The organism is Corynebacterium sp. ACRPE (assembly GCF_022347435.1).
In the GTDB taxonomy this organism is placed as follows: Bacteria; Actinomycetota; Actinomycetes; order Mycobacteriales; family Mycobacteriaceae; genus Corynebacterium; species Corynebacterium tuberculostearicum_D.
On the sequence record NZ_JAKRNA010000002.1, the window covers coordinates 113226 to 227478 of the forward strand.

Annotated in this window: 106 protein-coding genes and 1 pseudogene (1 of these 107 running past the window's edge); 45 read left to right on the forward strand and 62 right to left on the reverse strand. The window is 59.7% G+C overall.

Going from position 1 to position 114253, the window contains the following annotated elements:
• The 3 genes from MHY13_RS01825 to MHY13_RS01835 all read left to right on the forward strand — a co-directional run.
• Window positions 1-1019 carry the 3' portion of an amidohydrolase gene (locus MHY13_RS01825; protein WP_239280319.1) on the forward strand. 172 nt of this gene lie to the left of the window's left edge, so the window shows 1019 of its 1191 coding nt (coding positions 173-1191); the start codon falls outside the window, past its left edge; it ends in the stop codon at window positions 1017-1019.
• 64 nt (window positions 1020-1083) lie between these two features.
• A complete protein-coding gene (locus tag MHY13_RS01830; protein ID WP_239280321.1) occupies window positions 1084-2517 on the forward strand; it encodes an NAD(P)H-quinone dehydrogenase in 1434 nt (477 codons plus the stop codon).
• Between the two features lie 225 nt (window positions 2518-2742).
• Entirely contained in the window at window positions 2743-3264 is a 522-nt protein-coding gene (locus MHY13_RS01835; protein ID WP_239280323.1) for a hypothetical protein, read from the forward strand.
• Between the two features lie 66 nt (window positions 3265-3330).
• Here MHY13_RS01835 and MHY13_RS01840 read toward each other — a convergent pair whose 3' ends face one another.
• From MHY13_RS01840 to MHY13_RS01865, 6 genes are all read right to left on the reverse strand, one after another.
• Entirely contained in the window at window positions 3331-4014 is a 684-nt protein-coding gene (locus tag MHY13_RS01840; protein ID WP_239192805.1) for a transglycosylase, read from the reverse strand.
• Window position 4015: 1 nt separating this feature from the next.
• Entirely contained in the window at window positions 4016-4870 is an 855-nt protein-coding gene (locus MHY13_RS01845; protein WP_239192802.1) for an ATP-binding cassette domain-containing protein, read from the reverse strand.
• Window positions 4857-5225, reverse strand: coding sequence for a GntR family transcriptional regulator (locus tag MHY13_RS01850; RefSeq protein ID WP_239192799.1), 369 nt, complete (start codon window positions 5223-5225; stop codon window positions 4857-4859). The genes MHY13_RS01845 and MHY13_RS01850 overlap by 14 nt, the downstream gene beginning before the upstream one ends.
• A 133-nt stretch (window positions 5226-5358) precedes the next feature.
• Window positions 5359-7638: a hypothetical protein gene (locus MHY13_RS01855; protein ID WP_239280325.1), complete on the reverse strand. Its 2280-nt coding sequence runs from the start codon at window positions 7636-7638 to the stop codon at window positions 5359-5361.
• A 115-nt stretch (window positions 7639-7753) separates the two neighbouring features.
• Window positions 7754-8449: an ABC transporter ATP-binding protein gene (locus MHY13_RS01860; protein WP_239192780.1), complete on the reverse strand. Its 696-nt coding sequence runs from the start codon at window positions 8447-8449 to the stop codon at window positions 7754-7756.
• Between the two features lie 70 nt (window positions 8450-8519).
• A complete protein-coding gene (locus MHY13_RS01865) occupies window positions 8520-8927 on the reverse strand; it encodes a peptidase inhibitor family I36 protein (protein ID WP_317000130.1) in 408 nt (135 codons plus the stop codon).
• 324 nt (window positions 8928-9251) lie between these two features.
• On the opposite strand from MHY13_RS01865, the gene MHY13_RS01870 reads away from it, so the two are divergent.
• Window positions 9252-12683 (forward strand): pyruvate carboxylase, encoded by a 3432-nt coding sequence (locus MHY13_RS01870; RefSeq protein ID WP_239192777.1) that lies wholly within the window; start codon window positions 9252-9254, stop codon window positions 12681-12683.
• Window positions 12684-12855: 172 nt separating this feature from the next.
• Here the strand turns inward: MHY13_RS01870 and MHY13_RS01875 are convergent, their stop codons facing one another.
• From MHY13_RS01875 to MHY13_RS01920, 10 genes are all read right to left on the reverse strand, one after another.
• Window positions 12856-13011: a DUF5808 domain-containing protein gene (locus tag MHY13_RS01875; protein ID WP_239280467.1), complete on the reverse strand. Its 156-nt coding sequence runs from the start codon at window positions 13009-13011 to the stop codon at window positions 12856-12858.
• A 96-nt stretch (window positions 13012-13107) separates the two neighbouring features.
• Complete coding sequence (locus tag MHY13_RS01880; RefSeq protein ID WP_239280327.1) at window positions 13108-13728, reverse strand: hypothetical protein; 621 nt, start codon at window positions 13726-13728, stop codon at window positions 13108-13110.
• On the reverse strand, window positions 13674-14189 hold the full coding sequence (locus MHY13_RS01885; protein WP_239280329.1) for a hypothetical protein: 516 nt from the start codon (window positions 14187-14189) through the stop codon (window positions 13674-13676). The genes MHY13_RS01880 and MHY13_RS01885 overlap by 55 nt, the downstream gene beginning before the upstream one ends.
• A 251-nt stretch (window positions 14190-14440) precedes the next feature.
• Window positions 14441-15415: a DUF1648 domain-containing protein gene (locus tag MHY13_RS01890; RefSeq protein WP_239280331.1), complete on the reverse strand. Its 975-nt coding sequence runs from the start codon at window positions 15413-15415 to the stop codon at window positions 14441-14443.
• Window positions 15412-15789, reverse strand: coding sequence for a GntR family transcriptional regulator (locus MHY13_RS01895; RefSeq protein ID WP_204610055.1), 378 nt, complete (start codon window positions 15787-15789; stop codon window positions 15412-15414). The genes MHY13_RS01890 and MHY13_RS01895 overlap by 4 nt, the downstream gene beginning before the upstream one ends.
• A 141-nt stretch (window positions 15790-15930) precedes the next feature.
• Window positions 15931-16953, reverse strand: coding sequence for an ABC transporter permease (locus MHY13_RS01900; protein ID WP_239280333.1), 1023 nt, complete (start codon window positions 16951-16953; stop codon window positions 15931-15933).
• Window positions 16950-17531, reverse strand: a complete 582-nt coding sequence (locus MHY13_RS01905) for an ATP-binding cassette domain-containing protein (RefSeq protein ID WP_239280335.1) — start codon at window positions 17529-17531, stop codon at window positions 16950-16952. The genes MHY13_RS01900 and MHY13_RS01905 overlap by 4 nt, the downstream gene beginning before the upstream one ends.
• 42 nt (window positions 17532-17573) lie before the next feature.
• Window positions 17574-18017, reverse strand: a complete 444-nt coding sequence (locus tag MHY13_RS01910; protein WP_204610052.1) for a hypothetical protein — start codon at window positions 18015-18017, stop codon at window positions 17574-17576.
• Window positions 18018-18040: 23 nt separating this feature from the next.
• Complete coding sequence (locus tag MHY13_RS01915; RefSeq protein ID WP_239280337.1) at window positions 18041-19804, reverse strand: acetyl/propionyl/methylcrotonyl-CoA carboxylase subunit alpha; 1764 nt, start codon at window positions 19802-19804, stop codon at window positions 18041-18043.
• Window positions 19805-19959: 155 nt separating this feature from the next.
• Window positions 19960-20823, reverse strand: coding sequence for a sulfurtransferase (locus MHY13_RS01920; protein WP_005322559.1), 864 nt, complete (start codon window positions 20821-20823; stop codon window positions 19960-19962).
• A gap of 248 nt (window positions 20824-21071) precedes the next feature.
• On the opposite strand from MHY13_RS01920, the gene MHY13_RS01925 reads away from it, so the two are divergent.
• Both MHY13_RS01925 and MHY13_RS01930 read left to right on the forward strand, forming a co-directional pair.
• Window positions 21072-22133 carry a Cj0069 family protein gene (locus MHY13_RS01925; protein WP_239280339.1) on the forward strand — a complete coding sequence of 354 codons (1062 nt, stop codon included), beginning with the start codon at window positions 21072-21074 and terminating at the stop codon, window positions 22131-22133.
• An 88-nt stretch (window positions 22134-22221) separates the two neighbouring features.
• A complete protein-coding gene (locus tag MHY13_RS01930; RefSeq protein WP_239280341.1) occupies window positions 22222-23115 on the forward strand; it encodes a DUF4282 domain-containing protein in 894 nt (297 codons plus the stop codon).
• 111 nt (window positions 23116-23226) lie between these two features.
• Here the strand turns inward: MHY13_RS01930 and MHY13_RS01935 are convergent, their stop codons facing one another.
• From MHY13_RS01935 to MHY13_RS01955, 5 genes are read right to left on the reverse strand one after another with little or no spacing between them, the layout of a single operon-like run.
• Window positions 23227-23967, reverse strand: coding sequence for a hypothetical protein (locus tag MHY13_RS01935; protein ID WP_239280343.1), 741 nt, complete (start codon window positions 23965-23967; stop codon window positions 23227-23229).
• Between the two features lie 15 nt (window positions 23968-23982).
• Complete coding sequence (locus MHY13_RS01940; protein WP_204610045.1) at window positions 23983-24399, reverse strand: DUF3151 domain-containing protein; 417 nt, start codon at window positions 24397-24399, stop codon at window positions 23983-23985.
• A 31-nt stretch (window positions 24400-24430) separates the two neighbouring features.
• On the reverse strand, window positions 24431-25018 hold the full coding sequence (locus tag MHY13_RS01945) for a nucleoside triphosphate pyrophosphatase (RefSeq protein ID WP_239280345.1): 588 nt from the start codon (window positions 25016-25018) through the stop codon (window positions 24431-24433).
• Window positions 25018-25227 carry an acyl-CoA carboxylase subunit epsilon gene (locus tag MHY13_RS01950; RefSeq protein WP_239280347.1) on the reverse strand — a complete coding sequence of 70 codons (210 nt, stop codon included), beginning with the start codon at window positions 25225-25227 and terminating at the stop codon, window positions 25018-25020. The genes MHY13_RS01945 and MHY13_RS01950 overlap by 1 nt, the downstream gene beginning before the upstream one ends.
• 8 nt (window positions 25228-25235) lie before the next feature.
• Entirely contained in the window at window positions 25236-26696 is a 1461-nt protein-coding gene (locus tag MHY13_RS01955; protein WP_239280349.1) for an acyl-CoA carboxylase subunit beta, read from the reverse strand.
• Window positions 26697-27046: 350 nt separating this feature from the next.
• On the opposite strand from MHY13_RS01955, the gene MHY13_RS01960 reads away from it, so the two are divergent.
• The 3 genes from MHY13_RS01960 to MHY13_RS01970 are packed head-to-tail and all read left to right on the forward strand — an operon-like array spanning window position 27047 to window position 29502.
• Complete coding sequence (locus MHY13_RS01960) at window positions 27047-28315, forward strand: hypothetical protein (RefSeq protein ID WP_239280351.1); 1269 nt, start codon at window positions 27047-27049, stop codon at window positions 28313-28315.
• Window positions 28316-28348: 33 nt separating this feature from the next.
• Window positions 28349-28921, forward strand: a complete 573-nt coding sequence (locus MHY13_RS01965; RefSeq protein WP_198492602.1) for a hypothetical protein — start codon at window positions 28349-28351, stop codon at window positions 28919-28921.
• Between the two features lie 2 nt (window positions 28922-28923).
• A complete protein-coding gene (locus tag MHY13_RS01970; protein ID WP_239280353.1) occupies window positions 28924-29502 on the forward strand; it encodes a hypothetical protein in 579 nt (192 codons plus the stop codon).
• 112 nt (window positions 29503-29614) lie between these two features.
• Here MHY13_RS01970 and MHY13_RS01975 read toward each other — a convergent pair whose 3' ends face one another.
• The 5 genes from MHY13_RS01975 to MHY13_RS01995 form a co-directional block, all read right to left on the reverse strand.
• Entirely contained in the window at window positions 29615-31105 is a 1491-nt protein-coding gene (locus MHY13_RS01975) for an alpha-amylase family protein (RefSeq protein WP_239193376.1), read from the reverse strand.
• Complete coding sequence (locus MHY13_RS01980; protein ID WP_236587053.1) at window positions 31102-31287, reverse strand: hypothetical protein; 186 nt, start codon at window positions 31285-31287, stop codon at window positions 31102-31104. Before MHY13_RS01980 ends, MHY13_RS01975 begins: the two co-directional genes overlap by 4 nt.
• Window positions 31287-32108, reverse strand: a complete 822-nt coding sequence (locus MHY13_RS01985; protein WP_239193378.1) for a carbohydrate ABC transporter permease — start codon at window positions 32106-32108, stop codon at window positions 31287-31289. Before MHY13_RS01985 ends, MHY13_RS01980 begins: the two co-directional genes overlap by 1 nt.
• A complete protein-coding gene (locus MHY13_RS01990; protein WP_239280469.1) occupies window positions 32108-33055 on the reverse strand; it encodes a carbohydrate ABC transporter permease in 948 nt (315 codons plus the stop codon). The genes MHY13_RS01985 and MHY13_RS01990 overlap by 1 nt, the downstream gene beginning before the upstream one ends.
• 179 nt (window positions 33056-33234) lie before the next feature.
• Window positions 33235-34488 (reverse strand): ABC transporter substrate-binding protein, encoded by a 1254-nt coding sequence (locus MHY13_RS01995; protein WP_239280355.1) that lies wholly within the window; start codon window positions 34486-34488, stop codon window positions 33235-33237.
• Between the two features lie 401 nt (window positions 34489-34889).
• Between MHY13_RS01995 and MHY13_RS02000 the strand changes: the two genes are divergently transcribed.
• The 3 genes and pseudogenes from MHY13_RS02000 to MHY13_RS02010 form a co-directional block, all read left to right on the forward strand.
• A complete protein-coding gene (locus MHY13_RS02000) occupies window positions 34890-36542 on the forward strand; it encodes an ABC-F family ATP-binding cassette domain-containing protein (protein ID WP_239278901.1) in 1653 nt (550 codons plus the stop codon).
• Window positions 36539-37783, forward strand: coding sequence for an MFS transporter (locus MHY13_RS02005; RefSeq protein ID WP_239228946.1), 1245 nt, complete (start codon window positions 36539-36541; stop codon window positions 37781-37783). The genes MHY13_RS02000 and MHY13_RS02005 overlap by 4 nt, the downstream gene beginning before the upstream one ends.
• A pseudogene (locus MHY13_RS02010) lies at window positions 37783-38231 on the forward strand (integrase core domain-containing protein); the annotation flags it as partial. The gene MHY13_RS02005 and the pseudogene MHY13_RS02010, both read left to right, overlap by 1 nt.
• A gap of 29 nt (window positions 38232-38260) precedes the next feature.
• Here MHY13_RS02010 and MHY13_RS02015 read toward each other — a convergent pair.
• Window positions 38261-39247: an ABC transporter ATP-binding protein gene (locus MHY13_RS02015; RefSeq protein ID WP_239228957.1), complete on the reverse strand. Its 987-nt coding sequence runs from the start codon at window positions 39245-39247 to the stop codon at window positions 38261-38263.
• A gap of 44 nt (window positions 39248-39291) precedes the next feature.
• On the opposite strand from MHY13_RS02015, the gene MHY13_RS02020 reads away from it, so the two are divergent.
• Entirely contained in the window at window positions 39292-40176 is an 885-nt protein-coding gene (locus MHY13_RS02020; protein ID WP_239280357.1) for a biotin--[acetyl-CoA-carboxylase] ligase, read from the forward strand.
• 24 nt (window positions 40177-40200) lie between these two features.
• Window positions 40201-40641: a hypothetical protein gene (locus MHY13_RS02025; RefSeq protein WP_049359539.1), complete on the forward strand. Its 441-nt coding sequence runs from the start codon at window positions 40201-40203 to the stop codon at window positions 40639-40641.
• On the opposite strand, the gene budA is transcribed toward MHY13_RS02025, so the two are convergent.
• Window positions 40619-41350 carry an acetolactate decarboxylase gene (budA, locus tag MHY13_RS02030; protein WP_239280359.1) on the reverse strand — a complete coding sequence of 244 codons (732 nt, stop codon included), beginning with the start codon at window positions 41348-41350 and terminating at the stop codon, window positions 40619-40621. The genes MHY13_RS02025 and budA overlap by 23 nt on opposite strands.
• Window positions 41351-41429: 79 nt before the next feature.
• Here budA and MHY13_RS02035 point away from each other — a divergent pair, with 79 nt between their 5' ends.
• From MHY13_RS02035 to MHY13_RS02045, 3 genes are all read left to right on the forward strand, one after another.
• Window positions 41430-42545: a 5-(carboxyamino)imidazole ribonucleotide synthase gene (locus MHY13_RS02035; RefSeq protein WP_239280471.1), complete on the forward strand. Its 1116-nt coding sequence runs from the start codon at window positions 41430-41432 to the stop codon at window positions 42543-42545.
• 24 nt (window positions 42546-42569) lie between these two features.
• A complete protein-coding gene (gene purE / locus MHY13_RS02040) occupies window positions 42570-43070 on the forward strand; it encodes a 5-(carboxyamino)imidazole ribonucleotide mutase (protein WP_239228989.1) in 501 nt (166 codons plus the stop codon).
• A 178-nt stretch (window positions 43071-43248) separates the two neighbouring features.
• The gene (locus MHY13_RS02045) at window positions 43249-44112 is read left to right on the forward strand and encodes a DUF559 domain-containing protein (RefSeq protein WP_239280361.1); all 864 of its coding nucleotides are present in this window, start codon (window positions 43249-43251) and stop codon (window positions 44110-44112) included.
• Between the two features lie 158 nt (window positions 44113-44270).
• Here MHY13_RS02045 and rbsD read toward each other — a convergent pair whose 3' ends face one another.
• From rbsD to MHY13_RS02075, 6 genes are read right to left on the reverse strand one after another with little or no spacing between them, the layout of a single operon-like run.
• A complete protein-coding gene (gene rbsD, locus MHY13_RS02050; RefSeq protein ID WP_204610011.1) occupies window positions 44271-44645 on the reverse strand; it encodes a D-ribose pyranase in 375 nt (124 codons plus the stop codon).
• Window positions 44638-45546, reverse strand: a complete 909-nt coding sequence (locus tag MHY13_RS02055) for a ribokinase (RefSeq protein ID WP_239234990.1) — start codon at window positions 45544-45546, stop codon at window positions 44638-44640. The genes rbsD and MHY13_RS02055 overlap by 8 nt, the downstream gene beginning before the upstream one ends.
• Window positions 45543-46457, reverse strand: a complete 915-nt coding sequence (locus MHY13_RS02060) for a substrate-binding domain-containing protein (protein ID WP_239234988.1) — start codon at window positions 46455-46457, stop codon at window positions 45543-45545. Before MHY13_RS02060 ends, MHY13_RS02055 begins: the two co-directional genes overlap by 4 nt.
• 12 nt (window positions 46458-46469) lie before the next feature.
• Window positions 46470-47411 carry an ABC transporter permease gene (locus MHY13_RS02065; protein WP_239234986.1) on the reverse strand — a complete coding sequence of 314 codons (942 nt, stop codon included), beginning with the start codon at window positions 47409-47411 and terminating at the stop codon, window positions 46470-46472.
• Window positions 47408-48952: a sugar ABC transporter ATP-binding protein gene (locus tag MHY13_RS02070; RefSeq protein ID WP_239234983.1), complete on the reverse strand. Its 1545-nt coding sequence runs from the start codon at window positions 48950-48952 to the stop codon at window positions 47408-47410. The genes MHY13_RS02065 and MHY13_RS02070 overlap by 4 nt, the downstream gene beginning before the upstream one ends.
• Window positions 48949-49938, reverse strand: a complete 990-nt coding sequence (locus tag MHY13_RS02075; protein ID WP_239234980.1) for a LacI family DNA-binding transcriptional regulator — start codon at window positions 49936-49938, stop codon at window positions 48949-48951. Before MHY13_RS02075 ends, MHY13_RS02070 begins: the two co-directional genes overlap by 4 nt.
• Before the next feature lie 130 nt (window positions 49939-50068).
• On the opposite strand from MHY13_RS02075, the gene MHY13_RS02080 reads away from it, so the two are divergent.
• The 6 genes from MHY13_RS02080 (at window position 50069) to galK (ending at window position 55808) form a co-directional block, all read left to right on the forward strand.
• Window positions 50069-50512, forward strand: coding sequence for a YdcF family protein (locus MHY13_RS02080; RefSeq protein WP_239280363.1), 444 nt, complete (start codon window positions 50069-50071; stop codon window positions 50510-50512).
• 196 nt (window positions 50513-50708) lie between these two features.
• Entirely contained in the window at window positions 50709-51608 is a 900-nt protein-coding gene (locus MHY13_RS02085) for an aldose epimerase (protein WP_239280372.1), read from the forward strand.
• 11 nt (window positions 51609-51619) lie between these two features.
• Window positions 51620-53269, forward strand: a complete 1650-nt coding sequence (locus MHY13_RS02090; RefSeq protein WP_239280374.1) for a sodium:solute symporter family protein — start codon at window positions 51620-51622, stop codon at window positions 53267-53269.
• 10 nt (window positions 53270-53279) lie between these two features.
• Window positions 53280-53522 carry a hypothetical protein gene (locus tag MHY13_RS02095; protein ID WP_005322508.1) on the forward strand — a complete coding sequence of 81 codons (243 nt, stop codon included), beginning with the start codon at window positions 53280-53282 and terminating at the stop codon, window positions 53520-53522.
• Window positions 53522-54616, forward strand: coding sequence for a galactose-1-phosphate uridylyltransferase (gene galT, locus MHY13_RS02100; RefSeq protein ID WP_239280376.1), 1095 nt, complete (start codon window positions 53522-53524; stop codon window positions 54614-54616). The genes MHY13_RS02095 and galT overlap by 1 nt, the downstream gene beginning before the upstream one ends.
• Window positions 54609-55808, forward strand: a complete 1200-nt coding sequence (gene galK / locus MHY13_RS02105; RefSeq protein ID WP_239280378.1) for a galactokinase — start codon at window positions 54609-54611, stop codon at window positions 55806-55808. The genes galT and galK overlap by 8 nt, the downstream gene beginning before the upstream one ends.
• 157 nt (window positions 55809-55965) lie before the next feature.
• Here galK and MHY13_RS02110 read toward each other — a convergent pair whose 3' ends face one another.
• Window positions 55966-57009: an RNase H family protein gene (locus MHY13_RS02110; protein ID WP_225745858.1), complete on the reverse strand. Its 1044-nt coding sequence runs from the start codon at window positions 57007-57009 to the stop codon at window positions 55966-55968.
• A 251-nt stretch (window positions 57010-57260) separates the two neighbouring features.
• Here MHY13_RS02110 and MHY13_RS02115 point away from each other — a divergent pair, with 251 nt between their 5' ends.
• The 3 genes from MHY13_RS02115 (at window position 57261) to MHY13_RS02125 (ending at window position 60284) form a co-directional block, all read left to right on the forward strand.
• The gene (locus MHY13_RS02115; RefSeq protein WP_239280380.1) at window positions 57261-58163 is read left to right on the forward strand and encodes an endonuclease domain-containing protein; all 903 of its coding nucleotides are present in this window, start codon (window positions 57261-57263) and stop codon (window positions 58161-58163) included.
• 187 nt (window positions 58164-58350) lie between these two features.
• A complete protein-coding gene (locus MHY13_RS02120) occupies window positions 58351-59514 on the forward strand; it encodes an NRAMP family divalent metal transporter (RefSeq protein WP_239280473.1) in 1164 nt (387 codons plus the stop codon).
• A complete protein-coding gene (locus MHY13_RS02125; protein ID WP_239280382.1) occupies window positions 59514-60284 on the forward strand; it encodes a putative hydro-lyase in 771 nt (256 codons plus the stop codon). The genes MHY13_RS02120 and MHY13_RS02125 overlap by 1 nt, the downstream gene beginning before the upstream one ends.
• On the opposite strand, the gene MHY13_RS02130 is transcribed toward MHY13_RS02125, so the two are convergent.
• The 6 genes from MHY13_RS02130 to MHY13_RS02155 all read right to left on the reverse strand — a co-directional run bounded on the left by MHY13_RS02130 (window position 60281) and on the right by MHY13_RS02155 (window position 67683).
• Window positions 60281-60901 carry a GntR family transcriptional regulator gene (locus MHY13_RS02130; RefSeq protein ID WP_239280384.1) on the reverse strand — a complete coding sequence of 207 codons (621 nt, stop codon included), beginning with the start codon at window positions 60899-60901 and terminating at the stop codon, window positions 60281-60283. The genes MHY13_RS02125 and MHY13_RS02130 overlap by 4 nt on opposite strands.
• Before the next feature lie 67 nt (window positions 60902-60968).
• Window positions 60969-62750, reverse strand: a complete 1782-nt coding sequence (locus MHY13_RS02135) for a biotin carboxylase N-terminal domain-containing protein (RefSeq protein ID WP_239280386.1) — start codon at window positions 62748-62750, stop codon at window positions 60969-60971.
• Complete coding sequence (locus MHY13_RS02140) at window positions 62740-64314, reverse strand: 5-oxoprolinase/urea amidolyase family protein (protein ID WP_239280388.1); 1575 nt, start codon at window positions 64312-64314, stop codon at window positions 62740-62742. The genes MHY13_RS02135 and MHY13_RS02140 overlap by 11 nt, the downstream gene beginning before the upstream one ends.
• Window positions 64314-65075 carry a LamB/YcsF family protein gene (locus MHY13_RS02145; RefSeq protein ID WP_239280390.1) on the reverse strand — a complete coding sequence of 254 codons (762 nt, stop codon included), beginning with the start codon at window positions 65073-65075 and terminating at the stop codon, window positions 64314-64316. Before MHY13_RS02145 ends, MHY13_RS02140 begins: the two co-directional genes overlap by 1 nt.
• A 211-nt stretch (window positions 65076-65286) precedes the next feature.
• Window positions 65287-65520: a CAP domain-containing protein gene (locus MHY13_RS02150; RefSeq protein WP_239280475.1), complete on the reverse strand. Its 234-nt coding sequence runs from the start codon at window positions 65518-65520 to the stop codon at window positions 65287-65289.
• A gap of 264 nt (window positions 65521-65784) precedes the next feature.
• Window positions 65785-67683: a fructose-specific PTS transporter subunit EIIC gene (locus MHY13_RS02155; protein WP_239280392.1), complete on the reverse strand. Its 1899-nt coding sequence runs from the start codon at window positions 67681-67683 to the stop codon at window positions 65785-65787.
• A gap of 104 nt (window positions 67684-67787) precedes the next feature.
• Here MHY13_RS02155 and MHY13_RS02160 point away from each other — a divergent pair, with 104 nt between their 5' ends.
• Complete coding sequence (locus MHY13_RS02160) at window positions 67788-68297, forward strand: 2'-5' RNA ligase (RefSeq protein ID WP_239280394.1); 510 nt, start codon at window positions 67788-67790, stop codon at window positions 68295-68297.
• Here the strand turns inward: MHY13_RS02160 and MHY13_RS02165 are convergent.
• The 3 genes from MHY13_RS02165 to MHY13_RS02175 form a co-directional block, all read right to left on the reverse strand.
• A complete protein-coding gene (locus MHY13_RS02165) occupies window positions 68294-69487 on the reverse strand; it encodes an amidase (RefSeq protein WP_239280396.1) in 1194 nt (397 codons plus the stop codon). The genes MHY13_RS02160 and MHY13_RS02165 overlap by 4 nt on opposite strands.
• Before the next feature lie 136 nt (window positions 69488-69623).
• Window positions 69624-70526, reverse strand: a complete 903-nt coding sequence (locus MHY13_RS02170; protein WP_239280398.1) for a polysaccharide lyase family protein — start codon at window positions 70524-70526, stop codon at window positions 69624-69626.
• A gap of 21 nt (window positions 70527-70547) precedes the next feature.
• Complete coding sequence (locus tag MHY13_RS02175; RefSeq protein ID WP_239280400.1) at window positions 70548-72098, reverse strand: alkaline phosphatase; 1551 nt, start codon at window positions 72096-72098, stop codon at window positions 70548-70550.
• A 440-nt stretch (window positions 72099-72538) separates the two neighbouring features.
• On the opposite strand from MHY13_RS02175, the gene MHY13_RS02180 reads away from it, so the two are divergent.
• The 3 genes from MHY13_RS02180 to MHY13_RS02190 all read left to right on the forward strand — a co-directional run bounded on the left by MHY13_RS02180 (window position 72539) and on the right by MHY13_RS02190 (window position 75286).
• Complete coding sequence (locus MHY13_RS02180) at window positions 72539-72769, forward strand: hypothetical protein (protein WP_239280401.1); 231 nt, start codon at window positions 72539-72541, stop codon at window positions 72767-72769.
• 141 nt (window positions 72770-72910) lie between these two features.
• Window positions 72911-74335, forward strand: coding sequence for an MFS transporter (locus tag MHY13_RS02185; protein WP_239280403.1), 1425 nt, complete (start codon window positions 72911-72913; stop codon window positions 74333-74335).
• Window positions 74336-74344: 9 nt separating this feature from the next.
• Window positions 74345-75286, forward strand: a complete 942-nt coding sequence (locus MHY13_RS02190; RefSeq protein WP_239280405.1) for a nucleoside hydrolase — start codon at window positions 74345-74347, stop codon at window positions 75284-75286.
• Window positions 75287-75521: 235 nt separating this feature from the next.
• On the opposite strand, the gene MHY13_RS02195 is transcribed toward MHY13_RS02190, so the two are convergent.
• Window positions 75522-78296 carry an N-6 DNA methylase gene (locus MHY13_RS02195; RefSeq protein ID WP_239280407.1) on the reverse strand — a complete coding sequence of 925 codons (2775 nt, stop codon included), beginning with the start codon at window positions 78294-78296 and terminating at the stop codon, window positions 75522-75524.
• On the reverse strand, window positions 78293-79102 hold the full coding sequence (locus tag MHY13_RS02200; RefSeq protein WP_239280409.1) for a site-specific DNA-methyltransferase: 810 nt from the start codon (window positions 79100-79102) through the stop codon (window positions 78293-78295). Before MHY13_RS02200 ends, MHY13_RS02195 begins: the two co-directional genes overlap by 4 nt.
• Window positions 79103-79414: 312 nt before the next feature.
• Between MHY13_RS02200 and MHY13_RS02205 the strand changes: the two genes are divergently transcribed.
• The gene (locus tag MHY13_RS02205) at window positions 79415-79924 is read left to right on the forward strand and encodes a gluconokinase (protein ID WP_239280411.1); all 510 of its coding nucleotides are present in this window, start codon (window positions 79415-79417) and stop codon (window positions 79922-79924) included.
• Here MHY13_RS02205 and MHY13_RS02210 read toward each other — a convergent pair.
• The 6 genes from MHY13_RS02210 to MHY13_RS02235 all read right to left on the reverse strand — a co-directional run bounded on the left by MHY13_RS02210 (window position 79921) and on the right by MHY13_RS02235 (window position 86709).
• Window positions 79921-81315, reverse strand: a complete 1395-nt coding sequence (locus MHY13_RS02210; protein ID WP_239280421.1) for a GntP family permease — start codon at window positions 81313-81315, stop codon at window positions 79921-79923. The two genes, MHY13_RS02205 and MHY13_RS02210, sit on opposite strands and share 4 nt — an antisense overlap.
• A 175-nt stretch (window positions 81316-81490) precedes the next feature.
• A complete protein-coding gene (locus MHY13_RS02215; protein ID WP_239280423.1) occupies window positions 81491-82108 on the reverse strand; it encodes a hypothetical protein in 618 nt (205 codons plus the stop codon).
• Window positions 82109-82283: 175 nt separating this feature from the next.
• On the reverse strand, window positions 82284-83405 hold the full coding sequence (locus MHY13_RS02220) for an ABC transporter ATP-binding protein (protein WP_239280425.1): 1122 nt from the start codon (window positions 83403-83405) through the stop codon (window positions 82284-82286).
• Between the two features lie 47 nt (window positions 83406-83452).
• The gene (locus tag MHY13_RS02225) at window positions 83453-84775 is read right to left on the reverse strand and encodes an ABC transporter substrate-binding protein (RefSeq protein WP_239280427.1); all 1323 of its coding nucleotides are present in this window, start codon (window positions 84773-84775) and stop codon (window positions 83453-83455) included.
• An 80-nt stretch (window positions 84776-84855) separates the two neighbouring features.
• Window positions 84856-85701, reverse strand: coding sequence for a carbohydrate ABC transporter permease (locus MHY13_RS02230; protein WP_239235176.1), 846 nt, complete (start codon window positions 85699-85701; stop codon window positions 84856-84858).
• A gap of 27 nt (window positions 85702-85728) precedes the next feature.
• Window positions 85729-86709 (reverse strand): carbohydrate ABC transporter permease, encoded by a 981-nt coding sequence (locus tag MHY13_RS02235; protein WP_204609954.1) that lies wholly within the window; start codon window positions 86707-86709, stop codon window positions 85729-85731.
• Between the two features lie 260 nt (window positions 86710-86969).
• Here MHY13_RS02235 and MHY13_RS02240 point away from each other — a divergent pair, with 260 nt between their 5' ends.
• The 3 genes from MHY13_RS02240 to MHY13_RS02250 all read left to right on the forward strand — a co-directional run bounded on the left by MHY13_RS02240 (window position 86970) and on the right by MHY13_RS02250 (window position 91727).
• The gene (locus MHY13_RS02240; RefSeq protein ID WP_239280429.1) at window positions 86970-88187 is read left to right on the forward strand and encodes an amidohydrolase; all 1218 of its coding nucleotides are present in this window, start codon (window positions 86970-86972) and stop codon (window positions 88185-88187) included.
• A 512-nt stretch (window positions 88188-88699) separates the two neighbouring features.
• Window positions 88700-90010 (forward strand): threonine/serine exporter ThrE family protein, encoded by a 1311-nt coding sequence (locus MHY13_RS02245; RefSeq protein WP_239280431.1) that lies wholly within the window; start codon window positions 88700-88702, stop codon window positions 90008-90010.
• Between the two features lie 397 nt (window positions 90011-90407).
• Entirely contained in the window at window positions 90408-91727 is a 1320-nt protein-coding gene (locus tag MHY13_RS02250; RefSeq protein WP_239280433.1) for an MFS transporter, read from the forward strand.
• 266 nt (window positions 91728-91993) lie between these two features.
• Here MHY13_RS02250 and MHY13_RS02255 read toward each other — a convergent pair whose 3' ends face one another.
• The 6 genes from MHY13_RS02255 to MHY13_RS02280 all read right to left on the reverse strand — a co-directional run bounded on the left by MHY13_RS02255 (window position 91994) and on the right by MHY13_RS02280 (window position 99130).
• Window positions 91994-92284 carry a YrhK family protein gene (locus tag MHY13_RS02255; protein ID WP_234447434.1) on the reverse strand — a complete coding sequence of 97 codons (291 nt, stop codon included), beginning with the start codon at window positions 92282-92284 and terminating at the stop codon, window positions 91994-91996.
• Between the two features lie 57 nt (window positions 92285-92341).
• Window positions 92342-93661: an amino acid permease gene (locus MHY13_RS02260; RefSeq protein WP_239193455.1), complete on the reverse strand. Its 1320-nt coding sequence runs from the start codon at window positions 93659-93661 to the stop codon at window positions 92342-92344.
• Between the two features lie 472 nt (window positions 93662-94133).
• On the reverse strand, window positions 94134-95525 hold the full coding sequence (locus MHY13_RS02265; protein ID WP_239280435.1) for a hypothetical protein: 1392 nt from the start codon (window positions 95523-95525) through the stop codon (window positions 94134-94136).
• A gap of 502 nt (window positions 95526-96027) precedes the next feature.
• Entirely contained in the window at window positions 96028-96765 is a 738-nt protein-coding gene (locus MHY13_RS02270) for a sulfite exporter TauE/SafE family protein (protein ID WP_239193457.1), read from the reverse strand.
• A gap of 45 nt (window positions 96766-96810) precedes the next feature.
• Window positions 96811-97473, reverse strand: coding sequence for a TIGR03089 family protein (locus tag MHY13_RS02275; RefSeq protein ID WP_239280437.1), 663 nt, complete (start codon window positions 97471-97473; stop codon window positions 96811-96813).
• A gap of 25 nt (window positions 97474-97498) precedes the next feature.
• Entirely contained in the window at window positions 97499-99130 is a 1632-nt protein-coding gene (locus tag MHY13_RS02280; RefSeq protein WP_239193459.1) for an LCP family protein, read from the reverse strand.
• 124 nt (window positions 99131-99254) lie between these two features.
• Here MHY13_RS02280 and MHY13_RS02285 point away from each other — a divergent pair, with 124 nt between their 5' ends.
• The 3 genes from MHY13_RS02285 to MHY13_RS02295 all read left to right on the forward strand — a co-directional run bounded on the left by MHY13_RS02285 (window position 99255) and on the right by MHY13_RS02295 (window position 102164).
• Complete coding sequence (locus MHY13_RS02285; RefSeq protein ID WP_239280439.1) at window positions 99255-100154, forward strand: glycosyltransferase family 2 protein; 900 nt, start codon at window positions 99255-99257, stop codon at window positions 100152-100154.
• Window positions 100155-100255: 101 nt separating this feature from the next.
• A complete protein-coding gene (locus tag MHY13_RS02290) occupies window positions 100256-101350 on the forward strand; it encodes a sugar phosphate nucleotidyltransferase (protein WP_179387501.1) in 1095 nt (364 codons plus the stop codon).
• Between the two features lie 565 nt (window positions 101351-101915).
• Window positions 101916-102164, forward strand: a complete 249-nt coding sequence (locus MHY13_RS02295; protein ID WP_005528147.1) for a WhiB family transcriptional regulator — start codon at window positions 101916-101918, stop codon at window positions 102162-102164.
• An 80-nt stretch (window positions 102165-102244) separates the two neighbouring features.
• On the opposite strand, the gene MHY13_RS02300 is transcribed toward MHY13_RS02295, so the two are convergent.
• A complete protein-coding gene (locus tag MHY13_RS02300; protein ID WP_239280441.1) occupies window positions 102245-102715 on the reverse strand; it encodes a metallopeptidase family protein in 471 nt (156 codons plus the stop codon).
• A gap of 96 nt (window positions 102716-102811) precedes the next feature.
• Between MHY13_RS02300 and MHY13_RS02305 the strand changes: the two genes are divergently transcribed.
• Both MHY13_RS02305 and MHY13_RS02310 read left to right on the forward strand, forming a co-directional pair.
• The gene (locus MHY13_RS02305; RefSeq protein WP_367398068.1) at window positions 102812-103279 is read left to right on the forward strand and encodes a DUF3499 domain-containing protein; all 468 of its coding nucleotides are present in this window, start codon (window positions 102812-102814) and stop codon (window positions 103277-103279) included.
• Window positions 103280-103333: 54 nt separating this feature from the next.
• A complete protein-coding gene (locus MHY13_RS02310) occupies window positions 103334-104701 on the forward strand; it encodes a phosphomannomutase/phosphoglucomutase (protein WP_005322425.1) in 1368 nt (455 codons plus the stop codon).
• On the opposite strand, the gene MHY13_RS02315 is transcribed toward MHY13_RS02310, so the two are convergent.
• Window positions 104698-106053, reverse strand: a complete 1356-nt coding sequence (locus tag MHY13_RS02315) for an FAD-dependent oxidoreductase (RefSeq protein ID WP_239280443.1) — start codon at window positions 106051-106053, stop codon at window positions 104698-104700. The genes MHY13_RS02310 and MHY13_RS02315 overlap by 4 nt on opposite strands.
• A gap of 253 nt (window positions 106054-106306) precedes the next feature.
• Here MHY13_RS02315 and MHY13_RS02320 point away from each other — a divergent pair, with 253 nt between their 5' ends.
• The 4 genes from MHY13_RS02320 to MHY13_RS02335 are packed head-to-tail and all read left to right on the forward strand — an operon-like array spanning window position 106307 to window position 109972.
• Window positions 106307-107983 carry a nitrite/sulfite reductase gene (locus tag MHY13_RS02320; protein ID WP_204609934.1) on the forward strand — a complete coding sequence of 559 codons (1677 nt, stop codon included), beginning with the start codon at window positions 106307-106309 and terminating at the stop codon, window positions 107981-107983.
• Entirely contained in the window at window positions 107980-108231 is a 252-nt protein-coding gene (locus MHY13_RS02325) for a hypothetical protein (RefSeq protein WP_005322420.1), read from the forward strand. The genes MHY13_RS02320 and MHY13_RS02325 overlap by 4 nt, the downstream gene beginning before the upstream one ends.
• 11 nt (window positions 108232-108242) lie before the next feature.
• Window positions 108243-108929, forward strand: coding sequence for a sirohydrochlorin chelatase (locus MHY13_RS02330; protein WP_239280445.1), 687 nt, complete (start codon window positions 108243-108245; stop codon window positions 108927-108929).
• Window positions 108923-109972 carry a sulfite exporter TauE/SafE family protein gene (locus MHY13_RS02335; RefSeq protein ID WP_239193467.1) on the forward strand — a complete coding sequence of 350 codons (1050 nt, stop codon included), beginning with the start codon at window positions 108923-108925 and terminating at the stop codon, window positions 109970-109972. The genes MHY13_RS02330 and MHY13_RS02335 overlap by 7 nt, the downstream gene beginning before the upstream one ends.
• Before the next feature lie 106 nt (window positions 109973-110078).
• Here the strand turns inward: MHY13_RS02335 and cobA are convergent, their stop codons facing one another.
• Entirely contained in the window at window positions 110079-110816 is a 738-nt protein-coding gene (cobA, locus tag MHY13_RS02340; protein WP_239193469.1) for a uroporphyrinogen-III C-methyltransferase, read from the reverse strand.
• A gap of 41 nt (window positions 110817-110857) precedes the next feature.
• Here cobA and MHY13_RS02345 point away from each other — a divergent pair, with 41 nt between their 5' ends.
• Together MHY13_RS02345 and manA are read left to right on the forward strand one after the other, a co-directional pair.
• Window positions 110858-111880 carry an exopolyphosphatase gene (locus MHY13_RS02345; protein ID WP_239280447.1) on the forward strand — a complete coding sequence of 341 codons (1023 nt, stop codon included), beginning with the start codon at window positions 110858-110860 and terminating at the stop codon, window positions 111878-111880.
• 6 nt (window positions 111881-111886) lie between these two features.
• Window positions 111887-113116, forward strand: a complete 1230-nt coding sequence (manA, locus tag MHY13_RS02350) for a mannose-6-phosphate isomerase, class I (RefSeq protein WP_239230506.1) — start codon at window positions 111887-111889, stop codon at window positions 113114-113116.
• A 242-nt stretch (window positions 113117-113358) separates the two neighbouring features.
• On the opposite strand, the gene MHY13_RS02355 is transcribed toward manA, so the two are convergent.
• Window positions 113359-114147 carry a hypothetical protein gene (locus MHY13_RS02355; protein WP_239280449.1) on the reverse strand — a complete coding sequence of 263 codons (789 nt, stop codon included), beginning with the start codon at window positions 114145-114147 and terminating at the stop codon, window positions 113359-113361.
• Window positions 114148-114253 lie beyond the last annotated feature (106 nt).

Consider the following 114253-nt stretch of genomic DNA (forward strand, 5'->3'; position numbering starts at 1 on the left):
CCGGCCTCATGGTAGACATCGGCCCCGATACGGAACTAGGCCGCTTAGCTTTCCGTGCGGATATCGATGCCCTGCCAGTCACCGAAGTCACCGGCCTGGAATATACCTCTGAGGTGCCCGGCAAGATGCATGCGTGCGGCCACGATGTGCACACCACCGTGGCGCTCGGCCTAGCCTGCGCGGTGGCGGATTTTCAGCGCGTCCACGACCTGCCATTGGGTATTCGGGTCATCTTCCAACCGGCCGAAGAAGTATGGGTAGGCGGAGCGACCGACGTTATTGAATGGGGCGCGCTGGAAGGCGTGCATTCCATTTTTGCCATCCACGCCGAGCCCAAGCTGCGCGTGGGTCGAATTGGCATTCGCGCCGGGGCGATTACCTCCGCTACCGACGTGGTAGAGCTCAATATCAAGGGCCCAGGCGGGCATACCTCCCGGCCGCACCTGTCGGCCGACGTTGTGTATGCCCTAGGAAAGGTCATTACCGAACTGCCCGCGCTGCTCTCGCGCCGCGTTGACCCGCGCACCGGCACCGTTTTGGTCTTTGGCCAGGTCAATTCCGGCTATGCGCCCAATGCCATTCCGGAGACTGGCAGCTTGACCGGTACCATGCGCACGGCCGATATTGGCATCTGGCGCAATATGCAAAACCTCTTTACGGAGTTGGTGGAGCAGATCCTCGCGCCGGTAGGCGTAGAACACGAGTTGACCTATAACCGCGGCGTACCACCGGTGCTTAACGATGACGTCGCAACCGCCCTACTCGCATCCGCTGCCCAATCCATCGATCCGCAGGCCGTTGTGCAAGCCCCGCAATCCTCCGGCGGCGAGGACTTCTCTTGGTACCTAGAAAAGGTCCCCGGTTCCATGGCGCGGCTTGGCTGTTGGTCCGGCGAGGGCGAGCAACATGACCTGCACATGGGCGACCTCATCGTGGACGAGCGGGCCATCGGCGTGGGCATCAAACTCTTTGGCGCCGTGGTTGAGCAGTTCATAGGCGAGAATGCGGAGACAGACTAACGCGCTTTAAGGTCCTACACGTTAGACTCGTAGGCGACTTTTAAAGTGGAGCCGATAAAGGAGCATGTGCGTGTTGAACCAGACCAAGCGAATCGTCATCATCGGCGGCGGCCCGGCCGGCTATGAGGCAGCGTTGGCAGGTGCTAAATATGGTGCAGAAATCACCATTATTGAAGACCAGGGCATGGGCGGCAACAGCGTTATCTTGGACTGTGTTCCATCCAAGTCCTTCATCGCTGGTGCCAATATTAAAACCGATCTGCGCCGTGCCGAGGATATGGAACTTAACCAGGGCATTGGCCAGGCCCATCTTTCCTTGACCGCACTGAATAAGCGCGTGCAGGATCTGGCAAGCAAGCAGTCCTCCGATATCCGCGCCACCGTGGAATCCCTGGGCGCACGCGTTATCGATGGCCGCGGCTATTTCCCAGAGGACCAGGAAGCCGATGCCTTCGGCGGCCACAAGGTCACCGCCGTATTCAACGAGGACGGCCACGAGGAAACCATTAACGCAGATCTGGTCTTGGTAGCCACCGGCGCCACCCCTCGCATTCTCCCCGGCGCTCAGCCGGATGGCGAGCGCATCCTTACCTGGCAGCAGGTCTACAACCTCACCGAGCTGCCGGAGCACCTCATCGTCGTCGGTTCCGGCGTGACCGGCGCCGAGTTCGTCTCCGCCTTTGCAGAGCTGGGCGTCAAGGTCACCATGGTTGCCTCCCGTGACCGCATTTTGCCGCATGACGACGCCGACGCTGCTGACGTCCTTGAGACCGTCCTGGGTGAGCGTGGCGTTGAGCTGGAAAAGAACTGCCGTGTGGAAACCGTCAACCGCACCGAGGACGGCAACGTCTTGGTTACTACGCAGGATGGCCGCGAAATCACCGGCTCTCACGTCATCATGTCCATCGGCTCCATCCCGAATACCCAAGACCTCAAGCTGGAGAACGTGGGCGTAGAAACCGCCAAGTCCGGCCACATTCAGGTTGACCGCGTCTCCCGCACCAATATCGCCGGCATCTACGCCGCTGGCGACTGCTCTGACCTTTTCCCGCTGGCTTCCGTCGCCGCAATGCAGGGCCGGGTGGCTATGTACCACGCACTGGGTGAGGGTGTGTCCCCTCTGCGCCTGAAGACCGTAGCCAACGCCGTCTTTACCCGCCCGGAAATCGCAGCCGTTGGCTTCACGCAGGCGGAAATCGAGGCCGGTGAGGTCGCCGCCCGCACCATCACCATGCCGCTAAAGACCAACCCACGCGCCAAGATGCGGTCCCTACAGCACGGCTTTGTCAAGCTCTTTTGCCGTGCCACCTCTGGCCGCGTTATCGGCGGCGTCATCGTCGCGCCGACCGCCTCCGAGCTCATCCTGCCCATCGCTATGGCCGTGACCAACCAGCTCACCGTAAACCAGTTGGCTGATTCCTTCGCCGTTTACCCGTCCCTGTCCGGCACCATCACCGAGGCTGCGCGACGCCTCGTGGCTCACGACGACCTGGAGTAAAGTTTCCTTCTCGTCCCGAGAACAGCTTTTCCGAATGGCAATTAGCTCCCTAGCTATGAGAGTTTTGAATCTTTCTTTAGCTGGGGAGCTTTGTTGTGGGCGCTGATGGGCCTTTTGCGCCTCGGTGAGAGGCTATGTGCCGCGGCAAGCTAGATACAGACATTTGCCCCTGTGGTGGAGTTGTATCGCGCTCTGTGGGAAAAAGTGAAGTGTTATGGTCAGGTTATGGCAGGAGACCCAAAGGCGCCCGAGGGCATCGGTATTGCAGAGTTAGATCTTTCAAAAATCGAAGAATATTTGACTCCCCGTCTTGATAGTTTCACTGCCTCGGACAACCGTTACTTTCACGAAGGAACCCGGAAAGAACCCAGATTTACGGTTGTTGCTATTGCTCGCCATGAATTAGCCATCGATATTGTCATAGCCGTCGAGGTTGATTTCGAGGCTGGATTGGCTTTTGCTGGGTACGAAGTGGTGGGGGCTGGTATGCGATACGGCGAAAACTTGAGTGAGTTTGTCCTGTATAACGCAGTCGCTTCGCATCTTTGGGCAGACCAGCTGGCCGGGGATTACCCAATCGGACAAATTGATTTCACGGCTCCCGATAAAATCACCTGGCCGACGCATTACGAACACGAGATTTACCTGCACATCTTGGAAGAGCTACGTGAGTTCAGCCAAGGCAGACTTGGAAGTGACGACTTCTGGCTGAATTCGGATTTCATCGAATCACTCAATCGCGGATGAATCTTCTTAGGCATCGCGTTTGATATAAGTGCGGGGTAGTAAACCCCGCACTGGCTGAGTTTTGCTCTAAGGCTGGATGCGTCGCGCTATGAAGTGGATGCCAGCCGAGCAAATGATAATGCTTAATCCCGTGAAGAAAAATAGGCCAGGCCAGGGTGCGCCGATTCTCATTTCCCCGAAGGCCTCGATAAGGGTAATCAGGAGACCATTGGCGAGAGCAAGGCTCACAATAATGCCGATGATAAACAGAATCCGCGCTAGTAGGGAGCTTTGATTGGCGCTGCTTACCACGGACCCTATGAGCGCGCCAATATATCCGGTCAGCAGGTGGCCACAAATAAAGCTTCCCAAGGTCGCGACTCGAGCGAAGAGAGGCCTGAGACCGGAACTGCCAGGAGAGATAACCCACGACGAGTACATGTCTACGCCAGCGCGTAGCGCGGCATAAAAGGTCAGCCAAGCAATGGCGCCGAATACGAACGCGGCTAGCCATAGGGTCGCGTGCATGCTCATCAGCCACTGTTGTGGCTGCATTCCCAGGCCACGAAGGGCCCGGTATTCAGTTGCGGTGAAGGCGCAGTAGAGGCCCCAAATGAATACGGCGAGAATTCCCCAGCCGGCAGGGTTAGCGCTAATCGTAGTTGGGTCGGCGGGCAGGAAATAAGGCATGCTCCACAGCAATGCGACGATAATACTAACGGCAATAAGTGTCTTGGTGGCGTTGAGATTAAAGGTCTCCAGCAGGGACATTTTAGGACTCCTCTTGTCGGGTGCGGGCGGATTCATGGGCGTGGGAAACAAGGGAATCAATGAGCTGGCCATCGTCGAGGTAGGAGACGGTGACGTGGGCAGCGGCTGCGGTATCGGCCGGGAACGGGGCCGGGCACCAGGCGTGCACCTTGGAGGTGGAGCCGAGGGAGGAATGGTGGAGGGGGAGGGCGTCGGCAAGCGTGAGGGCTTGCTCAACGTCCTTTACGCTGCCGGTGAGCACGGGGTAATGAGGCCGCTGCGATTCAAGGTCGGTGGGCCCGTTGACCGTGCCTTCCTGCACGGTAATGACCTGGTCAATCAGCCCCACGAGGTCTTCCGCGCGGTGCGAAGAAAGCAGGAGTAGCCAATCCGGGGTGGCGGCGGCATGGGCAATGATGAGCTCACGGAGGCGCGTGCGCGTCGGTGCGTCCAGGCCGTTGAAAGGCTCATCGAGGAGAGTGACCGGCGTGCGCGCTGCCAGGGCAGTGGCGCAGGCAACCAGTTGGCGCTGGCCGGTGCTTAAAGAGCGGTTCTTGCTGCGCTTATCGACGCCCATCTTATCCAACAGTTCCTCCGCATACCCCACGTCGAATCCCTCACGTACGTGCTCTGCGGCCCGCAGGTGTTGGGCCACAGTAGAACCGGAAAGCAAGATATCGGCGCCGGTGCGCGCGATCGCCACCGACGAGGCGTCGATGTTGCCTTTGATGGGCAGGAACCCCGCTACCGCGCGCAAGAGCGTGGTCTTGCCGGCGCCATTGGGGCCGATTAACCCGTACATGCCGGAGTTGAGATCGAGGTGCGGCACGTGCAGGCGGTGCTTGCAGGTAACGTTTTGCAATTTAAGGTGCGTCATGATGGTCTCCTTCGGCTTCGATGAGGGCAGCGATGTCGCTGGCGCTTAATCCCAATGCGGCCCCTTCTTTCAGGAGGGGAACGATGAAGTCTTCCCTGAGTGATTCTTCGCGCTGATGTCGAACCTTCTCGCGCGCGCCTTCGCGTACAAACATGCCCAAGCCGCGGCGCTTTTCCAGCAGCCCTTCCTCGAAGAGGACGGTGAGCGCTTTGGCAGAGGTAGTCGGGTTGACGGAGTGAAACGCGGAAAGCTCGTTGGTGCTGGGGGCGCGTTTGCCCTCCGGCAGCTCGCCGTTGATGATCATGTCCCTGATTCCTCCTGCCAGTTGCTGATAAATAGGCCGGGTGTCACTCATACTGCAGCCCCTCTTATTCGTGGCATATGATTCCCTTTCTGGTGTATGGGTTTACCACCTATGTGGGTAACCATATAACGAAAGGTGCCCGCGGTCAACGGTAAATGTGACCGTGGGCTGAGTAGGGTGGTAATTAGCGCTGGCTAAGGCGTTTTTGTTGAGTGAGTGCTCCGATGACAGTGCCAAGTAGAACTGCGATTATGGTTAATCCCATTGCTGTCCAATCGATTGCGAATAGAAAGCCGTCGCCAAGCAAAAAGCTAAATGCTGCTAAAGGAGCGAGGCCGCTAAAGGTTCCGATTACTAGGGAGCCAAAACAGATAAAGCTTATGGCCCACGAAAGAGATTTGAAGCTCCAATCACGGCTAAGCCCCAGGTGGAAAAAGGCTGTATGCAACGCTTTCATACTGCTATTCAATCCGCGGGAAACCACCAAGGCTATGGCAATCGCGGAAAGTAGAGCAGCCGTAAGGCTGATGTAGAACGATATGGGGGTCTCGGTTTCGTAACCTTTGGAAAGCTGGATGTCTTCGGGCGGTATACCAAGTTCATTTGCGACCTTTGGCACATGGCCTGCCTTTTGGGTGGATAAACCGTCGAATACCCAGAGGGGTGAATTAGTAGGAAGCTCAAGCTGTTGTGCAGTATCTTCTAAAATGACACCTCCAACTTGCTTCTCCCAGTAGTTCCCAAAAGAACTTTCTTGGGCGTCGAGGGTGTGCGACTTGCCATTTGAATCAGTGATCTGTGTGTGGGAGGCGTCGACAAGCTTTTTGTCGCGTACAAGAACGCCGCCGCGTTCAAGAGTTTGTCTTTCGTTAGAAGTAAGTTTCTCGTCGGTAAGTCTTTCCCAACTATCGGAATCGTGAACGGATATAACGCCAAAAGCTCCTGAGACATTGGGGTCCATCGGTAGTCCTGCGGAAAGTTGCTGCACGGAAATTGGCTCGGGCAGGTCACCTTGGGTTATTAAAGAATTCTGTGCAGTTCCCCTGACGGAGTCCGCCTCAGCTGGCAGAGTTAAGATTGCCTGGTCAGGTGGGACAATTGGTGCATAGGATTCAGCTTCCGAAGCGGTCATGCTAGCGGCCAGACTGCTGCTAAAAATGGCTATCCCAACCGTGCTGGATAATAAGCCCAGCCCAATAAGTGGAAGAATGCGGTGTGAACTCAAAAACCGCCGAGCAAGACGACTCGGTGACGTGGGTGCATTGCTTTTAATCGAAATAGTCAAAAGGAGCGCCACCGCAAAAGCGACCGCCAACGTGGGGATCGGGGCTAGGGTTGTGAAAATTTCCGGACCGACCACCCCTGCGAAAAGTACGGTTACTAGTGTTATGCCGCACAAAGTGGGGATCGCTCCAGCTGATGCTCTTTTCCATTTCAAGGAAAGCTCATGTTCAGCAGTGTGAGTTTTATGAAATTGTACTGGTAGCGCAGTTGTCAGCGCGCTAAAAATTGGCGGAAGTACGGCAGACACGAGCAGCAATCCGTACCACTTCCAGGGGAGTGTGACATCTCGTCCGGGTACGGATCCCAGATTTGCTAGTTGGTCCCTAAAGAGGTGGGGAATGAGTGCGCCGGTGATAATTGCGCAGGTTGAAATGGATAGAACTAGGAAAAGAAGACGGAGGTGAAAGATACTCCACAACTTCTTTCTGGCAATTCCGAGTTGATGTAGTGAAGCAGCTGGAGTTTTGAGTGCGCGGCGTTGAGTAGTCGTTAAGAAAGCGGAGAAGAACAGCGGCAAGACAAACGCAAACGCACCGAAGAAAAACGAGTATTCATCAAGGAGGCTTTTGGGAGGTTGTTCTTCCAGCGATTGCTTAGAGAGGTATGACAGTTTCACTGCCTCTTTGGCACTGAGCTCGGCATTGTCACTGTGCGCAATGCGATTCATTGTCCTTTCCAACTCGCTCGGGTTCGAGGACTGGTTATCCAAAAGCATTGGGCGTGCACCAACGCTTGATGGAGATACAGGTGTAGTAGTGAGATCCCAGGTACCTGGGGCCGCATAAACAGCGCTTGCCTTCGGCATAAACTCATTTGTGACGGTGCCGACCACGTTTACCTTGAGGTTGCTGCTAAAGGCACTGACCTCTGTTTCCTCGGAAATGCCGCTAGGCGTGGTTGCAACTATTTCCCCGGGTGAAGTGGGCCACCGACCTGATTTCAAGGTCAAGCCGTAGCTGGAACCGTGGCTTGCCCAATCACCCTCTGCGTATGTCATTCTGTGACTGGGATCAGCGTCGGTGTAGAAATCCTGCGATATAAGCTCACGGGAGAATCGTTCGGGGTCTCCCGGTGAGGATAGGCAATCGTCGATATTGTCGCCTAGAGCAAGTGAACAGGGCGCGTCTGCTCTCTGTTGGTTATCGCCTAGATTGGATGCGACGTGTTGTTCGACGGACATCGTCATAAGCATTGAGCTTGTAGCCACAGCAGCGAGGAGAAGAATACTAAGAGCTGCTAGTGCGTACATAAGGCGCACTTTGGGTTGCTGCTTGGTGATTTTAGACAGAAGTTGACTAACCAAGTGACTTCTCCGCTTCTTGGGCGTTTTGCAAAAGGCCGTCGATCAGGGTGAAAGATCGAGTGCAATACTCCAGCACGATCGGATCATGGGAAGCGGTAATGATGGTCGTTCCTTCGCTAGCGAGTTTTTGGAACAAGGCGAATACGCTTCGCGAGTTTTGTTCATCCAGGGCAGCAGAAGGCTCGTCTGCTAATAGGACGGACCGTTTCCCGCTCAATGCACGGGCAATACCGACCCGTTGGCATTGCCCGCGGGACAATTCGTCGGGGTATCGAGTTTCAAGCCCCTCGAGCCCTACTTGTTTTAGGAGGGATTCGGCCTCCGTTCGAGATTCTGTAGCCTCGTATCCTGCCGCTGAGAGGACGAGCTGCACATTTTCTGCCGCGGTCAGCTCGGGAATGATGAGATCGGATTGGTGGACAACGCCAACAACCTCCCTACGTAGTCGAAGCGAGTCCTTTTCGGACGCGGTGTCTACCTTGATTCCGTTAACCGTGATGGAACCCGAATCGACGGATGTAAGTCCGGACAGGGTATCTAAAAAGGTTGTTTTTCCTGAACCGCTTTTTCCGGAGATAGCAATGAATTCTCCTGCTACTGCTTCTAAAGAAACTCCTTTAAGTGCGTGAGTAGCTTTAGGGCCGGAGCCGAGCGTTTTATGAACTTGGTGAATGAGAATATGGGTCATTTAATTCTGAAATATTGAAACTGGGAAGAAGGGTGATTTTCTTCCTTCTTCCCAGCTAATGATTGATTACTTAGCAGCCCCGATTAGTGCGCCACGAGGTGAGAGTGTCGTTGCTCCACCAGCCCACATAATTGTTATTGGAAAATGGGGTCATGGTGTGGCACTTGCCGCCGCCATTGGCGTGCTGATACCAAGCAGCATGGCCTCCGGTGTTATTAATCCAAGACGACATCTTGTCATTAGCGTTGCGCGAAACATTCATGATTCCGATTCCTGGGCCACGGGATCCCAGGAACCCTCCGAAGTTTGCTTCATTGAAAATGCATACAAGGCCTCCGCCGCATTCACTTGCGGAGGCGGCGGCTGTGGGCACAGCGATACCGCTTAGTGCTGCGATAATAGCGCTAGCTGTAGCGAGTTTTTTACTCTCATTTTCTCTCCTTGTTAGAGACTGGTGGAATGTGCGCTGAGTGCGCACTAAGAAAGTAACACCCTGAATATAAATCAGTCTTAATTAAAGGGAAACTTTTATGGACGGGAGATGAACACTTTGTAAATCTAAGAGGGGGATCCACTGCATTTTTGTTGAAGAGAAGATTTGCAAGGTTTACAGGGGTCGTAAGTCTGTTGTTACTGGTCGGGTTGCAGAAATCCCTCGGGTGTCGCTCCGGTGCTGGTCGGTGTGGCGAATTTGGCGTAGAAAAGGGCAGACATTTGAGGGGTAGCCCTCTAAACTGAGATGCGGATCACCCAACAGGAGGCGTTGCACTGCGGCGTCTTCCGAGCTGAAAGGAACACAGAAGTGGCTAATCCCGCGCTTCCATCGTTCAAAAAGATTCTGGTAGCTAACCGTGGCGAAATCGCCGTGCGTGCATTCCGTGCTGCCTTTGAAACTGGGGCAAAGACCGTCGCGGTCTATCCCCGCGAAGATCGCAATTCTTTTCACCGCGCTTTTGCGGATGAAGCTGTGCGCATCGGCACTGAAGGTCAACCGGTTAAGGCTTATCTGAGCATCGATGAGGTCATTCGCGCAGCAAAGAAGTCCGGTGCAGATGCTATTTATCCTGGTTATGGCTTTTTGTCTGAGCGCGCGGATCTCGCTAGGGCCTGTGAAGACAATGGCATCAAGTTCATTGGCCCTACCCCTAGCACCCTTGACCTGACCGGCGATAAGGCTGCCGCGGTGAACGCCGCAAAGGAGGCCGGGCTGCCGACGTTGAAGGACTCGGAGCCATCGACGGACGTCGATAAGCTGGTGGAATACTCCAAGGACTTCAACTTCCCTGTATTCGTTAAGGCTGTCGCCGGTGGTGGCGGGCGCGGCATGCGCTTCGTGGAATCTGAGGACCAGCTGCACGAAAAGGCGGCCGAGGCCTCTCGTGAGGCAGAGGCGGCCTTTGGTGACGGCAGCGTGTACCTAGAGACCGCGGTAATTAAGCCGCAGCACATCGAGGTGCAGATTCTGGCCGATAGCCAGGGCAATGTGGTGCACCTTTTCGAGCGTGACTGCTCGGTGCAGCGCCGCCACCAGAAGGTGGTAGAGATTGCGCCAGCACCATCGCTGGATTCTGAGCTGCGTGACCGCATCTGCCAGGATGCGGTGAAGTTCTGTGAGCACATCAACTACGAGGGCGCGGGCACCGTGGAATTCCTCGTCGATGAGCGCGGCAACCACGTCTTCATCGAGATGAACCCGCGTGTGCAGGTGGAGCACACCGTGACCGAGGAAATCACCGGCGTAGACATCGTCAAGGCCCAGATGAATATCGCGGCCGGCGCATCGCTGGAAGATATTCACCTCGCCCAAGACAAGATTTCCATCACCGGTTCTGCTCTGCAGTGCCGCATCACCACCGAGGACCCGAATAACGGCTTCCGCCCGGATACCGGCACGCTGACCGCGTATCGTTCGCCGGGCGGCGCCGGCGTGCGCCTGGACGGTGCAACGTCCGTGGGCGCAGAGGTTTCGCCCAACTTCGACTCCCTGTTGGTGAAGATGACCTGCCGTGGCGTCAATTTCGAGCAGGCCGTGCAGCGCGCCCAGCGTGCGCTCAACGAGTTCTATGTCTCCGGTGTGGCCACCAATATTGGCTTCCTGCGCGCCCTGCTGCGCGAGCCGGACTTCACCCAGACCCGCGTGGACACCGGATTCATCAACGCGCACCCGCACTTGCTCAAGGCACCGCCCGCAGTCGATGAGTCTGGTCGAATCCTCGAATACATCGCGGAGACCACAGTTAATAAGCCCAACGGTAAGCGCCCGACGGCTCTGCGCCCATTTGATAAGCTCCCCGAGCTAGACCTTTCCGAGCCGCTACCGCGCGGTTCCCGCGATGATTTGCTCGAGTTTGGACCACAGAAGTGGGCAGAAAAGATTCGCCAGCAGGATGCGCTGATGGTTACGGATACCACCTTCCGTGACGCCCACCAGTCCCTGTTGGCCACCCGCGTTCGTGGCACTGCTTTGGTTTCTGCGGCCGAGGCCGTAGCGCGCATGACTCCGAACCTCTTCTCCGTTGAGGCTTGGGGCGGTGCGACTTATGACGTCGCCATGCGCTTCCTCCACGAGGATCCGTGGGTCCGCTTGGACTTGCTGCGTGAGGCCATGCCGAACCAGAACATCCAGATGCTCCTGCGCGGCCGCAATACCGTGGGCTATACCCCGTATCCAGATTCGGTCTGCCGTGGCTTTGTCCAGGAAGCAGCCAAGTCCGGCGTGGACGTCTTCCGCATCTTCGACGCACTTAACGACGTCTCTCAGATGCGCCCCGCCATCGATGCCGTACTCGAGACCAATACCACCGTTGCTGAGGTGGCCATGGCGTACTCCGGTGACCTTGCCTCGCCGAAGGAGAACTTGTACACGCTGGATTACTACCTCAAGCTGGCCGAACAGATTGTGGAATCTGGCGCCCATATCCTCGCCATCAAGGATATGGCGGGTCTGCTTCGCCCTGAGGCTGCTTCCAAGCTGGTCATGGCGCTACGCAAGGAATTCGATCTGCCGGTGCACGTGCACACGCACGATACCGCGGGCGGCCAGATGGCAACCTACTATGCGGCCGCCTTGTCCGGTGCCGACATCGTCGACGGCGCCTCCGCGCCGTTGGCCGGTACCACCTCGCAGCCGTCGCTGTCCGCCCTTATTGCAGCATTCTCTCAGTCCAAGCGCGATACCGGTATCGACCTGCAGGCCGTATCGGATCTAGAGCCCTACTGGGAGGCCGTGCGTCAGCTCTACGCCCCGTTCGAGAACGGTATCCCTGGCCCGACCGGTCGCGTGTACAAGCACGAGATTCCAGGAGGCCAGCTGTCCAACCTTCGTGCCCAAGCCGCTGCCCTCGGCTTGGCGGACCGCTTCGAGGTCATCGAGGACACCTACGCAGCAGTCAACGAGATGCTGGGCCGTCCGACCAAGGTCACCCCATCTTCCAAGGTTGTGGGCGACCTCGCCCTTCACCTTGTCGGTGCAGGCGTAGACCCTGCGGACTTCGCTGCTACCCCGACCAAGTTCGATATTCCGGACTCGGTCAACCAGTTCCTCCGCGGCCAGCTCGGTACCCCTCCGGGCGGTTGGCCAGAGCTGCGCGATAAGGTGCTCGATGGCCGCGAGGAAACCGGCGCCCAGGTGAGCGAGGTTCCTGCGGAAGAGCAACCGCATCTGGAATCCGATAACTCGGATGAGCGCCGCGCCAGCCTGAACCGCCTCCTGTTCCCGAAGCAGTTCGAGGAATTCAACGAGTTCCGCCGCAAGTACGGCAACACGGAAGCATTGACGGATACCACCTTCTTCTATGGTCTTACCGAAGGCGAAGAAAAGGTCGTCCACTTCTTCCCGGAGGACTCCACCGATCGCGCCGACCTCAAACAGGTCGTGGTGCGCCTCGACGCCGTGGGCGAGCCGGACGAAAAGGGCATGCGTAACGTGGTTCTCAACGTCAACGGCCAGATTCGCCCAATGAAGGTGCGCGATGAAAACGCCGAGTCCACCGTCGCCACCGTAGAAAAGGCCGACCCCTCCAACGAGGGCCATGTCGCCGCACCATTCGCCGGCGTGGTTAACCCCACCGCCAAGCCCGGCGACGAGGTTAAGGCCGGCGATCAAATCGCCGTCATCGAGGCGATGAAGATGGAAGCATCCATTTCCGCCACCAAGGATGGTGTGGTCGAGCGTGTAGCCATCGGCCAGGCCACCAAGGTGGAAGGCGGCGACCTCATCGCCGTTATCAACTAACTGACTGACGCCAGCGCCCCGCTTCCTTCGAGCAAACCTCTAGGAAGCGGGGCGCTGTGCTGTCTGTAGGCGGCTTTTCGCGATTTTCGTCCATATAAACCACCAAAACCGTCGACGAAATCGGTGGTTTGTATGGACGAAAATCTTGATTCAGCGGGGAGGGCTAAAATTTTCAGCCTAGTAGGAAAGGTAGCGCTATTGAGCCGACCAGAACCAGAAGCGTGATGATAAGGAATGCCTTGGCCTGCCAGCGGGCGAAGTTGAACGACACGCCTGTGCCGAAGCGCTTATCCACTAGTACCGCCGGATCCTCCGGGTTGTAGTACATCACGCCCCATTTATAGAGGTGGTCATTGTGGCCTAAACGACAGGATGTGTTGTTTTGCGGCGTGTCGGGCTAAACGACATTTTGTGTTGGTGGGGTTTAGCGCATGCGGCCTTTGCGTATTCCCATAGAGTGGTTGTAGGCAGTGTCGATGGCACTGTCGTAGGTTGCTGGTCGGCCGTCTTCGTGGCCGCTGGTGGCTTGTTTTTCCTGGTTGGCTAGGGTTTGTGCTTTGGCGAGTGCGTCCTGGCCCCAGTTTTGCTGCCTGGCGATCTCTACAGGATCGTCAGGCAGCTGCGTATGTAGATGCAGCCACCAGTCGCAGGCGATGCGTTGTTGTTCGTCGCGCAGTCCTCGGTGGGTGTGCATGAGTTTCTTTATTTGTGAGTTCACTGCGCCTTCTAGCTTGTTGGTCGTGCGTTCCAACCGTTGGCCTTCTTTAGCTTCGGCGAGGTAGGCAAAGAGGTGTCCTTGTTGGCTCATTTTCTTTAGCTGCAGGTAAATCCCGCGATGGGTGTAGTGGGTGTACCACCATTTTTTGTTCCGGCGCTTGGACTTAGGAATCTGGTCGAAGGGGACGTCTTTGACGTAGGTACGGGCTTTGAGCTGAGTGCTAAATACGGTGCCGAACTGCTGTAGTTTTACGGTCCATTCGGCTGCCTTATCTAGGTTGTCAACGGCGAGTAGTTCAAAGGAAAGCCGTCGTAGTGCTTTGCCCATCGGCGAGGTGGGATAAAGGCCGGTGGCACGTTGGATATTGCGCTTGACGTGGACAATGCAGCGTTGACCGGGGTATCAGGCCACAGGTGGTGTAGTGCTTTAAGCCCTCCGGCATCGCCATCGCAGGTAACCAATTGTGGTGGGGCTAGCGGGTCGAGTGGGCGCATATACGACCAGGAGGATTCTTTCGTGCACCAGAACCAATTGATGACATGGGTGGAGTCGGCAGCTACAACAAGGCATTTGGTGTTGAAGTAGGTGCCGTCGATGAAGATTTGATCGTAGATTCGCTGCTTATCAACGCGTCTAGGAGGTTGGATAAGCCAGAACGGTGTGAAGCGTCGTTGCAAAGTTCGTGGTGAAACATCGCAGGTTTTAGCGGTTTCTTCCAGGCTGTTGCTGGAGGTGAGCCAGGAAATGAAAAGGCGGAACCATTTGGCTTGCACGGCGTCGTTATTCACGCGGGTGAAGGTGGCTTTGCAGGTGCGGCATCGCCATCGTTGGCGCTGAGAGCTTGTTGTTCCGTGTTTCGTGCATGTCCCGCCGCAGACGGGGCATCGAGGATGATTTTTACTCATCCTCTCATCGTGAACCTAGGTGCCTAGCACACCGGCATGGCTTTGGCGGTATTTCATGGTCGAAGCTGGGATATCCCTCTGGATAAGTGAAATATTCCTAATATCAGCACGCCAGACCGGCTAACCGTACAACCTCACCAACACATCCTGTCGTTTAGGCCGTCATTGTCCGGTGATTCTTTGTCTTCATCGGGAAAGCGGATTCCACGCAGTTGCTCAGATAATTGAGATTGTTTGTAGAGAAGAAATGCAACCAGTCCGATGCTGCCACCGATGGTAATAACCAACATCGTGATAATGGCGGCGCCGTTGAATCGCTGAAATTGCGGTACAGGGCCGGTTACTTGCATGAAGGCCATGCCGGCACACATGAGCAGGGTGAGAACTCCCATTCCGGTATTCGTGAAGGCGAGGTTGGCCTCGTTGCGCAGTCGAGCTTTAATGCTGCGTTCTGAACGTGGGGATACCTCACTATGTGCGATAAAAGAGCAGATGATGGCGAAAAGCAAGAGCATGCCTAAGGCGATGAAGGAGATAGAAAATACGCTGCCGATATTCTTTTCGCTCCAATTATCCGCCTCCATGGAAGAATTCCAGTGCACTGGAACGGGGTCAGGAATATCGGACCAGTGGGAAGAGGTGATGATGGCACCGGCCGCGATGCACAACAGCGAGGCGAGCATTGTTATCCACGGAAAAGTCGGCGTGGGGATGCCTTCGAATTCGGGTGTGCCAATGGCGGTGGTGGAAACACGAGCAGCGATGGTGGTTTCGACCTCGTCGAACCAACCGCCGGTCTTTTTCGCCGCGATGATGCGGCGGCGTTGAGAGATGTAGGCCCACAAGCCGCCGAGCGTCACCAAGAGGGACGGTACGGCGGCGAGGAGTGGCAATTTCCATGCAAAGAGGGACAGAATTGTTGCCGCGATGCCGCAGCCCCAAGTATGGACCTTGTATCCAGCAAGAGCAGAGGTAACTGCACTATCGGAAAGGTAGTCCTTTGGCACGCGCACACCGAGCGGTGTGCCGGGTGAGGCAAGGGAGGGGGCTTTGGCCATAATCCAAGTAATTGCGAGAGTTGTGGCGGCCATTAAGAGGGCGAAAATCATGACGATACTTCCAAGTGTTTAAGAGTGGAGCTGAGGTGGGTGTGGAGCTCATCTGGGCTAAAGCCTTGGGCACGGGCGAGCGCAACTACTCGGCCTAATTGCTCAGCTAGTTGTCTTTCTTGAGCCTCGGTGTGAGCGCCGGGTCTGACGATGGAGCCGGAGCGGCCGGCGGTTTCAATGAGGCCGTCAGAGACCAAGAGGTCGTACGCCTTTTTTACGGTGGCTGGGTTGATGCCGATGTCTTTGGCGACGCGGCGGACAGGGTCTAGCTTGTCGCCATCAGAGAGCTGGCCGCGAGCTATGGCCAGTACTAATTCATCGTGGATTTGTTGGAAGACGGGGACATCTGAATCGGGGTTGAGGTTAATGAACATCTGTCACCTCCAATCTTTATTCTGTATTACTTATAGTAACACAAACTGTGTTATGTGAAGTAATACAGAATAAAGCTCAAAAGAAATCCCCAGGTATGTGCAACTTATTGAAGTGGCGTACCTGGGGAAAGCGCAGGGCGACTAAAAGAAGAGGACCACAGCTACGGCCGCAATGCCGTAGCCGCCGCGCAGGAAGTAACCGAAGACTTCGGGGGAGAACGAAGCACCGAAGCCACCGGTGTCGATGATGTTCATGGTGGCCACTCGCGCTGGGCGGGAGCGCTTGAAGGAGGCGTAGGTAAGTCCTAAACAGCACGCGGCGAGTACGAGTACCGGCAGCTTCCACACGGCGGCGATGAAGGCGGTACCGAGAACGGCGGCACCGGCTGTCGCGGTCAGGGGAAATCCCCAGTCGGGCCAGGTTCCGTCGATGATGCGGCCAAAGGATGCGGCGCGGCCGGTGGCGGCGCCGACGATGGTCCATGCGGCAGCGAATCCTATGAGCGCCAGGCTGCCGAGCTGTGGGACAAGGCCTAGGGTGAGGCCGATGACAGCTACCGCGCCGAGCGGGATGTACCAGCGGCGGTATAGGCGCCGGATAAAGAGATAGCTGGGCGACGTCGTGGCGCGCGAGCTGGGGCGCAGGCGCGCCGACTGGGAAGCAATGGCATCGGCAGAAACCTCAGAATCCAAAAGCCCAAAGGAAGACGAGCCGACGGCACGGGTGCGGCCCGCGCGAAGAAGCGAGGCGAGGTCGAAGGAACGCCAGCCGAGCGCTATGCGCAGCAAGGGGAGGGTCATCGCCGCATAGAGCGGAAGGCGCAGCGACGCGCACAGGGCTAGGCCGAGGAGGCTCACGCCGGCGAGCTGGGCAATGGACAGCTTATCGACGCCCCGCATACGCCCCCGCGGCCTGTCCACATAGACCCACCGGCTGAGCGAAAGGCTGCGCAGCGGATAGAGCGCTTCAAGAAGAACGATGAGGGCGAGGGAGCCGACCCCAGCGCCGATGGTCGCGGTGGCGGGCAGGGCCGCGGCTGTGCGCTGCGCGAGCGAGGGCAAAACCTCGGCGGCATTCTGCCAAGCGTAAACACTGACGCTCGCGATGAGCGCCGCTATAAAGGCGTAATAGAGGGCTGAGGAGGCTGTGGACAGAAGCTTCATGAAATTTCCACCACCTCGTCGCAGGCATCGAAGATGGCCGGGGAGTGGGAGGCCAGCACTACACAACGGCCCTCGGCGGCGAGGTGGCGCAGCTCCTCGGCCAGGAAGGTGGTCCAGGTGTGGTCAAGGTGGCGCTCGGGTTCGTCGATAAGCAGAGTCTTGGCAGGCTGATAGAGCTGGGCGGCGAGGTAGACGCGTTGGCGCTGACCAGAAGAAAGGTCGCTGACCGCGGAGTTCCGGATGGCGTCGTCGATAGCCCAGAGCTCATGGACCTCGGCAAAGTCCACGCCGGAGCGGCGCGAAAGCAGGGTGAAGTGCTCGCCGACGGTGAGGTCGGGCAAGAAGACCGGGTCCGCGACTGCGATGACGGAGCCGGCGGCCTCTGCGCTGCCGGGCCCGGTGCCGTCGATGGTAACGGTGCCCTCGAGTGGGGCAATCTCGCCGCTCAACGTCTGCAGCAGCGTAGATTTACCCGCACCATTGGGGCCCTTCAAGCCGTATACGCGACCGGCGTCGAAGGTGCGATTCAGGCGCCCTAAAGCGGTGGAATGTCCATAAGTTGCATCTATTTTCAGCATCGTAGCTAGGTTAGCAGGAGGGCGGCCGGACCTAGGGGCGAGCTAGAAGCGGCGGAAGAACTTACCGGGGTCGAGCTCTTCAAATCCGGGCAAGGGCTCAGCGGAAGAGATGCCGGGGGCAGTCTGCTCGGCCGCGAGGCCGATGGCGTTGGCAATAAGCAACTCGCGGGCGGCGGGGTCATCGCTGGAGACGATGAGCTCGGGAATGTCTTCGGGGTCGAAGGGGGTAAGCCAGGTGGCGTCGTCAAGCGGGTGCGCCGAGGGATCGCCCAAGAAAGCTGGGCCTTTGTCGGCGGCGGGATAGTAGCGCAGGAGCGCGGCGCCGCGGGGAGCAACAGTGGGGTCCTCGTTGGCGGCCATGGGCAGGGCGATAACCCCGCCGTCCACAATGGGGGACCAGTCCGCGATAGAAGAAGGGAAGAGGCCCGCAAGATAGTCGCGGTCCTCTTCCTTGGCCAAGCGCACGCCGAGAGAAGAATCAGTCATTCTTCCAAGGCTAGCGGGGTAGGCTACTTGATTTCCAGCAGTACGCTGCCCTTGGTGGTAGCAGCGCCTGCCTCCACGGCCAAGCCGGTAACGGTGCCGGCCTTATGTGCCTTGACGGGGTTTTCCATCTTCATGGCCTCGAGCACGAGGAGGACCTCGCCCTCGGTGACCTCTTGACCTTCTTCGACGTTGACCTTGATGACCGTGCCCTGCATTGGGGAGGTAACGGCATCGCCGGATACAGCGGCCTTGGCGCCAGAGCCCTTGCGCTTCTTCTTTTTGCGTGGGGTGCCGGTGGCGCCGAAGGAGGCGGGGAGGGCGACCTCGATGCGGCGGCCGTCGATTTCCACGGTGTGTACCTGGGACGGCTCTGCCTCTGCAGCCTCGGCATCGGTGGAGTCATCGTGGGCGGGCAGCTGGTTATCCCATTCCTCTTCGATCCACTTGGTGTAGACGTCGAAGTTGCCGTCTTCTGCAGCGAAGGCGGGGTCAGCAACGACAGCCTGGTCAAACGGGATAACGGTGGGCAGGCCCTCCACCGTGTACTCGGACAGGGCGCGGGCGGAGCGACGCAGCGCGGTCTCGCGGTCTGGGCCCCAGACGATGAGCTTGGCCAGCATGGAATCGAATTGGCCGCCAATGACGGAGCCCTGGACGACGCCGGAATCAACGCGCACGCCCGGACCCGACGGCTCGGAGTACTTCACGATGGTGCCAGGGGCTGGCATGAAGTTCGCCGCGGCATCCTCGCCGTTGATGCGGAACTCGAAGGCGTGGCCACGCGGGGTGGGGTCTTCCTTGAGCGAGAGCTCGTGGCCCTCAGCGATGCGGAACTGCTCGCGCACGAGATCGAGGCCGGTGGTTTCCTCGGACACTGGGTGCTCCACCTGCAGGCGGGTATTGACCTCAAGGAAGGAGATGAGGCCATCGGCGCCTACTAGGTATTCCACGGTGCCTGCGCCGTAGTAGCCGGCCTCGCGGCAGATGCGCTTGGCGGACTCGTGGATGGAGGCGCGCTGCTCATCAGTGAGGAAAGGAGCCGGGGCTTCTTCGACCAGCTTTTGGAAGCGGCGCTGCAGGGAGCAATCGCGCGTGCCGACGACGACTACGTTGCCGTGCTTATCCGCCAGTACCTGGGCCTCGACGTGGCGGGCTCGGTCCAGGTAACGCTCTACGAAGCACTCGCCGCGACCGAAGGCGGAAGTCGCCTCACGGGTGGCGGATTCAAAAAGCTCCGGGATTTCCTCTGCGGAGTAGGCGACCTTCATGCCGCGGCCGCCGCCGCCGAAGGCGGCCTTGATGGCTACGGGTAGGCCGTATTCCATGGCGAAGGACTGCACCTCATCGGCGCCGGCTACCGGATCTTTTGTGCCTGGGGCCATGGGGGCCTCGGCGCGCTCGGCGATGTGCCGCGCGGTAACCTTATCTCCCAAGTCACGGATGGACTCGGGGGAGGGGCCAATCCAAGTCAGGCCGGCATCGATGACGGCCTGGGCAAAGTCGGCGTTTTCAGACAAGAAGCCATAGCCGGGGTGGATAGCATCGGCGCCGGACTTTTCTGCGGCGTCCAGAATCTTGTCAAAGACGAGGTATGACTCTGCAGAAGTGGTGCCGCCGAGGGCAAAGGCTTCGTCGGCAAGCGAGGCAAAAGGTGCCTGGGCGTCTGGCTCGGCGTAGACGGCGACGGAGGCAATGCCAGCGTCGCGGGCCGCGCGGATCACGCGAACGGCGATCTCACCGCGGTTCGCCACGAGAACCTTAGAGATCTTTTTGGTTTCTACTGCCACGGCAGCAACCTCCTGAACACATTAGGTTGAATACGCAATCTATTCTTGCACACAAAAGCATGAGTTAATTTTCACGCACGCGAGTGGGGATGTTTTTGAACAAAAATAAACCCACATCCCTGCCGGATATGGGTTTATGTGGCGAAACCGAAAAGTTAACGCTCAATCGGCATTTTCACCATATTGCCCCACTCAGACCACGAACCATCGTAGACCTGCGTCTTTGTGAATCCCAAAAGATGCGTCAACACAAACCAGGTGTGTGCGGCCTGTGCGCCCACGTGGGAGTAGAGAATCGTTGCAGATTCAGGCTCCAACATTCCGTAATTAACCTTGAGCTCCTCGGCCGAGCGGAAGCAGGAGTTGGGATAGTTGGAACGGTCCCACTCGAGGTTGATGGCGCCCGGGATGTGGCCGTGGCGCATGGTGGTTCCGTAGGCGGAATCGCCATTGGGATCGTGCTCGGTGGCCTCGCCCGCAAACTCCTCTGGGGAGCGGGTATCCACGAGCGCTCCTTCGGACTCGCGTACCTGGTCTACGAAGGCACGCAGGACGGAATCATCGCGGCTTACCTCGGGGTATTCGGATACGGGGAAGTCCGGCACCATGAAGGAAGTATCGCGTTCCTCGGCCATCCAGGCATTGCGGCCACCATCGAGCAGGCGAACATCCTTGTGGCCAAAGAGGGTAAATACCCACAGGGCGTAGGCGGCCCACCAATTGGACTTATCGCCATAAAGGACAATCGTATCGTCGGCATTAATGCCCTTGTCCCGCATCAAAGCAGTGAACTCTTTGCCATCGATGAAATCGCGAGTAAGTGGGCTCAGTAGTTCCGTGCGGAAGTTGATGCGGGTGGCGGTGGGGATATGGCCAATGTCATAGAGGAGCGAGTCTTCATCGACCTCGATGACGCGCAGGCCCTTGATGCCTAGGCGTGCGGACAGCCACGGTGCAGACACGAGGCGCTCGGGGTGTGCGTATTCCTGAAATGGGGGATAGGGATCAACGTCAGCCACTGTCCGCCTGCCTTTCCTATAAGGGTTAGTAATTTGCTCCCACCACTTTAACCCGATTTTTCCCGTGGTGATCACTCGGGGATCATTCCTGTGGTGTGCGATACAGAGCTCGGCCGGGGAAATAGAGGCGCCGGCCGGCGGGGTTAGGCAGAGGGGGCAGTTGGCCGCGCGGGGGAGGAAAAGCTGGGATAAACTACGGATATGGTGCGAAAACGTGCTATGAACACCACCTAAGAAGGGAACTGCTAGTGCACAAGGCAATCGTTGCATTTGAGGTAGAGGGCGGCTCCGATAAAGGCGCAGATGGTCACCGTAAGGACACCATGCCGATCGTCAACGCGATCAAGGAACAAGGCTGGGAAGCTGAGGTCATCTACTTCCACCCAGACAAGGCAGAGGAGATCTACGCCCAGGTTTCTGAAAACTTTGATGCTTATATCTCTCGCGTGAACCCAGGCAATATCCCCGGCGGCGAGAAGGGCTACTTCGAATTGCTCACCAAGCTGGCAGACGCCGGCCTGGTAGGCATGTCCACTCCGGCAGACATGATGGCCTACGGCGCCAAAGATGCACTGGTCAAGCTCAATGACACCCCGCTGGTGCCGGACGATACCGTCGCGTACTACGAGGTAGAAGAGCTGCATAATACTTTCCCCACCTCGCTGTCTTATGGTGAGCGGGTGCTCAAGCAAAACCGCGGTTCCACCGGTGAGGGCATCTGGCGCGTGCGCCTCGCGGACCAGGAGCTTGCCCAGGCCGTGGAACCGGGCACCGCGCTCCCGCTCGATACCGCCCTGAAGTGCACCGAAGCAGTAGATAACCAGACCCACGACTACAAGCTGGGCGCCTTCATGGACTTCTGTGACCAGTACATTGAGGGCGATAACGGCATGCTGGTGGACATGCGCTTTATGCCGCGCATTGTGGAGGGCGAAATCCGCATTCTCCTCGTGGGTGACGAGCCGGTATTCATCGTGCACAAGAAGCCAGCGGAAGGCGGCGACAACTTCTCTGCCACGCTCTTCTCCGGCGCAAAGTACACCTACGATAAGCCGGAATCTTGGCCGGAGTTGCTCGAGATGTTCGAGAAGGCTCGCCCCGTTATCGCAGAGAAGCTCGGCGATACCAAGGACGTTCCGCTGATTTGGACCGCGGACTTCATGCTTGACGATGCCCCCGATGGCACCGACACCTATGTCCTCGGCGAGATCAACTGCTCCTGTGTTGGCTTCACTTCCGAGCTAGACATGGGCATCCAAGAAAAGGTTGCCGCCGAGGCAATTCGTCGCGTTCAGGGCGCGAACGCCTAGCGCACGCTGTATTCTGCCAAGTGGCCCCACGGGTGACCGTGGGGCATTTTCCTACCATCCCCCTAAAGCATTTTCTAAGGACCAGATTATGGCTGATAATGATTTCAACTCCGACGGGTTTCCGAAGGATTTTTCTCCGCGCGATTTTTCTGAAACCCCGCGTCACCGCGCCGAGGACGCTGCGAAAAGCGCCGAAGGCGCCGGTGCCTCCGAGGTGAATGAGACTAAGGAATTCGGCTCTACCGATGCCAAGGAGACGAAGTCTTTCGGCCACACCGATAAGCCTGGTGAGCCTGGAAATTCGAGTGACCTTTCCTCCCCGAAGCCGAGCGCGGAGGGCAACTCCTCTGACTTCTGGGCCTCCTCGAAGTCCTCCACCCCAAGCGAGGGCGCTGCTTCCCGTGCGCATAATCCATTTACGGATTCGGCGTCGTCGGACGCTGCTGCGAACGGCAACCAATTCGGTTCCGCCCAGTCCGCTAGCGATCAGCCGGTTTTCGGCGGTTACACCCAGCAGCAGAACACGAACCAGGGATTCGGACAGTTCCCGCCAGCAGGTGAAGCTTCTGTCGATTCCGGCCAGACGCTGGGCAATAAGAAGAGCCAGATGAGTGACACCCTCAAAGGCTTAGGCAAGAAGGACGGCTTACTGGGCGGGCTCTTTGAGTTCGAGTTCAAGCACTTCCTGACACTTACCCACGTGAAGGAAATCTACAAGGTTGCCATGATCCTTGGTGGCATCATGTGGATCCTTCACCTCCTCGGTGCCTTCTTGTTCGCCACCGGCATGGGCATTTATGGCATTCAGGAAGATTCCGCGTCCGCCATCTTCGGAAGCATCTTTGCGTTCATCTTCTTGGCGGTACTGAGCACTGTCATTTACTACGCAATCATGGTCGCCATCAGGCTATTCCTGGAAGCCATGGTGGCTAACGTGCGCATCGCCCAAAACACCGGAGATATCCTGGACAAGATGGACTAGCGCTGTAATGAGCTGCTTGCGCAATTAAGCGAGCAAAGGCGAGCGCCCCGGCGGGATTCCGCTGGGGCGCGCTTTGTTACAGGCAGAGACGTTTAAGTGCCGGCCTAAAAGTTAGTCGTAGGTGCCAAGCTGGTAGCTGGGAAGGTCAACCCACATCCTGTTGAATTCCGCGACTTCGCCGGATACCGGTTCGAGGGAATCGCCCTGTGCCCGCAAGCGCACAGTGTGGTGGGCGGTAATGCCCTCCGCGGTGGTGCGGCTGCGCTCTCCCCACGTGAAATCGACCTCGTTGTCTGAGACCGGGGTGACGCTCTCAACCTTGTGGAAGATGGACATGTCCTTGGCCGGAGCACCATTGACGTAGAAAGCTATGCCATCAGCAATCGAGGCGCCGGTGCCCGCCGGACCGTTCAAGTCGCCCATTGAGCCGCGGAAGATGATCCAGCTAATCGTGGCGCACGGGTCATAGGAGTTGTCGATATCGGCGATCCAGTAATTGAAATCGCTGCCATCATCGGCGGGCATGCGCCCGGGGGCCGTGCCAGAGGCGTAGACCGTGCGCGGGTCGTTGGGCAGCTCCGTGCACTCGCTGTCCTTGGTCTTATCCTGCTGCTGCGTGGTTTCCTCCTCGCCCCCGTCGATGGACTCGGACGGGGAGGGTGCTGCAGCGGAAGCCGCATCGTCCCCGCCGAAGGATTCATCCTCGGCAGATGCTTGGCTGGAAAAGACCGGCTCTGGGGAGGAAGAAGAATCCTCCTGAGCACCGCAGGCGCTCAGCGCGAACGGCACGGCAGCGGTGAGCAGTGCGGCAGCGGAGAAACGGCGTAGGCAGCGCGGTGTCATGGCAGGCATGCGGGAACTCCAGGATTAGTCGAGGAGGGTGGCGACGGAGTCCGGGTCGGCGTCGGAAAGCATCTGGCGAATGCGGTCGTACTCGTCGTCTTCGCCGATGGCCTTGGCTGCGTGGCCGAGCGCGGCGATGGCGCGCAGGACACCCTGGTTCGGTTCATGGGAGAAGGGGATAGGGCCCCAACCCTTCCAACCATTGCCACGCAGGCGGTCGAGGCTGCGGTGGTAGCCCGTGCGCGCGTAAGCGTAGGCGGTGATGAAAGCGGCCGGCTCGGAGCCTTCCTGCTCCTTGAGCTCCTGCTCCGCTAGGAGTGCCCACAGCAGCGGGGAATCGGGGTGGGCAACAATGCCGGCGGCGAGATCCGAGGTGGACTCTGCGCCGGGATCGGCCGGCAGCTCAATGGGTTTCGGGGCAAGCATGTCTTTCATTTCCATGCCACCCCACTGTAGCGACGCCGGCGCGCTGCTACCAGAAATCGGAGACGTTCAGATCAAAGGCATAGAGCGCGCGACGCACCACCGGCAGCGATAGCCCGATAACGGAGGAAGGATCGCCTTCGATGCGGTCAATGAACCAGCCGCCCATAGCTTCCAAGGTAAAGGCACCGGCGCAGTGGAGAGGCTCGCCGGAGTGGGCATAGGCTGCGATATCGGCCTTGCTGGCCTGGGCAAAGTGCACCGTGGTGGTGGACGTTTCCACGTGGCGCTTATCGCCAAGGATAAGGCAGTGGCCGGTCAGCAGCTCGGCTGTGCGGCCGGCTTGCTGGTGCCAGCGCTCAATGGTGGCTTCCTCGGTAAGAGGCTTGCCTTGGAGCTCGCCGTCGAGCAGCAGCATGGAATCGCCGCCAATGACGGGCTCGGTGGGGTAGTGCCCGGTCACCTTTTCAGCCTTGGCGGTGGCGAGGGCCGCCACGATATCGGCCGGCGGGTGGCCCGCGAGCGAGGCTTCGAGGCAGCGCTCGTCAATATCGGCCGGCTCCAATACGGGCTCCACGCCCGCGCCGCGCAGAATAGACGCGCGCGAGGGTGATTGAGAGGCGAGGATAAGCCGCATTAGAAGTACCGCACGGTATGGAAGGCGGAGGGGTTGTAGACGCGCTGCGCGCCAAAGCGCTCGAAGCGCTCGGCCGGGTTGCCCCATTCATTGCGTTCTCCGGCAACGCCCGAGTGCTTGGCGCTCATCTGCGCCAATACGGTGCGCAGGGCCGCGAGCTCATCCTCGGTGGGATTGCCCTTGACTACCTTGATTTCCGGCGTAGACATTTCCCCTCCTAAACGGTTCCGTGCTTCTTCGGTACCTGGGCCACGGCCTTGCGCTCTAGCAGGCGAAGGCCTTCTACCAGGTAGTGGCGGGTTGCAGATGGCTCGATAACATTATCGGCCAGCCCGCGCTCCGCTGCGGCATACGGGTGCAAGAAGAGCTCGTCCATCTCCTCTTCCTTGTCCTCCGAGCCATAAATGGCCAGGGAAGCTTGGGAGGCCTGGGTGACGGCAATTTCCGCGGTGGGCCATGCGTAGACCAGGTCCGCGCCGAGGTCTTTGGCACCCATAAATACGTAGGCCGGGCCAATGGCCTTGCGGGTGATCACAGTGAGCTTGCCGACGCTCGCTTCAGCCTGCGCATAGGCAAACTTCGACGCTCTGCGCAGCAGGCCGGCCTTTTCCTCTTCCGGGGTAGGCACAAAGCCTGGGGAGTCCACGAATTCCACGATGGGAGTATTGAAGGCATCACAGGTACGCACGAAGCGTGCGGCCTTTTCTGCCGCGGCGGAGTCCAGGGCGCCGGCCAGCGCCAGCGGCTGGTTGGCAACGATGCCGACGGCGCGGCCATCGATGTAGGCAAAGCCGGTAACGATGTTTTGTGCCGCCTCGGCAGACAGCTCGAAGAAGGAGCCTTCATCGACGACAGCCTTGATGACCTCGCACATGTCATAGGCCTGCGCGGCGGTATCTGGGATGACGCTATTGAGATCAAAGTCCGGGACGCTACCGGCATCCACGCGCGGCGCCGCGGCGCGGTTATTGGCGGGGAAGTAGGCCAAAACATCGCGCACGAGGGACAAAGCCTGCTTGTCGTCGCTGGCCACCAGGTGTGCGGTGCCAGACTCTGCGTGGGCTGCGGCGCCGCCGAAGGTCTCTGGCTCAGCGCCGGCCACGTGGCTGGCGGCCTGGTGGAGGGCGGTGCCTTGGGTGACTACGAGGACATCGGCAAACGCCGGCGCGAACGCCGCAATGCCGCTGGTATTGCCCGCGACAACGGAAATCTGCGGGATGAGGCCCGAAGCCTGGGAGACACGCGCCATGAGGCGGGCGTATCCGGCCATGGTGACGATGCCCTCTTGCACACGCGGGCCGGTGGATTCATAGATGCCGATGATGGGCACGCCGGTCTTGATGGCGAGGTCATATACCTTGGTGAGCTTTTCGGCATAAACCTCACCCATCGTGCCGTCGAAGATTTCGCCGTCCTGGCTAAAGACGCAGACGCGGCGGCCGTCGATAGTGCCGTAGCCGGTCACTACGCCATCGGTATAGGGGCGGTCATGCTCGCGACCGAAGTCGGTAGAGCGGTGGCGGGCTAGCGCGTCCGTTTCCACGAAGGAGCCCTCATCGAGCAGCTGCGTCACGCGGGTGCGGGCGGCCGGCTCGCCTTCTCCCAGCGGCGCGCGGGACTCGGCGAGCTTGGCGTCCAGGTCCTCGATCTTGCCGGCGGTGGTTTTCAGGTCAGTCATAGGCCCCCACACTACTAGGGCACCCCGGTCAATGCGGAATGGAACGCTGCGGGGACGCGGAGTGGAAAACGATTGTGTGGTAAATGCCGCTACAGTGTGGGCAGTGCATGGAACCTGGGAATTTCTTGGGTGGTATTAGGTTGAAGGGCCCTAATCTGGGGGTGGTGTCTCCTGTAAACATTTAACGGTGCTGGGCAGGTGAGCGCCCATTATTGCACCTCAAGGTAGGTAAAAACATTAGAAAGATTTTCATTCAACTATTGATGTGAGCCCTGTAAGCCCTTATGATTGCCTGAGTCTTCATGAATGTTTCCCCTGATTTTTAACGATCTATTAAGGACGGTCTTCTGGTGATTAAAAAGGGACTGCGTTTGCTCGCACCGCTCGCCGTAGCGGCTCTCTTCACGCCAGTGGCACACGCGGGAGATGTTCCCCCGATGCCGCAGGCATATCCCATTTCCAACCTCTACAAGAGCTGCAGTGCCGCCGGCGATAATGCAGAGCGCGAATGGCGCTTTGCAGAAACCGGCCGCCGCTACATGAGCGACGGCACCCTGCAGTTTAAAAACACCACCAACCAAGAAGTGCCCTACACCGCCGAGGTAGAAACTGGTACCAATCACGAGATTGAAGCCAATTCCAAGGCCAAGCTGCCTTCCGGTTGGGACACCACCGCTAAGTCCGATATTGGTCTGAAGATGACCAACGGCTGGCGCGATAAAGAAACCTTCGGCCCAGTGAAGCTGAAGCCGGGTGAGTCCTTCCGCGTCGAATACGGCGTCATTGAAAAGGACTTCATCTCCATGTTCGTAGGCTGCAACGATGACCGCTTGGAAAACATCCCAGGCGCTAATGTCATCCGCGGTAAGGGCCCGGCCGAGCGCTACGCCTTCGCCTACATCATCAAGGCGGACGGCTCCGTGTCCGATCTGGCCATGGAAATTCCATCCCGTTCCCCGGGTGCAAACTCCAAGCCGATCGAGGGCAACTACACCTCCGTATCCGGCCCGAGCCTAGAGAAGATCGCCGATCCGAAGAAGGACGAGATCATGCAGCCTTCTGCAGATCTGCAGCGCGATCCCTCCTGGCCTAAGGAAGGCGATAAGTGTGAAGCCGGCGATAGCTCCTGGTACCCGCTGGACATCACCGCGGTAAAGCCGACCTACCGGAAGGCTGGTTACTCCACGGACTTCCTCAACTGGTCCAAGGGTGACTACGAGTTTGCACCGGTAACTGACTTCGTCGTTGGCGCCGAGCACGCCCCGTACACCAACTGGCAGGGCAACCGCGGCGATATTCCGAAGGGCTGGCTGGAGTCCGTCGGTGCCGTAAAGCGCGCCTACATGCCGGTCGGCACCGAGCTCAAGCACGTCGACCTCAAGCCAGGCGAGCGCGTGCGTGTGGAGTATGGCACCACCATGACCCGCATTAACTACCGCGAGATTCACTGCGGCAAGAGCGGAAACTACGACCTCACCTCTAACTACAAGCAGACCTCCGCCCCGAGCGGCTTCTGGGCCGAGGCCAAGATCACCGATAAGGACGGCAATACCCGCACCGAGGACGTCACTCCGGACGAATTCCGCGACCTGCCGGTTCCTACCCAGACCATCTACTAAACACCACCCTCATCTACGCAAGGAGAAAATTCCATGTTCAAGTCCAAGATTGCTTCTACCACCGCGGCTCTTGCCGTTGCTTCCGGCCTCATCTTCGCTCCGGCCGCTAACGCTCTGCCGCAGCGCGACCTCGGCCCGGCCAACCCGACCACCATCGGTGAGCGTTGCTCCAACCCGGGCGACACCGGCCAGACCGTTGACATCAAGCGCACCTACTTCGATGGCTCTGCCGGTTCCTGGACCGTGTCCAACTACAACGATGAGCCGTTGCCGGTAACCCGTTCCATCACCGAGACCAAGACCAAGACCTGGAATGTGTCCGCAGGCATTGACTTCAAGCTGATGGACCTCATCAACTTCACCTTCTCCTCCAGCTACACCGATAGCCAGTCCTACGAGGTAGGCGAGCAGGTTGGTCCGTACAACATCGCTCCGGGCAAGACCGCCGTCCTGCGCGCAGGCTGGGTTGTCTCTGACTTCGAGGGCCAGAAGACCGTGTGCGGCTCCGACCACAAGTGGCAGGCCAACGGCGGCACCTTCACCGCCACCCTGCCGAAGGAGCGCCACATCGAGGTCTCCACCCGCGATAACAACGATTGGGGCTAAACGTGAGCAAGACGTCCATCGCTAGCGTCCTCGCGGCGCTGAGCCTGGTGGCCGCTCCTGTTGCCCACGCCGCTGATTTCGGTGGGGACTTTGAGCTGCCCCAGCGCTGGAACGACGACTACAAGCCAGGCACGCATTGCTCGACGCCAGGTGAAAACGGCACCTACGTCACCGCAAAGCGCCGCTGGTTCAAGCAGACCGACGCCACCAGCGTGGCTAATCGCAACGCCGAGGAAGTACCGGTCAAACACACCGTTACCCAGGCTCGCACCCAGACCATCGAGGTCTCCGGATCCGTTGAGGGCACCGGCGAACTGGCCAAGGTACTGACCAAGACCTATGGCTTCAACTACGTCAGCGAGCAGCACTGGAAGCTAAACCAGGTGGTTGGCCCGTACACCCTGCCTGCGAACTCGCAGGGCAAGCTGGTGTGGGGCTTTACCATGCTCGACACTGACGGTCAGGATGTGCGCTGCAACTCTGACCAGCAGTGGGAAGCCCAGGGCAAGCCATATTCGGCCTCCGTGCCAGAAGCGCGCTACTCCGAGCTGCGCCTCGAAGACGCGCCTGAGTGGAACTAGGCCACCACAACTATTAAGCGCCCTCTCGGTTCGTATGGATCGAGAGGGCGTTTTTCTCTGTGGGTTGCGCAGTGCGCCGGTAGGAGAGGAGGCTGCAGCTGCGCGCTAAGGCTTAGGCCGGCAGCCAGGCGTAGCCGTACGGGCCGAGCTCTACTGGGCCCAAGTCGATGGAGCGATCGCTGAAGTTGTGCAAGCACAGCAGATCGCCGCGTTGATAGCCAAGGACGGCTTCCTCGCCCGTCTCTACTGGTTCGCACGGAGCGGTGCCGAGATCCGGATGGGCATGGCGCTCGGCAATCATGGAGCGGACGGTGTTGAGCAACGAGGTGGCGTCATCAAGCTGGGCGGCCACGGAGGTACCTCCCACAACCGGAAGGCGGGAAGGTGCTTTGGTGCTGAAACCAGAGTGCTCGGAATCGTCCCACTGCATCGGGGTGCGCACCGCATAGCGGTCCGGGAGCGTGGTGTCATCGAGCATGCCAATCTCATCGCCATAGTAGATAAACGGTGCGCCCGGCAGGGTCATCAGCAGCGAGAACATGAGCTCCACCTTGCGGCGATCGCCGTTCATCAGCGGCATCAGCCGGCGGGCAATGCCCACATGGGCGCGCATCTCATCATCGGGGAGGAAAGCTTCATACATCAGCTCGCGCACGTCATCGTCCACCATCTCCAGGGTGAGCTCATCGTGGTTGCGCAGGAAGGTACCCCATTGGCAGCCATCCGGCAGGTCGGGCAGCTCGTCGAGGATGGAGTAGACCGGGGTGGCGTCGGCAAGCGCCAATGCTTGGTACAACCGTGGCATAACCGGGAAGTTGAAGACCATGTGGAAGCGCTCGCCGTTGCCATAAAACTGCATGGTCTCGGCCGGAGGCTGGTTGGCCTCCGCGATGAGCACCGCATCTGGGTAGTGGGTGTCCATGAAGGAGCGAATCTTCTCCACAAACTCGATGGTCTCCGGCAGGGACTCGCCGCCTGCACCGTCGCGTTCAAAGAGGTAAGCAATGGCATCAAGGCGCAGGCCGTCCAATCCCTTGTCCATCCAGAAGGACAAGATCTTGAACACTTCCTCCTGCACGGCCGGGTTATCGTAGTTCAAATCCGGCTGGTGGGAGTAGAAGCGGTGGAAGTAGTACTGGCCGCGCTTATCATCCCAAGTCCAATTGGAGGTCTCCACGTCGGTGAAAATGACACGGATTTCGGGGTAGCGCTCCGGGTCATCGCCCCACACATAGAAATCGCCATAGGGGCCGGTGGGATCCGTGCGGGAGGCCTGGAACCACGGGTGGTCGGAGCTGGTGTGGTTGAGCGCCAAATCCGTCATAATGCGCATGCCGCGGCGGTGCAGCTGCGCAATGAGCTCTTCAAAGTCCTCCATCGTGCCGTAATCCGGATGGATGGAGTAGTAGTCCGCGATATCGTAGCCATCATCGCGCAAGGGGCTGGCATAAAACGGCGAGAGCCACAGGCAGTCCACGCCTAGCCACTGCAGGTAATCCAGCTTATCGATGACCCCGCGCAGCGTGCCTACCTCCTTATCGCCATCGGCCTTAAAGGAGCCGACGAGGGCCTGGTAGAAGACGGCATTGTGGTACCAGCTCATGAAAGGTCCTTTCTTTTCGCCCGCCAGGTCAGGTAGGTAAGGAGGCACAGGGCGCCGGCCAAGAGGCCGGGCCAGAGGGCGGGGGAGTCGTGGAAGAGATTGAGTACAGCTTGGATAACCGCGAGGACGCTAAAGAATCCGAGGAAGCCTAAGGCGGTATCCCACAGCATGGCCCGGCGCATTAGGCCTTGACACCGCCCGCGGTGAGACCGGCGACGATGCGGTGCTGGAAGATGAGCACCATGATGACCAATGGGATGGTCACCAACGCGCCGGCGGCCATGGTGGCGGCATAGGGGTACTCGAAAGCGGACGGGCCGGAAAAGCGCGCGATGGCTACGGTCACCGGCTCGGTATCGGTGGTGGACAGCTGCTTGGCCAGCATGAATTCATTCCACGTGGTGATAAAGGCGATGATCGCGGTGGTAAAGAGCGCCGGCGCCGCAAGCGGCAGAAGCACTAGGCGGAAGGCCTGGGAGCGCGAGGCACCATCCACCCGGGCCGCTTCTTCCAGTTCCCAAGGCAGCTGGCGGAAGAAGCTCAGCAGCGTATACACCGTCAGCGGAAGCGCGAAGGAAATATTGGGGATGATCATCGCGCGGTAGGTACCAATCCATTCCAGGTTGCCAAAGAGCTGGAAGAGCGGGGTGACCAAGGCAATGGCCGGGAACATAGAGGCGGCCAGGATAATGCCGGTCACGATTCCCTTCCCCGGGAAGTCATACCGGGAGAGCGCATAGGCGGTAAAGACGCCGATGAGCACGGCCACAGCGGTGGTAACCAGGGAGATAAGCAGCGAGTTACCGAGCGCGGCTAGGAAGTCATTTCCCTTATCGGTAGCCAAGGCATCGCGGAAATTATCCAGCGTGACGTGGGTGGGCCACGGGGTGGTATCGAAGGTGAAACGCTGATCCCGCAGCGCCGTCACCAGCATCCAGTAAAAGGGCGCCAGGCCCCAGAACATGATGAAAATGATGCCGGCGTAGTGTCCGAATTTACGCATTATTTAGCTGCCTTCCTGCCGGAGACATCCGCGCCAAGGAAGCGGATGAGGATAAAGGCGACGACGAAGATGAGAAGGAAAATCAGGGTGGAGAGTGCGGAGGCGGAGTTGAAGTTGCCTTGGCGCATATCCTCTACCACCAGCTGCGAGATAGTCGCGGTGGGGGAGTTGGAGGAGCTAGAAATCATGATGACCGGTAGGTCATACATGCGCAGCGCATCCAGGGTGCGGAAGAGCACGGCCACCATGAGCGCCGGGCGCACCAGCGGGAGCGTGATGCGGAAGAAGGTCTGAATACGGTTGGCGCCGTCCACGCGGGCGGCATCGTAAACGTCCTTGGGAATCATCTGCAGGCCGGCCAGGATGAGCAGCGCCATGAACGGTGCGGTCTTCCATACGTCCGCGATGATGACAGCCAGGCGAGCGTAAAACGGGTCCGTGGTCCAAGCAATGTTCGCACCAAGCAGCGAGTTGATGATGCCCTCCGGGGCGAACATGAACTGCCATAGCTTGGCTGTGACGGCCGTAGGAATGGCCCAGGGGATAAGCACCGCAGCGCGCACCAGCCCGCGGCCGCGGTACTCACCATTCATAATGAGCGCCATCAGCATGCCCAGGATGGTCTCCAGCAGCACGGTAACGATGGTGAAAAAGAGCGTGATCTTAACCGCCGGCCAAAAGTCCGTGGCGATAACGCCCGGCGGGCAGGTAGAAATCTGACCAGTGCCGGAAACACACCGGTTATTAATCCAGTACAGATAATTTTCCAGCCCGGCAAAGCCGCCTTCCTCAAAAAGCCCCGTTTGCGGGTTGAGCTGCCTATTGCCTTGGAAGGACAGAAAAATGGCGCGGATGATGGGGTAGCCGATGATGACGGCGAGCACGATGAGCGCCGGAGCAATCAGCCCGGCCACACGCCCATAATTCTTGCGCTGGGGCTTCGGCACGCTTGCCGACGCCCCCTTCGGCGCCCCCTTGGACGCAGTCGGCGAAGCTATAGCCACGCTGGACCGCCTTTCTGTTCAAGAAATGCTAAGTATTGGCTAGATTCTATCCCCATTAGGGGAGTGAAAACCACAAAGGGTGAGGCGGCGGGGTGTCCGCCTACCTCACCCGGATTGGGCGTTTAGCCCTGGGAAGCCGATTCGATGGCCGCCTTCATATCGGCGGTGGCATCATCTACCGACTTGCCATCCGTCAATGCAGCGTAGGCATTGTCTTGGATGGCCTTGGAAATTGCCGAGTAGAACGGGGAAACTGGGCGTGGTGCTGCGTTCTCCAGAGACTCCTTGAGTGCCGGCAGATACGGGAATTCCTGCTGCAGCTGCGGGTCATCGTAGATGGAAGCCAAGACCGGCGGGAAGGACTGCTCCGCGAAGGACTTCTGGTTGTCCTCGTTGATGATGAACTTCATGAAGTCGAGCGCGGTGCCCTTATTCTTGGAATTGATATTGATGCCGTTGTTATAGCCGCCCAGCGTGGACACGCCTACGCCGTCCTTGCCCAGCGGGGCCTGGACCTCGACGTCGATGCCGGCGTCAACCGCGTTGGAGTACATATATGGCCAGTTCATGGCGAAGGCGGTCTTGCCCTCAGTAAAGGCCATATTGGTTTCTTCCTCGGTGGCGGCGGTGGAGTCCTTGGAAATGGTCTCCTCCTTGTAGGCATCCACCATGGCTTGCAGGCCGTCCTTGGCCTCCTTGGAGTCCACGGTGACGTTGCCGTCCTTATCCAGGACGGAGCCGCCCCAGCCTTCCATAAAGTCGGCGGTGTTGAGTGCCAGGCCCTCGTACTGCTTGAGCTGGGTGGTCAGGCAGTCCTTGTCCTTGTCCAGTGCCTTGCACGCGGACTTAAGGTCCGCGAACTTCTCCGGCGCCTTATCCGCGAGCTCGGTATTGCGGAAAAGCAGCTGTCCGTTGGTGTTTTGCGGCAGGGCATAGAGCACATCGTTATAAGTGGCAGACTCTACGGTGGCCGGCAGAAGCTCATCCGTATTGGTTTCAAAGTCACCATTGAGCGGTTGGAGCCACTGGTTGGCGGCGAACTCTGCGGTCCACACCACGTCGAGAGCCATGACATCGTAATCATCGCTGCCCGCCTGCAGGGACTGCACCAGGGTTTCGCGCTGGGCGTCGGCCTCGCCGGCCAGCTCCTTGAGGGTGACCTTCTCGTCTGGGTGCTGCTCGTTCCATTTCTCGATGATGGGGGTCACCTTGTCCGTGTCATTTTTGCCCATGGCAAAGGTGATGGGGCCGCGCGCATCCGCGCCGCCCTCGGAGGAACCGCCCGCCGCGGAATCGGAAGAGGAGGAAGAAGAGCAGCCGGCCAGTGCCAAAACTGCGGTTGTCGCAACGGTGGTGCGAAGCAGGAATTTCTTCATGGAATTCACCTTTCGGAAAACTTTCGGTTCTTTAAACCTAAAATACGGAAACCAAAAGGTGGATAATTTTGGCCTATTTAACTCTAAATGGGGGTAGTAAAGGGGGATGTGGCTGGCTTGGCCGTGTACCTGTTCTACGACGGCCTAGCTGCCTTCGCGGCTAAGTCTCCTCCGTGGGGAATCGTGGGTGCTAGTTGTATTGACCTTAGATGTTAATTGGTTTGCCGAGATCCGCCCCGCTGGGTAGACTCTGCCGCATGTACTCAGGCATCGCTTCCATGAAGCTGCGTTCCGTCCGCTGACGGCGGCGGGACCCCTTCTGATCTTTCGTCTGCCGTCCTGGCCATCTGCCGGGCGGCCATCTTGTGCTGCCCGGCTCCATGACGAGCTGAGAGTATGCAATGCCAAACACACCAACCTTGCGGTCATGTGTGTGGAGTGGAACGCCCCAAGGGCTCGCCGCACACATCCGCGCTGAATCAATCCACATCACCTTGGGGGACAGGCACCTCCTGAACGGGCTGGACGTCACCGTCTCCGCCGGCTCACGTCTGGCGATCGTCGGGGACAACGGTCGTGGCAAGACCACCTTGCTTCACATTTTGGCCGGGCTCCTGACCCCTGACTCGGGAGTAGTGACCCAGATGGGTTCCCGCGTCTTGGTTAAGCAGGACATGTCTGCCGAGGGTAACCGCACCGTCGGCGACCTCATCGCCGAAGCGACTGCTCCCTCTAGGTCTGCGCTCGAGGCCCTTGACGTCGCGAGCGCTGCACTCGCCGCGGGTGACGACGCGGCCGATGCCTATTCCGCAGCGCTCGAGACCGCCACGCTACTGGACGCCTGGGACGCAGAAAGGCGGGTGGACATCGCACTGGCAGGCCTTGACGCCTGCAGCGACCGCGCTCGCATCCTGTCGACCTTGTCGGTCGGACAACGTTACCGGGTCCGGCTCGCCGTCGCACTTGGATCGACCCCCGACCTGCTCCTGTTGGATGAGCCCACCAACCACCTGGATGCTGAAGGACTGTCTTTTCTAACCGAGCAACTGCGTGACCACCCTGGTGGCCTGGCTCTGGTCAGTCACGACCGCGCGCTGCTGCATGATGTGGCGACGACCTTCCTGGATCTCGACCCGACCCGAGATGGTGTCCCGCGAACCTACTCGGGCGGCTACAAAGGCTGGATTGAAGGCCGCCGACGAGAACGCCTCAAGTGGGAACAGGATCACGCCGCCCAGGTTGCCCGACACGAGGAACTGACACGCGCTGCAGCCGAGGCGCGCTCCCGCCTGTCCCAGGGTGGATGGAGACCTGAAAAGGGCACAGGCAAGCACCAACGCGCCACACGCGCTGCTGGAGTGGTCCAAGCCTTCAACCGACGTATCGAAGACCTGAAAAGTCATGAAATCGGCGTCCCGGCGCCGCCACTGCGTCTTGCGTGGCCCGCCTCGGCAACCCGTGCCGGACAGAGCATCATGAACGCCACCCAGGTTACTGTGAAGGACCGATTGGACGCTCCGGTTTCGGTCGACGTGAACGGCGGTGACCGGTTGGTGGTCACCGGACCGAACGGCACGGGAAAATCCACCCTGTTGGCACTTGTCGCAGGGCGGCTGGCCCCCACCACGGGACATGTGCGAGTTAATCCGAGAGCGCGCATCGCTCTGCTGTCCCAAGAGGTCCCCGACTGGGACCGCTCCAGCCCCGCACACGAGGTCTATGAGGCGTACCTGACGAAGCTAGGCCGTCGAGCTCAGGCGCCGTCCCTCGGCTCGCTCGGGCTGCTGGAAGCCTCCGCAACCGGCACGCCGGTGGGGCGCTTGTCGCAAGGACAGCAACGCCGTCTCCACCTGGCCATGTGTCTGGCCCAGGATCCAGACCTGCTGCTCCTGGACGAGCCCACCAATCATCTGTCCTCGATCCTCGTTGATGACATCACCACCGAGCTGCTGCAGACCTCCTGCGCGGTGATCGTTGCCACGCATGACCGGCAGATGCTCCACGACCTGGCCGACTGGCCCCACCTGAACCTTGACCTGAAGGACATGCCATGAACCCGCTTCACCCCTTGACCATCACCACGTACCGTCAGCTGTTCGCAGCGATGGTGCTGACCATCTTCGCCCAGGGTGCCTGGGCCCTCTACCTTGCCATGCAGACCCTCGACCTGGGCGCCACGCCAGCCACCCTGTCGGGTGTCGTAGTCTGGAGCGGCATTGGCCTGCTTGCAGGATCCCTCCCAGCTGGCGTAATTGCAGACCGGATCCCCAATAAGTCCGTCATCGTGGGCGTGCTCACCCTGAACCTCGCTATCGCGACCGCGACGTCCACGGCAGCAATCCTCGACATTGTTACCTTCTGGATGCTCGCGGTTTCCGCGTTCATTATTGGCACTTCAACCGCCTTCTTCTTCCCCGCCTACACGGCGCTGGTGCCAGTCCTGGTGGACGGTGACGACTTAATGGCCGTCAACGGCCTCGAAGGTGCCGCCCGCCCGTTGGTCGGACAGGCAATTGCGCCCGCCGCCGTCGGAGCGGTCATCGGTGCCAGCATGCCCGCCGCTGGCGGATACCTCATCGCAGCAGCACTCGGACTTGCCCTGCTTGCGGCTCTGCAGCTTCCCGCCCCCACCCGCGCCGAGCCCGAGACCGACGGTGCGGAAGACTCACTGATCACCGACCTGCTCGACGGCTTCCGCTACGTTTCCCGCACACGTTGGGTCCGCTCCAGTGTCCTGTTCGCGGCCGTAATGGGACTGGTAGTGACTGGACCACTCGAAGTCCTCCTACCTGCCCTCATGCGCTCATCGCATGACAACGGACCTGCACTCTACGGCACCGTCCTGGCTGCCCTCGGCGCGGGCGGGGTGGTGGGTTCTCTGCTAGCTGGGTCGTGGCGCACACCGGAACGCTTCCTGCCGGCCATGGTCGGTGCCTGGGTGATCGGATGCCTGCCCCTGTCCATCCCGGCGCTCACCAGCAATTCGTGGGCCATCGGCGCAGGCCTCGCGTTCTACGGGGCGCTGATCGGGATCGGAATGGTCATCTGGGGAGCAGTACTCCAAGAACACGTCCCCTTGGAGATGCTCGGCCGGGTCGCCAGCCTCGACTTCTTTATATCCATCGCCTTCATGCCTCTGTCCATCGCTCTCACCGGACTCCTCAGCCGCCACATCGACATCAGAACTCTGTTTATCGCCGCCGGACTAGTGCCACTGGCCACGGGAGCACTCCTCGCAGCCCTGGGACAACTCAAGATGCCGCAGAAGACGCTTGTCGAGGCAGGAGAGGATTAATGCATGCCAACGCCATCCTCACACCTCGCCACCGCTCGGAGGTCGCCCAACTCCTCGTCGACGACGGATGGCCGATTAGCGAGGTCGCTGCCCGCTTCCAGGTCTCATGGCCGACCGTATCCTCTCGTCTTGCCATTTCAACCGGCTGACTCGCGTCGGCCGCGCTACGAGCATGACCACCCCGGAGCAAGCCCTACGACCCGTGGATAGGCACGGTCTACGTCCACGCCGTCATCGACGACTACTTCTGCCTCGTCTACGCCGAGATTCACGATGGCGAAACCGCAATCACCGCCACCGCGGTCCTGGTGGGGTTGGCGAGTGATTCAACGCCCACCGGTATACTTCCGAAGCCGAACGCCGCGGTGAGCTCCACGCCTGGCTGCATTACTACAACCGGCATCGTCCCCACACTGCGTGTGGAGACCAGCCGCCGTTTTCACGTTTGACTTACCGCTCCGGTTAGTTCAGCTAGTCCTAGGCGATGCGACGGCCCGTTTCTGGATCGAAGCGGTGCGCCTCGCGTGGGTTGAAGGTCAGTACCACCGCTTCACCCCGCTGCGGTGGGGTACCTTCGGCGCGGGCAACTAGACGATTGTCGCCAACGGTGACGTAGACATAGGACTCGGCTCCCAGCTCTTCCACAATGTCCACCACGCCTTGGAAGCCCACCGGGCCTTTGTTGATAAACATCTTTTCTGGGCGCACGCCTACGCGGGAACCGTTGTAGTCAAAGATATTCATGGCTGGTGAGCCGATGAAGCCGGCGACGAATTCGTTCGCGGGGGCGTCGTAAAGCTCGCGCGGCGGGGCAACCTGCTGCAGCTCGCCGTCCTTGAGCACCGCCACGCGGTCACCCATGGTCATAGCCTCCACCTGGTCGTGGGTGACATACACCGTCGTCGTACCCAGGCGCTGCTGCAGGCTGGCCAACTCCGCGCGGGTCTGTACGCGCAGCTTGGCATCCAAGTTAGATAGCGGCTCGTCCATAAGGAAGGCCTTCGGCTCGCGCACAATAGCTCGGCCCATAGCCACGCGCTGGCGCTGACCGCCGGACAGATCCTTGGGCTTGCGCTTGAGATACTCGGTCAGGCCGAGCGTTTCCGCCGCCTCGTGCACCTTGGCTTTGATCTCGGATTTGGGAAGCTTTGCCAGCTTCAGGGCAAAGCCCATGTTTTCCTCCACCGTCAGGTGCGGGTAGAGGGCATAGTTCTGGAAGACCATGGCGATATCGCGATCACCTGGCTCCAGGTCGGTCACGTCCTTGCCATCGATGGTGATGCGGCCGCTGGATGTAGGTTCCAGCCCCGCCAGCGCACGTAGCGTCGTGGACTTGCCGCAGCCCGAAGGGCCAACGAGGACTAGGAATTCGCCGTCCGCGATATCGAGGTCCAAGTCTTTTACCGTGGGCGCGCTCGCGCCGGGGTAGGTGATGTTGACCTTTTCAAAAGTGACCTTTGCCATGCGCAACACACTAGCACCATTGGCGGCCGGTATCCTTGAAGCTTATGACTGCACTTGATTTGGAACGCATTCGCACTGCGCTGGCAGACGATTTCACCACCATCGATTTCGTGGAAAAGACCGGCTCCACCAATACCGATTTGATGCAGGCCACCAACGTTGCGGATGGCACCGTGCTGCTTGCCGACGAACAACTTTCCGGCAAGGGCCGCCTCGGCCGCACTTGGACCGCGCCGGCCGGCTCCCAGGTCATCTTCTCCGTGCTCTTGCTGCCGGAATCCCTCGAGCAGCTAGGCACCCTACCGCTGGCCGCGGGCCTCGCGGTGACCGATTCGATCGAGGGCACCGTGCTGAAGTGGCCAAACGACGTGCATATCGACGGCAATAAACTGTGCGGCATCCTTGCCGAGGCCGGCCCCGTGGGCCAAGCCTTCAAGGCCGCGCCAAAGACCGAGCTCACCAAGGTGGAGGTAGGCAAGGCTGAGGTCAACAAGGCCGAGGTCAACAAGGCCGAAGTAAATAAGGCTGAAGTCAATAAAGCAGAGGTTAATAAGGCAGTAGGTGGCGCCGCACCATCTGCGCGCGTCGTCGTGGGCATGGGCATCAATGTCACCCTGACTCGTGAGGACCTACCTATTGAAAAGGCCACCTCGCTCGCGCTCGAAGGCCGCGATACCGACCGCACCGAGCTGGCCATTACCGTGTTGAAGAACTTGCGCCGCCGCATCGTGCAGTGGGAGAACCAAGATCCGCAGCTCCTGCGCGACTACCGTGCGGTCTGCTCCTCGCTTGGCCAGGAGGTGCGCTTGGAAACTCCGTCCGGCGATGTGACCGGGCACGTCGATGAAATCGGCGAGGACGGCCGCATCATGGTCGCCGGCGAGTACTACTCCGCGGGCGATGTCACGCACCTGCGCCCACAGAAGTAGACACGCGAGGTAGCATCCTTAGCTATGGGACTAATGAAGATGGGCCAAGGAGAGGTCAAGCGCGCGGATGTCTCCGCGCCGTTTCGCGCGCTGATTTTCCCCTTCCTCGAGCTCATCCTCATCACCGGCCTGCTGTGGATCGCCATCGGCTGGTGCGATGTCCAAGCAGTAGACCCGATGCTGCGCAACGGTCTCGTCGCGGTATGGGCGCTGCTGGGAATCTGGCGCTTTCTCATTCCTCTTTATAAGGCCCGCCGCAAGCGCTTCATCGTGACTAATAGGCGCGTCATCGCGCGCGAGGGCCGCAATGTCGATTCGATTCCGCTGCAGGATATCCGCGGCGCCCGCAAGCGCCGGGGAGGGGTATCTCTAGCGATTCACGGCTGGGACCGGGCCATGTATTTTCCCAATGTGGCCAAGCCCAAGCGGGTGGCCGAGATTATTAATGATCGCCCTTGGTTTTAACCTCGGTGGTGTGCAGCTGGCTATCTAGATCCTCAGGGGCGAGGTTGGCTCGGCTGAATTCTTGCGTCAGCGGCAGGCGCAGCTCTAGGTCGGAGGCGGGGCAGAGTTCAACCGTTGCCTTATCCACTACATAGTCCAGCACGTGGCCACCGGAGGTGCGGGCGGCGTCGATAAAGTGCACGTGGCAGCCCGGTACCGAGATTCCCTTTTCATAGACGGGGGTGCGGAAGCCGCCGATGATGCCCTCGACGTCCTTAAAATGCAGCTCCTTGTCGCCGCCAACGGCCTCGGACATTGGCGGGTAGGGCTTTTCTTGCTTGACCACCGTGCGGGTGGTCACCTCCTTGAACGTGCCCACGATGCGTACCGCATACATGTAGTTAGCGGAGGGCTCGAGCTTATCGATGAACGCGGAAAGCTGATCGCGGCGCAGGCTCGCGGGGGCGTCGGCAGTAATGCGCGGGACAAAGTTCGTGGCCACCGCGTAAGGGGTGCGCTGGTCTAGGTCTGCAATCTGCGCGGAGCCATCGCCACGCAGCTGGTAGCAGGTGCCATCCAAAATGATCATCTCTCCGTCGAGGCCATCAAAGGTGCCGAGGCCAAAATTGCCCTTACCAAGCAGTTCCGAAATGGTCATTTCGCCGTCATAAATGCCGTCCAGCAAAGCGGTCATGAGGGAATTTTGGAAGATGGTATGACGAGTGAACATAGTATCCAGGCTAGTATTGGGGGACGTGAGTGACTTAAAGCCTATTGTAACTGTTTGTGGCGACGGCCAGCTGGCTCGCATGATGCAGCCGGCCGCCGCGGAACTCGATATTCACCTGCGGATTCTGGCTAGCAAGCCGGACTCCTCTGCCGCGCAGGTCACCCCGGACGTGGTGCTGGGGGATTACACCTCCTTGGAGGAGCTGCGCGGCGTGGCAGAGGGCGCGGATGCCATTACCTTCGAGCATGAGCATGTGCTCAACGAGCACTCCGCCGCGCTTATCGACGCCGGATTTAACGTCCAGCCCCAGCCCACCGCCCTCATTTATGCGCAAGATAAGCTCAAGATGCGCGAAAAGCTCGCCGCGCTGGGTGCTCCCGTGCCGCGCTTTGCCGCCATCGACTCGGTGGCCGATGCCCGCGCGTTTTTCGACGCCGTCGATGGCCGCGTGTGCCTCAAGGCCCGCCGCGGCGGTTATGACGGCAAGGGCGTATGGTTCCCCACCGCCGATGATTGCTTTGAGCTGGTCTCCGAGCTGCTTGAGGCCGGAACCCCGCTGATGGCCGAGGAAAAGGTGGAACTTACCCGCGAGCTTTCCATCTTGGTCGCCCGCCGTCCTTCCGGCGAGGCCAAGGTGTGGCCGATTACCCAGTCCCGCCAGGAAAACGGCATCTGCGCCGAGGCCATTGCCCCCGCTCCTGGCCTTACACCGGAACTTTCCCAGCGCGCGTCCGAGCTGGGTCTGACCATCGCCGAGTCCCTCGGCGTGACCGGCGTGCTGGCCGTCGAGCTCTTTGCCTTCGACGGCCCCGAAGGCGAGGATATCTCCGTCAACGAACTGGCCATGCGCCCGCATAACACCGGCCACTGGACCCAGGATGGCTGCGTGACCTCCCAATTTGAGCAGCACCTGCGCGCCGTGCTCGACCTCCCCTTGGGCGCAGTCGACGCGCTTGCACCCGTCACCGTGATGGCCAATGTCTTGGGCGCCGACGAAGATCCCGCCATGCCCATGCCGGAGCGCGTCCGTAAAGTCATGGAGCGCTACCCGCAGGCCAAGATTCACCTTTACGGCAAGGACCACCGCCCTGGCCGCAAGATTGGCCACGTCAACGTCACCGGTGAAGATACCGACGAGCCCCTGACCATCGCCCGCCAGGCCGCGCACTTCCTCGTGCACGCCGAATGGGCTTAAATTCCTGCCTGTAGAAAGGACACTATGCAACCGCATGTAGGCATCATCATGGGCTCCGATTCCGATTGGCCCACCGTTGAACCCGCCGCTCAGGTCCTCGCGGACTTCGGCATCCCCTTCGAGGTTGGCGTGGTCAGCGCCCACCGCACCCCGGAAAAGATGCTGGCCTATGCCAAGGAAGCCCATACCCGCGGGTTGAAGGCGATTATCGCTTGCGCCGGCGGTGCCGCGCACCTTCCCGGCATGGTCGCCGCGGCTACGCCGCTGCCGGTCATCGGTATCCCCCGCGCACTGAAGGATCTCGATGGCCTCGACTCCCTCCTGTCCATCGTGCAGATGCCCAGCGGCGTGCCGGTAGCCACCGTCTCCATCGGCGGTGCGAAGAACGCCGGCCTGCTCGCCGCCCGCATCCTCGGCGCTGGCGACCCCGCCATCCAAGACAAGATGGCGGACTACCAAAAGCAGATGGCCGAGGAAGTCGAGCAGAAGGATAAGAACCTGCGCGACAAGCTGCTAGGGGAGTAGCTGTTAACAGGAGCGTGAAGCTACACGCCAACTTGCAGCCACGTTATGGCCCCATGGAATCAACCTTCCATGTATAACGTGGCTGCATTGTAGGTTTTGGAGTTACTTTCCGGCTGCACGAGCGTAGAAGGGCGAATAAGGTGAAAGAGAACCAGATTTTCGGGGGAAATGGGGAAGTATGGAAAGCTGGGTGGTGTCCGGGCTGAGCCAGGACCAACTGCGTCGGCGGTTGGCTAAAGGTGAAATCTTCAAAATTGCACGGGGCCTCTATGTTCGCCGGAAACCAGAACCAATGGAGGTGGCGCAGTTATTACAGCAGCGCTGGCCGAAAGTGATGATTGCAGGAAAATCAGCGGTTGAGATTTACTCACGGACTGCCATGACTCTCCCGCTGGAGGTCGCGTACACCAACAGGCTGAGCTCGTCTGAATGGTTCAAAGCGCAAAGAACTCGCCAGCGAACGTTCTATGAGTTCAAAGGGATCCCGGTTCAAAACCCAATTTTGGCCGCGCTTGAAGTCGATGAAAAACGAGCAATCACCATGCTGGAGTTTCATTATCGCAGTGTACGAGGGAAAGCTGCGCTGGAGCGGGATTTATCTTCCATCTCGCGCGTGCCCGCTGGGACGAAAGAGATGCTGCGCAAGGTTGTCCACGGAAGCGATAGTGAAGCCGAGCGTCTGGTGGTACGCGCGCTTCGCCGCAGAGGGATGAAGGTTGAGACCAACCGGCAGATAGGTCCGTACTTCTGGGATCTTGTGGTGGGGAAAATCGCGGTGGAGATCGATGGCTACGATTTCCACAAAGCTGAAGACTTGGCCACTTTTATCAAGGATCGGTGGAAAGCAAACGACGCAACGCTTAGGGGCTATACAGTACTTCGGTATTCAGGCAGTTGCGTTAAGCGTCACTTGCGGGAAGTGGTGCAACAAATCGTAGACGCTCGGCAGCGGACTCCAGACTTTTCCGGCTACGCGCATCAATCGGTGTGGGATTGGCATTCACTGCTTGTCGGCGAACCTTATGAGCCAATTCGAGGCTAATTTATGGCCGCGTTAGCGACCGAATAGAGGAAGGCGGCAGGGACAACGCGGCTGCAACTTGGACACCAGAGTAAAAGAGCCAATAAATGGCCGCGTTAGCGGCCCGAATTGACGTGCGTAGGGCTATATCGTGGCCAAAAAGTCACCTTGCGAAAGCGCTAGAAGGGCACGCCGGAGCGCAGGATGACATTGGCAAACGGCGTGGTGGAACCGGTGCGCACGACGAAGGAGGCGCGGGCGACCTCGCGCTTGAGGTCGTCGTGGGAGACCTCGGTAAGCGGTACTGCGGGAAGCAGGGAGCGCACCTCAGGCGGGGTGGTATCGGCGATGGTGGCGGCTTCGACCACGACCTCATCGAGGAGGGCCGCCAGGGTATCGGCAAAGGTGGGGATGCCAAAGGTTAGCGTGAGGTCGATGACAGGCACTTCGCGGGGGATGGGCAGGCCGCAATCGGCGATAACGAAGGTATCGGTGTGACCGAGGCGGGCGACGGCGCTGGTGAGCGCGGGATTGAGCAGGCCGGATTTACGCATCGGTGACCTCCGGCAGGGCGGATTCGGTGGTGGGGTAGGACGGTTGCGCGCCGTTGCCGGTGGCGGCGAAGGCACCGACGCGGGCGGCGAAAGTGGCGGCATCGACAAGCGAGGCACCGGTGAGGAGCTGGGCGCAGAAGGCACCTGCGAAGGCATCGCCGGCGCCGGTGGTATCCACGGCGGTCACGCGCGGGGTGGGGATGTCCGTGCCTCCCTCCGGGGTGGCCACGTAGGCGCCGTGCGCGCCAAGGGTGAGAACGACGGAGCGGAAACCGGCCTCTACCAGGCGGTGGGCGAGCTCGCGTGGGGCGCCCTCAGCAGACAGGCCGAGCTGGTCCAGGATGAGTCCTGCTTCGTGCTCATTGGCCAGCAAAGGGTCGGCCTTCAGGAGCGAGTCGCGGTCGACCTCGACCACGGGCGCGAGGTTGACCACCACTCGGCCTTGGGCCGCCTCGACCGCGGCCTGGAAACCCGAGGCGGGGATTTCGCCTTGCAGAAGGACCACGTCGGCATCGGCGATGGTGGAGGCACGGGAGGAGACAAAGGAGGCGTCGACAAGCGCGTTGGCTCCCGGGGAGATGACGATGGTGTTCTCGCCATCGGCCGAGACGGTAATGACGGCGAGGCCGGTATTGGTGTCGGCCTGCTTCACGGCGCCTAGATCGATGCCGGAGGTGCGCATGTAGTGCATCGCAGGCTCGGCATAGGGATCGGAACCAACCGCGCCCACGAAGGCCACAGTGGCGCCCAGCTGTGCGGCCGCGACAGCCTGGTTAGCGCCTTTGCCCCCGGCCAAGATGTCGCCGCCAGAGCCCAGCAGGGTCTCGCCGGGCTGCGGGTGGCGCTCGGCGTGCACGATGAGATCGGCATTGATGGAACCGACGACGGTTAGCTTGCTCATTGGAAATCCTCCACATTGTCGCGGGTGACGGTGATGACCTCGACGGGGATGTTCTTCTCCGCCGCGCCACCGTGCAGGAGCGCTGCGGCTTGTTCGATGGCGCGGGCACCGAGCTCTGCGGGCTGCTGGGCGATGGTTGCTTCTAGCTTGCCATCTTTGACCGCCTTGAGGCCATCGAAGGTGCCATCAAAAGCCACCACCTTGACCTCAGATCCAGCGCGCGAGCCCAAAGCTTCGACCGCGCCGAGCGCCATTTCATCGTTCTCCGCAAAGATGGCCTTGATATCCGGGTTGGCCTGCAGCAGGTTGGTGGCGACGTTGAGGCCTTCCGTGCGGTCGAAATTCGCCGATTGCTTGCCGACGACCCGAATGCCCCCGTACTTCGCAATCTGCTCTTCAAAGCCCTTGCCGCGCTCGCGCGAGGCGGAGGTACCAGCGGTGCCCTGCAGGATGAGGATATCGCCCTTTTCCCCAATGGATTCGGCGAGCTTATCCGCAGCCTGCGCGCCACCGGCGACGTTATCGGAGGCCACCATGGAATCCAGCTCTACGCCGTTGACATCGCGGTCCACGCCGATGACGGGCACGCCGTCATTCTTGATGCCGCGCACGGCTGGGGCGACGGCATCGGAATCGGTGGGGTTGACCACGACGACCTTGGCGCCCATGGAGGTAGCATTGCCCAGCTGATTGACCTGCTGGGCGGGGTCATCGGAAGCGTCTTGGATGTCTAGCGGAACGCCGAGTTCCTTGGCCTTATCCTGTGCGCCGTGGCGCAGCTCGACGAAGAAGGGGTTGGTCTGCGTCGAGAGGGCTAGCGTGATGCGGTTGCGGTCTTCTTCCGAGCGATTGCAGGAGGCAAGGCCCAGCGCGAGGGCGGGGACAAGGAGGGTGGCGATGAGTTTTTTCATGGCGGGTGCTCCTTAGTTGGCCGTCTTATTGCGGATGACGTCGAAGCCGACGGCCAGCGCGATGACCAGGCCGATGACGATCTGCTGCCAAAAAGAGGAGACGTTGAGCAGGTTCAAACCATTGCGGATGACCGCTAGCAAGATCGCGCCGACGAGCGTGCCGGTGGCCTTGCCCTGCCCGCCGGAGAGCGAGGCGCCGCCGATGACGACGGCCGCAATAGCATCGAGCTCGTAGCCGGTGCCGGCCTGCGGCTGTGCGGATTCGAGGCGGCCGGCCATAACCATGCCGGCCCAAGCGGCGAAGAAACCGGAGAGTGCGAAGACGGCGATCTGGATGCGCTTGACCGGCAGGCCCGAAAGGCGGGCGGCCTCCAGGTTGCCGCCGATGGCATACATGGAGCGGCCGAGTACCGTGCGCTCCAGAATGAACCAGCAGATAAGCCCCGCGATGACCATCATGATGATCGGCACTGGGAAGCCTGCGATATCACCGCCAAAGGCGTTGACGGACGGGGCGGTCTCTATCGGCGAGCCCTGGGAGATGACCAGGGTGAGCCCGCGGGCGATGGACATCATGGCCAGCGTCGCGATGAAAGACGGGATCTTGCCCCACGCGGTGGCCATGCCGCAGATGGCTCCTGCCAGCGCGCCCACGAAAAGGCCGAGGAGCAGGGTAAGCCAGCCAGGCAGGCCCGCAGTGGAGAACATATAGGCAGAGACCATGGCGCCGAGCGCGGCGACCGAGCCCACCGAGAGGTCGATACCGGCGGTGACGATGACAAAGGTCATGCCGAAGGCCAAGATGGCCACTGTGGCGGCCTGGATGCCGATATTGAGCAGGTTCGCCACGGTAAGGAAGTACGGCGTAGCGATAAACAGCGCGATGCACAGGGCAATGAGGCCGACGAGCGCGCCATTATTCATCGCCCAGTTAACTACTCGATTCTTGGTCATGCTTCGTCCTTGGGGTTGGTGCCGGCAGGCGCGGCAGCTGAGGCAGAGGTAGCGGAGGTCACGTTGGATACGGCAAAGGCCATGACCTCGTCTTGGGTGGAGTCCTTAGGGAGCTGGCCGGCGAGTTGGCCGCCGGACATGACGAGGATGCGGTCGGACATGCCGAGCACCTCGGGCAGATCGGAGGAGGCCATGAGCACGGCGCCGCCGGCCGCGGTGACCTCATTGATGATGTTGTAAATCTCCACTTTGGCGCCGACGTCGACGCCGCGGGTGGGCTCGTCGAGGAGGAGGACCTTGGAGCCGGCCAGTACCCAGCGGCCAAAGACCGCCTTTTGTTGGTTGCCGCCGGATAGGTTCCGGATGGTCTGGGAGAGATCGGCCATGCGAATGCGCAGCTTCTCCGCTACGTCACCGGCGCGACGGCGTTGGCCGCTGCGGTCTGCCAGCCCCGCCTTGGCGGTGGGGTAGAGGGTGGCGAATCCGAGGTTATCGCCCACGGAGGCATCTAGAACTAGCGCTTGGGATTTGCGGTCTTCGGGGATATGGCCCACGCCGGCGCGGATGGCGGCACGAATATCGCCGCCGCGCAGCTGCGTGGCGCCGACGCGTATGGTGCCGGAATCGTAGGGGTCAGCGCCCGCGATGGCGCGAATGATTTCGGTGCGGCCGGCGCCCACGAGCCCGGCCAGGCCGACGACTTCGCCGGCATGGACGGTGAAGGTGACGTCGTGAAAGGCGCCGTCGGCAGTCAGCTCGGAGACTTCCAGCAAGGCCTTACCGTGCTCGGGAGGAACCTCGCGCGGGTACTGGTTTTCAATCTCGCGGCCGACCATGAGGCGCACCAGCTCGTCTTCGTCGGTATCGGCCGGGACCTCGGCGATGAAGGAGCCATCTCGCAGAACACTGATAGTCTCGGCAATGCGCGCCAGCTCCTCCAGGTGGTGGCTGATAAAGACCATGGCCACGCCCTTGGCCTTGAGTTCCTCGAGCACGGCAAAGAGTGCATCAACCTCCTTGCCGGTGAGCGCGGCAGTGGGCTCATCCAAGATGAGAATGCGCGCGTTCATGGACAGCGCCTTGGCGATTTCTACGAGCTGCTGCTTGGCCACACCCAGCTCGCCCACCGGCATGTCTAGGTCCACGTCCAAACCGATAAGATGCAGTGCCGCTTGGGCCTGTGCCTTGAGATGCTTGCGATTGACCAACCCAAAGCGGCGTGGGGTGCGCCCAAGCATGATGTTCTCGGCCACGGACATGGTGGGCACAAGGTTGAGCTCTTGGTGAATGGTGGCGATGCCCAGTGCCTCAGAGGCCTTGGTATCTGGGATTTTTACCTCTGTGCCATCTACCAGGATGCGGCCGGAATCCGGCTCGTGTACACCGGCAATCATCTTGATGAGAGTGGATTTGCCGGCGCCATTTTCACCCAGCAAGGCCTGCACTTGGCCGCGGCGGACGGTGAGGTCTACCCCCTTAATGACCTCTACCGGGCCAAAGGATTTGGTGACATTATCCAGGCGCAAAACGCAGTCACTCATGGCGTGGCTCCATCGAGTTGGTGGGCGGTGGACATGCGTGGGATATAGCGGGTTTCTAGCACCTCGCCTTCCGGTTGGTGCTTATCATTGATGGCCGCGATGAGCTTGGCCGTGGCGGTCTCGCCCATTCTGGCCACATCTTGGTCCACCACCGAGATAGGGGAAGGTTGGAAGCGCAGGTAGATGAAGTCATCGAAGCCGACGAGCGCGATTTCTTCTCCGATGAGCTTGCCCGCATTATGGCAAGCCTCCAGCGCGCCGGCCGTCATCATGGAATCGCCGGCAATGAGCGCGGTGACGCCTTCTTGTAGGAGTGCGAGGGCTCCTTTATAGCCCTCGCGGTGGCGGTAGCTGCCGTGGTGGATATGGGTAGGCATACCGCGGGTGGCGGCCTTGAATGCTTGGAGGCGCTGGCGGCCGGTGGAAGTTTCCTGCGGCCCGGAAAGGTAGCCGATGTGCGTGTGCCCCTTCTCCTTAAGCTGTTCCACGGCTTGTTTCATACCCGTGTGGGGGTCTGATAGCACTGCTGGAATCTGACCCAGGGCGCGGTCAATGAGCACGAGCGGGCGGTAAGCGCGCGCCTGCTCGAGCGCTTCTTCGGCGCCTTCGAGAGGTACCGCGATAATGCCGTCTACCTGGCGTTCCATCAGGGCATCGAGGGCTTTGACTAGGCGCTGCGGTTCCTCGCCACAACTGGTAATCATCGTGGCGAGTCCCTGCTTATCGGCGGCTTCTTCAATGGCTGCGGCCATTGCGGCAAAGTAGGCATTGTCTAGGCTGGGGATGACCAAGCCGATGGCGTTAGATCGGGAGCTGCGCAAAGCTCGTGCTTGGGCATTGGGCCTATAGTTGAGCTTGGTGGCCGTGTCCTTGACGCGTTGGCGCGTGGACTCCGAGATGGCTGGGTTGCCCGAGAGCGAACGGGACGCGGTGGAAATGGATACTCCAGCAGCAGCGGCCACGTCCTTGAGGGTGGTTCCGGCCATGCTGTCCTCCTTGGTTTAGGCGTGTGAGCCGGCTTCCGGCCCTCCTGGGTGCAATCGATTGCACATTTGAGTTAAAGGTACGGCTATTTCCATCTTTCTGTCAAGAGCCGGCATGTCTATGCTGGTATCCATGTCTGACCCGCTCCTTGTTTTGGGCTCCCGCGTAACTCACGGCTATCCCGGCGCCATGCTGCGCTCGCGCCTAGACAAGGCGTTGGCTCTCTATAGCGGTCAGCAGATTATTGTCTCCGGCCGTGGTGAGGCGGGACCCATGGCTACATACCTCATCGAGCGCGGTGTGCCGGCCGAGCGGGTAGTAGTGGAGCCGGAAGCCACGAGCACTAATGAAAATCTAGAAAATGCCCACCGTTTGGCCCCGGATGCCGTATTGCACGTGGTGACCAATGATTTTCATATCCTGCGCACGGCGCTGTGGGCCTGGCACCTCGGCATTGCCGTTCACCTGCATCCCGCGCGCACCCCGTGGCGGTTGATGCCGCGCAATTACCTGCGCGAAGTCCTGGCCACGCCACACTCCGCGGCGCGCATAGTGTGGCGACGGATGCGGGGATAGCGCTCCTGCCTCGGTGTGGCGGCTCGCGGCCCATAGGTGCCTCCAGCCCCGAAAGAGGTTAACAAGCGGTTAACTCTACTGCGGTGAGCAGCTGAAATAGAAGGTATTCGCGGGTAGTTATGCAAACGATTGACCGGCGCTTTGCCGTACTCCTAGGCTAAATCCAACGAAAGTTATAGCCAGAAAGGTCTTTGTTATGACCAGTGGAGGAGTGGCTGGCCCTGACGCCGACTACCCCAGCGTCGCACTTGCCCACGGCGATTATGCGGCCGAGATCGGTCTATTTGGCGGTGCACTCAAAGCGCTGACCTATCGCGGCGCGCCCTTGGTAGAAAGCTACGAAGGCAAGCCGCCGCTGATGGCTGGCGTGGTGCTGGCGCCGTGGCCGAATCGCACCGAAGATGGCTGGTTTGAATGGCAGGGGACTGCCCACCAGTTAGGCATCACGGAGCCAGAGCGCAATAACGCCATCCATGGATTCGCGGTGGATTGGTGGCACGTCAAGGAACGCTCGGACAACCGGGTGGTCATCACCTTTGATATTGAGCCGCGCCAGGGCTGGCCGTGGGCGATTCAGCTCGAGGCCACCTATGCCCTCGATGAGCAGGGATTGCACCACCAGCTCACCGCCCGCACCGCGGAACCCGGCGAGGTTCCCTTCGCCTATGGGCTGCACCTCTACCTCTGCCCACAAGGGGCAGGGGCGGAGGAAGCGGTGCTCAGTGTGGACGTCGGCAAGCGCTACCTGCTCGGCGCCCGCAACCTGCCTACGGGAAAGACGGAGCAGGTGCGCATTGTTAATCAGCCCATCGCCGAGGTGGACTGGGACGATTGCTTCCACGGCGAAGGCCCACTGACGGCCGTGTATTCGGCCGGTGGAAAGGGGGTGCGCCTGGAGATGGGCGAAGGCCTGAACTGGGTGCAGATGTTTACCCCGGCCGATTTCCCGCGGGCAGGTGGCCCCGGCAAGGCATTGGCCGTGGAGCCCATGAGCGCGCCGCCGAATGCGCTGCGCAGCGGGGAAGACCTCGTGCGCCTGAGCACTCAGAACCCGCAGAGATTCACGCTGCGCCTTGCAGCAGAGAACAATAACTAGAAAGGTCAGCCATGGAGACTGCTGAATCCGTATTGAGGCTCGATGCCTCCTGGGTGGACTACTTTTTGGTAGCCATCTACTTCCTCTTCGTGCTAGGCATCGGCTGGGCCGCCAAGGCCCGAGTGTCTAGCTCCATCGACTTCTTCCTCTCCGGCCGCGGATTGCCCGCCTGGGTGACCGGACTGGCTTTCGTCTCGGCCAACCTGGGCGCGGTGGAAATCATCGGTATGTCCGCCAATGGCGTGGAGTATGGCTTCCAAACCATGCACTACTTCTGGATCGGCGCCATCCCGGCCATGGTCTTTTTGGGCATTGTGATGATGCCGTTCTACTACGGCTCCAAGGTGCGCTCGGTGCCGGAGTTCATGCGCAAGCGTTTTGGCAATGCCGCGCACCTGGTCAATGCGATTTCCTTCGCTGTGGCCCAGCTGCTTATTGCCGGCGTGAACCTGTACTTGCTGGCCACCATCGTGGAGGCCCTGCTGGGCTGGCAGATGTGGGTGTCGCTCCTCGTGGCCGGCCTCATCGTGCTGTCCTATATCACCCTGGGTGGCCTTTCGGCTGCCATTTATAACGAGGTGCTGCAGTTCTTCGTCATCATCGCCGCCCTCGCCCCGCTGACCATCATTGGTTTGAACCGCGTTGGTGGTTGGAATGGGCTGAAGGACGCGGTGGCCCAGGATTCGCACTTCCACACGTGGCCGGGCACGGACATCTCCGGTTTTGAGAACCCAGTGTGGTCCGTCATCGGCATCGTGCTGGGCCTCGGCTTCGTGCTTTCCTTTGGTTACTGGACCACCAACTTCGTCGAGGTGCAGCGCGCCATGGCCTCCGATTCCATCTCGGCCGCCCGCAAGACCCCGATCATCGGCGCCTTCCCCAAGATGTTCGTGCCCTTCCTCGTGGTCATCCCGGGCATGGTTGCCTCCGTCTCCGTGGCCGATTTGATGGAGGAGCGCGCGGAGCCCAACGACGCCATCTTGCTGCTCATGCGCGACCTTTTGCCCAATGGCTTGCTGGGCGTGGCGATCGCCGGCCTGCTGGCTTCCTTCATGGCGGGCATGGCCGCGAATATCTCCGCCTTTAATACCGTCATCTCCTATGACATCTGGCAGACCTACGTGGTCAAGGACCGCGAGGATGACTACTACCTGAAGTTCGGCCGCATCGCCACGGTTATCGCCACCGCTATTGCCATTTTCACCGCGCTGCTCGCGCAAAACTTTGGCAATATCATGGACTACCTGCAGACCCTGTTTGGCTTCTTCAATGCGCCGCTGTTTGCCACCTTCATTCTGGGCATGTTCTGGAAGCGCATGACCCCGCACGCCGGTTGGTCCGGACTCGTAGCCGGTACCGGTTCCGCCATTGCCTTCTGGTACGTCGCATCCTTCACGGACATGATCAACCTGCCCGGCCAAGGCACCGCTTTCGTCGCGGCCGGTGTGGCCTTCGTGGTGGATATCCTGGTATCCATTGTGGTCACCCTGTTCACCCAGCCCAAGCCGGATAGCGAGCTGGTTGGCTTCGTCTCTTCCGTGACCCCCAAGGACCACTTTGAGGACTACACCGAAAAGTCCTTGCCGTGGTACCAGCAGACCGTCCCGCTGGGCATCATTTGCCTGGTGATGGCCGTAGCCCTCAACGTCATCTTCGCCTAAGGAGCCCAACATGTCTGAGAAAAAGCGCGCGGGTGCATTCGACCTGCGCAATGTCATCGCCGCACTCCTCGGCCTCTACGGCCTGATTTTGCTCGGCTGCTATTTCTTCCTTGACCCAGGCATCAACCCGGATACCGGGCAGGCAAAGAACGCCAGCGATAACCTATGGGCAAGCCTTGCTTTGCTGGCCGTGGCCGCCGCCTTTGTGCTGTGGGCGCGCCTGAAGCCCATCACCATCCCAGGAGAAAACTAATGGTTGAGATTACCTCTGCCACGCTTGCCGACGGCCGCGAGATCCTCTACTTCGACGACCAGCCCCACCCCGACCGCGTGCTTGTCGACGCCCGCGACATCCCCACCGTCGCCCCCGCTTCCGAAATGCGCCGGGATCCCCTAACGGGGGATTGGGTGGCCTTTGCCGCCCACCGCATGAACCGCACCTTCTTGCCACCGGCCAACGAGAACCCGCTGGCGCCAACGCGCGAAGGCCAGCTGCCCACGGAGATCCCCAGCCCCAGCTATGACGTGGTGGTCTTTGAAAACCGCTTCCCGTCTTTTGCCACCACCGCAGACATCGAGCATCCCGAGGAAGACAACCTGCTCGGCGTGGTGCCGCGCCTTCCGGCCCGCGCCCGCTGCGAGGTGGTGTGCTTTACCGAGGACCCCGCCCTATCCTTCAAGGACCTGCCGGAATCGCGCATTCGCACCGTCATCGAGGCCTGGGCGCACCGCACCGCCGCGCTATCCCAGATCGACGGCGTGCAGCAGGTATTCCCCTTTGAAAACCGCGGCGAGGAAATCGGCGTGACCCTCCAGCATCCGCACGGCCAGATTTACTCCTATCCCTTCCTCTCGCCGCGCCTGCGTTCCATCGTGGATTCCGCCCGCGCCTATGACGGCGACCTCTTCCAGGATCTCCTTGATCGCGAGCGCGCCGCCGGCACCCGCATCATCGCCGAGACCGAGCACTTCACCGTCTTCGTTCCCGCCGCCGCCAAATGGCCGCTCGAAGCCATGGTCCTGCCCAACGAGGAAGTCCCCGATTTCGCCGCGCTTACCGACGCCCAACGCGCCGACCTCGCGCCCCTCCTCAAGAAGCTGTACTCCGCCGTGGACCGCTTCTTCGATGGCGTGGACAAGACCCCGTATATCGCCGGCTGGACCCAAGCGCCGGTGGACGAGGCACTGCGCCCCGGCATCCGCATGCACCTGCAGCTCTTTTCGCTCATGCGCTCGCCCGGCCGCATGAAGTACCTCGCCGGTTCCGAGTCCTCGCAGGCCGTGTGGATCAATGACACCACCCCGGAGCGCATCGCCGCCCGCTTTAAGGAGATCTGGGATGCTTAACTGGATTGACACCCGCAGCGATGCGGAGCTTGTCGCCGCAGCCCGCGACCTCCTCGCTGCTGCCTTCTCGGACGCGTCCGAGCCCGCCGGCGTGTGGGCTGCTCCCGGCCGCGTCAACCTCATCGGCGAGCACATCGATTACGCCGGCGGCGCCTCCATCCCCTTTGCGCTGGAACAAAACACCGCCGTCGCCGTCGCGCCCCGCACCGATGGCCTTCTCCGGATAGCCTCCGAATACGACGGCAGCGTTGCCCAGGCCAGCCTCCCTCTCTCCGATGTCCGCCCCGGCCGCCCTTCCAACTGGTCCGGCTACGTTGCCGGCACCGTCTGGGCCGCCACTGCCGCGGACGTTCTGACTTGCACCGGCCTCGATATTGCCATCGTCTCCGATGTCCCCGTCGGCTCTGGCCTGTCCAGTTCCGCCGCCCTCGAATGCTCCGTGGCCGTGGCCGCCTACGAGCTCTGCCACGGCAACGCTCCCGATGACGCCGCCCGCGCGCAGCTGGTCCAGGCGTGCATCCGCGCCGAAAACGAGGTGGTTGGCGCCTCTACCGGCGGCTTGGACCAAAACGCTAGCCTCTTCGGTCAGCGCGGCAAGGCGCTATTCCTGGATTTTTCCACCGGCGCCGTCGAGCGCGTGCCGTTCAATATCGAAGCCCAGGACATGGTGCTGCTCATCGCGGACACCAATGCACCGCACACGCTTTCCGACGGCCAATATGCCTCCCGCCGCGGCATCATCGACGCCGTCCAGTCCGCCGCCGGCCGCTCCATCCGCGAAATCCCGGACGCCGTCGCCTTCGCCGCGACCGTCAACCCCCAGGAGGCTGACCTATACCGCCGCCGCGTGCGCCACGTGGTGGAAGAGACTGACCGCACCTTAGCCGCCGCCACCGCGCTTACCTCTTCCGACCTGGCAGAGTTCCGCCGCCTCATGCGCGAAAGCCACATTTCCCTGCGCGACCTGTACGAAGTCACCACTCCGGAACTCGACTCCGCTTTCACCGCGGCCGGCGAACTCGGCGCCCGCATGACTGGCGGCGGCTTCGGCGGTGCAGTCATCGCGCTCATCCCACGCTCCGACGTCGAGTCCACTGCCCAGGCCACCCACGACGCCGCAGCATCCCGCAGCTTCCCAGAACCCACCTTCTTGGTGGCTCGCCCGGGAGACGGCGCCCGCCGCCTAGCTTAAGCTCCGCAGGCCGGCTGGCTCAGATGTGACCCCCAGCGCGCCTATTGTCGTTAGGTCCATACTGATCAGGCTGATCTGAAGGCTGGGCCGCCTCAGATCTGCCCTAACTCCCTCAATTCGGCCTGATCAGATCAGCCCTAAGCCTTTAGCGTTTGGTTCACAACGCCGAGAGAGCTTTCTGAATCCCCTCGCGCAGCGTCTCGCGAGACTGTTTCATCGGATGCGCAATCGCGCGCAACCCCATGTACGCAATCTGGTCGGCCGCCCGATTCAGCGGATCGCCCGCATGCCCGAGCACACGGCGAATGTCGACCTCGCATTGGCCTTGGATATCGCCCCAAGCTTGCTGGAATCGCGACCGCGCACCTGAAGACACCCCTCGCCACGTGCGCCCCGGCCGTGATGCTTTAGAGCCGCGCTTATGCACAATCTGCTCGACCGCCTCCAAAGCGGCTACGGAATCGGACTCAATGACCGCCTTGCGCGCGCCCACCTTGAGCAGGTATTTCAGCGCGAGCGTCAGTGCTTCGAGTTCGAGCTCATCCGTGCTCGCCTTGGTTTCTCGAGTCCGTAACCGGTAGTCGCCGTTGCCAGCAACGAAGCACATCGACCCCTTGAATACGGTATCCGAGGAAGCATCGGTGGCTATGCGCACCACGTCGCCCTCGGCCCACGAGGAGGCGCGCGAGAAGTTCGGCCACCAGTGTGCTTTCGGCGTCTCTACCTGTGCCGCTTGCTTCTTTTTCGGCGCCTCACCCATCTTGCGCGCCTTGCGAGCGGTCAGGCCGGCTTGTTTTCTGCGCACGGAGCTCGCGCTTTTCGAAGCCCTATTTTCTCCCGCAAAGCTTCCCGTCACCGTGAAACCGTCAGCCGTGAGTGCCGCTCGCAACGCATTCTGCCTGCGACCAGTGACAATCCACACTCGTCCGTCGAGTCCCTTGAGCGCGCGTTTGACCTCGCGCACGGCGATATCGACGATATCGCCCTTCTTCGTTTGGCCGCGGCGCACAAAACGCGTCTGCTTGGTATTGACCGCGATGACCCAGCCTTCGATGGTGCCGTTGGGGGCGGAATCCCAACGCTCGTCCCAGAGCGCGACCGCAACATGGATTGGTGCCGAGACCATATCCGAGGTGATCTTGCGGGTGCCGTAGGTGCGCGATTGCGTACCGGTTAGTTCTGAGAGCTCGATGGGTTCCATTATCTCTAGTAAAGCACGGTTAACCGCGCTGCTGAATTATCCCCCACACCGCCGCTGTGAACTACTTCTCCTTAGGTCGAATGTGATCGAGCCGATCTGAGCACAACCCGCCCTCAAATCAGCCTCAACGCCCTCAAATCGGCCCGATCACCTTGGACCTAAAGTTCCGCCCCTCACTCAAGGTCCTCGGAAATTCACCTTCCTGAGCCTCATGAAGCGCGCCCCGCCCCGCCAGCCGAGAAGATGAAACCATGATTACAGATCACTTCATCAACCTTCGTTACGCCGGAGCCGAAAGTCCGCACCGTTTAGCCCTCCAGCGCGGTGAGCTCACCCAGATAGCGCCCTGGATCGCCGTTCCCACAGCCACCTGGAGGCAATGGGTGCGCCATAAACAACAATTCGCCAAAGTAGTCGCTGCCGGGTGGAGCACCCACCGCGCCGTCCTCATCGGTAAATCGGCCGCGCGGTTGTGGGGAATGTGGGTAATTTCTACGGCAGGGGAGGAGGTGGAGTTAGCGGTGCCTTCGGGAAGCGTGCCCCCACGCAGGCTCACCCCGAAAGGCTACCGGTACCGCCGAGTAAAGTCCCTTCAAGAATCCATGGTGTCGATAGCGGGTGTGCGCGCCACGAATCCTGCCCGCACCTGCCTTGAAATCGCCCGGCTACACGGCTTCTCGGATGGCCTGGTAGCTACCGATTCTGCCCTCGGCCAACACGACGTCACCACATACGACCTGCGCGAAGAGCTTGCAAAGATGCAGCGCACGAAGGGACAAGCAGCCATGCGTAAGGTTATCGAGCACGCGTATGGCGGATCGGAATCGCCCTATGAGTCCTATCTGCGAGCCCTCATTATTGAGCGTTTCCCGCAGGTGAAAATTGAGCCGCAGAAACCGCTGCTCGGGAAATATCGGGCAGATCTCTGTCTCGATTGCTGGCTGGTACTCGAGGTCGATGGCGATGCCAAGTATGACGGCACCTATGGCGAGGCACCCGCCCACGTGGTCAAGCAGCAGATAAAGAGGCAGCGAGCGCTAGAAAACCGCGGATACGTGGTGCTGCGCTTTGGCCCCAGCGATATGAAAGCGCCGGACGAGGCTTTGCGGATAATCGCCAGCCACCTGGGAAAACGAACGAGAAAAGTAGCCTAGATCACCCCCGAGCCACCCCACAACGCATAAAAGTTGTTGAACAAAAGGCATAGCAACCTTTAAGATGATGCGCATCACAAACTAATGCGACCTGCATCACGAAAGGTGAAATCTAGTGAGTGCTGAGACATCACACGCCACTCCGGCGCAGGCGGGGGACAAGACCCCGCCCAAAGGCCTCGGCGCCATGGCCGGTGCCATGTTCCTCATGGCCACCTCCGCCATCGGTCCGGGATTTTTGACCCAGACCTCGGTTTTTACTGTGCAGATGGGGGCTTCTTTCGCGTTTGCGATTATGCTTTCCATCCTCGTTGACATTGCCATCCAGCTCAATGTGTGGCGAGTGCTGTGTGTAAGCGGCATGCGCGCAAATACCTTGGGTAATACAGTACTTCCTGGCTTGGGCTGGGTTCTTGCCGTATTCGTCTTTATCGGCGGCGCGGTCTTCAATATTGGCAATATCGCCGGTTCGGGCCTCGGTATCAACGCGATGCTGGGCATCGATGCGCGCATCGGCGGCGTCATCGCCGCAGCTATCGCCGTCTTTATCTTCCTCTCCCGCAAAGCCGGCATGGCACTTGACCGCCTTGTTGCCGTGCTCGGTGCGGTCATGATCCTGCTCATGCTCTACGTCGCGGTGGTCAGCCAACCACCGGTAGGTGAAGCGCTGAAGAATACCGTCGCGCCGGGCGAGATTGACTTCTTCGTCATTACCACCATCATCGGTGGCACCGTCGGCGGCTATATCACTTTTGCCGGCGCGCACCGACTCATCGATTCTGGCCACACCGGCGTGGAAAACGTCAAGAACATTACCTATACCTCGGTCAGCGGCATCGTGGTAACCGGCATCATGCGCATGCTCCTCTTCCTGGCGGTGCTCGGCGTGGTAGCTACTGGGGTGGCGCTCTCGGATGACAACACCGCGGCCGATGCGTTCTACAATGCCGCCGGCGAGTTCGGCCTGCGTGCCTTCGGCGTAGTCCTCTTCGCTGCCGGCTTGTCCTCCGTTATCGGTGCCGCCTATACCTCGGTGTCCTTCGTGACCTCCCAGGAAACCTCGACGCGCACCCGCAATATCCTCACCATCGTCTTCATTGTGGTGTGCACGGTGGTCTTCGTAGCCATTAACTCCGCTCCGCAGAAGCTGCTCATCTTCGCTGGTGCCATCAACGGCCTTATCTTGCCCATCGGCTTTGCCCTCGTGATGTGGGTGGCCTGGCGCCGCCGCGACCTCCTGCAGGGCTATAAGTATCCTAAGTGGTTGCTGATTATCGGCGCCCTGGCATGGGTACTCACCATCTTCATCGGCTTCAAGGCTTTCTCGGGCATCACCGAGCTGTGGGCATAATGCAGATCCCAGAGCAAGTGCGCGAGTATGCGCGGACCCATGACATGGCCACCACCGCCGGGCATGCCCGCGGTTTCATGCAGGCTAACCTGCTGGCCGTGCCGCAGGAATACGCCTTTGACTTCTTGCTCTTTGCCCAGCGCAATCCCAAGCCATGCCCGATTGTGGGCGTGCTGGAAGCCGGTCAGTACTCCTCCGAGTTGCTGCCGGGTGGGGACATCCGCACCGATATTCCGGCCTACCGTGTCTTTGAAAACGGCGAGCATACAGCCACGCTTGCCGACGCCACCTCGTACTACACCCCAGACATGGTCAGCTTCCTTATTGGTTGCTCTTTTACCTTTGAGACTGCGCTGCAGGATAACGGCATTGAGGTCGCGCACATTGCTCAGCAGTGCAACGTGCCGATGTTTAAAACCACGATTCCCACCACCCCGGCCGGTGTCTTTTCCGGCCCCATGGTGGTCTCCATGCGTCCGATTCCGGCCGCGCAGGTCTCCGATGCCGTGCGGATTACCTCCCGTTACCCATCGGTTCACGGCGCCCCGGTCCATGTGGGTGACCCGGCGGCCATTGGCATTGAGGATCTATCCCGCCCCGACTTTGGCGATCCGGGCGAAGTGCCAGAGGGCTGCTTGCCGGTCTTTTGGGCCTGTGGTGTGACCCCGCAGGCCATCGTGATGGAATCTAAGCCGCGTTTAGCTATTACGCACGCACCGGGCCAGATGCTCGTGACCAACGCCCGCGATCAAGATTTTCTCATTCCTTAATCGTCCAGCACGGCGAGGATCTTCTCGCAGGTATTCATGAGGCTGTCATGCGCAAGCGTGGCGGCCTCAAGGCGTTTTCCATCCGCGATGAGCGTGGCCAAGGTGATATTTCCTTGAATGTGGTCCGCATGCAGCTGCGGGTAGCGCGGGATTGCTAGCAAGAAGGTGAGCCGCATGCGGGCGAGCAGGTTTTCCATCTGCTCATTCAAGGTAGGGGAGCCTAGCGCGGCCACCAGTGTGCGGTGGAAGCGTTGGTTGATAGCGGAGACTTCTTGGTGCTCGCCGCGTGCCGCGTAGTCGAAGGCGGAGGAGGTGAGGGTGACGAGCGAGGGGGCGTCGGCAAAAGTGCCCCACCGCACTGCGGCAGGCTCGATGGCCGCGCGAGCGGCAAAGAGGTCACGGATATAATCTGCATCCGGCGTCGCGAGGAAGACGCCGCGATTAGGGATGCGCTCGACAATGCGCTCTGCGGCAAGCCTAGTGAAAGACTCGCGGAGGGTATTGCGCGAGCAGTTAAAGCGTTCGGCTGCCTTGACCTCGCTGAGCTGCTCGCCCGGCTGGAACTCGCCGGAGGAGATGGCCTTGCGCAACTCGGAGGCGACAGACTGGGAAAGCATGACCACAACTGTACTAAAAAGTTATGCACCTCACATTGAAATGAGGTGCATAACGATGGCGCGAGCGCTAATCGATGGTCGCGATGACCTTGGAGGAATCCAGACGGTCACCTTCTGCGACCAGGAGCTTGATGGTACCGCCGCGCGGAGCCTTGATGGCCGATTCCATCTTCATGGCCTCGACGGTGGCGATGGCATCGCCCTCGGCCACGGTATCGCCGTCCGCAACGTTCCAGGCCACGAGGTTGGCCTCGAACGGGGAAGTAACCGCGTTGTCATCGGTGGACTGCGCTCCGGCCGAAGACGGCGCGGTGGAGGCAGAACCACCGGCCGAGGCGGCGCCCGGCGCGGCGAGGAAGTCCACGGGCACGCCGACGTTGACCAGCTTGCCGTCGATTTCTACGGCCACAGTGCGGCGCTGGGTGTAGATGGCCTCGACCTTTTCCACCTGGTTGGCGGCAGACGGGCGGTAGTTGTGATCCACCCAGTCAGTAAATACGCCGATCTCGGAGGCACCGGCGGCAGCGGCATCGTCTGCTGGGGCGGCGGTGCCGATGAGTGCAGGCTCATCCATCATGTCGCGGTGGAACGGCAGCACGGTGCGCACGCCGGTGACGGTGAACTCCCGCAGAGCAAAGCGGGCGCGGGCCAGGGCGATCTCGCGGGTCGGGCCCCACACCACCAGCTTGGCAATCAGGGAGTCATAGTACGGCGGGATGATAGAGCCAGAGCGCACCGCGGAATCCACGCGGATGCCCGGGCCGGTGGGCGGCTCAAAGGAGACGATGGTGCCGGGGCACGGGGCGAAGCCATTGAGGATGTCCTCGGCATTGATGCGGAACTCAAAAGCGTGACCCTGGGACTGCGGATCCTCATCAAAGGACAGCGGTTCGCCGGCCGCGATGCGGAATTGCTCGGCGATGATATCGGTGCCGGTGACTACCTCGGTAACTGGGTGCTCGACCTGGACGCGGGTATTGACCTCGAGGAAGGAAATGGTGCCGTCCTCGGAAACGATGTATTCCACGGTGCCGGCGCCGGTGTAGCCCACCTTGGAGCAAATGGAGCGGGCGCCTTCGATGATGCCGTTGCGTTGGGCGTCGGAAAGCGCGGGCGCCGGGGCCTCCTCAATGAGCTTTTGGAAGCGACGCTGGGTGGAGCAATCGCGGGTGCCGAGAACGCGCACATTGCCGTGCGTATCGGCCAGCACCTGGGCCTCGACGTGGCGCGGGTGGGTGAGGAACTTCTCCACGTAGCACTCCGCGCGGCCGAAAGCCTCCATGGCCTCGCGCCCGGCGGAGTTGAACGCGCCCTCAATCTCTTCCATATTGTCCACGACCTTCAAGCCGCGTCCGCCGCCGCCATAAGCGGCCTTGATGGCAATGGGCAGGCCGTGCTCTTCGGCAAAGGCGCGGGCCTCCTGCCAGTCATCGATGGGATCGGAGGTACCCGGTGCCAGCGGCGCGCCGACCTCCTCGGCCACGCGGCGCGCTGCAATCTTGTCACCGAGCAACTCGATGGACTCCGGGGAAGGGCCAATCCAGATCATGCCGGCCTCGGTAACTGTGCGGGCAAAGTCGGCGTTCTCGGACAAGAAGCCGTAGCCCGGGTGGATGGCATCGGCGCCGGCGCGCACCGCGATATCGAGCAGCGCGGGCACGTTCATGTAGGTATCGGCCGCAGTATTGCCCGGCAGCGCATAGGCTTCATCCGCTACCTGGGTATGCAGGGCACCAGCATCCGCTTCGGAGTAAATGGCGATGGACTTAATGCCCAGGTCGCGGGCGACGCGGGCGATACGCACGGCAATCTCGCCGCGGTTAGCAATGAGGACGGTCTTAATCTGCATTCTGTTCTCCAGTGTTCAAGGCTTGGGGTGCTACGAGTTCAAAATTCACGTGTGCGCCGGGTGGCAGCTGCGCGGCGATATCAATGTCTTCTTCCAATACGGTGGCGATGACCGGGTAACCGCCGGTCACGGCATGATCACGGAGGAAGACCACGGGCTTGCCATTGGGTGGGATTTGGATGGAGCCGGCGACCATGCCCTCGGAGGGGAGCTCGCCGTCTTTAACGCGTTCAATTGGTTCTTCGCCATCGAGGCGCAGGCCCACGCGGTTGGAATCCGAGGTGACGGTCCACTCGGTATCCAGGAAGGCGGAAACATTATCGCCAAACCAGTCATCGCGCGGTCCGAGCACGCAGCGCAAGGTGGCGCGGGTTTTGCCATCGGAGCTTTCACGCACGCGCAGTGGGTTAACCAGCTGGGCGTCGGTCATGCCGGTAGAGCGCGGCAGCACGCCGATGACATCGCCGGTGGTGACCGGGTCCGGGCCAAGGCCAGAAAGGACGTCGGTGGCCGCCGAGCCGAGCTCGGATTCGGCGATGATGCCGCCGCGGATGGCAACGTAATTGCGCATGCCTACCGTCGCAGGGTCTACCGTGACGGTTTGCCCGGCCGTGACCAGCACGGGGCGAGCAAGGTGAACCGGCATCTCGCCGAGGCGCACACGCGCGGTCGCGCCGGTGACGCAAATGACGGTATCGGTGAGCGCGTGGAGCTTAATGCCGCCGATATTCTCCAGCACTGTTGCCCCGCGCGGGTTGCCCACGGCCACGTTGGCGGTCGCGGCGGCGGCGCGGTCGGCAGCACCGGAGGGGGTCACGCCGAGATCGCCCACACCGGGGCGTCCCAAGTCCTGGTAGAGGGTGAGCAGGCCGGCATCGATAACCTCCATGCGCGGCAAGCGGGCAGGGGCGCGCTTCGAGCGGGCAGAGTGATCAACAAGCTCCGGCAGCTTATCCACGCTGCGATAGCGCACGCGGTCGCCCGGCTGTACCAGTGCCGGCGGGTTGGCATTGGAATCCCACATCGGCGTATTGGTGGTACCCAAAAGCTGCCAGCCGCCCGGGGAAACGCGCGGGTACACCGCGGAAAATTCGCCCGCAATGCCTACGGCACCGGCCGGCACCGCGGTACGGGGACTGGAGCGGCGGGGCACAGCACGCGCCTGGGAGGGATCCGACGGCGCACAGTAGGTAAAGCCCGGGGCAAAGCCACCGAATGCCGCGGTCCACTCGGTAGAGGTATGCCAGTCAATGAGCGCCTCGCGCGAAAGCCCCAGCAGGTCTGCGGCCTCGTCCACATCCTCGCCGTCATAGAGCACATCGATTTCTACCGTTCGGGCCTCCGCGGCCGTCGCGGCGGCAGGGGAGAAGTCCTGCAGGAATTCGGCCGCATCGCGCGCCGAATCCGGCGCTTCAAACGTCAGCAGCAGGGTGGTGGCGGCCGCGATGCAGTCCACCTGATTCTTCAAAGGCTTGGCAGAAAGCGCCGCGTGCCAATCCATGACCTGGTTCAATCCATCCAGGTCAATGAGCAACGCACGCGTGCCCACAAAATTGATATGCATTAGATAAAGCTCCGAATCTCGATGCCTTCTTCCCGCAGGCGCTCAACCACGCCGCGCAGCAGCTTCACCGCGCCGGGCGAATCACCGTGGGTGCATACGGATTGCGCATCCACCTCGAGCTTCGTGCCATCCACGGCCGTAATCGAGCCGGTCTGCGCCACCTCAAGTACTCGCTGCACCACCTCATCGGCGCTGCCCAGCACCGCATTGGCCTCCTTGCGCGAGACCAGCGTGCCATCGGGGTTGTAGTTGCGGTCCGCAAAGGCCTCACGGATGACGTTAAGCCCGCTGCGCTTGGCGACGTCCACCGCTACACCCCCTGGCAGCAACATCACCGGCAAGTCTCCAAAGGCCTTAATGCCCTTGATGACGGCTTCTGCCTGCGCCTCATCTTTCACGATTGCGTTATACATCGCCCCGTGCGGCTTTACATAGGAGACCTTGGTGCCATTGGCGCGGGCCAAAGCGTCGAGAGCGCCAATTTGGTAGGTCACCTCGTCTGCTAGCTCGTCCGGGTTGTAATCGATAAAACGGCGGCCGAAACCTGCGGCGTCGTTATAACCTACGTGTGCGCCTACGGTCACGCCTGCTTCTGCTGCCGCCTTGAGCGTGCCGGCAATCGAGTGTGGGTCGCCCGCATGGAAGCCGGTGGCCACGTTTGCGGAGGACACCATTACCAGCATCGCCGCGTCATCTGCGACCGGATTGCCCGCAGTGGTTTCTCCCAAATCCGCATTGAGATCGATATGGAGCGAGGACATTCAACACCGTCCTTAAGATTGTTGAACAATTCGAATGTCATTAAGTGTAACCCTCGCCACTGCCATTTGTGAAGACGGTTACGTTTCATTTACCCGCGTGTGCACCCCCACCCAGGCACGAGAAACCGCCCCGCCCCGGGTACGAGGTCCGGGAGGAGGCGGCATGGTCTGCTAGAGCCCAAGGGCCCGAAGGTTCTAGCTTGTGAAATCTTTAGCGGCCGTAGTTTTGGACAGCGTAGAGCTTGCCCTCAGAGTTTATGGCAACACCAATGCCGATGATCTTGGCGCGTGGGTCGAGCATGATCTTGCGGTGACCCGGGGATTCGTACCAAAGCTTGACCAGAAGGGCATCGGAGTAGTCGCTCCATGCCTGCAGTACGTTCTCGTCGCCGGCCGGGATATTGGCGGTAGGCGTTGGTGTGGTTGATGATGCTCTGCACGCGATTGGGAACTGGAGCGGTGAGCTTTGCTGCTGTAGCTGGCGTCGCGGGAAGGTTTGGCGTCGGCGCCGGAAGGTTCGCGCCTTTAAAGTTGCCCGAGGAACTTAGCGAGATTTACTAGGTTGCCTAACCTCTCCCTGTTCATTGCTTCTATGAGTGTTTCCTCGTAGCTGTCTCTCGGCCTCGTTGTGTGCTCGGTGAGCGGGTTTTAGAAGGGGATAAGAAAAGCGTCCGGCGATGAATCGCCGAGCGCCACATTGAACGAAGTATTACGCCTTTGCGGGCGTCGCTGTCCCTTGAGAGCCTGGGACAGGAGAAAGGACCGAAGAAATGATCTCGGCCGCTTCCTTGCGGGTTTGTGCGCCATAAAGCTGGTCGCGGAAGTCTTCCTTCATAATGCTGCGCGCCAGCTTGGAGAGCAGCTTGAGGTGTTGCTTGCCGGCATTATCAGGCACAGCGATAAGGAAGGCAAGGTTAGTCGGTTCCTCGCCTTCTCCCCATGTAATACCTTCGGGTAGGCGGGCAAAGACAAGGGTGGGCACTTTCACGCCGGCTGAGCGTGCGTGCGGAATGGCCACGCCGTGACCCACACCAGTGGAACGGGTAGATTCGCGCTTCAACGCGGCGCTGGCGACCGCTTCCGCATCAGACATACGCGATGAGGTGAGCTTCACCATAGAGCGAATGACCTCTTCGCTAGAAGAACCCAGATTTTTATCGAGGCTAATCGTATCGACAGCAACAAGCGGCTTATCCTTGCGCTGCGTCAATCCCACTAGCAGGAGAATAAGGCCAGCACAGACGGCGATGCCGGCAAGCATGGCGATAAAGAAGCCAACGACGTTATCTACCGCGCCGAGCACCGCGACGATCGGGCCGCCGTGCATGACGTGGTCTTGTGCACCAAATAGACCGGCGAGCGCACCAGCTACGGCGCCACCGGCAACGTTGGCAGGGATAACCTGTAGCGGGCGTGCGGCCGCGAGCGGGATGGCGCCCTCGGTGATGCCGAAAAATCCCATGAACAATGCGGCGATGCCCGCATCATTTTCGGCCTTGGTAAACCACCGGCGGCGCAGGAGCGTAGCTACGCCCACGGCGAGGGGAGGTACGGCAATCGCGCATGCTGCCATGCCCATGGGTCCCGCATTGCCGGCCGCGATCATGCCGCCGCCAAAGAGGAAGGCTGTTTTATTAAAGGGACCACCCATATCGAAGGCGATCATGGCGCCTAGGATAAGGCCCAGCACGATGACGGAGGAGCCCTGCATTCCAGAGAGATGGTTGGTCATTGCCTCGAACGCGGCCGAGACCGGTGCGCCAATGAGCAAGATGAAGACGAGCCCTACGATGAGCGTGGTGAAAATCGGGATGACGATGATGGGCCAAATCGGTGCGATGAACTTGTGTACCGGAATCTTTTTAATGGCAAGAGCCACGTAACCGGACAAAATACCGGTGACAATGCCGCCCAAGAATCCGGCACCTGCCTCAGAACCGTAAAGCGAGCCGGTGGTGGCGATGAGTCCGGTAATAAGGCCAGGGGCAAGGCCCGGGCGATCCGCGATGCCCACCGCAATGTAGCCAGAAAGCACCGGGACCATCAGCGAAAACGCCAGGGCGCCGAGTTCATTGACCGTGTTCCAGAAGCTATCCTCTGGAATCGCCATGCCCTCAGGCGTGGGCGTGCCGCCGATAGAGAGGGCGGCCGCGATGAGCAGACCACCGGTTACCACGAACGGGATCATGTGCGAGACGCCGTTCATCAGCGCTTTGTACAAGGTCTGGCCAATACTATTTTTACGGGGCGCTTCTTCTTCCTGACTGTCTGCGGATCCTTCCCAGCGCGTGGCGCTTAAGGATCTGCTGAGCAGTTCCTTCGGGTGTTTGATGGCCTCGTCAACACCGGTGGCCTCGAGGCGTTTCCCATGGAAGCGGTCTTTGGAAATTACAGTATCGGCACCGATGACAATGGCATCAGCGTCTTCGATATCTTGCTTGCTAAAAGTTCCCTCTACGCCGATGGAACCGTGAGTTTCAATCTTGATACGGTAGCCCAATTCTTGGGCTGCGGCCTCGAGGTTTTCGGCCGCCATGTAGGTATGTGCGATGCCCGTCGGACACGCCGTGATGGCGAGGATGAGGGGCGATGACTCTGAAGTGCTCATGACTCTCATTAAACGGCAAACGTTTGCGCTGGCACAAGAGGCAGTGATCCACTTCTTGGACTGTACGCTGGAAGCACTCCACTACAGAAAGGGAACGCTCGCCTGTGAGTAAAGCATCGCCGGATAATATCTTGCTCTACCTGCCGCAAAAGCAGGAGGAACAGGTGTGCGAAATCTTTGCCGGCCTTGCAGAGCGCGGCTTTCCCGTCCAGCAGCAACGTCCGCACATCACCGTGACCTTTTCGCCGCGTATGCAGCCGGAAGTGGTGGACTTGGCGGCCCAGCTGCTGCCGGCCGTCATCCCCGCGGATTTTCGCCGGGTAGGAAACGTCATTTTTGGTACCAAGCGTAAACAGACGGTGGCCTGGCTGCTGGAGACTACCGACGAGTTAGAGATTGCCGCGCGAAAAATCAGCGCCGCAAACCCGGACGGGCGCGGGCCGCGCTGGACTCCGCACCTGACCATGGGTTTGCGCCTGCCGCGTGAAGAAGTCCCCGGCTATATCCAAGCGATGGACGAGCTCACCTCAGCTCACTTCAAGGAACTTACGGCCGTTGAGGCTGCCTATTGGCGGCCTCGCACGCAGGAAAAGACTCTGCTAGCAGGGGCTTAGAGCAAGGCCTGCAGGGTGCGGGCAACGCGCAGAACGGTCAGGTCCTCGCCCGGCTTGCCGACGATCTGTACCGCATCACCCACGCCTTCTTCCTCTTCGCCGCGCAGCGGCACGGTAATGGCCGGCCAGCCGAGCACATTGAAAGGCTCGGTCCACCGGCGCAGGCTCGCAGCCGATTCCGCGGTATTATCCGGGGTGATATCGGACCACTTGAGGGGGCCGGAATCGAGGGTAGGGGTGAGGATAATGGGGGCGTCGGCAAGCATAGCAAGGGCGTCTTCGCGCAGCTTCTCTACGCCCCGTGCGGCCGCGTCGTAGTCTTCCTGGCTGATTTCTTCCCCGCCCAGTACGCGCTGCAGGATCACGTCCTGGTACCTATCGCGCTGATCTAGCAACGGCCGGTGGACGTCATAGACCTCCTTCAAACGCATCGGCTCGTAGAGCTCGGCCGTGGCGGCGATGGTGTCTTCCAAGTCCGCACCTTCGGTGAGCTCAAAGTCTGATCGTTCCAGCGCCGCTAGCAGTTCAGCGAAACGCTCGCCCTTGGCCTTAAGGGCCGTGACATCAACAGCAGAAACGTCCTGCGCCGCGGCCGGCTCCTCATCCGCAGTGGCAATAAAAGCCTGCTCAATCAGGTCAATCGAGCTGGCAAAGAAACCAATGCAATCAAAGCTCGGGGCGAAGGGGAAGACACCTTCGACCGGAATCACCCCAAAGGTGGGCTTGAACCCCAGCACACCCTGGCATGCGGCCGGCACGCGCACCGAGCCGGCACTATCGGAGCCCACCGTAAGCTGCAGCGCTCCGCAAGCCACCAGCGCCGCCGAACCTGAGCTCGATCCGCCGCCGCACACCTCCGGATCGCGCGGGTTGATCACGCGACCATAAGCCGAGGCATCGCCCAAAATGCCATAGGAAAACTCCTGCAGGTTTGCCTTCGCCACCGGCAGCGCACCCTTCGCCCTCAAGCGCTGCACCACTGGCGCATCCTTGACCAGAGTGCATCCCACATTCACCTCGGTGCCGCAGGTAGTCGACACCCCAGCAACATCCACGATGTCCTTGAACGCCACCGGCTGTCCCTTAAGCGTGGGCGATTCCTTCACCGCCTGCTCATCAAACGGGATGACGGCGATGACCGCATTAAAATCCTGCTGGGCGCTGTGCAGGCGATCAGAAACAGTAGGCATAACTGGGAGCTAAGTCCTTTCAGCATCGAAGACTAGCGATGCTAGCGAGGTAGATAGAATATGCGGATGTTACTACCGTACATCAGGAATCGGTGAACAATTTCCTGTTTTCAGGCAAAGCACCGCCTGCGCGGTGTTACTTAGCAAAAATCCCCAGCGCATCCCACGCCAGCCAGCCTCCTTCGCGGAGGGTGAAGACCAGCTGGTTCTCTCCGTCCTTCAGGGTATCTTCGGCGAGATCAAACTCGATTGCTGCGGGGCGCAGCGGGGTCGGGTCCCCGCTGGCATCGCCTTGGCGCGAACCTTGCGTTGCGCCCTGTGGGAGCTCTATTTGCTTATGAAAGTCATTAATCGTGACGTCGAGAATGCCGCCGAGCTTGGTGGTATCAATGAGCCACAGTGCCAGAGCTGTCTTCCCAGTGGGCTTATCCAAGTTCACCGTCCACTTCAGCGTGTAGGCCTTGCTTCCCGCCCACTTATCGCCGGGGCCGGGGAGGAGATAGGGGACGTCGGCAGGCTTAGCATCCGGTCCAACGGTGATTGTCTGGTCTGGGTGCGCGGTTACGATCTTCTTATAGTCCTTGGGAGAATACTGAAACTCTGTGCCTTTTCGGTCAAAGGAACCAATCGTAGCTAGCGCTGTGCCAGCAGTGGCCGAAGGCAGGGAGGTAGACGTCGCCTTGCCAGAAGGAGAGGACTCAGCACCGGCAGCATCAACCACCTTGACATAATAAGACCATTTTTCACCGGCAACATCGCGTCGCGAGTGGCGGAAGAAGGGGAAGATGGTTTTGCCCAGCAGCACGTCTACACCATTGGGATCAGTGCCGATGACGCGGTAGTGATCCAAAACGACGTCCCAGGAGGCAGGCTCCCAGGTGACGTAGTTTTCCATGAGCTGCGGCTCTGCCTGAATGCCGGTTACGGCCGGAGGAGCAGCAACCGCACTAGGAGCTGGGGTAGAGGAATCCTGGTCAGAAGAGTTCTTGTGGGAAGAACCGTGGCGAGAAGAAGAGGAAAGCGAGCTAAAAAGTCCCATGATGAATTGTCCTTTCGGGGTTTAGAGGGAGCGCAGCGTGTGCTCGCCGGCATTGGTGCGGAAGGAGAAAGCAGTCTCACGTGGGGCAGTATCATCACGCTCGATCCAAGGCACGACAACGAATTCGGAATCGAGGTGCTCGCGGGTGGCGCGCACCTTGATGTAGCCACGGCGCTTATCCATGGCCTTCACATATGGCTTTTCCAGCCACTCGGTGCTCTTGGAACCAGCGAAGCCATCGCCATCGGAAGCAATGGAGGTAGCGACCAATTCCACGCCGACGGGCTTGCCGGATTCGGATTGGATTTCGGCAGCGCAGTGTTGGTGAATATCGCCGGTGAAGACAACGGGATCGCTGACCTTGGATAAGGACTCGATAAGGCGACGGCGGGCTGCTGGGAATCCATCCCACTGGTCGGTGCTATCGGCGATCGGAACGACGACCACGCTATTGACCACCACGTTCCACTGTGCCGGGGAAGTGGCGAGCTTATCGTTAAGCCACTGCTCCTGCTCCGCGCCCAAGATGCTGGCATCCTCTGCGGATTCCTCGCGGTATTGGCGGGTATCGACCAGATTGAAACGCAATAGCGTGCCCACGTCGAAAGAATCGTAGATGCGGTTATTGGGGCCATCGGGAAGCGCGGGCGGGGCAACCGGCAGATTCTCGTAGAAGGCCCGGTAAGCAGCCGCGCGCTGGTAAAGGAAGTGCTCGGCCTTGGTGCCAATCTCGGACCAATTACCGGCGTAGTTATTTTCTACTTCGTGGTCATCCCACACAATCGCCATTGCGGCGCGTGCGTGAGCAGCCTGCAGGTGCTCATCGGATTTGAAGAGCGAGTAGCGCAGGCGATACTGCTCCAGAGTTTCCACCTTTGACTTGAAAACATCGGGCACACTTGCGCCTTGGCGCCAGAGATTATCGCCTTCCACAATGCCGTATTCGTAGATGTAATCACCCACGAAAATCGTCATATCCAGGTCCGGTTCCTGCGCAATGTGCTTCCACGGGGTGAAATAGCCGTGGTACCACGCCTGGCAGGAAGCTACGGTGAAGGTGAAATTATCCACCTTTGCGTCGGGCGCGGGCAGAGTCTTAAACCGACCTACTGGGCTCACCTTGCCATGCACGCGGAAGCGGTAAAAGTATTCAGTGGCGGGCTCCAGCCCAGTCACCTGCGGGTGCACCGAGTGCGCCAGCTCGCGTTGGGCTAGTGCTTCGCCTTGCTTGACGACGTCCCCAAACCCCTCATCCTTCGCAACTTCCCAACCCACGCGAACATCGCCGCCGGTCATTCCACCGTGGCCATCCTCGGCCAGCGGTTCAGGGGCCAGGCGCGTCCACAAGATCATCGAATCGTGCCGCGGCGTGCCCGCTGCTACGCCCAAGCCAAAAAGCTCCGAGTCCTGCGGCAGTTCACCACCTTGCGACGATCCCCATGAACTCAGACTCGACTGCGCACCCGCCTGCGCAGGCGCATTAATTCCCGCAGCCACCGCCGCGGCCGAAATACCAGCAATCTGCAGGAAATTACGACGATTAAAAGAAGGACGACTATTTGAATCAGACATACAAAGCTCCGTTAAAAGGTCTATAAGGAACTTTTCCAGCCTAAATAGCCGCAGTGAATCGCCGGTTAAATCAGCATGAAATCTACGGATTCCAAGGATCATTCTCGCGGCAGTATTCAGCCGAATGCTCAGCCTGACAGTCAAACCACCACTTCTGGTTTTCAGCCCGCATCTGCTCGACCTCAGCAGATCGAGTCATGTACGCAGGGATGCTGGGATCATAATCAGAATCACCGGTCCCGCTGCCCATGGGTGAGGAACACTGAGATGGATTGGAGACGTAATGATCCGTTTGCGGGCACCGGTAGGGGTACTTTGCCATCTGCTCGTCGTGGAGGTTCTGACATTCTTGAGCCCAGCGGATAGTTCCATCGCTGTACAAGCCGTTGGTGGTCCAGCTACCACCGCCATAGACACACTCGGTAAGGGTGGGTTCTGCTGTGGATTCGGCAGTGTTCGTTAGGGGAGCGTCGGTAGGCGAAGGCTCAGCTTCCACTGTCGGTTGTGGCTCCGAAGAAGACGTTTCCGGCGCAGAGCTTGTGGAACTAGAGCTGATAGTTGAATTATCGGCCGTGCTGGAGGTGCTAGGCGTCGTCGTTTCTTCCGTCTGTGACTCCGGAGAGGAACAAGAGGCCAAAGAAAGCATCAACGTTGCGACAGCGACTATGTAGGAGAGAATCTTCATAATCTATGGATAGTAGACAATGAGAAAATAGCTGGTGGCGCTAAGTAGGGTGTCCTGCGCAACACCAAGGAAGTTGAGGCATGCTCCCCACTATGGAGCGCCGGATTCATCAACTACATTTGAAGCCATGACTTCCACCACCTCCGAGCCGCCAAAGCTCCAGCCCAGCTCCTATATTCCATTGATGTTTGCACTGCTTACGGCAGTGTTTGCCTTCCAGCTCAATGCGTCGATGCTCTCGCCTGCCTTGGCGACGATGGAGGATGAGCTGGGCGCCACCACCGCACAGATCGGCCTAACCCAGACGGCCTTCTTTACGGCTGCGGCATTGTTCTCGCTCTTCCTACCGCGCTGGGGCGACCTTATCGGCCGCAGGAAGGTCCTTGTCGGCATGATGGCGGTTGCTGCGCTGGGCTGCGTGGCTTCGGCCATCGCACCGAATGTCGCCGTGCTGCTTATCGGCCGCATCATCCAGGGCGTGGCAGGGCCGACCGTCCCGCTCTGCCTCATCATGCTGCGCCAGCAGGTGCTCAATGAGAAGCAGTATGCACTGCTGCTGGGCATTGTGACCTCGGTAAACGGTGGCATTGCTGGCGTGGATGCTCTGGCTGGCGGTTGGCTGGCAGGCAACTTTGGCTACCGCTCGGTCTTTTGGACCATGGCAGTACTATGCGTCATCGCGGTAGTAGCAGTCCAGGTATTTACCAAGGAATCCACAGCCACCGAAACCCCGCGCATGGACTGGGCGGGCGTGCTGCCCCTGGCCGTGGCGCTGGGTTGCGTTCTCACCGCATTCAACGAGGCCGGCAAGCTTGCCCAGGCCAATTGGTTCCTCGTCATTATCCTTCTTCTCATCGGTGCCGCCGGCTTCTGGGCCTTCTGGAATGTGGAGAAGAAGGTCGCCGACCCGCTCGTGCCGGTGGCTTACCTCAAGCAGCGCCGCACGTGGGCACTGCTTTCTACCACGCTGCTCACCATGACCGGCGTCTTTGCCGTAATGAATGGCCTCATTCCGAACCTCGGCCAAGACGCAGACGCCGGTGCCGGCATTTCGGCCAGCACCATTTCTTGGGTCACGCTTACCCCGTACGCCCTCGCCGGCCTGGTCTTCGGCCCGATTGCCGGTTGGATGGCCTCCAAGCTGGGCTATAAGTACGTCCTGCAAACCGGCCTCATCGGCACCGTCGTCGGCCTGATTATTTCTATCTTCGTGGTCGGCGCCCCGAACGCATGGACCTTGCTCTTCGTTTCCATTTTCTTGGGCGTAACCTACGCCGGCATTGCCAATATCATGCTTAATGGCTTAGGGATCGTGCTTTCGCCGGCCGATAACCAGGGCTACCTGCCCGGTATGAACGCCGGCGCCTTCAACCTAGGCGCGGGACTGTCCTTTGCCGTGCTCTTTGCGGTGTCTGGTTCCTTCGAGCACGGTTACCGCGCGGGCATGATCGCCGGCGTCATCATCTTGCTTGCGGCCCTTGCCCTGTCCTTCCTCATTCCTCGCCCGGAGTCCATCGATGACACCGTGGCGGCCGTCAACGCCCGAAAGTAGGCTCGTGGCATGACGCGAAAAATCATTTTGGACTGCGACCCCGGCCACGATGATGCGGTGGCCCTGCTCCTAGCTCTGGGCAGCCCCACCATTGACTTACTGGGCATTACCACCGTCGGCGGCAACCAGACCTTGGATAAGGTCTCTCACAACGCCCTGGTGGTCCAGGAAATCGCTGGGCATCCTGATGTTCCGGTTTATGCCGGCTGCGATCGCCCGCTCGTGCGCCCGGTCGAGGTCGCCGAGGCCATCCACGGCTTCACCGGCATGGACGTCGAGGGCTTCCAACTTCCGGAGCCAAGCACCGCGCTTGCCGACGTCCACGCTATCGACTTCATCATCGACACCGTCATGTCCCATGAGCCCGGCACCATCACCCTGGTTCCCACCGGCCCGCTTACCAATATCGCGATGGCCGCGCGCAAGGAGCCGCGCATCGTCGAGCGCGTCAAGGAAGTCGTCCTCATGGGCGGCGGTTACCACGAGGGCAATTGGTCCCCGGTTGCCGAATTCAATATCAAGATCGATCCCGAGGCCGCCCACATCGTCTTCGAAGAGCCCTGGCCCGTCACCATGGTGGGCCTCGATCTCACTCACCAGGCGCTTGCCACCCCGGAGGTCGAAGCCGAGATCAAAGCGCTAAATACTCCTGTCTCCGAGTTCGTCGTCGGTCTCTTCGGTTTCTTCCGCAAGGCCTACCAGGCCAACCAGGGATTTGATAACCCACCGGTCCATGACCCGTGCACCATCGCCTACCTCATCGATCCGGACATCGTCCAGACCCGCAAGGCCCCCGTCCACGTTGAGCTCGCCGGCGCACTGACCACCGGCATGACTGTCACCGATCTGCGCGAGCCTGCCGACGCCTCCTGCCACACCCAAGTTGCCACCACCCTCGACCACGCCGGCTTCTGGCGTCTTGTCACCGACGCCCTCAAAAATCTCGGCTAGGTCACTCCCGTATCCCTTGCGGTGCGTCTGGTAGTAAAGGATGCTTGCTTCCAAATGCGGAAACCCACACACAAATATTCGGAAGGGGCTGGCTCCTTCTCGATTACACTTGAGGTTCTCTAATACTGCTCGTTCCTACCAGAACGATAGAAAAGTAGCTCTAGATCTTCCTTAACGGCGGTCGGAGTCTGCATTGGGGTGGTGACGGTGCTGAACGATAGGAAGCTGCAGGGGGTTAGGAACTCCTTGAAGATTTTCGAGCCCTGACCAATTGGGGTAAAAGCGAATAGATATCCTTTTGGAGCCGACCTATGCCAAGCGCGCTCAGCATTTCCGTATCAAAGTCGATTCGATCTTTCTCCTTTAGCTCTTGCTCTATAGGTAACGGTGGGCGTTTTGCCAATGGGGCAAACTTTTCAATTATATTCATTTTATCTTTTTCCGTGAACAGTCGAGGATTGGGAATCCGAAGCGTCTTGCTTAGAGTCGTCATATCTCGGTTGAGGGCACCCTCGCCCCTCGACGTGCTGGTCAACTCCTGCCAAAGCAGTGTAATCACTGAGTTTAAGAGTGCATGCATTAATTCTTTGTCTATATCTTGAGTAGGAGTCAAGACAATGAAACGCTGGCTAGCTGGTATAGCCTTTTCACTCGGTCGGTAGACCCCAAAAGTGGCATCTACATTGAGCTGCATCATGAACTCGCCCCAAGGTAGTTTTCCTGGGCTGTACCAGTAAGGTTTATGTGCCTGCAGACTTTCAGGTAGAGGCTTGCCTACATTATTAGTTGCATGCTGGTATTTTTTAATCCAGTCGAGTGCTCCATAGTGGTTCTTTTCTTCAAGCTCGTCAAAAGACAAATGGCAATTAAAAAGGTATATGTTCGTCGGTAAATTGGAGAGGGGGGCGTCTTTTAGAGCTTTCCTTGGGGCATGGAGTAAAGGAACAAGGTAGTCGTCTTCGATGCCTGTTGAGTCGAGCCTCTCTTTTGGGATAAAAAACATTTTATCCCAGCCTGAACGATTACCGCGTCCAAATTTGAAGTATTCGTTAGCTGGCGTCGTAACTTTCTTTATTGCTGGGACGATCTCTGGGTTTATGATTCCAGATGTCCACGAAATTCCGAGGTCGGACATCTGAGTCAACCAATTCTTGTTAACTATAGAATAAGTAATGCCTTCGCAGCTTCGGGCATCTTGGTCTTCTGCAATCAAGAGGTGGTTGGCTATATTGTCAACTCTTGTCGTGGTCCAATCGTCTATGGGCTCGTCGGTAGCCCCGATTATTGTATTCCCTCCTGTGCCAGTTGCCTTCTCTAAAATGAGGATAGTTGTAACTACACTCGCGTTCTTGAACCACCGGCCGTTCGCCGAGAAAAGGATTGCCTTTATGTCGTATTCCTCGAGAAGATAGGTCCTAAACTTCTTTCCCCAGCCAGTGCCCAACCACGAATTAGATGTAATAACACCGATTCTGCCATTTTCGGTGATTAGTGATTTGAGCCCTAGAACAATGTACGAGTAAAGATCGGCTTTTGGCAGTGAAACTTGGTTTAGGCGCGAGAAGCTAGCCATCTTTTCCTGGTCCTGAGTTTCACTTATATTTTCAAACTGTACGAAAGGTAGGTTGGAAACGATAGCCTCAAACTGGGGTAATTCTTTTTCGACTGTATGGCCGCTCACCGGATCGATGAATTTGAACGATTTTGACGGCATCAAATCTGCAACGTCTGCACGGAAAACTTGCTGGACTTCGCCTAAGGCTGAAGGGTTGGCCAATGAGATTCCAGCGAAGCCTAGGGGAACTGAGAATTTATCAGAAGCCCATGTGGTGTTAGTAGCGTCCTTGGCAGTGATGCCGTTTTCTAACTTCAGATTGAAAAGTTCCTTAGCAATGGTGCCCGTACCCGCGCAGGGGTCGATGGCATCTTTGCTAGGGTATCGCACAGTGAGGCCTACAAGTAGCCGAGCAAGAAGTGGGGGAGTCGCGAATTGGCCCCTTGATTTTCCTTGAAGGCTCTCCAGGCCAGAGGCTAGACTCTCTTCGAAGCTGAATGAGCCGCCGGCCTCAGCGGTTACGCCTTTCATCCAAGCTTGAAGCTGTTGAAGCAGGGAAAAAAGATCTTGTGAAACAAGCTCTTGGCCAAGGATTGGCGTGAAAATAGATTTGAAATCGGAGCCTGACGATATTTTCTCGAAGGTAGAAAGGTAGTCCTCGACAGTTGAACCAGCATTCAATTCATCTACCAAAAAAGCATCTTCGGAGATTTGCTTTAGATGGTGGCTAAAAACAATTTTATTTATCCAGTTCACTATCTGGTTTTGGGCCAGAAGTGTCAGGATGTGGTCTTTAGAATTTCTACCTTTGCTTTCTGGCTGTGTGGCTTCAGTCGCCCAGTTGTTGACATGTGCCCAGAAAAACCTATCATTTTCCGCGTGCTTTTTAAGGAGCTGAACCTGGGGTTGAGTTCCGAATTGTAATATTTCTCGGTAGACCGATTTTTTCACGGTTAGCGACGCTTCTACTGCACGGATCTTTCGGCGGCTGACTAGATCGGAAACTGCTGACAAAATTTGACGTAGCAGATCCGACCATTGAGCTCGTGAGCTACGAACCTCTGACCTCTTGACTTTCAGTGGGAGGTGGGCAGAGTACGTTATCTCCCAATTGTCATCGATGCGTTGGTAAAGTACGGCGTCATTTACATTCCAGATTAGGAAAGAATTAGTACTTAGCCTTTCACATTTCTGAATGGCATTCTTAATAGTCTCCTCGTCGTCTACAGGTGTGTCTGGGAACTTCAATTCCCAGCCCATTATCACCTGATGATTTTGGCTTTTTATAAGGACATCAGGAAACAAGGTGGTTTCGCCTGGTCTTCCCTTCAGCCCTTCTTCTCCGGCGGCGCCCCAGATCGGGGAACCCGGACGATTTCGACAGAAGTGGTTTATTTCAGAGATTAGGTCAATCCCCCAAGAACGTTCAGTGTAAGAAAGTTCGTCAAACATCATAGGCCTCGTTTCACTACTAAGTTTTGATCTAATCCAAGCTCATGAAGACGTTCAGTGGTAGCTGTGATTAAATCAATTTTATTTTTTCGGAAGAGTTCAGCGTTGTTATTTTTTTCAATGCCTATGAAATGGCGCTTTTCCAACCCGGCTGCAACAAGAAAAGAGCCGCTGCCAGAGGTATTATCCAAAACAACGTCGCCCTCGTTTGAATATGTCCTAATCAGGTATCTACCCAATGCGACAGGCTTCTGCGCTGGGTGGAAAACCTTTCCTTCTGATTCTGCTGTTTTAAAGTAGACCATATCGGTCGGATAGCGGGTCCCTTCGCTCTTAACTTCGATGGGATTAAAATCACCATAGGCGCCAGAAAGCTGATTCTTGCGAACCCCCTTGTTGTATGGAGTTCCAGCGCCCATCTGTGGGTTATAGGTTGGCTGCTTCCTGTAAAATACGCAGATATCTTCGTGCTTTCGGAGTGGCTGGCGCTTGGCGTTCAGAAAGTTTGTGGATTTGGACTTTTCCCATACAATTTTGTATTTGAAGTTCTTTTCATTAGAGAGAATTAGCTTGGCCGTAAACACGCCCTGTGAGGTCAGGACGATCGCTCCCTCAGGCCGTACGACTCGGTGGTATTGTGTCCATAGTTGTTTTAGATCGATGACGCTATCCCACTTGTTTTGGGTAGTGCCATACGGCAAATCGCATAGAACCATATCTACTGAATGATCGGGTAACTCTTGCATAAGGGCTAAGCAGTCCCCCTCGAGCAGAAAGTCCTTTTTTGGAAGAAGTGTTCTAGCTGGCATAGTTTATACAGTCTAGTGTATGCAAGTCTATTGAAATGAATGACGTGCAAGATTGATGGATGTATGAAGTTAATTTCGGAAGGCCCGATATCCGAAAACTACTCGTTAGGACCAAGATTTTACTTGGTTTAAGGTGGAGGCCTTGGATTATTGGCTAATCAGATCTGTATCCAGAGTTTACTCGGGTTAGTTATTCCTATTTGGGTGGTTAGGTTTTCAACTAGTTTCACTGTATTTTCTCTCGATCTAGGCGCTACCGTTCGTTTTGCTAAATTTTTACTGGACACGAACGCGCCAGCCTAAGGAGCCACCATGAACCAGCACAGTTTCCGCCACATCGTAGTGATGGGAGTATCCGGCTCGGGCAAGACAACGGTGGGGGAGGCGCTGTCGCCTTTGGTAGGTCTGGAGTACCGCGATGGCGATGATATGCATCCGCAGGCCAATATCGACAAGATGGCTGCTGGAATACCGCTCAATGATGCGGACCGGGAGCCGTGGTTGAAGCAGATTGGTCAGTGGCTGGCGGATAGGCCAGAAGGTGCGATGGTGGGCTGCAGTGCGCTGAAGCGCAAGTACCGGGATTTGATTCGCGAGTACTGCCCAGCCGTGGTGTTCGTTCACGTGCACGGCGACTTTGATGTGCTGCATGAGCGGATGCAGCACCGGCCGGGACACTTTATGCCGGCGTCGCTCTTGCAGTCGCAGTTCGATACCTTGGAACCGCTGGAAGAAGACGAAACTGGCCGCGTCTTTGAGGTGACGCGGCCAGTCGAAGGGATTGCCGAAGAGGCTGCTGCTTGGATTAAGGCTGGGGCCTAAAAGAGCGCTGCTACTGCGTAGAGCACCAAGACCAAGGCAAAGCCAATGACGGAAATCAGCATTTGGTTGACCGTCCAGGTCTTCAGTGTGGTGACCGTATCCATGCCCATCAGGCGGCCGACGAGCCAGAAGCCGGAGTCGTTGACGTGAGAACCGAAGACGGAACCGGCGGCGGTGGCCACGACGATGAGGGCGAGCTGTAGCTCATTGAATCCGCCGGCTCCCACGGCGGGAACCATGAGGGCAGCGGCTGTGGTTAGTGCCACGGTGGCCGAACCTTGGGCTAGGCGCAGCGCCACGGCGATGAGGTAGCAGGCAAGGATAACGGGGATACCGAGGCCGGAAAGCGAATCAGCCAGGGCGTCGCCAATGCCGGAGGTACGCAGCACGCCGCCGAACATGCCGCCGGCACCGGTGATGAGCACGACGGAACAGATGGGGCCAAGCGAGGAATCAATGAGCTTTTCCAGCGCGGTCTTGTCCACGCCGCGGCGCGGTCCCAGGACCACGAGCGCGACGAGCACCGTAATAAGTAGCGCGATCGGAGTCTGGCCGAGCATGACAAAGAACCGTACCCACGCGGCGTCGGCATCGATGGTGCCATAGGACGCCAGGGCATTGAGGCCAGTGTTGAAGAAGATGAGCAGCATCGGGATGAGCAGGAGGGAAATCACCGTTGGGGCAGAGGCCGGCTTAAGCGGCTGTTCTTCCTCAGAAAGCACCGGGCCGGCGATGGCATCAGTAACCTTCAGCGGGAATTTCTTGCCGGAGAGCAGGCCGAAGCGGTAGCCGGAAATATACCAGGTAGGCAGCGCAAGCAGCAGGCCGACGAGGAGGACGAGGCCGAGGTCAGCGCCGTAGAACTCGCTCGCCGCTACAGGACCTGGGTGCGGTGGCAGGTACACGTGCATAACAGAAAACGCACCGGCGGCCGGCAGGCCAAAGGCAAGGACGGGGCCGTCCAAGCGGCGCGCTACGGCGAAGATAACCGGCAGCATCACAATCAGGCCGGCGTCGAAGAAGATGGGAAAGCCCATGATCAGCGAAGCCAGGCCGAGTGCAAGGGGTGCTTTGGACTCACCGAAGCGGTGAACCATGGCGTTGGCAAGCGATTTGGCACCACCGGAAGCCTCCACGAGCCGGCCGATCATGGCACCCAGGCCCACCAGCAACGCCACCGAGCCCAGAGTGGAGCTAAAGCTTTCGGTCATGGTGGGCACAATGCCCTCCAGCGGAATGCCCGCAGCCAGCGCCGTAAGCGCCGAGACCACCAGCAGGGTGAGAAAAGCGTGGAGCTTGAAATAGATGACCAGCACCAAAATCACGGCGATGGCGGCCACCGCAATGCCTAGCAGCGGGCCGGTCGACAGGGTGGGTTCCCACGTATCCATAAAGCGGGCTCCTTTTCTAATGCAAACCTTTGAATAACGGAAACGTTAGCAGCCGCCCCGCTTGCCGACGTCCCCCTTCCTCCAAATGCGACCCAGCCAACACCCCCCAAAGGGGCGGGGTATATAAAAGTCCCCTAGGTGCCGGTGCAGGAACCTAGGGGAAGGTGCAGGCAGTTTAGTCGAACTGGCCTTGGATGACAGCCGCCGCATCCAGCGGGGTCACGTGGTAGGAGATGGGGTTCTGGTTGGCGCCGGCCATGAGCGCGCCGGCGCAGGAGTGGCCCGCGCCCATCATGTGGCCTAGCTCGTGGGCGATGGTGCCCTGGACTGCCTCTGGGTACTGGGCATTAGGAATCTTGATGAAGACCATCTTGTGGTCCGGGTAGGCGGCACCCTGCACGTAGCCGTTGGGGTCCGGCTTGTAGATGATGGCGACGGTGTCATCGTCAGCCTCGGAAGGCTTTACTTCCTTCAGGGAAGCCTTGCCGTCGAGGGCCTTGTTCCACTCGGCTACCGCGGCATCCAGCTGCTTGCGGTATGGGAAGTCGCCGACCACCTTGTACTCCAGTACGCCATCCTGGAAGTACGGCTTTACAGAGTCCTCGTCGTGGAGGATGGAAGGATCCGGGACCGGCTTGCCATCGTTGGCCAGCTTGGTGATGGTCTTGCAGGTGCCTGGATCAATGAGGGAGCGAACTGGGTCGCTCTTAGCGCTAGCGGCCGGTGCGGCGACGGTGCCAAGGATGGCGGAAGCGGCCAGGGTGGCGGCAGAAAGCTTGTTGAAAGAAGGCATAGGCAGTGAGTTACCTTTCGGTTGATTTTAAGGTTCGCAGAGTGCGATATTCCCAGCAATATCCGTGGTAAACGGCATTGTATGGGTGTCTTATGCGTGCGAGCATATATCAGTTTCTTATTGTCTGCAAAGGGAAAAATAAGAAACTGAGGAACTTACTGCCTTTTACCGCCTTCTAGTTCAATCGCTGCCCAGTGGTGGTGCTAAACAAACGCACGCGGTCTGGGTCGGGGGAAACGTAGAAAGTATCGCCCACCGCATAGCGGCCGCGGGCATCGACCAGGATGCCAGTCTGGCCGCCCATCCGGGTCGAGGATTTGAGGACGCCGTCGGTGGAGCTGTTGCCGGTGGCGTCGTCAAGCTCGCCATAGACATAGGTCTGGTTGCCCAGCTCCTCGACGTGCGCGACGGTAAACTTCGCCCCACCATCGCCGGTATCGCTGAGCTGCCAGTCTTCCGGGCGGATGCCCACCGTAACGGTCTCCACGCCCTCAAAGTTGTAGTTGGCCAGATTGATGCGGGTAGAGCCGATGGTGAGCTCAGAGGAGTTATGGGTGAGGTCGTAGATATTCATCGCCGGGGAGCCAATGAAACCGGCGACGAAGACGTTCTGCGGGCGGTCATAAATGGTGCGGGTGGTATCCACCTGCTGCAAGACTCCGGCATTGAGAACGGCGACGCGGTCACCCATGGTCATCGCCTCGGTCTGGTCGTGGGTGACATATACGGTGGTGGTACCAAGGCGGCGCTGCAGGTTAGAGATCTGCGCGCGGGTGGAAACGCGCAACTTGGCATCCAGGTTGGACAGCGGCTCGTCCATGCAGAATACGGCCGGTTCGCGGACGATGGCGCGGCCCATGGCCACGCGCTGGCGCTGGCCGCCGGAGAGGTTTGCTGGCTTGCGGTCCAACAGGTCTTCCATCTGCAGGATCTTCGCCGCCTCGTGCACGCGTGATTGAATCTCGTCCTTGGGGACCTTGCGGTTTTCTAGCGCGAAGGACATATTCTGCGCCACGGACATATTGGGGTAGAGGGCATAGTTCTGAAAGACCATGGCCACGTCGCGGTCCGATGGGCTGACCCCGGTGACGTCCTTGCCGCCGATGCGGATGGAGCCGCGGTCGGTGGGCTCGAGACCTGCCAGCATGCGCAGGCTGGTGGACTTACCGCAGCCGGATGGGCCGACGAGAACTAAGAATTCGCCATCGGCAATATCCAGGTTAAGGCGGTCAACGGCGGGGCGTTCCGCGTCCTTAGAGTAGATGCGGCTTGCGCCATCGAAGGTGACAGTAGCCATGGTTACCTTTCAGAAACTAGTGGGGGAAGGGGAGGGGCTGCGAGAGCCTACTTATTGATGACGGTCTTGACCTGATTGTCGTAGATGGACTGCAGGGTCTTCTGCAGATCGGTCAGGACCTTGGTCACGTCATCGCGGTTGGTGACGATCTTTTCAAAGGCGCCGCCGATTTCCTGGTCCGCGCCGGGCAGGAAGACGCGGGCGTTATCCTGCGGGCGGGTCTCAGGCAGCTGCTTGATGGCGGTTTCGAAGTTCGGGTTCTCCTTCATGAACTTCTTCTGGCCCTCGTTGTCCACCGCGGTGGAGCGCACCGGCATGTAGCCCACGTTCTGGGACCAGTAGCAGGTGTTTTCCTCATTGGTGATGAAGTCAATGAGCTTGATAGCAGCCAGCTGGCGGTTCTTGCTAATGCCAGCCGGGATGGCCAGGCCGGCACCACCGGTGGGGCAGGCGCCATCGCCAGTCGGGTTAGGCAAGAAGGCGGTGCCGAGTTCGAACTTGGCGGTATCGGTCAGACCCGCCAGGTCGCCGGTGGACAGGACGGTGGCGGCGGCGCGGCCGGTGCCGAACTCCATGGCCATGTCATTGCCCACGTAGGAGTAACCGTTCTTCTCATCCGTGATGTCCTTGAGCCACTCGACGGCCTTGATGGTCTTGTCATCGGTGAACTTCAGGTCCCACTCATCGGAGTAGGCGCCACCCTTGGACCACAGCGGGCCCTGGAAGATCCAGCCCAGGTAGTCCACGGCATCGCCCCAGCCAAAAGGCTTCATCTTAGAATCAGCCTCAGCCAGCTTCTTAGACCACTCATCCATCTCATCCCAGGACTTGGGGCCGCGGTCCGGCAAACCGGCCTTCTTCCACGCGTCCTTGTTGTAGAAGAACAGCGGCGTGGAGCGGGCGAAGGGGAGGGCAAAGTGGCCGCCATCGTACTTGTAGTCCTCATAAAGGGGCTGCACGTAGGTAGACAGGTCGATGCCTGCTTCCTTAGCAAGGTTATCCACGTTGGCAATCTGGCCATTGATAGCAAAGTTGTACCACCAGACGTCAGACAGCACCACGATGTCCGGCAGGTCCTGGCCGGTGAGTGCGGCGTTGAATTTCTGTGCTGCTTCTTCGTAGTTCTTGCCGGCATCAACGAGGTTGACCTTGATGTCCGGGTTTTCCTTTTCAAAGCGGGAGATGATCTCCTTCTCAATGTCCTTGGAGGTGCCCGGGTGGTTGGACCACCAGGTCAGCTCGGTGACTTCACCGTCGCCGCCCTTGTCGTTGCCACCCTGCGGATTGGTGGACGAGGTGCCGGCACAAGCGGCGAGTGCGGTAGCAGAAGCGGCCGTGGAGGCCAGAGCGAGGAATTTGCGGCGTAGCATGTAGTTCTCCTTAAAAGCGTGGTTAAGGGGTGGAAAATAAAGCAATTAGAAACGGCGAGCGTGGGTGGGGAAGAAGCCTTCTAACCTTTCACGGCGCCAGTGGTAAGGCCTTGGATCATGTACTTTTGCAAGGCCAGGAAGATGATGACCATCGGGATGATGGTGAGGATTGTGGCGGCCATAACCGGGCCCCAGTTGGTCACGCCATCGTTGTTTTGCAGCATGGTCAGGCCCACCTGCAGCGGGGCGACGTCTTCCGTATCCGCCATGAGGAAGGGCCACAGGTAGGTATTCCATTCATTGACCATGGTGATGACGGAAAATGCAGTCAGCGTGGGCCACGAAACCGGAAGTAACACCTTGGTCAGCAGGCGGATGGGGCCGGCGCCGTCCATGCGGGCGGCTTCCACCAGCTCATAGGGCAGGGACAAAAAGTGGTTGCGCATCAAGAAGGTACCGAAGGCTACGCCGGCTAGCGGTACGATGATGCCTACGAAGGTATTGCGCCAGCCCAAGGAATTGACCAGGGCGTAGTTGGAAATGACGGTGATTTCGCTCGGCACCATGAGCGAGGAAATGACCAGCAGGAATACCAGGTGGCGGCCCGGGAAACGCAGGATGGCCAGCGCATAGGCGGAGATGACGCCCAGCACAATCTTGATGATGGACAGCACCGCGGTAATGAGCACCGAGTTGCGCAGGTAGGTCCAGAACGGCACACGGGTGGTGGCATCGGAGTAGTTCTCGGTCTCCCACACTGGCGGGAGCCAATTGACCGGGTCGGTATAAATATCGCCCTTGGCCTTAAACGAGGTCATGAGGATCCAAAACAGCGGCAGGCCAATGAGCAGCAGGACCGCCAGGATGCCCAGGTAGCCGCCGATGAGCTTGGCGCGGCGGGCGGTGGGGGATTCATCCGTGACCATGTGAAGGGTAGAAGTAGCCATGTTGGGTTAACCTCGCTTATCCATGATGCGGACCTGGATCAGGGTGATGATGAGCAGGATGAGGAACAAGATGGTGGCGGCAGTCGCACCGTAGCCGGCGCGGAAGTTGACGAAGGTCTCGTTGTAGATTTGGAAGACCAGCGTCTGCGTGCCATTGCCCTGCGGGCCGCCGCGGGTCATGACGTTGATGATGTCGAAGACCTGCACGGAGTTGAGCAGCACCGTAATGGACAAGAAGAAGGTGGTATTGCGCAGCTGCGGCATGGTCACGCGCCAGAACTTGCGCCAGCGTCCGGTGCCGTCGATAGCGGCAGCTTCATCTAATTCCTTATCCAGGCCCTGTAGTGCTGCCAAATAGATGACAAAGGTATAGCCCAGGTTCTTCCACACAAAGGTAAAGGTCACCATGAACATGGCCCAGCCCGGTACTGCGTAGAAGTTGGGGGAGTCCACACCGAACCAGCCCAGTATTTCCTGGATGAGGCCAAAGTTGGGGTCGAAGACGAATTGGAAGGCAATGCCAATGGCCGCGCCGGAGATGGCATAGGGGGCAAAGACCACCGAGCGCGCAAAGTTGCGGCCCTTAATGTTCTGGTTGAGCAGCAAGGCCAGCGCTAGGCCGATAACCATGGAGCCAATCACCGCGAAGAAGGTAAAAACCAGGGTGTTGAGCACGATGGTCTTAGTGTCATCGCGGCTAAACCACTCCACATAGTTATCCAAGCCCACGAAGGTGGAGGTGGGGCTGGAGATATTCCAATTGAAAAAGGAGAGGCGGATATTGTCCAGCAGGGGCCGGTAGGTAAATACGGCCAGCAGGATCAGGTTGGGAGCAAGCAGTGCTGCTGCCAGCAGCCATTCCTTGTGTCGGTTGCGCTTGGCCTTGCGGACAAGCGCCGCGGAATCACCGGGGCTTTCCGCGCGTGTGGGAGATGCGGTTGTAGTGCCGGCGCCACCGGCACCGAGAGAGTCTTCCTGAAAAGTCACTCGGTCAATCTAGGGCGGGCAGGTGACACCCAGCTACACAGAAAACAAACTTCTGATGAATAATAAGAAGCCGATGAGTTAAAGGTAGACACGTCATCGAATATTCTATAAAGTCGCAGCGCAACCCCCTATGGCGCTGGTCGCTCCACCGCCCAACTATGTCCGGCATTACAAAGATGCCCCGCTTGTCGACGCCCACCTTCCTCCCGCCCCACTACATTGGCCCCCACAATCCACCGCGAGCCCACTAGGAGGAAGCAATGTCTGTCCCTACCGTTTGCAGCAACTATGACTCCGTCAAGGTGTGGCAGGAGCCGCTGTATAAGGATCTGCACCAGCACCCGGAGCTATCCTTGCAGGAAGAGCGCACGCTGGGCATCATTAAGGACAAGCTTTCCGACCTTGGCTTTTACCAAATTGAAGTAGGCGGCGGCGTGGTCGGTGTCTTAGAAAACGGTGCCGGGCCAAGCGTCATGCTGCGCGCGGATTTCGATGGCCTGCCGGTTAAGGAAGACACCGGCCTGGATTACGCCTCCACCGATAGCGCCGTTGACCAGGAAGGAAACACGGTCCCCGTCATGCACGCCTGCGGCCACGATTCCCACGTGGCCAGCCTGCTGGGCATGGGCGCGCTCATGGCGCAGGCCACTGACCAGTGGTCCGGCACCCTGCAGCTCATTTTCCAGCCGGGAGAGGAGATTGCCGCCGGTGCCCAATCCATGGTGGATGACGGACTTGTGGACAAGGTCGCCACGCCGGACGTAGTACTCGGCCAGCACGTCTTTGCCAGCAACTTTCCCGCCGGCACCGTGGCGCTGGCCTCCGGCCCATTCATGTCCACCGCGGTAAGTATGGACGTCAAGGTTTATGGCCAAGGCTCGCATGGCTCCATGCCGCACCTCAGCGTTGACCCCGTGGTACTGGCCAGCTCCATTGTCATGCGCTTGCAGACGGTCATCTCCCGTGAACTCAACCCATCCGAATTCGGCGTGCTGACCGTGGGAGCCATCAACGCCGGTTCGAAGGCCAATATCATCCCCTTCGAGGCCAACCTGAAAATCAATGTGCGCGCCTATAGCGAGCAGGTACGCGATAAAATCACCGGCGCCATCGAGCGAATTGTCAATGCCGAGTGTCAGGCTGCCGGCAGCCCGCAGCCGGCCGAGTTCAGCTACCACGATTCCTACCCGCTTACCAGCAATGATGAGGGCACTACGGAACGCCTTAAGGAAGCCTTTGTGTCCTACTTCGGCACCGACCGCGTCCTTGATGCCGAGCCCCTCACCGCCTCGGAAGATTTTTCCACCATCGCCCGCGCTTTCGGCGTTCCCTACTGCTTTTGGGTATTTTCCGGCCGCGAAGAAGAAAAGGATGTCCCCAACCACAGTCCGCACTTCGCTCCGCTGCTCCAGCCCACCCTGCGCACTGGTACCGAAGCTCTTATCACCGCCGCGCTAAGTTACCTAGGAAACAGCTAACCGAAGCGCAGCATTCGGCCGCACGGCTCCAATAGGGTGTGTGGCCATTCCTTTTGGCATGCGCGCTGTATGCGGTGGCGGGTGTAGCCCGTAGGATCTATAACCGCGAATTTGAGCCATGCACCGCTTTCCGACGCCTTCTCCTTCCCCCCACGCCTCAACCTGCAGACCCCTAAAACAGCTCCAACGCCCGGGCCTCGCTTGGGGCCACAGGGCGCTGGAACTGGTTCTCTCTATCTCTCTTGCGTTCTCTCGAACACGTAAATTAAAGATAACGCGCTAGGCTGCCATAGGTCTGGTATTTTCCTGTGAATATAGTGGCAATCATTTGGCGGAGGATAAAAAATAGCTCAATCAGCTTACGGGTATCAAGGTGGAGGCTTTTGGATCGATGAGCCTGATTCACAAGAGGCTTCTTTTGCGTAAGATTCTAGGGAAACTACAAGCGCGCTATCGGGTTGGGGTCGACAAGTCTTTAATTGTGCGCCAGGAGCAGTGTCAGAGGAGGAGAGATGGCACAACAATTTGATCCGGAGATGCATCGGCAAATGGGTGTCGAGGCGGACGTTGTATTGCGGGTGGGAATGCTCCTAATGGGGGCCGGCACCTCTGGTTATCGCGTACTTAGAGGGATGAAACGGAGTGCGCGAGCATTGGGGTTTGACCATCTAGATGCCACAGTGGGTCTGACGCAGATTACCTGTACGTTTCACCGCGGCGAATACTTCCGGACGGTCATTGCTCGGCAACATTCGCCTGCAGTTGATGCCTCTCGGATTGAAGCCTTGGAAGATTTAACCCACAATCGCCTCTACGCAGGGATCACCGCTCAGGAATTAGCGGCGATGCTGGATACTATCGAGCATAATGTCAAAAAGCGCTGGGGCGGTCTAACTCTTTCTTTCGCTGCCGCGATCGCATGTGCGGCGTTTGCGTATCTTAATTTTTTCCCGCTGGAAGCAGTGGGGTTGGTTGCTTTGGCGGCGTTTGCAGGCCAGTTTGTTCGTTATACAGTTCTCCACCGTCACGTTCATCAAATTGGAGGAGTGATTGCTGGTGGTGCGACGGCAAGCATAGTTTTCTTCTTGTTGACGGAATTTTTCGGGGCTATAGGCTCGGTGGAACCCAGTGAACTGTCCTCGGGTTTTGTGGCGGCCGTTTTATTCCTGATTCCTGGGTTTCCACTTTTCTCTGCTTTGATCGACATAGCGCGATTTGATCTTGATGCGGGGATTGTCAGATTGGGGTACGCCTTTACCGTCATATTCACGGCGGCTTTCACGGTCTCTATGGTTAGCTGGCTGACAAAACTTAGTCCTGACCCACCTGCACCTGTGCAGGATATGCAATGGTTTCTGTTGGCGCCGATGGCAAGTTTTCTGGGCATTGCTGGGTTTGCTTTTCTTTTTAACTCTTCTCGCCGCATGGTCTTAGTAGCGGCGTGCGTTGGAACCGTGGCAAATGAGCTTCGTTTGATTCTAATTCACGCGGGAACAACCATTTTCTTTGCAGCCTTTGTGGGTGGATTAATCATCGGGTTGCTGGGGGCAGTAGCTTCTAAAAGGGCGCGTCTTCCTCGTATTACAACCACCGTTCCGGCCGCGGTGATTATGATCCCAGGGGTGACAATGTTCCGGGCGGTGTTTTATTTGAACGATGGTCAGATGGATCAAGCGTTGGCCAATGTGGCAACTGGAATGATGGTAGTTGGATCTATTGGTGCCGGTTTGGTGTTTTCTCGCTTGCTTACTGATAAGGATTGGGCCTTTGGTCGCCTAATTGATTTTGATAAAAAGCTTCCGCAACGGCCTTCTTCCGCATGATGCCTAGACTCTAGCTAGGGAAACGCCCGTGGCCCCAGTTCCTTTCGGAGCTGGAGGCCACGGGCGTCTCTCATGTCGTTTCCATGTATCGGCATCTGCCGCCCTGTGGAAACTGCAGGGGTTCTCTCTATCTCTCTCATATGCGCTCTCTCAAACGCACGATTTCAGTATGGGGCACTGGGCTGTAGCGCCCATGGGGTCTGGCTGTTGGGTTGCTGTTAGTGGCTGGGAATGGGGTGGGGAGGGCGTCGGAAAGTAGGGCAGGGGTGGAGATGTGCAACATTGGCGCGTGAAAGTGACGTAGAACATAGTTTGTTTCTGTAGGGTGGAAGATATGCGCGCAGTCAGGCTGCGCCGTTTCACATGCTTGTAGAGCCACAGAATCGAGGTGAGGAGCATGTCTCCTCTCACAGCCCAACCCCCAGCCAAGGACGTTGTGCCGGCGCAGGTAGAGGATGCGGAAGAAACCAGGCGCCAGCATCGCTCGGCCATTAAGGCGGCGTTTATTGGCACCTTCATCGAGTGGTTCGATTATGCGGCCTATATCTATATGTCCGCGATTATCTCCCGCGTGTTCTTTCCGGAGATGGAAGGCCGCCGCGCGCTGATTATGACGTTTGCGCTCTTCGCGCTGTCGTTCCTGGTGCGGCCGTTGGGAGGCATTGTATGGGGTCACTTTGGTGATAAATACGGGCGCATCCACACGCTGACGGTGTCTATTGTGATGATGTCGGTGGCTACCGCGTGCATCGGTTTCCTGCCAGGGTATGCCACCATCGGCTTTGCCGCCTCCATTTTGCTATTGCTGTGCCGCATGGTGCAGGGCTTTTCCGCAGCCGGCGAGTATGCGGGCGCGGCCACGCACCTGGCTGAGATTGCCCCAGCCGGCAAGCGTGGCATCTATTCGGCGGTGGTGCCCTCCGCGACGGCCTCGGGCTTGCTCTTGGGCTCGCTCATTTCGGCGCTGCTGACTGGAGTCCTTGATGATACCGCCCTGGATTCCTGGGGTTGGCGTGTGCCATTCCTGATTGCGCTGCCTTTGGGTCTATACGGCCTGTGGATTCGCCGCAACACGGAAGAGTCCTCCCACTTTGAGGACCAGGATGAGCCGGAGGAGTCCCCGCTGCGCGAGGTTCTGAAGTACCCCAAGGCCCTAGCCATTGCCTTTGCGGGCGCGGTGCTCAACGCCATTGGCTTCTACGTCATTTTGACTTACCTGCCCACTTACCTGTCGGAGGAGTTGGGCATGGCCGCGACGCCGGCATTTATCGCGTCCTCGGTGGCGTCCGCATTCTATGTGGGCTTTGCCCTGCTCACCGGCATGCTTTCGGACCGTCTTGGTCGCCGCACGACGATGCTGTGCGCGGCCGCCTTCATGGGCGCGACCATCATTCCGGCCTTCATGCTTCTCGATGGCGCCGGGCTCTTCCTTGTCATTATCATTCAGGTCTGCTTGGGCGGCGTGCTGGCGCTTAACGACGGCGTCCTGCCCTCCTTCCTTTCCGAACAATTCCCCACCCACGTGCGCCTGTCCGGTTTCGCGTTGACGTTTAATACCGCCAACGCTGTATTTGGCGGTACCGCACCGATGATTGCCACGTGGCTTATTGACGTCACGGGCCTGCAGCTCGCCCCCGCCTTCTATTTGGTGGCCGCGGCGCTGGTGACCGGCATCGCAGTTCTCTTCGCATCGAAGAAAAATAAGCTGCACGAGTAGTACCGTGGAGCCGTGTAAAACGCCTGCGGCCCTCGGAACCTAAAAGGAGCCGAGGGCCGCAGGCGTCTCTCTCTACAAGGTGTTCCCATGTATCGGCTTAAAGCCGCCCTCTGGAAACTGAGGGGTTCTCTCTATCTCTCTCGTATGCGCTCTCTCAAACGCATGATTTAAGTATGGGGTACGGGGCTGCTACTGCAATGGGTTGCGCCTGATAGGTCGCTGCGAGTTGCTGAAAGTTTACTGTTAGCCGCGTCTGCCCATTGCGCCTAGTAGTCGTAGCTTTCGGCGGTATTGGCATCCGCTCCAATGCGTTGCAGGTGCGTGCGCCGCTTCAAGCGGATAGCTGGGCGGGCTGCCATGCCCAGGCTGCCGAGAAGGTAGAAGACGGTGGCGACCATTGACATGCCGGCCAGTGTCAGCACTGAGCCAAGGATGAAGACCACAGAGATGGCGATGTCATTGGCGATGGAGAAAGTCTCGTACTTGTTTTTAATTTTGATTTCGTTGTTCTGCCCGAGCTTAATCTTTAGGTCGGGATCCTTTTCCTGTTCTGACATGATGTCTCCCACCCTGCCAGAGAGGAAAAGGCCTTGTCGAACCATGTTTTTGTGGAATTATTGGAACATTCCCCAGATGGTGGCGAAAAGCACGATAAGACCCATGATCGCCACGAAGAAGTTGGTCTTGTTGCCCCGGAACCGTGCCAGTGCCTCCACGCGGTAGATGACCCAGATGGGTAGCAGGTAGGTCATGAAGGCGAAGAAGACACCGCCCACGACGGAAATCATATCCAGGATGGAGGGGTTGAAAATACCCACCAGGGAGGTTGAAACAAAGATGAAGAGGTAGGTCCACAAGTCGAGTGTGCGCGTAGACATCTTCTTCGTGGCCTTTGGCGCGCCCAGGTTGAAGAGGTACTGGGTGCCCTCGATGGTGCCAAGGGCGTGGCCGAAGTAGGAGGAGGCCACCGCGCAAATAACGACAATGGGCGCCATGTAGGCCATAAACTGGGTGCCGGTTTCGTTGGCGAAGTAGGAGAGTACCGGCAGGTTCTTGTCATTAGCCTCCTGCATGCCGTCCGCGCCCATGGCCAGGGCGCAGGACCAGACGAAGAACATGGTGAAGATGGTCAGCAGGATGGCGGAGTTGCGGATGACTTTATCGGACTGCGCGTGGTGGTCCGCGCCGTATTCCTTCTCCATGCCCAGGGAGAACTGGGAGATGGCGGCAACGAAGGAGAAGGAGAAGACCAATACTGGAAGGATGAGGATGATGGCCTTGAGGACGCCGCCGGCGCTGTGGTCGCCGGCTTCCAGGAAGGAGCCCAAGTCCCATTGCGGGATGAGGTAGAGCGATACCGCTGCGAGCGCCACGATGAGCGGGTAGACCACGAACTGGGCAATCTTGAGCATGATGGCGTTGCCAAAGGCGAGCGCGAGTGTCATGAGGCCCACGCACAGTGGCGCCAGGATGTAGCGGGAGATTTCCGGGCCGCCCAGCTGGTTGACGATGAAGCTATCGACCGTATTCGTAATCGATACGCCGTAGATGAGCACCACCGGGAAGATGGTGAACCAGTAGATGATTGCCAGGATGATGCCATTGCCGCGGCCGAAGAAGTGAGTGAGTACCGCGAGGACATCTTCGCCGTGTAGCGGGGAATAGCTGATGATCCAAGAAAACGCGCGGTGGGCCAGGTAGGTCATTGGGAAGATGAGCAGGGTAGCCACCAGTAGCGGGATGAAGCCGAAGCTGCCGGCCGAAATCGGCAGGAAGAGGATGCCTGCACCCACGGCGGTGCCGAAGAGCGTGATGGTCCATTGGCTATTGACGGCCTTATTAGTGGTCACCTGGCCGCTGGGTGAAGTACCTGCACCGCCAGTGGTGGGTGGGCTGGCTGGTGAAGCGGGCGCATTCGCAGTCGTGTGAGACATAGAATTCATCCTCCAGTGTTTGTGAATGGGGTAACATACACAATCTATCTGAAGGTTCTGGTGAACGAAAGCAAATTTGTGATCTAAGTTAAATAAATGTTAAAGACCGCCGCACCGAGGGTGGTGCAACGGTCTTTGGGAATCTTGTTAAGGTGCCGCAGCTAGTCCGCGATCAGGTTTTCTTCCTTCAAGAAATCTAGCGCCACGGTGATGTAGTCTTCGCCATCGACGTCGACGCGGGGGGTTGAGTTCCTGCATCTTTTCGTCGGTAAGCAACTGCGAAAGGGGAGCGAAGAGCTCTTCAATCTCTGGGTGCTCGTCCACGACCACGGTGGGAACATCTGGAGCGGCGTGACGACGTATATGGTTAGGGGGAACATGAAGGAAGGCCGCCGCACCGTTTGATGGTGCAGCGGCCTTCTGGAAGTGACTGGCTAGGAACCTATGGTCCTAGGGCAGAAGTGGGGTGTTCTTAGAACAGGCCCTCAGCCTTCTTGCCGGTGTCCTTCATGGTGTGCTCGCGGGAGTCAACGTTCTGGTCGTTGTGCTTGGAGTCATCACCATTGATGCGGGAGGTCTGGGTTACCTCGATGTTGTTGATGATGCGGCCTTCCTTGGTGTTGCCATCGCCGAAGTCCAGGTTAGCGATGCGAGCTTCTTCGCCAGCGTTAATCGGGTTAGCCAGGGTTACCTCGAAGGAGCGGGTGGAGGTCTTCTCGTTGAAGCCCAGGTCACGGATGTGAGCGCCGTTGGAGGAACGCGGGGTGATGAGGCGGTCAACGCCCTTCGGGCCCTTAGCGGTCTTCACGTCAACGCGGAACTGGGTGGCTGGGAACTCGCCGTAGTAGCGCTCGGAGCCAACGTTCTTTGCGCGCAGAGCAACGGTGCCTGCGAAGCCAGCGTGCTTAGCGCCGGACACGGTCAGGTAAGGCTCGAGGTCGAGCTTGTGCTTGGAGTCCTTCTTGTCCTCCTTGGCATCAACCTCTTCCTGCTTCTTCTTGTCAGCAGCCTCTTCGTTCTTGCCCGCTGCCTCAGAGACCTTCTCGGTTGCTTCCTTGGCGTTGCCCTCGGACTCCTTGACTACCTCTGCATCAGCCTCGAGGTTCTTGTCCTCTTCAACAACCTTCGGGTCATTGACGTCGGTGGTGTTCTGAGCATCCTTGTTAGGAGCGTAGGAGTCAGACAGCTTGTCGTACAGCTTGACGCGAACCTCGTTCTTTACCGGCTGCATTGCGCTCCAAGCAGTCGGGGTGGACCAGGTGCCGTTTGGCTTGCAGTACTGCTGGGTACCAGTCATGTTCAGCACGCGGAAGCCGTAGGTAGCCTCGCCGGTGTGGTTTGGCGGAACGTCGTAAGGTCCGATGGACTGGCCAGCATCCCAAGACAGGGAGTAGGAAGCGCTAGCACCAATCTTGGTAGCGATCTCGTGAGAGATGCCGAAAGAGCCTTCAGCGCCCTTCTTGGAGCCCTTGCCGCCCAGGTTCATGGACGTGGTCTCGGTGCGGTCACCGTTGACGGAAAGGGAGATGGACTGAGACTTGGACAGATCCTGCTGCAGCGGGATGTCCTTCTTGGTCTGGTTGGTGGTGGAGATGGTGCCGGCCGGCAGGAAGCGATCGGAGACCTTGTAGACCACGGTGCGGTGGTCCTCCCACGGGTTACATACCGGGCGAGGGTTCAGGATGTTCGCCTTCATGTGGTCGGAACCGTGGGTGGTGTGGATGATTGGCAGATCCGGGTTCAGGGCCGGGGTCTCCGGGTAGGACTCGGTCTGGGTAGCTGCGCCAGCCAGCGGTGCCGCGAATGCGGTGCCGGCGACGATGAGGCCGGCGGTCAGGCCGGTCATGCGACGACGAATCGACATATAGAACTTCTCCTGGGCAGGTAGAAAATGAATGAACTTATGAATGAAATCCAGCAACTCACAGTGTTGCGCTAAGATAACGCTAAAACAGGCTCATAATTAATTCATCTCTTAGATGTCTATATATTTACTGGAGCGGAGGGTGGGTATTTTTTATATAGACCAAGCTGTTTATTGGGATTTATTCCCGCTAGATGGCTGGTAGTGCGTGAAAAATTATTGATGGATAGATGTATATACAACGGCCGATCGGCTCAAATTTGTAACACCCCTAGGTGGGGGTGTTCCTGTGGCTGCGAGGAAGGCGTTGGCACCCTGTTGAAAAGTTGTGGACATGTCACAATATGCGCCGTACGCTGCATTTAGGCGGGTGGAAAGGGGTTATAAAATGCCTAAGCATGAATGTTACGTGACATAAGTTATAGGCGTTTACATGGCCAAGGTTGGCGTGTTTTGTAACTGGAATCTACCGGGGCTTTCCGCTGAGGGGTAGGGCGCGGGGCTAGAGTAGGGCGGCTTCGGCAATAAGCAAGAGTGCCGCGGAGATGGCCACGATGATGACGATGCGGTTGAGGAGGTGCCTATCTATAAATCGGTTGAGGTAGTTGGCGGCAATGAGACCCACGACAACGAGGGGGAAGTAGGCTGTCGCAGCGGTCATCTGAGTGCTGGTGATCTGCCCATTAAGCGCCAGAATTATAAGAGAAATTAAGGTTCCGACGACGAAGGTGCCCGCCAAGGTCCCGCGGGTGCGGTTTGGGTCGAAGCGCTTCATGATGAGCGCCATGGGCGGGCCGCCGATGGAGGTCGAGGTGCCCAGGATGCCGGAGGCTACGCCGGCGATGAGCGTATTGGCGGTGGTAGGTCGAGGGCTCCAGCCCAAACTGGAAAGCGTCATAGCAAGGAGTACGGCGCAACCGATGAAGATGGACAGCCCATCGGGTGGGAGGCTGGCGATTGCCCACGCGCCCACCAGGGAACCGGGAATGCGGGCGAGGGAAGAAATGCCCACAACTCGCCAGGACGTCTCGCGGAAGGTGCGCGCGAGCGTATAGCTGGAAATGCACAGTGCCAGCAGCAGAATGAGCGTGGGCACGAGCTCAGGTCGAATGAGCGCGATAATGGGCGTGGCGATGGTGCCTAAGCCAAAGCCGATGGTGCCCTGAGTAATGGTGCCGGCGAGGATGAGGACGCCGATGAAGATAGAGGACCATGCGTCCACAGAGATTCCCAGAAGCATAACGAGGGTTAAGTATATCTGGGCCTAGCCTGCATGTAGAAACTATTAGAGGCGGGCGGTGGCCTTCTCATTGGCGGCGATTTCCTCTAAGCGCTCGGCCGGGCACATGCCGGCAACGATGACCGCGGAACCGCCAGCGGCTAGGGGCTCGAGCACGGCGCGGGAGAAAGACTCATTATCGGACCAACCGGTAGAAAGCAGGCGCTCGGCGGATGCGGGGGCATCGACAAGCTGGGGCAGCGGTTGGGTTTCGCCGAAGTACTGATCACCGTAGAAGCGCACGGTGGGGCCAAAATCGATGGCGCCGGTGGGAAGCTCCCCGCCGGACTCGACCACGCCGCGGCCAAAGGGGTCCTCGCTAATGAGCACGATATCGGCCTGGGGCTGGCGCTCGTGGGCGGCCGCGTAGCGGGAAGGGGAGGTAAAGACGACGTCGGCAAGCGCGGCAGACTCCCCAAAGCTATAAGAAGGACCAGAAGCAAGGGCGCCCAAGGCGACAACGGCCGCCTGCCACGAGGAAGGAAGATCGATAGCGATGGTGGAATCCGCCTCTAAGTCGAGCTCTTCTTCCAACATATTGGCGATCTTGGCCACCCAATTGTCGAGCGTTTGCGCAGAAAAATCCATGCGAGCGCCGGTGGCCTCGTTGTATACGGTAAGCCGCGGGGAGGCGGCATCGGCACGCAAAAGATGGGCGAGTAGTTCCATACCCGCCCATCGTAAGGGAGAAGTGCTAGTTCACGCAGCGCGGGCCGTCGCCACCAGCATCGATCTCCGGGGAAACCTTGGCGGTACCGAAGTCATTGCCCGGGGTGCCAACCGGCTGGCTGGAGGTGTCTTCCTCCGGCTGCTGGGCGCTGGCCTCCTCATCGGAAGGTCCCTGGTAGTCATCGGTAGCAACCACGATGAGGGTGTCATCGTCGAGCTGCGGGTTCTCTGCCACCGGCAGCCCACCCAGCTTCTTGGCCAGGGCCTTAGCTTCCTTGCTCGATGGATCGGCGGCGACGACCTGCGACTCGCTGTAGATGCCCGGCTGCGCGTTCGCGGAGCGCTCCACCGTGTAGCCCTTGTCCTCCAGCCAGGAACCAATGCCTGCGGCCAAGCCATCAATATTGCCGGCGTTGAGGACGTGAATATTGATATTCGGATCGACGTCCTTGTCCTTTTCCGCCTTGTCCTGCTTGTCCTTATCCTCGGCCTTGGATTCATCGGTGGCTTCATCGTGGGTCTTAGCCAGGTCATCCATGAAACGGTGGACCTCGGAGGCGTCGATGGTGACGATGGACTCGCCATAGTCGCCCTGGCCGTCGATGGAGGTCACCGGGATAGTGGTGAAGGTGACATTGCCGCCGGCCAGGCCCGCCAGCTGGGTGACAAAGCCCATGATGTCCCAGCCATCATCGATGACTACGGAGCGCTCCACCGCCTTGGCAATCTTGGACAGCTTGGAAGGATTAGCCAGGGTGTCATTGTCCAGTATCTTATTGACTAGGGACGCCATGAAGGCCTGCTGGCGCACAATCCGGTCGAGGTCGCCGCGCGGGAGGTTATAGCGCTGGCGCACGAAGGCTAGCGCCTTGGCGCCGTCGAGGGTCTGCTTGCCCTTGCTGAACTTAGCGCCAGACATATCATCATCAACATTATCGTTGAGGCAGACATCCACGCCATCGACGGCGTCAGTCAGCAGGGTAAAGCCCAAGAGGCCCACCTCGGCGTAGTGATCAATAGACACACCGGTCAGGGTGCGCACCATGGCCAGCAGCCCTTCGCGGCCGGCTTCGACGCCCTGCTTTTCGATGTCCTTATCCGAGTGCGGCTTCTTTTTGCCCTTGGCCTCCGCCTCGGCATTTTCTTGCTCGAGCTCTTCCACCTTGGCGTTTTTGTGGGAGGCGAAGACGGCATTCATCTTCATATTCCCGTAGTCCGGATCCTTGACATAGGTATCGCGCGGAATGGATACGGCGGTAGCGCGGGAACCGTCCTCCGGAACGCGGATGAGCATCATGGTGTCAGTATTTTCCTCACCATCGGCCACGCCGGCGTGCAGGTCCGCCAATTCCTTCTCAGAGAGGGGATCGCCCTTGGCATCGGTACGCGAATCCTTGCCCACCAGCAAGATATCCACTGCGCCATCGTGCGAGTCACCGGACAAGCCCTGGCCGTCCAGGGACAAGTCCGTGGCCGAAGACATGCCATTATCTAGTCGACCCACGGTGGCATAACCCACGCCAGATACCACCAGGATCAAGGCAGACAGGAGTGCCACGATCGCCTTGATGGCCGTGGAACCTTTTTGCTTCACCGCACTAGCGGCAGAGGGCGCCGGCTGGATCGTGCGCGCCCGACGAGTGTTCTCAGAAGTCACAACTGGAGGCTTTCTAGATTGGTGGGGATCTGGAGACAGTTTAGGGCAGAACGGGCAAAAATTAGTGATCCGTGTCCGATTTCGCGTGTTCGGGCAGTGTCCCTGCCCAGTGCGAGGAGCGCCTGTGACTAAGCTCGGGGCCATTGTGACTACACCAAATCAATCCCCGCTGGCCGTGATCACCGTGACCTATAGTCCCGGTGAATACCTCGGTAGTTTTTTGAACTCCCTGCCGGGCGCTTGCGCTCGCGGCACCAAGGTCGTGCTTGCGGATAATGGCTCCACCGACGGCGTGCCCGAGGCCGCCGCCCGCGAACGCGCCGGGGTGGACTTTCTCGATACCGGCGGAAATATCGGCTACGGCGCTGGCATGAATGCGGGTGCCCGCTTCGCCCGCGAGCACGGTGGCGTGGATGAGGAATTTTTCCTTATCTCTAATCCCGATGTCACCTTTACCCCGGGATCTATTGATCAGCTCATCGAGTGCGCCCGCCAGTGGCCGGATGCTGCGGCCGTGGGCCCGCGCATCGTGGAACCGGATGGCAGCAATTATCCCTCGGCCCGCGCCGTGCCTACCGTGGCTACCGGCATTGGGCACGCACTCTTTTCTTCGATCTGGCCGTCCAATCCATGGTCGCGCGCCTACCGCGATGAATCCGATATGACCGCCCAGCGCCCGGCCGGATGGTTATCCGGTTCCTGCCTTCTTGTGCGCTGGGAGGCCTTCGACGCCATCGGTGGGTTTGATGAGCGCTATTTCATGTACCTCGAAGACGTGGATCTAGGAGATCGCTTCACGCGCGCCGGCTACCAGAACATCTTCTGCCCAGAGGCTGTCATCAGCCACGCTAAGGGGCATTCCACCCAAGCGCACGCCGGAGCGATGCTGCGCGCCCACCACAACTCCGCCTATCGCTTTCAAGCAGACCGCCACCCCGGATGGTGGCAGGCCCCACTGCGTGGCGCGTTGTGGCTGGGACTGCGAGTCCGCGGGCTTATTGCCTCAGCCTCGGCACGTTCTTAACGTCCAGTGCGCGTGCCGTTGACCTGGATTGTGCGCCATACGCTCTACACTGTCCCTCAGAAAATCACAGAATAAAACTGTCCGCATACATAAGGAAGACTATGACTGAAGCAGCCACCACCCACGGTGCCAGCACGGATGCAGTGATTCTCGTCGGCGGTCGCGGCACCCGCCTGCGCCCACTAACCATCGGTACGCCGAAGCCGATGCTGCCGACAGCAAACTACCCGTTCCTGCAGCACCTGCTCGCCCGCATCAAGGCCGCCGGCATCGAGCACGTCGTCATGTCTACCTCCTATAAGGCCGAGGTCTTTGAGGAGTACTTCGGTGATGGCTCCGATCTGGGCTTGGAGATCGAGTACGTGGTGGAAGAGACCGCGCTCGGCACCGGCGGCGGCATCCGCAACGTCTACGACAAGCTGCGCAATGACACGGTCATGGTCTTCAATGGCGACGTGCTCTCCGGCATGGATCTGGAAGGCATCCTCACCACGCACCATGACAAGGACGCCGATGTCACCATGCACCTGCTCAACGTAGCTGACCCGCGTGCGTTTGGTTGCGTGCCGACCGACTCCAATGGCCGAGTTACCGCGTTCCTAGAAAAGACCGAGGATCCGCCAACCAACCAGATCAACGCCGGCTGCTATGTGTTCAAGCGCTCCGTCATCGAGTCCATTCCGGCCAACCGCGTTGTTTCCGTCGAACGCGAAACCTTCCCAGGGCTCTTGGCTGAAGGCCGTCTAGTTGTCGGCCACGTAGACAACTCCTACTGGCGCGACATGGGCCGCCCGGATGACTTCACCCGTGGTTCCTCCGACCTAGTACGCGGCATCGCGCCTTCCCCGCTAATCGAGGGCAAGACCGGCGAGTCCCTGGTGGATCCCTCCGCCGGTATCGCCGGTGGCGTGCTGCTGCTGTCCGGTACCGCCGTGGGCCGAGGCTCTGAGGTGGGCGCGGGCTCCCGCCTGGAGGGCACCGTTGTCTTTGACGGCGTGCGCATTGAGCCAGGCGCCATCATTCATAACTCGATCATTGCCTCCGGCGCTCACATTGGCGCCAACGCGGTCATTGAGAACTGTGTCATTGGTGAAGGCGCGCATATCGGCGCACGCTGCGAGCTTCTCGACGGCATGCGAGTCTTCCCCGGCGTTTCTATTCCTGATGCCGGCGTGCGTTTTAGCTCCGATGCTTAACGCTTTCGCCGTGGTCTGGGCGCTGCACTAGGTCTAGCTGACATAGGCCGAACTGAGGGCAATGGAGCCTCGGTTCGGCCTTTCTTTTATGGGGCCACCTGTTACGCCTGTGTGCACCGGCCGACATGGCACGAAATCTTCACAGATATGAAGCGCATGGATCCCTTCTTTGCGGGGTTATGCGCGCGACACGCCGGGGTTTCCTGAAAATTGTTGACAGAAAAACGGGGCACCACTACATGTAGTACCCCCTACCTGCACCCCCGCGGGGGACCAGTTGTTACGAATGTGACGCATGGGGATCGTGTGCTGCGTTTTTGCCGGAAAGCGCAAAGAAGCCGCCAATTCGGGTTGACGATATTTAGTGATCCGGTGTGAAATTACATCAGTGAAAGAAACAGCGGCCGGCGCCGTTACTTCCACACAGTCCCAGCGGGGCAGCCCAAAGGGAATGTGGTGTACGGTCGGTCGCGCTGATGAGATTTACCCAACCTCGGAGAAAGGAAAAGGCGTGGACAAAATGGCTAATAACAACGCCATTCTCCGTGGCGGTGCTGCTGCAGAGATGTCGCTCGATGAACTCTTCGGTGCCGTCGAGCAGGAGTGGCAGGACCAGGCGCTGTGCGCGCAGACCGACCCTGAAGCATTCTTCCCCGAAAAGGGAGGCTCTACCCGTGAGGCCAAGCGCATCTGCCAGGCCTGCGCGGTACGCGATGAATGCTTGGAGTACGCGCTGGAGCACGATGAGCGCTTCGGTATTTGGGGCGGGCTATCGGACCGTGAGCGCCGCCGCCTCAAACGCGAGATTGGATAATTAAGGTGTCCAGTAAGGCCCCTGGCTAGCACGCAATGTGCGGCCAGGGGCTTTTCTGCTGCCGCGAAACTTGCCGGAGGTTACCAGCTATAGCGCGGGTCCACTTCTTCGGGATCCAAGTTGAGGTAGTTGGCCACCAGCGCGGTAATAACGGTGCCTAGGAGCTCGGAGCGCTCGGCCGGGGTAGAGGCACGTTGCTCGATGGGCATGCGGAAGATGACTAGGCGCGCGCGGGTGGGCTGGCCCTCGGAATCTACACCGGCGGGAACCACGCGGCCAAGGGGAACTGGGCCATCGGCGATAATCTCATCCGGTAGCACGGTCATATCGGGCGAAAGCCGCATGCGTGGGATGGTATCCACGGCCAAGTCGAGGCCTCGCAATTGTGGCGCGAAGGCGTTTTGGATGGGGGCATAGGCCTCCAATACGGCCATGTCGAAGTGCTCGCGCGCGCTGCGGTAGCGCGGGGTCTGCTGGGGGAGGAGCGGTCCGCGCATGCCGTGGCCGTGGCGGTCGCGGGCGGGGCGGATATGCGGGCGAGCGGCGGTCATGACCCTGATTCTAAGGCGCTGGCGGGCCGGATTTAGCGGAGCCACGCCGGGGTGAAGACTATCTAAATCTAAACCAAGGGTTTAGACTTATGCGCTGTGACTATTTCTCGCCATTGCTCCCGCCCAGGCTGCGGCCGCCCCGCCGTGGCGACATTGACCTACGCTTACGCGGACCAGACGGCCGTCGTCGGCCCGCTGACGGAAGAGGAGAACCCACACAGCTGGGATCTGTGTGCGACCCACCGCGACCGCATTTCCGCCCCAGTGGGCTGGGAACTGGTGCGTGTGGACCGCATTGAGCTGGACGAAGAAGATGACCTGATGGCCTTGGCGGAGGCGGTCAAGGAAGACGGCCGCGTGACCACCGGCTTGGTCGATGACCGCAGCGCCGGCTCCGGTGCAGACCCAATCGACTATTCCGCGACCTTTGATGGGGCGGACCCTGCCAATTCGAACCACCCGGTCTTTCGCACCCGCCGCGTGGCTTATGCCAAAAAGGCGCGCCGCGCGCACCTTTCGGTCGTGCCCGATGAAACGACGCCCGCAGAACCGGAACAGGACTGACACGAACCCCGTGGTGCGGTAGTTTCCCAGCGGGCGGGAGTACTATTGCAGGTTATGCGAACTCGTGAGCATCTTGATGCAGTAATTAAGGCCTATGACGTCCGTGGCGTGGTGGGCGAAGATATCGATGAGAACTTCGTGCGCGATACGGGCGCCGCTTTTGCCGCCATCCTGCGGGAAGAAGGCGAAAATACCGTGGCTGTCGGCCACGATATGCGCCCGTCCTCGCCGTCTCTGGCGCGCGCTTTTGCTGAGGGTGTGACCTCGCAGGGCCTCAACGTGACCCTGCTGGGGCTAACCTCTACCGACGAGCTCTACTACGCCGCCGGTTCCCTGGAGTGTGCGGGCGCTATGTTTACCGCTTCCCATAACCCAGCCAAGTACAACGGCATTAAACTCTGCCGCGCCGGCGCGGTACCGGTGGGCCAGGAGACCGGCTTGGAGCAGATTAAGCAGATGCTTATCGACGGCACCCCGGAGTTCACCGGCACCGAGGGCGCAATTGCCGAGCAGGAGATTCTGGCCGGCTACGCCGACTTCCTGCGCAAGCTGGTACCGCTGGAGGATTCCAAGCCGCTCGTCGTGGCTGTCGATGCCGCCAACGGCATGGGTGGCCACACCGTGCCGGCCGTCTTCAATGGCTTGCCTTTCGACGTCCGCGATTTGTACTTCGAGCTCGATGGCACTTTCCCGAACCACGAGGCGAACCCCTTGGATCCAAAGAACCTGGTGGATCTGCAGAAGTTCACCGTGGATCAGAAGGCTGATATTGGTTTGGCCTTCGACGGCGATGCGGACCGCTGCTTCGTGGTGGATGAAAAGGGCCAGCCGGTTTCTCCTTCTGCCATCTGTGCACTGGTTGCTGAGCGCTACCTGGAGAAGTTCCCCGGCGCTACCATCATCCACAACCTGATTACCTCCAAGACCGTGCCGGAGCTCATTAAGGAAAAGGGCGGCACCCCGGTGCGCACCCGCGTGGGCCACTCCTTCATCAAGGCGCAGATGGCCGAGCACCAGGCCGCCTTCGGTGGCGAGCACTCCGCGCACTACTACTTCCAGGAGTTCTGGAACGCCGATTCCGGCATGCTTGCTGCGATGCACGTGCTGGCCGCGCTGGGCCAGTCCGATAAGCCGCTGAGCGAGCTCATGGCGGAGTACTCCCGCTACGAGGCCTCCGGTGAGATCAACTCCACCGTGGAGGACCAGAAGGCCGCTACCCAGGCGGTGCTGGATGAGCTGGCCGATAAGATTGAGTCCGTCGATGAGCTCGATGGCGTGACCGTCGAGCTCAAGGGAACCGAGGCATGGTTCAACGTGCGCGCGTCCAATACGGAGCCGCTGCTGCGCCTCAATGTAGAGGCAAAGACCGCCGACGAGGTGCAGTCCATCGTCGACGAAGTCCTTGCCATCATTCGTCGCTAAACTTCGGCGCGCGAGTGGGAGACCATGTCCTCCCACTCCACAAACTTCTTACGCTCGCGGCCCTCGCGCTCGCCTAGGGCGCGCTCGGCCGCGTCCAAACGCTGCCAATCCTGCCACGTCAGGTAATCGATACCGCGCTCGGCAAAGACTTCGGTGATATCCGCGGTGCTGGAGGGGGAGGGGAGGGCACCAGAAGCGGCGTCGGCAAGCAGCATGCCAATCGTCTCCGTGGCATCGGACTTGGTATTGCCAATCAGACCCACTGGGCCGCGCTTAATCCACCCGGTGGTGTAGAGACCCGGCACTACCGCGCCGGCCGCATCGATGACATGGCCGCCATCGTTATTGATGACGTTCTTGTCCTGGTTAAAGGGCACGCCATCGACCGCATCGGAGCGGTAACCGGTGGCGAAGTAGACCGCCTGCACGGGCCATTCGGTGAATTTGCCGGTGCCGTGCACGCTGCCATCGCCATTGAGGGCGGTGCGCTCGGTCTTGATGCCGCTGACCTTGCCGTCCTCGCCCAAAATCTCTACCAGCTGCTCAAAGAGGTGGATCTGCAGGGTGTGTGGCGCCTCCCTGGGATCGCGGATGGCATACTGCTCGAGCACCTGGCACACCAAGTCGGTGGACTTGCTCTCCTGGCGCGCGGCCAGCGAGGCTTCGTCATAGTCGATGTCCTCGGGGGAGACCACAACATTAATGGACTCAGAATGGTCCAGCTCCTTGAGCTCCTGCGGAGTGAACTTGGCCTGCGCCGGGCCGCGGCGTCCGAAAACGCGCACAGTCTCAGCCTGGTTCTTAGCCAGGGACTCGTAGACATTATCGGGGATCTCGGTGACCTTGAGCTCATCGCCGGTCTTGGCCAAGATGCGGGAGACGTCCAGTCCCACATTGCCCACGCCAATGACCGCCACCTCCTTGGCGGACAGATCCCAATCGCGCTCAAAGCGCGGGTTGCCATCGTAGAAGCCGACGAACTCGCCGGCGCCATGCACGCCGTCCAAGTCCGCGCCAGGGATATCGCGGTGGCGGTCGCCCACGGCGCCGGTGGCAAAGACCACGGCATCGTAGTGCTGCTGCAGCTCGTCAACGGTGATGTCACGGCCGATGTGCACGTTGGTCAACAGGCGAATCTGCTCGGTATCGAGCACGCGGTGCAGGGACTTGATGATGCCCTTAATGCGCGGGTGGTCCGGCGCTACGCCGTAGCGGATGAGGCCGAAGGGCGCGGGCATCTGCTCGATGAGGTCAATCTGTACCTCGCCGCCGGTCTTTTTCACCAGGATATCGGAGGCATAGATGCCGGCCGGACCTGCGCCGATGACGGCTACCTTCAGGGGCTGATTCATGCTGCGTGAATGCCTTTCTCTTAATTGCGGGGTCTAGACCGCTAGGTTCATTTTTGGAGGCTTATCTTTCTGGCCATTGAACCGTTTAGTCTAGATTGCGGCAAGGAGTTGAATTAGATTCTAAAAATATTCTTCCTTTCGTGCAGTTCAGGGCGATTTTTTACGTGAAATTAAAAAAGACCGCTTTGTCTGCTCATTTTAGACGGGTAGGTTGTCTTTCAATACTTTGGAAAGGCAGGTTGAGATCTACACCATGACCACCGCGACTAATACCAAGCGCACGCACCGCGCCAAAAAGCCCGAAGGCCAATGGAAGATTGACGGTACCGAGCCCCTCAATAACGATGAGGTAATTAAGCAGGAAGACGGCGGGCTTTCTGCCAAGCAGCGCGTCATCGATATCTACTCCAAGCAGGGATTTTCCTCTATCCCAGCCGATGACCTAGCCCCTCGCTTCAAGTGGCTGGGCCTTTATACTCAGCGCAACCAGAACTTGGGCGGCGAGATGACCTCCAAGCTGTCCAACGCCGAGCTGCAGGACGAGTACTTCATGATGCGCGTGCGCTTCGACGGCGGGCGTGCCGATCCTGCCAAGCTGCGCGCCGTCGGTGAGATCTCGCGCGATTATGCCCGCTCCACGGCGGACTTTACGGACCGCCAGAATATCCAGCTGCACTGGATTCAAATCGAGGATGTGCCCACCATTTGGGACAAGCTCGAGTCAGTGGGGCTGAGCACGCTCATGGGCTGCGGTGACGTTCCCCGCGTCATCTTGGGCTCTCCGGTTGCCGGCGTGGCCGAGGACGAGATTATCGATGCCACCCCGGCCATCGAAGAAATCAAGAATAACTACCTGCCGCGCGAGGAATTCCATAACCTGCCGCGCAAATTCAAGACCGCTATCTCCGGCAACTCCCGTCAGGACGTCACGCACGAGATTCAAGACGTTGCCTTCGTGGGCGCGAACCACCCCGAATACGGCCCGGGATTCGATTGCTTCGTTGGTGGAGGCCTGTCCACCAACCCGATGCTCTCGCAGTCCCTCGGCGCCTGGGTTCCCCTAGAGCGCGTGCCGGAGGTCTGGGCCGGGGTGGTCGGTATCTTCCGTGACTACGGCTTCCGCCGCAACCGCAACCGCGCCCGCCTGAAGTTCTTGGTAGCCAAGTGGGGCATCGAAAAGTTCCGTCAGGTGCTGGAGGAAGAATACCTAGACAAGCCACTGCTGGATGGCATCCCACTGGAGGTCGAGCCCGGCTCCCGCGATCATCTTGGCGTGCACCGCCAGAAGGATGGCAAGTTCTACGTTGGCGTAAAGCCCACCGTGGGACACGCCACCGGCGAGCAGCTCATCGCCATTGCGGACGTGGCCGAAAAGTTCGGCATCAGCCGCATTCGCACCACCCCGATGAAGGAATTGCTCTTCCTTGATGTGGAGGAAGAAGACATTCCGGCGCTCTCCCGCGCGCTCGATGAGACCGGCCTGTACTCCCAGCCGTCCGAATTCCGCCGCGGCGTCATCTCCTGCACCGGCCTGGAGTTCTGCAAGCTCGCGCACGTGACCACGAAGGCCCGCGCCATCGAGTTGGTAGACACCCTGGAAGACACCTTGGGAGATCTGGACGTGCCGATTTCCATCGCGCTCAACGGCTGCCCCAACGCCTGTGCGCGTTCGCAGGTATCGGACATTGGCCTGAAGGGCCAGATTGTTACCGATTCCGAGGGCAACCGCGTCGAGGGTTTCCAGGTCCACCTGGGTGGCGCCCTTGGCCTGTCCCCGGACTGGGGCCGTAAGCTGCGCGGCCACAAGGTCGTCGCCGATGAGGTGCCCGAGTACGTCATTCGCCTGGTCAACAAATACAAAGAGCAGCGCGAGGAAGGCGAGCAATTCCGCCACTGGGTCTTGCGCGCCAAGGAGGAGGACTTGCAGTGAATTTTCGCCGCCAGCCCAACCCCAACCGCAACCATCCCAGCTTCTGCCCGTATTGCGCCGGCACCGACCTCTTCCCGGATGAGGAAGATGACTTTGCCTGGAAGTGCCAGGAATGCCTGCGGATTTTCTCCGTGCGCTTTCACGGCCAAGACGATGCCCCGGTAGCCCCCGCACCGGCCGTGTCCTCCAACGAGGCCCTAAAGCGCTCGCTTGCCCGCCGCGGACACTCCACGGCACCGCAGGCTTAAGGATGCGCCCCATGCCCGCACTTATTACCCTGTCCCACGGTTCGCGGCACCCGGGCGCCGCGGCCGGCATTGAGCGTTTGACCCAGGCCACGGGTCTGCGACCAGCCCGCGCGGCGCACCTGGAATTCAACGAGCCCGACCTCACCACGGCCGCGCTCGAGCTCGCCCAGCTCGGGGAGACCGAGACCGTTGTAGTTCCGCTGCTTTTTACCCAGGGCTACCACCAGCGCGTGGACGTCCCGCGCACGCTTGCCGACGCCGCCCAAACCTCCCACCTTTCCCTCCACCTCGCCCCTGGGCTCGGCACCGGCGAGGACCTCGCCCGCGTGCTCGCCTCCCGTACCCGGCCTGGCGATGCCCATGTGGTCATCTACTCCGTTGGGTCCTCCGATACTGCGGCGAACGATGCCATCCGTGAGCTCGCCCACCGCACCTTCGCGCTCACCGGCGTACCTACGGCGGTGGAATTCGCCACTCGCGGTGGTCGCGAAGGGATCGTGTCCCTGTGCCGCGAGCATCAAGACCCCGCTCGCGTGCGCGTGATTCCGCTCTTCGTGACCGAGGGCCTGCTCCTGGACCGGCTGGCGGGCGTTCCCGCAACCGTCGACCGCCCGCTAGGAACCGACCTCGCGGGCCTCGTCGCAGACCGCTTTCACCACGCCCGCCGCGCCGCACAAGAGGTGTTCGTGCCATGCTAACCCTCATCCTCATCGCGCTCGCCGGTGCGGCCGCCAACCTCGTGGACGGTGGCATCGGCATGGGCTTTGGCGTCACGTCCACCACGATGCTGCTTCTTGCCGGCCTTGGCCCCGCGCAGGCCTCGGCCGTCGTTCATACCGCCGAGCTTGGTACCACGGCCATTTCTGGATTGAGCCACGCGCGCTTTGGCAACGTGGATTGGAAAACCGTGGTCCGTCTCGGCGTGCCGGGCGGGATCGCCGCCTTTTTGGGCGCTACGTTGTTGTCGAATATCTCCACCGCGGCGGCCGCGCCGGTGACCGCACTCATCCTGGTCGGCATCGGCGCGAACCTCATTTGGCGTTTCTCCCAACCGCGCCGCCGTGGCTCCGCCTATAAGCGCACCCACTCCACGCCGTTTCTGGCCGGACTGGGCCTTGTGGGCGGATTCGTCGATTCCACCGGTGGCGGCGGTTGGGGCCCGGTGTCGACTTCCACGCTCATGGCCATCGGCCGCGAGCAGCCGCGCCGCATCGTGGGTACGGTCAACGCCGCTGAGTTCCTGGTGACCTTCGGCGCTACCGCGGGCTTTATCGTCGGTCTCTGGCACGATATCGTCGCCAACTTGGCCGCAGTTATTGCCCTGCTCATCGGCGGCGCTATCACCGCGCCCATCGCCGCGTGGCTCATCTCCCGCATCAACCCGATCCTACTCGGCGGACTGGTGGGCACCGCCATCGTGGGCCTGAACATCAGCAAGGTGATCGGCGGTGCCGAGACGTACTTTGGCTGGGCAGTGCCTGCAGCAGTTACCCCCGTTGCCATCGCGGTCGTGGTCGCGGCTGGCGTTGCAGCCACCATTCGTGGCGCGTTGCGCACCAGGCGTGCGCGTGCGGCGGAATTGGAAGCCGAAAACGCTGAGGAAGCCGCCCACGCGGATTTCCATGCCCCGGATTATCCGGAGCGCGTCGCTGCCGCCTACCGCGTCCACGGTTCGCGCAGGTCTGCCGTAACCATCGTGCAGGATAAGGCGCCCGAAAGCCCCGCCGCTGACCGCGCGTAGCCCTTCTGCCGCGACCTTTGGCCACGATACGGGCTAAACCCCAACTGCGGTGGGGTAGAGCGCGGCCACAAGTTGGCCTCGCGGACCCTGAAGGCCTCGAGGGGTGCTACAGCCCGGCAACCTCGCCGATGACGTAGACCGCCGGCGCGGAGATCTCGTGCTCGGCCATCGTCTGCGCAAGGGTGCCCAAGGTGCAACGGTAGGCGCGCTCGGTAGAAAGCGTGCCCTCTTGGATGATGGCGCAGGGAGTGGAGGGGGAGAGGGAGGCGTCGATAAGCACATTGGCAATCGCCGGGGCATTCTTCACGCCCATGATGACAGCCAGCGTGGCGCCAGAGCGGGCAAGCGCTGCCCAGTCCACCAAGGACTTTTCATGGCCGGGCGGAAGGTGGCCGGAAACCACCGTGAATCCATGGACAATGCCGCGCTGGGTTACCGGGATTCCGACGGCCGCGGGTACGGAAATGGCTGAGGTCACGCCCGGAATGACCGTGGTGGGAATAGACGCTTCCGCCAGCGCTTGCACCTCTTCAAAGCCGCGCCCAAAGACGAAGGGATCGCCCCCCTTAAGGCGGGCCACCTTGCGGCCGGCACGGGCGTGCTCGATGAGCAGCTCGTTGATCTTTTCCTGCGAGATTGACTTCTTATAGGGGAGCTTGGAGACGTCAATAAGCTCTTTGGAAGAAATATCACACAGCTTATCGAGCTGCGCCGTAGGTCCCAGGTGATCGGCAAGGATAACCTCTGCATCCTGCAGGGCACGCATGCCGCGCACGGTAATGAGGTCCCACGCGCCGGGGCCGCCGCCAATCAGGGTTACAGGATGGATCTGTGCGGAAGTCATAGGACTTCATCTTAGTGGGCGCCCGACTATGCTTGGGCCACATGGATACCGGTAATTATGATGCCGAAACCGTGCGCTTTTTTGATGTGGCGCACGAAGGCGCCCAAATCCGCCTGGTGGCCGGAGAAGTGGAGCGCTGGGGCGAGGCGCTCAGCGGGCTCAATCCCCGCTCGCTTGTCATTATTCCCACCGACGCGATTGCCCGCCAGGCCGCCCACCTGGGAGTTGGCCTAGCCGAGCCGCTGCGGATCCCAATTGTGGTGACCGAATCGCTCCCGCGCTACGTGGGGGCGCTGGACCTGGTCGTGGTCGTCGGCGAGCCCAGCGAGTGCGACTGGGCGTCGCGCGCCCTCATAACTGCCAGCCAGCGCGGTGCCACCACCCTGCTCATCGGACCGGCTAAGGGCCCGCTGGTGGAGGACTGCCCGGAGGATACGCTCGTCGCACCTTGCTTGCCGACGGCCGAGGGTAGCTCGCCCGCGCGCAGCATTGCCGCCCTGCATGCGCTGTGCTGCCTGCTCTATCAGGGCCCGACCGCGGTGAAGGAGACCCTTGAGGACCTCGCTGCGGCCGTGGACCGCGAGCTCGCCCAGCTTTCTCCCGAGCGCGATGCCACTACCAATCCGGGCCGCCAACTGCGCGAGTTTATCGACGGCGCCCGCGTCATCCATTCCTGCGTGCTCGACCCGTACTCTTATTCTGCGCGTCGCGAGCACGTGCAGCTCGACGCCCTCGTGGCCCGCATGGCCGCGACCATCTGGGCCGTACATGGCCTGCCGAGCGCTTATGTGGACCCAGCCGAATTGCGGCGCGCGCTCGACCGGGATTCTGATAGTTCCCCGGCCACTGATCTCTTCTTTGACCCCTTCATTGATGGCGATGGTGCTGAGGGCGCTTTGGTACCCTTGAAGGTAGTTTTCTGGGGGCAGGAAGAGGCGAACCTGCCCAACTCGCTTGCAGTCCGCAGCATCGACCCGGAACCGGGCATGGGGCATCTTGCCCGCTCACTGCAGCTTATTACGCGGAGTTTTGCCGCGACCGCCTACGAGATTTCTAAAGGATAGAAACACATGCAGCTGTTGCACAGCGCCACTCGCAATTATTCCTGGGGCTCGCGTACCCTTATCCCGCACCTGCAGGGCCAGCCCGATTCCGACAAGCCCGTCGCAGAGCTGTGGTTCGGCGCCCACCCCGGCGACCCTTCCACGGTGGATGGCCGCCTGCTCAATGAGGTCATTGCCGAGGATCCGGCAGGGCAGCTAGGTGGCCGCGTTTCTGCCGAGTACGGCGAGCGCCTGCCCTTCCTGCTCAAGGTGCTTGCGGCCGAGGAGCCGCTGTCCTTGCAGGCCCACCCGTCAAAGGCGCAGGCGGAAGAGGGCTTTGCCCGCGAAAACGCCGCCGGCATCGAGCTCACCGCGTCTAATCGCAATTACAAGGACGATAATCACAAGCCCGAGCTCATTGTCGCGCTCACGGATTTCTATGCCATGGCCGGCTTCCGCCCCTTGGCGCGCACCCGCGAGCTTTTTGCCGCCCTCGAGTGCCCGGAGCTGGACCACTACGTTGCCATGCTTGACGACGACCCCTCGGCAACCACCGAGTCCGCCAACCTGCGCGTCCTTTTCACCACGTGGATTACCATTCCGTCTGCCAAGCGCAAGGAGCTCATTTCCGCCATTGTTGCCGCTGGCGAGCGCCTGATCGCCGCCGACCCAGCCGATTGGAAGTCCCGCGTCATGTCCACGGTGCTGGATCTCAACCAGCGCTACCCAGGCGATATCGGTGTGCTGGGCGCATTGCTGCTCAACCACATCGAGCTCTCGCCCGGTGAGGCCGTCTACTTGGATGCCGGTCAGCTTCACGCCTATGTCTCGGGCCTCGGCGTGGAGATCATGGCGAACTCCGATAACGTGTTGCGCGGTGGCCTGACGCCTAAGTTCGTGGACGTTCCAGAGCTGGTCAAGGTCTTGACGTACGCCGCTGCCGATGAGCCGCGTGTGCAGCAACAAGATAAGTCCGCCCAAGACAATGTCCACGATGCCGCCGCATGGTCCTACCCAGTACCCATCGAGGAATTCCTGCTGGATCGCGTGGAGCTTACCGGTTCGTCTTCTGTGGATCTTGATTACGATGGCCCGACCATCGCCCTGTGTACCGCAGGTTCCGTAACCTTTACCGATGCTGGGGGCAAGACCCTCACCGCGACCCCAGGCCAGGCCGTCTGGCTGCCAGCCTCCGAGGGTCTCGTTACCGCTACGGCGGAATCCGACGCCGCCGACCTCTTCGTCGCCCGCGCCTAGTCCGCGTTTAACCCACACAAGCACGCTTCGCCGCCGTCCTCCGGTTTCAGGCGAAGCGTGCTTTTCAGTCTTCATTACGGCCGCGTTGCGGTCTGCTCCGCCCAATTTTTGGCGCACATTGTGGTTGCGTCGTAACTACCGCATTCCAGCGCATACAAAACAAGCACGTTTCCCCGATTTCTGCCTTTAAAATCGAGGGAACGTGCTTGTTTTGTTCGTCTACGCCGAGAACCGGCTCCGAATTAGCGCGTAGGCGCCGCTTCCCTCGGAGCATGCTGGGCCGTGGCCGGTGCCTGCTTAGTTGGCACCAAGTCGGTAGGCTCCTGGTTCTGATCGGCGGAAGATCGCTCTGCAGCGGCATGGTCGGTGAGCTGTTCCTGCTCCGCCTTCTCGGCCTCGGGTCGCTCCGTGCCAGCTGGTTCATGGGCCGGGGCGTCGGAATTCTTGCCCGAGTTATCTTGCGCGGCAGGCGCCTCAGGTGAGGGCTGTGGAGTGGACGGACCAGTGGTGGCCGGCGGGGTGGTGCCGCCCTGGTTGCTCTGCGGGGCACCAGTAGCCTGCGAGCCGTTCTGGTTGCTCGGGTAATCAGGCGTTAGACGCTGATTGCCCTGGCCGGTGCCCTGACCACCCTGGGTGGTGGTATTGCCCTGCGAGGCGGTGCCCTGCGGGGAGATGTTTTCTGGACGGTAGACCTTGGTGGGCTGGGTTGCTGCCTGTGGGCGCACTACCGCATTAGGGGCGAGAAACGGATCGTTGTTGTGCGGCTGCTGGTGCTTGGCATCACCGGACGAGGCAGTTGATGTCGTGGTGCGCGAGGAGTGCTTCTTCGAGGGGGAGCGGTCCGTTGAAGAAGTGGTGGTCTCCTCGGCTGCGGTGTGGGTCGGGGAGACGGAGGTGGTCGCGGACTGATCCGCGGCATTGGAATAGTTGGCGCTTGGCGAGCTCATGCGCCAGACGGCGACTCCGACGACGACCGCGGCGATCAGTCCGGCCACAATGAACACGTAGACGCGGCGCGAATCTGGCTTCATCGTGGCTGTCCTTTCTATGAGGCGGGCCGTTACAGCCCAAGGGGGAGGGCGATACGGCGCCCCGGTAACAAGTTGGTAACGAGACTATCATGTTTGGGAAACATTG

Coding starts and splice junctions, on each gene's coding strand:
- MHY13_RS02135 (WP_239280386.1), bottom strand. CDS start 62,750: ATGCAGATTAAGACCGTCCTCATTGCTAACCGCGGCGAGATTGCCGTG.
- galK (WP_239280378.1), top strand. CDS start 54,609: ATGCTTAACTGGATTGACACCCGCAGCGATGCGGAGCTTGTCGCCGCA.
- MHY13_RS01955 (WP_239280349.1), bottom strand. CDS start 26,696: ATGACTGACCTGAAAACCACCGCCGGCAAGATCGAGGACCTGGACGCC.
- MHY13_RS02115 (WP_239280380.1), top strand. CDS start 57,261: ATGATTACAGATCACTTCATCAACCTTCGTTACGCCGGAGCCGAAAGT.
- MHY13_RS02185 (WP_239280403.1), top strand. CDS start 72,911: ATGACTTCCACCACCTCCGAGCCGCCAAAGCTCCAGCCCAGCTCCTAT.
- MHY13_RS01860 (WP_239192780.1), bottom strand. CDS start 8,449: ATGACCCATATTCTCATTCACCAAGTTCATAAAACGCTCGGCTCCGGC.
- MHY13_RS02315 (WP_239280443.1), bottom strand. CDS start 106,053: ATGAATCAGCCCCTGAAGGTAGCCGTCATCGGCGCAGGTCCGGCCGGC.
- MHY13_RS01895 (WP_204610055.1), bottom strand. CDS start 15,789: ATGTTCATTAACCTCAACCCCGATTCAGATGTCCCCGTCTTCCAACAA.
- MHY13_RS02075 (WP_239234980.1), bottom strand. CDS start 49,938: ATGGCCGGAACCACCCTCAAGGACGTGGCCGCTGCTGCTGGAGTATCC.
- MHY13_RS02240 (WP_239280429.1), top strand. CDS start 86,970: ATGTCTGTCCCTACCGTTTGCAGCAACTATGACTCCGTCAAGGTGTGG.
- MHY13_RS02125 (WP_239280382.1), top strand. CDS start 59,514: ATGCAGATCCCAGAGCAAGTGCGCGAGTATGCGCGGACCCATGACATG.
- MHY13_RS02275 (WP_239280437.1), bottom strand. CDS start 97,473: ATGGAACTACTCGCCCATCTTTTGCGTGCCGATGCCGCCTCCCCGCGG.
- MHY13_RS01855 (WP_239280325.1), bottom strand. CDS start 7,638: ATGTCCGTCGAACAACACGTCGCATCCAATCTAGGCGATAACCAACAG.
- MHY13_RS01880 (WP_239280327.1), bottom strand. CDS start 13,728: ATGGGCAAAGCACTACGACGGCTTTCCTTTGAACTACTCGCCGTTGAC.
- MHY13_RS02335 (WP_239193467.1), top strand. CDS start 108,923: ATGCTAACCCTCATCCTCATCGCGCTCGCCGGTGCGGCCGCCAACCTC.
- MHY13_RS02220 (WP_239280425.1), bottom strand. CDS start 83,405: ATGGCTACTGTCACCTTCGATGGCGCAAGCCGCATCTACTCTAAGGAC.
- MHY13_RS02250 (WP_239280433.1), top strand. CDS start 90,408: ATGTCTCCTCTCACAGCCCAACCCCCAGCCAAGGACGTTGTGCCGGCG.
- MHY13_RS02015 (WP_239228957.1), bottom strand. CDS start 39,247: ATGGCAAAGGTCACTTTTGAAAAGGTCAACATCACCTACCCCGGCGCG.
- MHY13_RS02155 (WP_239280392.1), bottom strand. CDS start 67,683: ATGAGCACTTCAGAGTCATCGCCCCTCATCCTCGCCATCACGGCGTGT.
- MHY13_RS02140 (WP_239280388.1), bottom strand. CDS start 64,314: ATGCATATCAATTTTGTGGGCACGCGTGCGTTGCTCATTGACCTGGAT.
- MHY13_RS01840 (WP_239192805.1), bottom strand. CDS start 4,014: ATGTCCCTGCTGGAGACCTTTAATCTCAACGCCACCAAGACACTTATT.
- galT (WP_239280376.1), top strand. CDS start 53,522: ATGGTTGAGATTACCTCTGCCACGCTTGCCGACGGCCGCGAGATCCTC.
- MHY13_RS02210 (WP_239280421.1), bottom strand. CDS start 81,315: ATGGATACGTGGGAACCCACCCTGTCGACCGGCCCGCTGCTAGGCATT.
- MHY13_RS02095 (WP_005322508.1), top strand. CDS start 53,280: ATGTCTGAGAAAAAGCGCGCGGGTGCATTCGACCTGCGCAATGTCATC.
- MHY13_RS01910 (WP_204610052.1), bottom strand. CDS start 18,017: ATGACTGATTCTTCTCTCGGCGTGCGCTTGGCCAAGGAAGAGGACCGC.
- MHY13_RS01945 (WP_239280345.1), bottom strand. CDS start 25,018: ATGCGGCTTATCCTCGCCTCTCAATCACCCTCGCGCGCGTCTATTCTG.
- MHY13_RS02085 (WP_239280372.1), top strand. CDS start 50,709: ATGACCAGTGGAGGAGTGGCTGGCCCTGACGCCGACTACCCCAGCGTC.
- MHY13_RS02060 (WP_239234988.1), bottom strand. CDS start 46,457: ATGAAAAAACTCATCGCCACCCTCCTTGTCCCCGCCCTCGCGCTGGGC.
- MHY13_RS01850 (WP_239192799.1), bottom strand. CDS start 5,225: ATGAGTGACACCCGGCCTATTTATCAGCAACTGGCAGGAGGAATCAGG.
- MHY13_RS01905 (WP_239280335.1), bottom strand. CDS start 17,531: ATGCTGAAAATAGATGCAACTTATGGACATTCCACCGCTTTAGGGCGC.
- MHY13_RS02200 (WP_239280409.1), bottom strand. CDS start 79,102: ATGCCAGCTAGAACACTTCTTCCAAAAAAGGACTTTCTGCTCGAGGGG.
- MHY13_RS02345 (WP_239280447.1), top strand. CDS start 110,858: ATGGATACCGGTAATTATGATGCCGAAACCGTGCGCTTTTTTGATGTG.
- MHY13_RS01965 (WP_198492602.1), top strand. CDS start 28,349: ATGTTCAAGTCCAAGATTGCTTCTACCACCGCGGCTCTTGCCGTTGCT.
- MHY13_RS01975 (WP_239193376.1), bottom strand. CDS start 31,105: ATGAGCTGGTACCACAATGCCGTCTTCTACCAGGCCCTCGTCGGCTCC.
- MHY13_RS02045 (WP_239280361.1), top strand. CDS start 43,249: ATGGAAAGCTGGGTGGTGTCCGGGCTGAGCCAGGACCAACTGCGTCGG.
- manA (WP_239230506.1), top strand. CDS start 111,887: ATGCAGCTGTTGCACAGCGCCACTCGCAATTATTCCTGGGGCTCGCGT.
- MHY13_RS02090 (WP_239280374.1), top strand. CDS start 51,620: ATGGAGACTGCTGAATCCGTATTGAGGCTCGATGCCTCCTGGGTGGAC.
- MHY13_RS01845 (WP_239192802.1), bottom strand. CDS start 4,870: ATGACGCACCTTAAATTGCAAAACGTTACCTGCAAGCACCGCCTGCAC.
- MHY13_RS02260 (WP_239193455.1), bottom strand. CDS start 93,661: ATGTCTCACACGACTGCGAATGCGCCCGCTTCACCAGCCAGCCCACCC.
- MHY13_RS02290 (WP_179387501.1), top strand. CDS start 100,256: ATGACTGAAGCAGCCACCACCCACGGTGCCAGCACGGATGCAGTGATT.
- MHY13_RS01935 (WP_239280343.1), bottom strand. CDS start 23,967: ATGCCTGCCATGACACCGCGCTGCCTACGCCGTTTCTCCGCTGCCGCA.
- MHY13_RS02270 (WP_239193457.1), bottom strand. CDS start 96,765: ATGCTTCTGGGAATCTCTGTGGACGCATGGTCCTCTATCTTCATCGGC.
- MHY13_RS02070 (WP_239234983.1), bottom strand. CDS start 48,952: ATGAGTGACTGCGTTTTGCGCCTGGATAATGTCACCAAATCCTTTGGC.
- MHY13_RS01980 (WP_236587053.1), bottom strand. CDS start 31,287: ATGCGCCGGGCCATGCTGTGGGATACCGCCTTAGGCTTCCTCGGATTC.
- MHY13_RS02165 (WP_239280396.1), bottom strand. CDS start 69,487: ATGCCTACTGTTTCTGATCGCCTGCACAGCGCCCAGCAGGATTTTAAT.
- MHY13_RS01950 (WP_239280347.1), bottom strand. CDS start 25,227: ATGTCTACGCCGGAAATCAAGGTAGTCAAGGGCAATCCCACCGAGGAT.
- MHY13_RS02330 (WP_239280445.1), top strand. CDS start 108,243: ATGCCCGCACTTATTACCCTGTCCCACGGTTCGCGGCACCCGGGCGCC.
- MHY13_RS01875 (WP_239280467.1), bottom strand. CDS start 13,011: ATGTACTACAACCCGGAGGATCCGGCGGTACTAGTGGATAAGCGCTTC.
- MHY13_RS02175 (WP_239280400.1), bottom strand. CDS start 72,098: ATGTCTGATTCAAATAGTCGTCCTTCTTTTAATCGTCGTAATTTCCTG.
- MHY13_RS02000 (WP_239278901.1), top strand. CDS start 34,890: ATGCCAAACACACCAACCTTGCGGTCATGTGTGTGGAGTGGAACGCCC.
- MHY13_RS02065 (WP_239234986.1), bottom strand. CDS start 47,411: ATGACCAAGAATCGAGTAGTTAACTGGGCGATGAATAATGGCGCGCTC.
- MHY13_RS02320 (WP_204609934.1), top strand. CDS start 106,307: ATGACCACCGCGACTAATACCAAGCGCACGCACCGCGCCAAAAAGCCC.
- MHY13_RS02230 (WP_239235176.1), bottom strand. CDS start 85,701: ATGGTCACGGATGAATCCCCCACCGCCCGCCGCGCCAAGCTCATCGGC.
- MHY13_RS01830 (WP_239280321.1), top strand. CDS start 1,084: ATGTGCGTGTTGAACCAGACCAAGCGAATCGTCATCATCGGCGGCGGC.
- MHY13_RS02025 (WP_049359539.1), top strand. CDS start 40,201: ATGGGACTAATGAAGATGGGCCAAGGAGAGGTCAAGCGCGCGGATGTC.
- MHY13_RS02295 (WP_005528147.1), top strand. CDS start 101,916: ATGTCGCTCGATGAACTCTTCGGTGCCGTCGAGCAGGAGTGGCAGGAC.
- MHY13_RS02195 (WP_239280407.1), bottom strand. CDS start 78,296: ATGATGTTTGACGAACTTTCTTACACTGAACGTTCTTGGGGGATTGAC.
- cobA (WP_239193469.1), bottom strand. CDS start 110,816: ATGACTTCCGCACAGATCCATCCTGTAACCCTGATTGGCGGCGGCCCC.
- MHY13_RS02130 (WP_239280384.1), bottom strand. CDS start 60,901: ATGCTTTCCCAGTCTGTCGCCTCCGAGTTGCGCAAGGCCATCTCCTCC.
- MHY13_RS02265 (WP_239280435.1), bottom strand. CDS start 95,525: ATGTCGATTCGTCGTCGCATGACCGGCCTGACCGCCGGCCTCATCGTC.
- MHY13_RS02110 (WP_225745858.1), bottom strand. CDS start 57,009: ATGGAACCCATCGAGCTCTCAGAACTAACCGGTACGCAATCGCGCACC.
- MHY13_RS02145 (WP_239280390.1), bottom strand. CDS start 65,075: ATGTCCTCGCTCCATATCGATCTCAATGCGGATTTGGGAGAAACCACT.
- MHY13_RS01930 (WP_239280341.1), top strand. CDS start 22,222: ATGGCTGATAATGATTTCAACTCCGACGGGTTTCCGAAGGATTTTTCT.
- MHY13_RS01985 (WP_239193378.1), bottom strand. CDS start 32,108: ATGCGTAAATTCGGACACTACGCCGGCATCATTTTCATCATGTTCTGG.
- MHY13_RS02245 (WP_239280431.1), top strand. CDS start 88,700: ATGGCACAACAATTTGATCCGGAGATGCATCGGCAAATGGGTGTCGAG.
- MHY13_RS02225 (WP_239280427.1), bottom strand. CDS start 84,775: ATGCTACGCCGCAAATTCCTCGCTCTGGCCTCCACGGCCGCTTCTGCT.
- MHY13_RS01940 (WP_204610045.1), bottom strand. CDS start 24,399: ATGGAAATGAAAGACATGCTTGCCCCGAAACCCATTGAGCTGCCGGCC.
- MHY13_RS02055 (WP_239234990.1), bottom strand. CDS start 45,546: ATGAGCAAGCTAACCGTCGTCGGTTCCATCAATGCCGATCTCATCGTG.
- MHY13_RS02120 (WP_239280473.1), top strand. CDS start 58,351: ATGGCCGGTGCCATGTTCCTCATGGCCACCTCCGCCATCGGTCCGGGA.
- MHY13_RS01835 (WP_239280323.1), top strand. CDS start 2,743: ATGGCAGGAGACCCAAAGGCGCCCGAGGGCATCGGTATTGCAGAGTTA.
- MHY13_RS01900 (WP_239280333.1), bottom strand. CDS start 16,953: ATGAAGCTTCTGTCCACAGCCTCCTCAGCCCTCTATTACGCCTTTATA.
- budA (WP_239280359.1), bottom strand. CDS start 41,350: ATGTTCACTCGTCATACCATCTTCCAAAATTCCCTCATGACCGCTTTG.
- MHY13_RS01995 (WP_239280355.1), bottom strand. CDS start 34,488: ATGAAGAAATTCCTGCTTCGCACCACCGTTGCGACAACCGCAGTTTTG.
- MHY13_RS02035 (WP_239280471.1), top strand. CDS start 41,430: ATGATGCAGCCGGCCGCCGCGGAACTCGATATTCACCTGCGGATTCTG.
- MHY13_RS02355 (WP_239280449.1), bottom strand. CDS start 114,147: ATGAAGCCAGATTCGCGCCGCGTCTACGTGTTCATTGTGGCCGGACTG.
- MHY13_RS01890 (WP_239280331.1), bottom strand. CDS start 15,415: ATGATTTTCGCCCTCTTAATGGCCGCCACAACTCTCGCAATTACTTGG.
- purE (WP_239228989.1), top strand. CDS start 42,570: ATGCAACCGCATGTAGGCATCATCATGGGCTCCGATTCCGATTGGCCC.
- MHY13_RS02310 (WP_005322425.1), top strand. CDS start 103,334: ATGCGAACTCGTGAGCATCTTGATGCAGTAATTAAGGCCTATGACGTC.
- rbsD (WP_204610011.1), bottom strand. CDS start 44,645: ATGCGTAAATCCGGCCTGCTCAATCCCGCGCTCACCAGCGCCGTCGCC.
- MHY13_RS02020 (WP_239280357.1), top strand. CDS start 39,292: ATGACTGCACTTGATTTGGAACGCATTCGCACTGCGCTGGCAGACGAT.
- MHY13_RS02080 (WP_239280363.1), top strand. CDS start 50,069: ATGTCTGACCCGCTCCTTGTTTTGGGCTCCCGCGTAACTCACGGCTAT.
- MHY13_RS02170 (WP_239280398.1), bottom strand. CDS start 70,526: ATGGGACTTTTTAGCTCGCTTTCCTCTTCTTCTCGCCACGGTTCTTCC.
- MHY13_RS02300 (WP_239280441.1), bottom strand. CDS start 102,715: ATGACCGCCGCTCGCCCGCATATCCGCCCCGCCCGCGACCGCCACGGC.
- MHY13_RS02190 (WP_239280405.1), top strand. CDS start 74,345: ATGACGCGAAAAATCATTTTGGACTGCGACCCCGGCCACGATGATGCG.
- MHY13_RS02005 (WP_239228946.1), top strand. CDS start 36,539: ATGAACCCGCTTCACCCCTTGACCATCACCACGTACCGTCAGCTGTTC.
- MHY13_RS02215 (WP_239280423.1), bottom strand. CDS start 82,108: ATGCCTTCTTTCAACAAGCTTTCTGCCGCCACCCTGGCCGCTTCCGCC.
- MHY13_RS02255 (WP_234447434.1), bottom strand. CDS start 92,284: ATGTCAGAACAGGAAAAGGATCCCGACCTAAAGATTAAGCTCGGGCAG.
- MHY13_RS02205 (WP_239280411.1), top strand. CDS start 79,415: ATGAACCAGCACAGTTTCCGCCACATCGTAGTGATGGGAGTATCCGGC.